This window comes from Secundilactobacillus pentosiphilus, from assembly GCF_002217985.1.
Lineage (GTDB): Bacteria > Bacillota > Bacilli > Lactobacillales > Lactobacillaceae > Secundilactobacillus > Secundilactobacillus pentosiphilus.
Genome location: NZ_BCMI01000005.1, coordinates 1 through 112,148 on the forward strand (window position 1 = coordinate 1; position 112,148 = coordinate 112,148).

A 112,148-nucleotide genomic window follows, 5' to 3' on the forward strand; every position below is an offset into this window, starting at 1 on the left:
AAAGCCCCGGCGTGCCGGGGCTTTTCTGTATTATTTAACTTTCAACCTTTAGTTAAGTTATTTAAAGCTCATAGATGGGCTTTAATTCAATCTAAGAACCACTTAATAGACCCTGATACTGATCAAGTATCCAAGGTCTTTTATTTTGACCGCAGCATAACTTTAAAGGAGGACAAATAAATGTCTAACGGAAGTACGAGTTTTCATGGTATTCAAAACGTCACTTTTGGCTTAACTGATGATACAGGGAAGCTGATTTCAGATACATTAGCTGGCTTAGGTGACGATGGTGTTGTTGTAATTGACGGTGACGGCGAAGGTGCTACTGAAGCTAACGTTACTGGTCTTGAAGAAGCAGGTACCGTTCAATATGCCAACGATAAGGTTAAGCGGGTCTCACATGGTCTGCCACAGCCACAAGTTGCTATCACCATGCTGGATATGCCTTATGAGATTTTGCAAAAATTAAAGGGATATGACAGCGATGGCAAAGGCGGCTGGACTCTACGTTCTGGCACTAAACCACACGTTGCTATGCTGATTCACACCACTGGGTTTGATGGCAATGACTACTTCGAAGGGTTTGCCAATGGTGAACTGATCGAACCAGGCCACAGCCATGGTACTGATAACAACGCCGAAGTTGATGCTAACACCACTTTGACGTATCAAGCTTTAACTCCGCTTGATAACAACATCTTTAAGGATTCCAAGGGTAAGCAACAGCCATATAAGATGTATGCAAACTACGACGGCTCAACATTTGATGAAGCCGCTATGTTAAAAGAAGTCTTTGGCGGCTTTAGTGGTACTTTGAACCTTACTAATGTTGGTGGCGATGCCAATACCTCATTGAGTGAAAATGCCAACCCAAGCAACGCTGGCTCTAATCCAACCGGCACTGGCAGTACACCTGCAACTGGGACCGGCTCAACGACTCAGTCAAAATAGCAGCCCCAACCGGCGTGAAAGCAACCGCTAATGCCGATGGTAGTATCACGGTTACTTGGAGTGCCGTTACTGGGGCTAAGTCATACGTACTGCATTATGGGAATCCTGGACAAAAAGATGGTGCCGCGACCTTTATGGAGTACACCACTAATACCAGTTATACTTTGCCAGCTAATAAGGTGCCTGATCACAGCACTGGTGATGAGATCAACTTCTATGTTCAATCATTTAAGGACACAGGCGTTGGCACAACGACTGAGGATCAAGCTCAATATCTCAATGCCGGTCAATTCACCGGTTCCGAATGGTCAAATATTGCAACAGCCACAATGAAATAACTAATTAAAGAGTCTTTGCAGGCTCTTTTTTTACATACCCAATAAAGGAGTGTGGATGATGGAAAAAATCAAGATTAGTGCTAAGCGGATTGGAATTAATAAAGTTACCAACGTTCCGGCGTCTGTCGGCATGATGAACCGATTGCAAGATCTACAAATTCAAATGCTAGAGATGGATGCAACCGATTTTGATAATATGTCAGATTTGGAAGTGCTTAAGAAGACCCGTAAGGCCACTAAGGCTATGGAAGAATTCGTTAAGAACACTTTGAAATTCACGGATAAGCAAGTGGAAACCATGGAAGACAGTATCGACATGCAAGAGTTTGGTGAATTTATCGGTTATATCAATGCGCGCTTAGAGGGTATTTCGGATGCCGATTATGACAAGTCCGTTCAATCGGAGAAAGAAGAGGCCGAAACTGACCCAAAAAGCGACGCTACAAAGCCAGAAAAAGTGTCTACGAATTAAAAAACAAACGTGAGGATCTGCTGTATTTAAAACAGCAGTTAATGATCCAAACTGGGGCATTGCCGGAAGACGTTGATAAACAAGGCTACTACGACATGATGAAAATTCTGCGAGCCAAGCCAGCTGACGAGCGCCCAGTTGATCCAGCAATTGCCTTTAAAAAGATGCTAAACATCCAATCACAGCAATACAGGAGGTGAAAATATATGGCAAGAGTTCAAGATGAAATGGCAACACGGGTCACCATTGATACAATTGGTGCTGTAAAAAGCTACAAAGCTTTAAGTAGTGCTGTCAGGTCATCTGTTAATGCGTGGAAGAGCCAGGAAGCCCAATTAAAAAGTGTTGGCAGGTATTCGGATGCTGCTCAAGCTAAGGTCGATGGTTTAAGTAAGTCAATGACCTTACAGCGTGATAAAATCAATGAATTAATTGCACGTCAAAAAGGCCTTGATACCAGTACTGCTTCTGGACAAAGACAGTACATGAAGCTAGAAAATCAAATTCAATCAGCTAACCGGCAGATTTCCAATTATTCAGCACAACTGGAACGGGCTAAATCGGCGTCAAAGTATTACACTAGCGGCTTAGCTGACCTGCAAAATGGTTATAAGCAGACAATGGCAGTCTCACAGAGCTATGTTAAACGATTAGAGTCTGAGGGACGTACTTTGGATGCGAACCGCGAGAAGTTCAGAGCAGCTCAATCTGGGTATGTAAATTTAAGCAAACAGGTTGAAAAACAGTCATCAGAACAGCAACGGTTACAGCATGAATTAGAATCGGCAACCTCGGCTTATGATAAACAAGTCGCTAAGTTGCGAACCTTACGCAATACGAGTGGTGAAAACTCCGATGCCTTTAAAAAGGAATCAGCAACTTTAAGTGACCTATCGGCTAAAGTTAATCGGTCTACGGATGCTTTAAATAAGCAGAAAATCCGTACTAACGAGTCTGCCGCCAGCATGAATAGCGCCCGGAGAGATGTCATTAAGTTTAAAGATAGTTTGGATCAACTTAATCATCCTTTTTTGAGTAAGATTAAAGCTAGTTTTACCGGTGTTGACCGTGAAGCTAAAAGAAGTAGCGAGTCGATTAAAAAATCATTTGGTTCTTCCACTATTGGAAAAGCTGCCAAAGGGATAGCAATTTCCAGCGGAGTTGGATTTGCAGCTATAGGTGCTGCGGCAACTTCTGGTATTAAAAAAGCTGCTAATTTGCAAAATGAATACAAGAAGACATACAACTTACTGATTACCAGTGGTGAAAAAGCTGCTGAATCACAAAGAAACGTTAACCGTATGCAGAAGGAAGGCTCCAAGTATTCAGTTCAATATGGAGTTTCGCAAGAAAAGATTGCGGGTGGATATCAAGAACTGATCAAGCGTGGTTATTCATCAACTCAGGCTTTGGGTGCAATGAAGTCGATGTTGCAAGCCTCAAAAGCATCTGGTGATGACTTTAATGACGTTGTGCATAATACCACGGCAACCATTGAAGCATTTGGTATGAAAAGTAATTCAACTTCTGGGATGATTAAAAATTCCAAAAAAGTTGTTAACGAATTAGCGTATTCAGCTGATTTAACTGCCACCGATTTTAATTCGATGGGTGTTGCAATGGAGTATGTTGGTTCTAGTGCTCACAATAGTGGATTAAGGCTTTCTGAAATTTCTAGTGCAATTGGTATTCTCTCTAACAACGGTTTAGAAGCTCAAAAGGCTGGTACTGGTTTACGGAAAGTTATTCAATCAATTCAAAAGCCAACTAGTGCAGCTCAAAAAGCGTTGAGCAGTATCGGTCTTTCTACTAGTGATTTTGTCACTAAATCAGGAAAAATGAAGTCCTTAACTGATATCATGGGCCTTCTAAATGAACATACTAAGAACATGTCTAAGTTTAAAAAAGGACAGTTATTTAGTACCATTTTTGGAGCAACTGGTCAGCAAGCGGCCACAATTCTTGCTAACAACGTTGATCAGATGGGCAAGCTAAATCAAAAGGTAAAGGATTCAGCTGACGGATCTGGTTATGTTGCTAAACTAGCAAAGAAAAACCAAACATCAGTTAAAGCTGAAATGGGTCAGTTTAAAGCCGCTAGTGATGCTGCCATGATCATGATTGGTAAGCAGCTATTACCAATATTGTCGAAAGCATCTGTTGGCATGGCTAAAGCTTTTAATTCAAAGGCGGGTCGAGCTGGTTTAAGAGCGATTGCCAGAGGTGTTGGTGATGTAGCCAAGCTCTTAGTTGATTCAATCGAATATCTTGGTAAACACACTCAGCAAGTTAAGACTTTTGGTGTTGTACTTGCTGGTATTTTTGCTACCAAAAAGATTCTAGATTTCATTATGTATATTCGGCGAGCTAGAGACGCATTAATGGCTTTCAAGGCAGTTGATGCAGTATCAAGCCTCGGCGATAAAGGAGCGGCTGCTAAAACAGCAACTACGGTTGGTGAAGATGTGGCTGGAACCGCTGCTACTTCTAAAGTAACCGGTTCCTTTGGTAAACGCCTAGCTACTAAAGCATTACCACTTGGAAAATCAATAGGTGGCCGGTTATTAGCCGGTTTAGGTATTGCTCTTTCGGCGTACGATATCGTTAAAGGACTCACTTCGAAGAAGAAAAAGACACAGTACAAAAAGGTTGGTGCTGGTGCTGGTGGTCTGATAGGTGCCGGGATTGGTGGTGCAATTGCTGGACCGCCTGGTGCAGCAATTGGCAGTGCTATTGGTTCCGTTGTCGGTGGTGCTGTTGGTGGTGCGACTAGAAAGTTTGAACACGGTTGGAATGCCTGGGCTAAAGGTTATAAGCCCCGTGGGTTTGTTGCCAAAGTAGGCTTTGATTACCACGAAGGCGCTCACCAATTAAACAATTATATTGCTGGTGTAGAAAAACATCATCATGTGATTGGCTTTGCTATCCGAATTGCAGAAGGTGGACGCAAGCTTTGGAAGGAAAGAGGCCAGCTTTACGGCCGAACAATGCAGCTCGCAGCATCTACTTCTTGGGACGGTATTAGAGATTTGTCTAAAAAGAATTGGCATGGCCTCTTAAAAGATATGAGGAAAAATGTCAGCACTTGGAGCAAAGGCATAAAATCCGATATAGGAAACATCTGGGATTCTTTAACTGGAAGCCGAAAAATAGAAAAGGAACCTAAACGTAAGAAGCAGCCTGCTAAGAAAGAGACAACTCGAGATGCGATTAAAAAGGTGGCTACGACTCACGTGTCGAAACGTGATATCGCCAATGTTAGGTCAATGACTGCGGCTATCAAGCTGTATACTAGTACACTTCGAGGTCTTAAAACTTCAATTCGTAAGAATGATCCCACAAAAGAATTAAACAAAATGAATAGCCGTCTCAATAGCTCAATTAAGAGCTGGGATAAACTAGCATCACCTATCAAAAAAATGGGTGATGCTTTTAAAGTCCTGGCTTCATTCAGTAAATCCATGAGCCATAATGATGCCTTTGCTGAACTAAACCACGACTTGCCTAAGCTTCAAAGAACGCTGAAAGATTCTAAAGTTGGTAATTACATCAAAGATATTTCCAACGATATCAAGAACAGCAAAATCACGCAGAACATGAGAGCTGTTACGAAGTCCTTAAGTAAAGATATCGGTACCTGGAAGAGTATTGCCAAGCCTATCAAGACTATGAGTGGCTCATTTGATTCGCTGAAGAAATCCATGAAGTCACTTAGTGGGAAAAAGGATCCGTTCCATTCTCTCGATAAGCATATCAAAACGCTTCACCAGGATTTAAAGAAATACAACATTGGTAAAGCCATTAAGTCAATGGTTACAAAGGTTAACGATGCTACCAAAGATTTAAAGTCAGTCAAGAAATTTAATTCTTCGATTAAAAGCATTGGTGCAGCTACTCATTCAGCCCAAAAGACGATTTCTAAATTCATCACTACAATTAAGCGAAGCTGGAAATCAGCCTGGAATGGGTTAGGTAAAACTGCCAGTTCAGGGCTTAAGTCAGCTGATCGTAAAATCACTGATCGGCTAGGTGATATTCGTGGTGATTTAAGTAGCTCTGAAGGCAAAATGACTAAAGGCTGGCGTTCATTCTGGAATGGCTTGAACGGCATTAGCAGTTCAAAGCTTAAGGATATTCGTTCTACAGTTAACAAGGGAATTGGCAAAATCATTGATACGATTAATCGCGGTATTAAGGGTATCAATGGTGTTATTTCTAAATTCGGTGGCAACACCACAACCATTTCGCCGATTAAGTTTGCAACTGGTACTGGGGCATTTAGCAGTGCACGTCGTCCAATCACTCACCCAACGTGGGCAATGCTTAATGATGGCAATGACAGCCCTGAAACTAACAATCGTGAGATTGCCATGTTACCAAACGGACAAATGTTTAGTCCAACTGAGCGCAACTGGACTGGTCTTGTACCAGCAGGAACAGAAGTCTTTAATGCCCGTGAATCTGCTGCTTTAATTAGTGAACATTTTGCTAGTGGTACAGGTTTCTTAAGCATGTTTGACAATGGCATGTCAAAAGAAATGAAAAAGCTGTACAGCAAACTAGGTGGCGGTCTAAAGAAATTAATTGGTGCTTTACAGGGCTTCAATTCTAAGCCCACTCAGTCATTTAACGTGTTAATGGATAACAAGCCAGATGTCAGTGGAGATGTGCTAGATGGCATTTCTAAGACATTTACTAAAGCCACCAAGAACCAAGGTCAGAAGTGGTGGTCTACGGTTTGGAGTATGGCTAGTGATGCTTTAGGCAGTGGCGATGGTAGTGCTGCTGGCGGTAAGTGGGCACACTCACCAGGCTCAGGTTGGACACTCACCTCAGGCTTTGGCTATCGTGGACCAGTTGCTGGTGGTGAGTCAGATCATGATGGGAATGACTTTTCTGGTGGACGTATTATTCATGCCGTCCATGGCGGGAAAGTTATTCGAGTTGGTGGCCCGCCTAGTGCGGGTTGGTCAGCCGTTGGAACATCAATCATCACTAAAGGATCAGATGGTCAATATGTCATCTATCAGGAATTTGGGCGTCCGTCTGATGCCAAGGTCAAAGTTGGCGATGATGTTAAAACTGGTGATGTCATTGGCCAGCGTACTGGAACTCATGTGCATATCGGTGTTAGTCGCAATTATCCTTTCCATAATAATGGTGCAACCACACGCGGTTGGGAAAATTTGCTTAAGATGCATGGTGGTTCAGATGGTTCCAGCAAGTCTAGCAAGAAGAAAAAGCCGAAAATCACTTCTGGTATGCAAAAGCTGGTCGGTAAAGAGACTGGCGGCATGATGAAGTGGATCAAGAAGCATTTGGCACCACTAGAGGATGATGGCGGGAGCATTGGCAGCTTTAATCTTTCTGGAAGTATTGTCAGCCGTGCTAAATCATTGGCATCTGCCCTTAAAAAGCTCTATCCAGCTGCTACCCGAAATGGGATTTCCGCCATTTTGGGAAACTGGGAGTTTGAATCTGGTTTGAATCCAGGTATTCGAAACGGTATTGGTGCTTCTGGCTTAGGCCAATGGCTGAATGGTCGTTTCACTAACTTGGAAAGCTATGCTCGCAAACATGGCAAGAGCTGGAAAGATCCATCAATGCAACTGGAATTTGCTTTGCGTGGTGAAGGCTCTGACTCTGCTATTTTTAGAAAAATTGTTTCAGGCCATGGTTCAATCGCATCATTGGCTAATGCTTTTAGTAGCGAGTGGGAGCGCGGTGGTTTTAATGCCCAACATGTTGCGGGAGCGAGCCGAATTGCCGCTGCTTTGAAAGGTTTCAAGAACGGTGGCTTGGTTTCCAATGAACAGTTAATTCGGATTGCTGAAGATAACAAGAAAGAAATGGTTGTTCCTTGGGATCAAAGCAAACGCAGTCTAGCATATCAAGAGCTAGACGCTACTATGAAAGAATTTGGAAAAACTGACTCACCAAAAAAATCAAAACGTAAATCAAGCGTTTTTGATGATTCTGATAATGGTTCATTAAGTGACTTGCTAACTGTCCAAACGGCAGTATTGAAAGAAACACAGGCACAAAATGGATTGCTAAGACAAATCTTAGGTGCGCTCACTACATCTTCTGATGATCCGAATGCTTTTGAGAAACTGGTTTCTAAGATCGGTCAAGCTCAAGGCAAGAAAGTTAGGAACCGAGTTCGTACTGCATTTTAATAGAGAAGGAAGGAATTTACTTGGAAGCTGATGACCTTTTAGTCAAACATGAGGGCATGCCTGAATTTGCCATGTCCAATATTCCTGGGCTAGTATATTTAGGTCTTAGCCGTCCATCGCCGACACCGGCGACCAACTATCAAACGTTTCCGACGCATGATGGTGAAGTTCAATACGGTGATGTCGCACTTGGACCACTCACCATGAACGCTAAATTTTATCTTGAATCGGAAACTGATAATGAGTTTAAAATTAAACAGCAAGAACTATTTGATCAGCTGTTTGACCGGCGACTTATTCAAGTGCGGGAGTCGCTAAGACCTGGTATTGTGGCTGATTGTGTTATGCAAACATTTGATTTTGATACGATTGGTGATTACAATGATGACCGAAATTTAACGATTCCTCTGGAAATTCCATCCGGTTTTCGGTATAGCTATTACCGTTCAGACGATCCTTTACTTTGGTCAAAGGAAAATTACCAATTCGGCATGAACTTGCCGTTCGATAAAGCTCTGCATCGTTATGAATTTACTAACCCGCAATTTAATGTTTACAACCCCTCAAGTATTCCTATTCAGCCATTTGAACAAATGCATGATTTAGTGATCACCATTAAAGCAATTGGATCCCCCATGATTAGGAACAATACAACGGGTACTGAATTCGCTTATACCAAAACAATGAAGGCTGATGATACATTAGTCCTTGATGGTGTTGATGCAAAACTGAATGGCGAATTTTGCGGGCAAAATACTGATTTAGGTGTTATTAGTTTAGCTAGAGGAGTCAATCAATTTCACGTGTCTGGTTGCACGCTGACATCGATTAAATTTAGTTTCCCATTTCTCTATGTCTGATACTCAATTTAAACCGTTTGCTATCAGTGACGTTCACAACCAGTACCGAGCTAATTTAAAGTCGGTAGAACGTTCAACAGTTTCGGTCAGCTGGGCAAAAAATGAAACTTATGAATTAACATTTACAGCCGATGACGATCAGTCCTTTGCATATTCGCTCTTAAAAGCCAATGCCAGGGTGATTGCTTTAGGTCAGGAGTGGACAATCACTACCGCTGAACCGCAGACCACTGATGGTAGCAATCAGTATCAAGTAACGGCTACCAACATTGGCTTGGAGTGTAGCGACGTGCATACATCTACTAAGTTAGTGGCCGGAACCTATAAGCCACAAGATATTCTGGCACATTATTTTGATGGAAATACTTTAGGTTATACCTATGCGGTTCATGGTGACTTTACTGCTGAAAAGTTTTCAACGTTAGGCTCTGGCTCAGGTAAGGACGGTTTATCAAAAATCACCGACACCTGGAAAACGGCGGTAATTGTTCCAGATGGGCGTCAGATTAATGTGTATTCTGCTGAAGCCTGGGGCAACGAAACCGGTTTAACTTTTCGAGTGGGCCATGATACGAGTGATCTTGATTTAGAGATTGATCCAACTGGTATCACTAACGTTGTTAAAGTAACTGGTAAAACTTTGTATGATAAAGATTATGCTAAGTACAAAAAGTCCGTGAATGACCAACTGGATAAAGACCTTAAATCAACAAAGAAGCCTTATTCTGACAAGCTCTCGGATATGGATAAGGATTATCGGAAAGCCCGTCAAAAGCTTAAGAGTAAAGATGACAAGGACGATTTGAGAAAATCGTATGATGCCAAGACTAAGCCCGTTAAGGATGAGCAAACCAAGAAAGTAACTGCATTGCGTCAAACAGCTAGTAATAAGATTGCGACTGAATTAGCTAAGCTGCAGTCTGACCCGAACAACTTTGTCGGTGTGACGTATCGTGATGAAGAATCAATAGCGGCTTGGGGTGAACATCCTGGCAGTGACGTGAGTGTTAAAAATGAAACTGACACAAACAAACTAATGGCAGCAGGTAAGGCCAAGGCTCATCCTGATCCAACCATCAGTATCAGTCTAAGTTATCGGGGTAAATTTGATATTCATCCAGGTGATATCTGGTCACTGGACGCTAAGATGATATCTGGTATTCAAACTAAGGTTCAAGTGGTTGAGCTAACAACCTACCCGATGGATTCAAGTCAGCCTAGTGCAGTCACTTTGAACAATACCAAGACCACCATCACAGATATTGAGTCTTCACTGATCCGTGATTCTGGCAATGCGTTGAACAAAGCTACCATTGCAACGGATGAATTAGACTTAGCACAAATTTTATACAACACAGACGATACCACTGGTGAAACTTCGCTTGGTGGTATTTCTTATATCCCTGGAGGAGGCACTGGCCTATGAGTATTTCATTTCAAATCACTAATAAAGACGGCGACGTGATGCATCCAGAAACAGATGCCAAAAACGTCACCGATTTTGATGATGCTGTGGAAGATTATATTGAGAACAATATTGATTACATTAAAAAATTGATCAATGCAAAAACTGATTCTTAGAGGAGGTGAGCAACATCAGCACGCAAAAAGTAAAGGCAGGTATCACACTGCCAGATTCAATCAGTTCAGATACAAGGACCATGCTAAACGACTCGCTGAATGACGCGCTACGTGGTGTTAATGTGAACGCTGAGATTCTCGACAAATTAATTCAAAATGTGAATTTAGCAACTAACATTCAGGTCAGTGAAAAGCATTTAGACGGAAAAACCTATACGGAATCGATTGCTGACGCTTTCAACTACTTAATTGGCGTCATTGACAATATACCTGGTGAGGTAGACAACGCTGATATGCGGATGAGCATGGTGGCCGTTGATGGGACACAGTTCAACACTTTGCGTGAACGATTAGAATACGATTTAAAATATTGCTTAGCATTGGCTAATCCTGATCAAGATGGTTTGATGCCAAAACAGAATGCACAGCGCTTTGAGTTAGATGCCTTTCTGGGGCGGCCGGCAAAAGTAATTGAATTTAATTTAACCCGTCATGTGGTTCACAGTAATGCTATCGTCCAAAGTTGCCAGTATTCACGGGGAACCGGCTACTGGTACACTTGCGCACGAGTAGACAATGACAATTTTGGCAATCTATTACATTTTCTACAGTTTAAAGATGACCAGCCAACTGGCGAATGGATGGATATTAACAATGCTAACCACGGTTCAGTGTTTGAAATTAAAACCGTAGCAGGTGTGGACCATATCTTAGTTGGTCTAGATAGAGTAGCTGGTAGCGATCCAGTAATGGCTGATATCACATGGGATCCCAAGAAGACCAAAGCTTGGGGTGATGCTGGCATTGAACTGGCCGGCGTGAATATCGGCAAAGAACAATATTTGGTTTTTGATGAAACTCAAAACCTCGTTGTGATTCGGACCACGGGAAATCATAACAACGATTTGATTCAAGTTTGGAAACATGATGAGTGGACGCAAAATACCGGTCATGCCATTTATCAATTTAATATTAATGGCAGTCAATATTATCCCTGTCAGGGTTTTGACGCTGACAATGGCAAACTGTATTGGCATTCTGGCGATGACGCTAACTCCAACGAACGGGTTAGCGTTTTTGATTACACCGGCAAAGTTTTGCTCAGCATTGATGAAACCAAGTATAACTTAATCGGTAATGATACGGCGGTGGGAAAAGCTGAACCAGAAGGCTTGTCACTAGTCAGTGATGATGGTGGGAACCCTATGATTGCTTTTGGCCATGCTTGCGGTCCGCAAGGTGCGCGGCGCTATATTTTACACGCTTATAATTACGAATCATGGTTAAAGAGACTGATTGAGAACGGTGGAGCATCTTCACATCAAGCAGTTCATGTACCTATATCTCAAGTTAATATCAGTGAACTTGGATCAGGCTGGTGGTATGCCACAGCTGACCAAATGCGGACAACGATTAATGACAAACCGCAAGACTATATCATTAGTAAAAGCGCTAAGACCTGGTACTATGCAGTGTTAATCGAGATTACCACAGCGCCCAACGGCTATCGATATGAACACATGATTCAGCTTCGGCCCGATCACAAACGTCTGGGTTGGAACCGGATTGAATATGCTGGTACATGGCCGGGTTCAAGCACACTAGGCTCATTGGGACATGGTTGGGTACCAGACAACGGTAAAGTCTTGCTTTGGTCAGGCGACGCCAGTGCACCAGGCACCAAGAGCAGCTTTTATAATCACGTTACTCATTACGATTCTTTCATTATTGGATACCAAAATACTTCGGCTTCTAGTCAAACCGTTAACTACAAAGAATTTAAAGTTACAAAACATGCCGATGGCAGTATGGCAACCAGTACGGTACCAATCCACGACATTAATTTGCCACAAAAACTAGGGACTCAAGGTAATAACTTCTACTGGCTATTTGAATGTAATTTACATGTTGTCAGTGATCACTTTGAAATCTTAAATCAAGCAAGAATTAGTGATGCGTCAGACTGGCACGCTGCGATTCCCAACACGACTGCTAACAAAATTGTGATCAAAGAATTTTGGGGAGTGATCAAGAATGGATGATGAAAATACTCAGCCAACACTAGATTATGTATTAGTTCCCAACCCTAGCGGCGGTTATACAAAAATGGAACGTGCCACTGCTAAGAATACTGGACAAACATTTGTGGAAGTTCCTAATTCTGGAACACCGCGAAGCATGATCAATCCGGTCTACGATGCGACTGCGGGAACCTGGTCGGATACGGTGGCCACGCAGAAAGAATTGAGTGATTTAACTGACCAGGTTGCCAGCACTGATGATGTAGCGAACCAAGCCGCTTTAGCTTTGCAGGCATTAACACTGGCAGTTGCCGGTAAGGTGACATCGACACCATTAACTAACTGGGCAGATCGGATCAAGAGCTATCGCAGCCTCGCAGATCAAGGTGGTTGGACTGATGACCAAGTTGCCAATGCGGTTACGGTCAGCTGGATAACGGCCGACGATTATGCCGCGATTACTGGCAAGAGTTATGTGGCCCCCACAGAAGGAGATGGAACTAAATAATGGTTCAAAGTTTAGTTAAAGATATCATGGGCGTTATCGATATAACGCCAACTAATACAAGCGTCAACTGGCGGGGAAATACCTGGTTTACGGGCGATTTAAATACGGATGTCATGAAGCTTCAGGTAATTCGCAACGGTGCCCCTGTGATGCTTTCGGATAACACCACAAAAGCTATCATGCACATCATTTCCGCTAATAAAAATTATGACAACACAGTAACACTGTCGGTTTTAGATGCTGCTAACGGCATTGTTGGATACACACTGACTAAGGAACAAAACTATCCTGGCAGTTTCACTTGTCAAGTAGCGCTCACCACTGATGAAACTAGCCAGCGCGCAATCACAACTAGTTTTAGCTTCACACTGAATACTGATACATTCAGCAATGTTAATGGTGATGACGTTGTCAAACTGTATTCATCTTTCTGGGATATGTATGACGAAGTTTTAGACTTATACAACCAGACCAAAGACCAGCTTGACAATGACAGTGGAACACTTGAACAAATGCTGGATCAATATATTCAAAAATACTCTGACAAAATCGATACTTACAGCGACCAGCTCCAAGATACGATTAAAGATTATCAGACTTGGAAAACGCTGCTGGGCAATGAGCAGGACATTTGGGCCGCTTTAAATAGCCGGCCTACGTATGCCGAACTGAAACATCAAATCGGCAAACTCTCGAGTGGAACGCCTAAATACTACCCTTCAATTCAAGCGATTCAGGCCGCTTTCCCAAATGGCGATGATGGTATGTATCTGTCCGGTGCAGACAATCACGTCTACGGTTGGGACCGAACCACTAGCAAGTGGGTCGACTGCGGCATCTATCAAGGCAAAGCGCTTGATGTATATCCCAATGTTGGGATCGTTTCTTCCGGGACATTTACGATTGACTTGCTAAACAAGCATGTCGACTTGCGGGCCGGCACCTTGATTGAACGGGTGGGATTACCGGAAATTCACGTACCCGTTGATTCTGGAGTAGATCTGGTTAACATTGGCAACGGTGTTGATTACATCGTGTACGACGAGCCGACCAACGTTTTGACCGAAGTCAGTTCGATTGCTGAGTTAACTTCAACCGAAGTCGTGCTTAATGCCATTGCGGACGGACAAACTGTTTTTCCTTACAATCGGCATACAACGGTGGTATTCAACAGTGCGGAGATGCTGGCACCAACCAACCGGGCGGCTAATATTGGTGATGCGATATACGTTGACTGGGATCAGCAAGCCATTTCAATTCCCAAATCGACCATCATTGAAAGTACCGATAACCGTTTCTATACGGTGACTTCCAAGGACGACTTAACGCTGGACTTCTCGGGATACAAAACTAAAGGTGTCGACTTCATGCTGATCTATGACACTTTAGGCAAGACCTTTAGTTTGCAAGAAATTGCCGACCAAGACTATACGACCACTAACCAGGGCTTTTACAGCTCACAGCTGGTACTGGCAATCGTTAATGCTGCCGGGTTAAAGTTCATCGAGCATGGATCGAATATCGTGATCAAACCATTTGGTGAATCCAAACAGGGAAATGCCACGATATTGCAAGGTACTTTGACCATTGATTCAGCTAACAAAACGATCAACTTTAGTGATGACTTTATTTTAGGCATTCCACAAGCCGGCCGTTTTCAGTCAATCGATAGCAAAAGCAATTTGACCTATGAAGATAAAGCAACCGGTTCCAGTATCAATGCGCTGTTCTACCATTTGACGCTGACCGAAAGAAGCTTTTATGTAGACGTTTATCCGCATGATCGCGATGACTTCCGTATCTTGACGTTTTGGAATGGCAAAGCCTTTGGTATCGATGATTTAGATCATGTGGTGGTTGACGGCGTTGGTAATGGTGGCCGTGGGACCACTGACTCTTCGACTAACTGGAGCTTGCAGGAATTGTCCACGCAGATGTATTCCAAAGACAAACCAGCCGTAAAAATTGCCAATTTAGGGGACTCAACGTATCAGATCACCGGAACTTCCAGCACCGATGGTCGGTGGTCTGACCTATTACAGCCAATTTTACAAGCTGAAACTGGCAATCCTAACATCACCGTGGTTAATGGCGGTTTCAGTGGGAAATCGATTCAATGGATCCACGACAACTTCAATGATTATTTTGGTGCTGGCAAGCAGTTTGATGGTGTACAGTTCGTCATTTTAGGCATGGGCCTTAACAATGCCACCCAATTCTATAACTTGGATGTCATCAAAGGGATCACTCAAGACGTGATCCAGAAAATTCGCGCACTGGGCATGTCAGTTTGCTTGGCAACGACTCAAGCCAACAACTTAACGACTTTAAGTGATCGGCAGGAGTGGTACATGTACGCAGCCGAAAATGCCATGCGTAAAGAATTAGCCCATGATCTGAACTTACAGCTGTTAGATTTAAACGCCGCTACTCAAGCTTTTCTGCAGCATTCGCACGTTAAAAATAGTGATATCACTTTCGATGGTCTCCACTTTGCACCGCGTGGACATCAATTTGAAGCAGATTGGTTTGAAGACCAGTTGTTAACCCGGGCTATGACGATCACTGACGATTGCCAGGTCGACCCAACGTTGCAAAACACCAAGTCTGATGCACCGCAGGAATGGGTGGTCGATAACCCCGACTTTAAAGACGGGTTTAAGACTAAATTTCAAACGACTAAGAACACGGCTGACACGCTGATCTTAGACACGTTGATTATGAACATGAATACCACGCCGAAAGAGTTAGTTGCTTATGCCGACGCCCCCAATGGTGCGTATGTGCTGGTTAACGGTGCCAAATACCCCTTGAACGATGGTAAAACGGTGCTTTTAAGCTATGCAGAAATGGCAATGTATCACATTCAGATCATGTCTGGGACTAATGCCAGCATTGACCTTGAAGGCGTAAAGTTTGAAGCTTAGCAGGTGATAAAATGCACAAATTTATAGAAAATCTAAAAAACAATCCGTTTCATACCGTGATTGGCCTGGCAGAATTAGGAATTGGCTTTCATTTGATCTCGCATGATCAGTATTTCTTATGGCCGCCAGTGATTGATGGGATTGCTAACGATGATATCGTTGGCGGTCTTTTTGTAATCGTCGGCATCGTTATGCTTTATTGGGTATTTGATGATCGACGTTCAGTTCGGTTAGATCACGTTCTATTAATCGCATCATCTTTTCTGATGTGCGTGCTGACGCTATATCAGCTCATGCATTGGATTGTGCTAGGTATTGATATGCCGTGGATCAGTAACGCCGCACTGACCGCGGTCATCATGGTCTTAGCCAGTCGGAGCGACAGCGAGTGATGGGACCCAATTTGGGGCACTTTATCTTAGAGTTAAATCCAGTGATTGCGATCATCCCAGGCATGTTCGCGGCTTACTATACTTATCTCCTTAGCAAACGCAAATCTCATCGAGAGGAGCTTTTCCAAGAGATGAACTATTGGAAGAACACAGCTGAGGAAGAGCGCAAACGGCGTATTAAGGCCGAAAACGAAGCTGACGAAGCACGTCAGGCTCTGCGAAACGAAAGGGCTAAAAATCAAAAGGAGAATGAAAATGGCTAAATTAAATAATGCAACAAACGTCCTGTTTTCAGCACTAATCTTGAATGGTAAAGCATCTATTGACGATGTGCCAGACAAACTCAAGGAAGGTGTACAGGCGGAACTCGATTTCTTCAACGATATTGACATTGCTAGTGTTGGCGAACCGGCACCAGTATCAAGTGACTTTTCAGCGCCTGTTGAACCAACTACAGTAAAGCCAGATGACAGTGAAGATACTGACAAGGCTGTTTCTGACATCAACAGCGCTGTTAAAGACGCTGAATAGGAGGTGCTGATATGCAAAATGCACTTCAAGTATTAAGTGATAGTGGTGTTCTGCAAACCATTTTAATGGCGGTGCTAACTGCCGTGGTGATTCCGCTGATTCAGCAAGGTCATAAATCGGCTAAAACTAAGAAAGTTTCCAACATGTATGACGTGCTGGACAAGTTAGCGGAAGGTGCCGTGGCAAAGCTGGCTACACAGTATGATTTACCAACTGGTGTTAAGCATGATCAAGCGTTGCAGACTATCCAGGTGCAACTTGCCAAAAAAGGGATCAAGTCTATTGATAACAAGGATATTGATTTTGCAATTGAAAAGGCCTATCAATATTTCACTTCGTTAAATACCAAGGCTCAGGCAAAGCGGGCTGTGATCGATGAGGGTGCTGCTAATGCTGATAGTGTTTCAGCAACCAAGGTAGACGCTGCAGCAATTCAGAATGCTGTTGCACCCGTTGCAGAAGCCGGTCAAGCTACTGAGCCAACTGGCTATGGTAGTAAGCAGGCTGAAATCGACAATCTCCAGGCTGCTATTGAAAAGGCACAGGCTAAGCTGGCCGAACTGCAAGGAAGTGATCCTAATGCCTAGATATGATATTGTGGATATTTCCAATAATAATGGTTATATCTCAACTGGCACCTTTCGTGCTATGCGTTCTAAGGGTGTTAAGGCTATTATCAGTAAGGTAAGCGAGGGTACTTACTACTATGACACCACTGCCAAGGGGAATTTGTCCCGTGCTAAATCAATTGGTTTAAAGATCCACAGTTATCACTTTGCGCGCTTTACAACGGTTAGCGGTGCTAGAGCTGAAGCTCACTATGCAGTTAAATGTGCTAGAGCAGCCGGCGTACCCAAGGGGGCTGTGCTCGTGTGCGACTTTGAAAGCTACAATCGTGGCTGGTCAGAAAACGGTGCAACAACTCGTGCCTTTGCTAAAATCATTAAGGCTGCCGGTTACCGCTATGACCTTTATACGATGGGAAGCTGGACTAATTCGGTCTCCATCAACAATAGTGAACGTGCTGGCTGGATTGCTAACTATCCGTACAACCCAAGTGGTATGAAGCTATACGCCTCATATAACGCCTGGCAGTGGACTAGTGGTGCTCACTTTGCTGGCAGTTCTTCACGCTTTGATGTGTCAGTCGCTTACTCGGACTTCTACACTAAAGGAGCTACGAGTACTAAGCCGAAAAACAAACATGAGTATTTTGACTGGGATCCAAAGTGGATTTATCCACGCTTCACGGTGGCAGCTTACCGAACTAAAGCAGAGGTTGGCCATGGCAAAGGTGTAGTTAAGTATTACAAACCATACACTAAGCTCCATGTTAAGCAACTGATTAAATCGAAATCAACAAAATATGCTGTCTTCCAACTGACCAATGGCCTATTTGTCACAGCTAATAAGGCTTGGATCAACAATCTGTATTACACGACAGCTAAGAATGCTGTAAAGCGGGTTAAGTCAACCCATGGCACCAACAAATACCGCAGTAAGAAGTTTGATAAGAAGTATCTTGTAGCTAGCTTCCGAGCCGGCACGCTGTTTGATGTTGCCAAGGTGGTCAAAGTTGGCAGTGTTACACGGCTACAATTAGCTGACGGTAAATACATCAGCGGCAACAAGTTGATAAACAATTTTGTAAAGTAGCACAATAAAAAAGTAATCTCGATAAATTAAGCCTCCTGACCTTAATTGGTTGGGAGGCTTTTTTACTGTCTAAATAAGTTCAATAAAATGAACAAAAGTGCTTTACAATATGTTCAATATATTGTACTATATAGTTGTACCAAGGAAGAGGAAAATAAAAAAGCCTACCACGAGGGTAGGCGGTCCGACTAAAGACCTCTTCCAATATACCATAATTGGAGGAATTCATCATGAAGAAATCACAAATGTTTAAAGCAGCTCACGAGATCGCACACGAAATTGTGGGTGCTACTGACAATTACCAAATTGCTTTCAGCTTTGCTCTTAAAGAAGTTTGGCGTCAAGTTAAGACATATAACAAGAAGCGCTTTGGCGATGCTGCAATTGTTAACGCTGGTATTCGTTTAGTCACCACTCCAGAAATGAAACGTCAAAACGAATATGTTGAAGGCGTACCAACTTGGATTATTCGGAAGAACTTAAATGAACAGGAAGCCTTTGCGGTATGCAACACCACTAACTCATTTGACATTGTTCGTGAAACTGAAAAAGCTGAATTAGTAAGTTTCAACACTGATTATGGCTATGTTGAGATGTGGACACCTAAATCAGTATTGGCTGTTGCTTAAGATTAAACAGGAGGGATTCATCATGACAAAGAAATCATATATCAGAACCAGCACGTTAGTTAACGGATTTGAAATCAGTTCAAACTATGAAAAACGCAGCACGAAAGTAGCCAACCAGATACTTGAAAAGTTAGCTGAAGCTGGTGCTAAAATCAAAACTGACGATTTAGTCGGAAAAGAAACGATCGCTGTCTTAAATCAAGGTGTTACCGAAATTAAGGTGTCTATTACTGATGCTGAAGAAACTGATCGTATGAATGAGGCACTTTCTAACAATCAAGAACCAATCACAAAAAGCTGGGAGACACGCTAATGGCAAATACAATTGACAAATATCTAAAACACTATGGGCACAATCGAAATCAGGTCGCTTTAGCCAGTGGCTTGTCTAAGGGTACTCTAGCAGCTGCCAATGACAAACCGGTTTCACAAATGACAGTTAAAGTTGTGCAGGCACTCGCACAAGTAACCCATCAGACACCAGGACAGGTACTTGACGCTTTGTTTGAAATTGAAGGCAATCCAATCATTGTCTTCATTCAAAAACATCCTGAATTAAATCGTGATTTAGTCAAAAAGATTGAGAACCAATTAATCACGATAAGCTGGCAAGGCGGCAGCATAAAGAATGTCACCTTTAATCGATACTATGATGACGGAAAAGATACACCAGAACGAGCAACACAAGCAATGAAGAATCTGAGCGAAATGCTGGACGAGACCATTGAAAAGCACAAGTGAGGTTTATCATGACTGAAAAAGCTGATTTAACTGGTAAAGTATTCGGCCATTTAACAGCAATCAGAAAATGGGGAAAGGCCGCTGATGGTCATACCAAATGGTTATGCCAGTGTGATTGTGGTAAGCAAACCAGTGTTACAACTCAACACTTAACTTCTGGTCATACGACTAGCTGTGGCCATGTTAAAAGAGATCGTAACCACACAATCGCTCCTGGTTATGAAGCCAAAAGGGTTGACGGTGTCGCTGTATTCTTACTTAGCGACAAGCGTAAGAAACGGATTGATAATACGACTGGATATACAGGCGTTAAAAAGACACACTACAAGAACGGCAGTACACATTATGTGGCAAGCATAAATGTTGCTGGCGTTCACCACCATTTGGGAACATTTAACACAATAAAAGAGGCGTTAGAAGCTCGAAAAGCTGGTGAAGAAAAATACATTCCAAAAAATAAACGAGGTGATAAGCATGACGCCAGCAAAAGAAGCTGAACTGATCTACAGTCGTATCGAGCCACTATTTAAGCATATGAGTCGAACACGTTATCAGATCAGCATATCCAATGATCCATATGACAAAACGTATAACTTCTTTTTTGAATCACAACACGCAGGAATGAGATTAAAATCAACACCATTGCATTCACTCACAGATTATCGACTGGAGTTTTTAGAGCAAGTCGTGGATGACTTGAAGAAGCATACCAAACTGACAATTCAGTATACTGGCTTTGCCGGTGAAGTTTGGCCGGTTAAGCAAACAGTTATCCAGAAGAGCAAAAATCCATTAGAGTAAAACAAAGCCACCGCAGCAACGGGGTGGCTTTTCGTTTGGCACAATTCGAGGATCATTCATGCAGTTGGCAAACTTCCATGCTTCCAGTTCGGTTTTAAAATTGTCGGTGTAGACTAACTGACCATATATAATAGTATGAACTTGTTTACCATCGGAAATATATTTTACAGCCTTCATGTTGTTGATCTCCTTTCGTGGTAATATAAATAAATACGTCATTATTTTAATTTATATTCCAAAAAATAAAAAAAGTTACCATTTAATAATGGCAACTCAAAAGCTTTAATACATCTACCCCGGAATTTATTAATTTTGATTGGTAAGCCAAAATGGAAGCCAATAAGACTTTCACATCATAGAAGACCAATAGTGTTGCGGATTGCAGGCGTTTATGCGATAATGGTTTTTATTATCACTCTGAAACTATATAAGGGGATTTCAAGTAATGACAAAAAGAGGTATGTTGATTGTGCTATCTGGGCCGTCCGGTGTTGGAAAAGGGACTGTTCGTAAAGCCTTGTTTGACGAACCAGACACAGATTTTCAGTACTCCATTTCCATGACTACCCGTAAGCCTCGTGAAGGTGAACGTGATGGCGTCGATTATTTCTTCGTTTCTAAAGAGCAGTTCGAAGAAAACATCAAGAATGGTGAAATGCTCGAATACGCCAAGTATGTTGACAACTACTACGGTACGCCATTAAAATATGTAAATGAAACCTTAGATTCAGGTAAGGATGTTTTCTTGGAGATTGAAGTCAATGGTGCCATGCAGGTTCGGGCTAACTGTCCAGATGCTGTCTTTGTCTTCCTGACCCCACCTGATTTAATGGAATTAAAGCACCGACTGATCCACCGCGGTACAGAAGAGATGAGCGTCATCAACGCGCGCATTAAAAAAGCGGTTGGCGAAATTAAAATGATGCGTAACTATGATTACGCGGTCGTTAATGATGAAGTCGAAAACGCGGTAGCTCGTATTCGCACAATTATTCGTTCTGAGCGATTACGGGTCAATCGGGTGATGCCAGATTATGAACAGATGTTATTAGAGGGAGACGAATAGAATGTTATTATACCCATCAGTAGATAAGTTACTTGAACGTGTTAATTCCCGTTACTCATTGATTATGCTTGCCAGCAAACGGGCACATGAGCTAGAAGCTGGCGCAAAGCCACTGCTAGACAGTTATGAATCACCCAAAACGATCGGTCGTGCACTTGAAGAAATCGCGGCTGGCAAAGTGATCATCGATCCAGATGAAACTGATTCGATCAGCTAATCTTAAAAACTTAGAACCGCTGTTTTGATCCCCAGCAAGTGGGGGTTAAGATAGCGGTTTTGTTTGTGCAAGGTCCCATTCACTCTGGTACAATTAGAGGTAAATAATGAGATGTTTGGGAGGACTTAAAATGGCTGAGCAACAACATGTAGCGTTATACGTGACTGGCAGTATTGCAGCCTATAAAGCACTAGCGCTGACCCGTCTTTTAGTTAAAGACGGCGCGGCAGTCCGCGTGGTGATGACAAGGGCTGCGGAAGCTTTTGTGACACCGCTAAGCTTTCAGGTATTATCAAAGAACGCGGTCGCAACGCAGATGTTTTCAGGGACCAACGTTAAAGCCGTCGATCACGTTGAACTGGCTGACTGGACTGACTTGGCCGTGGTGGCGCCAGCTACTGCTGACATCATCGGTAAGCTAGCCAATGGCATTGCGGATGACATGGCCAGTTTGACTTTGATGGCAACTACCGCACCTAAAGTAGTCGTACCAGCGATGAATCAGCACATGTTAGATAATCCGGCTACGCAGCGAAACATTGCGACGTTACAGCAGGATGGTATGACCGTGATGACACCTGCCAGTGGATTTTTGGCTGAAGGCTATAATGGGCGGGGCAGAATGCCTGAACCAGAAGCGATCATGCAGACAATTAAGCGTATGAATCGCCAAGCGACCCCGTTAACTGGCAAAAAAGTTATTGTGACCGCTGGCGGTACCCGGGAGCGTATCGATCCGGTCCGCTTTATTACTAACGACTCTTCTGGCAAAATGGGTTACGCCATTGCTGAGGAGATGAAGCGGCGAGGTGCTGATGTTACCCTGATTTCCGCTCCCACCAAGCTGGAGGTCCCAACGGGTGTTAACTTGGTTCCCGTGCTGACCACGGAAGATCTGGCTGACGCAGTGACCAAGGCGTTTAAGCAAGCCGATATTCTGGTGATGGCGGCAGCTGTCGCGGATTTTAAGCCCGTTAACAGTGCGGATCAGAAAATCAAGAAAACCGCTGATAACGATCAAATGACCATCAAGTTGACCAAAACCGCTGATATTTTAAAACAAGTTGCTAAGCTCAAGCAGCCGGGTCAAATTACGGTGGGGTTTGCTGCTGAAACGCAAAACTTACTTGATAATGCCCAGCAAAAATTAGTTAATAAGCAACTCGATTTATTGATTGCAAACGATGTTTCAAAGCCTGGCGTTGGGTTTAACGGTGATACGAATCAAGTCACCATTTTGCAGCCAGGCCAGGCACCAATAAAAACCCAACTGGCTGATAAACACGTTATTGCCAAACAAGTGGTTGATCAAATCAGCCAACGAGTACAAAAAGAGGGATAGTATGACGCAAATCGCTGAGGTTATCGTGGATGTACCGACGATGCAGACCAATACGCCTTATTCGTATGAAATACCTAACGCCTTAGTTGACCAGCTTCAGCCCGGTATGCGGGTAGTGGTCCCCTTTGGTAACGGCGGTCGGAAAGTACAGGGGTTCGTTTGGCAGATCAAGGGTGATGTGCAACCCGATCCTAGTGTAACCTTAAAGGCAATTGAAACTGTCATGGATCCGGCACCGGTCGTCAATTCAGAACTGATGCAACTTTCTGCTTGGCTGGCGAAAACAACTTACGCCTTCACCATTACGTGCCTGCAAACGATGCTGCCGAACGCCCTCAAGGCAAAGTACCAAAAGTGGGTAAGCCCCGCTGATCAACTGCCTGCCGACATCAAGACGAGCTTATTTGGGGACCAAAAAGAGTTACTTTGGGATGATTCACTCTCAACGGAAACGGTAAAACAGCTGCTGTCGCTTAACCGCCAGCACCTGGTCAACGTCCGTTACGAAGTGAACAGCAAATCTCAGGTTAAAAAGGTCACGATGATTAAACCGGCTATGGGGTCGGAAAAATTGGCTGGCGTTCGGACAAAGCTAAGAAAGACCGCAGTTAAGCAAGTCCAACTAATCGATTATTTAATGGCTCATCGAGAGGCCATTAGCCAAACGGAATTGGAACGAAAAATCAACGTTTCAAGCAGTCTTTTGAAAACGGGTGAAACTAACGGCTGGCTGAAACGCAAGGCCGTAGAAGTTTATCGCGATCCCTTTCAGACTGCGGTGGTTAAAACGCAACCGCTGCAGTTAAATCCGGACCAAACGAAAGCAGTCAACGCAATTTGTGCAGCAACTGATCACAAAAAGCCTGAGACCTTTCTGCTGGAAGGTGTAACTGGCAGCGGTAAAACAGAAGTTTACTTACAAGCAATTGCTAACGCGTTATCGCAGGGCAAACAAGCGCTCATGCTGGTGCCGGAAATTTCACTGACACCGCAGATCGTTGGTCGAGTGCGTGGTCGTTTTGGCCAGAAAGTGGCCGTTTTGCACAGTGGGTTGTCTGGCGGTGAACGGTTTGATGAATGGCGTCGAATTCAGCGTGGTGAAGCTCAGGTGGTGGTAGGCGCCCGTTCTGCGGTGTTTGCACCGCTCACGCATCTTGGGGTTATCGTGGTCGATGAAGAACACGAAAGCAGTTATAAACAAGAAGATAATCCCCGGTATCACGCTAGGGATGTTGCGTTGTGGCGAGCGCGTTATCATCACTGCCCCGTTGTTTTAGGCAGCGCAACACCTTCGCTAGAAAGTCGAGCACGAGCGGAAAAGAACGTGTATACTAGGTTATTATTGCCGTATCGGGTCAATCACCAGCAATTACCGAAAGTCACTATCGTGGATATGACTGAAGAGTTACGGCACCATAAGGAAAGTAACTTTTCCAGTGTCCTATTACAAGCACTGAAAGACCGGCTCCAGCGCGGCGAACAATCGTTGCTGATGCTGAACCGCCGGGGCTTTTCGTCGTTTGTGATGTGCCGGGATTGCGGCTTTGTGCTGCAGTGCCCGAACTGTGATATTTCCCTGACGTTACACATGGATACCAAATCAATGAAGTGCCACTATTGCGGTCACGAAGAACCCATTCCGCACGTTTGTCCCAGCTGTCACGGCCGCCATATTCGCTATTACGGTACCGGCACGCAGAAGGTTCAACAAGAACTGGCTGAATTACTTCCCGAAGCGCGGGTGATTCGCATGGATGTTGACACCACCCGTCGAAAGGGTGCGCATGAACGCCTGTTAAAACAGTTTGGCAACCATCAAGCTGACATTCTTTTAGGCACGCAAATGATTGCTAAGGGACTGGATTTCCCAGATGTGACGCTAGTTGGTGTGTTAAATGCCGATACAGCGTTAGGCTTACCCGATTTTCGGGCCAGTGAGCGGACTTTTCAGTTGCTCACCCAAGTCAGCGGCCGGGCAGGTCGAGCTGAAAAAGCCGGACAGGTCTTTATTCAAACCTATAATCCCGACCATTACGCGATTCAGCTAGCAAAAACGCAAAACTACGAACAGTTTTTTGGCCGAGAAATGCAGTTACGTCACCGTGGCAATTACCCGCCGTATTACTTTGCGGTCAAGGTCACCGCAAGCGATGCGGATGAACGTAAAGCAGCTGAAGCGATGGTTAAAATTGTCCGGCAATTAAAAACGGCGCTCAGTCCGCAAGCCATCATTCTGGGGCCCACCCCAGGCGCAATCGCTCGAGTAAACAAGCGTTATTATTATCAATTAGTGATTAAATACAAACGGGAACCTCAACTGGATCCTGCTTTGTTTGAAATTTTAGGTCAGGCACAAAAGCAAAGCCGTGGCGGCTTGCAGATTGCCATTGACCGTAACCCAATGAGCTTTATGTAGTCAGCAATAAAGGAGAAATAAAAATGACATCAATCGTCTTTATGGGCACCCCGGAATTCTCAGCGCCGATTTTAGAGGCACTGATTCAAAATCATTACGATGTTAAAGCCGTTGTCACCCAGCCGGATCGGCCAGTGGGACGGAAACACGTGTTAACGGCTTCACCAGTCAAAAAAGTGGCGGTTGCACACAATATTGAAGTGCTGCAGCCAGAAAAAATCGGCGGCAGTGACGAAATGGCGCGGGCAATCGAACTGGCACCTGATTTTATTGTAACGGCAGCCTTTGGCCAATTTTTACCAACTAAACTGTTGAAGTCGGCCAAAATTGCGGCAGTTAACGTTCACGCGTCACTATTGCCTAAATACCGAGGCGGCGCTCCCGTCCACTATGCAGTGATGAATAACGATGCCAAAACGGGTGTGTCAATTATTTACATGGTTAAAAAAATGGATGCCGGTGATATTATCAGCCAGCGCGAGATTCCAATCGAGCAGACGGATGATGTGGGCAGCATGTTCGATAAATTAAGCTTATTAGGCCGTGACCTCCTGCTGGAAACCTTACCCAAACTGATTGCGGGCGACGTACAGCCGGTGCCGCAAGACGAGTCGAAAGTGACCTTTTCACCAACCATCAAACCGGCTGAAGAAGAAGTTGACTTTAACATGTCCGCTGAAATGATCGACGCTAAGATTCGCGGGCTACGGCCATTTCCAACGTCGTACATCATTTTGTCGGGGACCCGTACTAAGCTTTGGGATGTGACCGTATTACCCGAGAAAACCGAATTAACACCAGGTAAAGTCGTCGTGCATGAGAAGCATCGGCTGGTATTATCCACCGGTGATCATGGCACGTTGCAGATCAATGAACTGCAGCCGGCTGGTAAGCCAAAGCAAAGTATCACGGATTTTTTGAACGGAACAGAAGATGCCCTGACAGAGGGCGAACAGGTGGTTAAACTATGAGTAAACTTGATAACAATCCACGGTCATTAGCAGTGACAGCACTGACCCGTGTCAAAAACGGCGCGTATTCAAATCTGCAACTGAACCAAATGATTGACCAGGCCAGCATGTCTCAACGCGATGCCGGCCTTATGACCACCATTGTTTATGGTGTCATCCAGCACCGAATGACCATCGATTATCAGCTTGAACCCTTTATCAAAAATCCGAAAAAAGTGGCCGACTGGGTCATGATATTGTTGGAGACTGCGGTCTATCAAATGCAGTATTTGGAACGGGTTCCCAAACGGGCAATTTTTGATGAATCAATTGAGATTGCTAAGACTCGAGGCCATGAAGGCATTCGACGCTTTGTGACCGGTGTGCTGCATCAAATGGATCGCGTGGGGATCAATGACCCTGCTGATATTGACGATCCCATCAAACGCCAGAGCTTAATCTATTCCGTACCGGAATGGCTGATCAAAGAATTAAACGATCAGCTGGGTGCAAAAAAAGCCATCAGTGTGCTGGAAAGCATCAACCATCCGGCTAACCAGTCGATCCGGGTAGCTACGGATCAAATGACCATGGCTGATGCCAAAGCGGCACTGGATGAAGAAGGCTACCAAGTTAACGACAGCCAAGTTGCAGCAGAAGGGCTGGTCCTTGGCGGCAAACCTGCTAACCAGGCGAAGCTGTTTCATGATGGTCAGATAACCATTCAGGACGAAAGCGCCATGCTGCCGGCTGAAGCGATGCACATTAAACCCGGCATGATGATTCTGGATGCCTGTTCAGCGCCCGGCGGTAAAACGGTTCAAATCGCTGGTCACTTGTCGGCTGAAGACCGCGGCCAGGTTGTGGCGTTGGACATTCATGAACACAAAGTCCGGCTGGTGAAGCAAAACGCCAAACGGATGCACGTGGACGACCGGGTGGTCACCCAGGCAATCGATGCCCGGAAGATTCAGGACGTTTTTGAGGATCAGACCTTTGATGAAATTCTCGTGGACGCACCCTGTTCTGGAATCGGTTTGGTTCGTCGTAAGCCAGAGATCCGCTATGAAAAGCAGTTGAAAGATGTTCAGTCGTTGGCCAAAATTCAGCTGGCTATTTTGGACGCAGTTGCTCAAAAAGTGAAAATTAACGGTATAATAACTTACAGTACTTGTACGATACTTAATCAGGAAAACCGGGACGTGGTAGCGGCCTTCTTAGCTGATCACCCAGATTTTGAATCACAGCGGGTTGAAACCGCCCGTGATTTAAAGTCGGACCGGGCAACTGATTATCTTGAAATTTACCCGGATGATTTTGATTCCGACGGCTTCTTCATCGGTCAGTTCAAGCGGGTACGTTAGTGGAGGATACAGATGCAGATTGCTTATCGAACAGCAATAGGAAAGCGCCGCAAGGATAACGAAGACAGTGTTGGTATTTTTACGAACCAACAGGGGGTTAAACTTGCCATTATCGCTGATGGAATCGGTGGTAATCAAGGTGGGGACGTCGCATCTGAAATGGCGGTAACCCACATGGGCCACTCGTTTACGGCAACTAACGCTAAAACTATTGATGACATTAAAAATTGGCTGCAAAAGCAGATCTCGTCTGAAAACCAGGACATTCGTAACCGTTCGGAGCAGTTTCTCGACCTCAAAGGAATGGGAACAACTGTGGTATTAGCCGTTATTTTTAATCAGACGGTTTTGATTGGTAACATCGGGGATAGTCGGGGTTATTTGCTGCGTGATCACATTTTTTCTCAAGTGACGGAAGATCATTCCCTGGTCAACGAACTGGTTAAGCGTGGTGAGCTTTCTAAACAGGCTGCTCGGGTGCACCCCAAGAAGAACGTGATTACCCGGTCGCTAGGCATTGAAAAAGCGGTTCAAATCGACATGCACTATTTGGAACTGACTGACAACGACATGCTATTGCTGTGTTCAGACGGTCTCAGTGACATGGTAAATGATGAGCAGATTCAAAAAGTGCTGGAGAACGATTCGACCGTGGGGCAGAAGTGCGATCAATTGATTCAATTAGCTAACGATGCTGGCGGTTTGGATAACATTAGTGTCATCTTGATCGATGATCGATCGGAGGTGGCTGGCTAATGCGACCTAATTACGTTTTAGGCGGTCGATACCGCATAACCCAATCGCTAGGCGAAGGCGGCATGGCAAACGTCTACTTAGCCCACGACCTGATATTAGACCGTGATGTGTCCGTCAAATTATTGAGACTCGATTTGCGTGACGATCCGCATACCATTAAACGGTTTCAACGTGAAGGCTTGGCAGCGACTGAACTGGTCCACCCCAACATCGTCAGCGTTTATGACGTGGGCGAAGAAAACGGCATGCAGTACATGGTGATGGAATATGTGAAAGGAATGGATTTAAAGGAATACATCAAACAGCATTTTCCAATTCCGTATCAGGAAGTCATTAATATTATGGAGCAGGTCCTGTCAGCAGTGGCGGTTGCCCATGCGCATAACATTATTCACCGTGATTTAAAGCCCCAAAACATCTTGATCGATGAAAAAGGGGTGGCCAAAATAACCGATTTTGGCATCGCCGTAGCCATGTCAGAAAACGCGCTGACGCAAACTAATACGGTACTCGGGTCAGTTCATTACCTGTCGCCTGAACAGGCCCGCGGCGGCATGGCAACCAAGAAATCCGACATATACTCGTTAGGGATCATCCTCTACGAGCTATTAACGGGAACGGTTCCATTTCAGGGCGAAACGGCCATTTCGATTGCCATCAAACACTTTCAGTCGGAGATCCCGTCGGTTCGTGAATTTGATCCGCGGATTCCGCAAGCTTTAGAAAACGTGGTCTTGAAAGCTACGTCTAAGAGGCCGTCAGACCGCTACGAATCAGTAACGGATATGGCCAATGATTTGGAAACTTCATTGTCACCCCGACGCGCATCAGAACCTAAATTTACCCCAGTTGAGGATGTTGACGACGGCGAAACTAAGGTATTGGATAAGTCTGCTTTAAATTCTGAGGCAGCTCACGTTAAGCCAGACACGGCTAAAAAAGTTGCACCAAAGCCTAAGAAACGACACCGGCGCCGGCATTGGCTATTGGTCTTGCTTGGCCTCACTGCAGTTCTGATAGCCATGGTTGGTTTAGCTTTTTGGCTGGGTAGACCGCAAACGGTGACGGTTCCAGACGTGAGCGGTTTAACTGTTAATGAAGCGCAGCAGAAATTATCCGACAGTAATTTGGATACGGGTGCCATTCAGCGGCAACCGAGTGCGAAGATTAAGAAGAACTTGGTGATTAAGACGTCGCCTCAAGCACAACAGTCTGCAAAAAAAGAGGCCAAGATCAAGCTATACGTCAGTACCGGTCCACGACTAGTCAGAATTGGTAACTACGTTGGTCAGTCTTACACCAGGGTGGCAGCAATACTAAAAGCCAAAGGCGTCACCGTTAGACGGCAAAACGAGTCGTCTAACGAGGTACCCGTTGGCAATGTCATGCAGCAAAGCATCGAGAACGGCCAGCGCATTAATCCCAAAGAAACCACGGTGACGTTAACCGTTTCCGCCGGCCAGCGTCAGTTGCAGCTTGCTGATCTGATTGGCAAAACGAAGTCACAGATTCAACAGTATTCGAAGCGTGAATCGTTGAATGTTTCGTTTAAGTATAAATATGATAACGCAACTAAGAACACTGCCATTGACCAGAATCCGGGTGCCGGCAGTACGGTTAGGGAAGGCTCAACGGTTGTTATTACACTGTCTAGAGGCAAGAAGCCCGTTTCGAATTCTGTCCCGAAAGTCGAAGATTTTAACGTCGATGTTAACATTCCGTTTGAAGCAGGTAGTTCCAGTTCCAGCAGCTCGGGTAAAACCAGCAGTTCCGCTTCTTCAGAAGTGAACACGGTCCAGATTTATATCCGTGATCATGATCATAATTACGGCACCGTCTATAAACAGTTGACGATTGCCCAGGATACGCAAGTCTCGATCCCGTTTGCGGTTGAATCGGGTAAAAGCGGCGGGTATAAGATTATTCGCGATGGCAAGGTCATCTTGTCCGATAATAATGTTACTAAAAATTCTCATTAATAATTACTGCATTTTAAAACCAGTTCTTTTATAATAAAAAGGACTGGTTTTTAATCATTCAGAACTATGAAAGGTGGCGTTGATGTGGCGGAGGGCCAAATTAGACAATCGTTAAGCGGTTTTTACGATGTTATGACGGACTCAGGAAGACTGGTAAGGACGCGCGCGCGAGGCAATTTTCGGAACCGGAAGATTACGCCGTTAGTGGGTGATCGTGTTGTGATCGATGCGCCAAACGATCATGAAGGTTATATTCTGGAAGTAAAGCCAAGGCATAACTCGTTGGTGCGGCCGCCAGTCGCTAATGTTGATCAGGCCATCGTAGCTACAGCAGTACGTGAGCCGGACTTTTCAACTAATTTACTGGATCGGCAATTAGTGGCACTGGAGATTGCAGACATTGAACCGGTCATTTATTTAACGAAGACCGATTTACTGACTGCACCTGAGCAGGGGGAGTTTGCTCAAATAGCGGCAGATTATCGTCAGATCGGTTACCACGTCGTTTATACGGCAGAGCCCTTTTCGGATACTGCCATTCAGGAAGTGGACGATCTGCTGGTGAATAAAGTTAGCGTCATCATGGGTCAGACTGGTGCGGGAAAGTCCACACTGCTGAACCACGTGGCGCCCGATTTAAAACTTGAAACTGGCGAAATATCGGCAAGTCTGCACCGTGGTAAGCATACGACGCGCAGGGTCCAGTTATTGGAAGTAGCAGGCGGCTTAATCGCTGACACACCAGGCTTTTCTTCGTATGACACGTTTTCGATGGATGCCCGTGAACTGGGCAAGTACTTCCGTGAATTTCGGCGGGCATCCGTTGATTGCCGCTTTCGGGGCTGTGTCCACGTTAATGAACCCGGCTGTGCCGTGAAAGCGATGGTTGAATCCGGCGACATTTTACAAAGCCGTTATGCCAATTATCTGCAGCTGTATCAAGCTCTGAAGAATCAAAAACCAAATTATCGCAAATCTGAGAAATGAGGGACTATGTATGAAAATCGCACCATCAATTTTAAGTGCTGATTATGTTAATCTTCAAAAGGATATTGAAAAAGTCGACAAGGCTGGGGCTGAGTATCTCCACATTGACGTGATGGACGGCCAATTTGTTCCTGCTATTTCTTACGGTCCAGGCTGGTTAAAGGCTATTCGCCCAATTACCAACATGACACTCGATGTTCACTTGATGGTACAAAACCCAGAACGGTTCGTTGAACAATTTGCTGAAAACGGTGCTGATATCATTGGTGTTCACGTTGAAGCCACACCGCACATTCACCGGGCACTGCAATTGATCAAACAGGCCGGTGCCAAAGCGGAAGTTGTGATCAACCCCGGTACACCGGTTGAAGCTATCAAACCTGTACTCTACATGGTTGACCAAGTGCTGGTCATGACGGTTAACCCCGGTTTTGGTGGTCAAAAGTTCCTGCCTGAAACGTTAAAGAAGATCAAGCAGTTAGACCAATTAAAACAAACTGAGGGCTACGACTTTGATATTGAAGTTGACGGCGGTGTTAAGAACAACACCATCGTTGATTGCCAAAAAGCCGGTGCTACGGTTGCTGTTGCCGGTTCATACGTCTTTGATGACGTTGATCCTGCTGCCAAAGTTAAAGCTTTAAAGGATGCGACGAAGTAAAATGACACATTTAAACTTACTGGTAGGAGGTCCTACCAGCGAATGGCCTGACCAGTTAACTGCCGGTAAGGTGTCTGGCGACTGGATCGGTGTTGACCGCGGTACCTTGCGGCTATTGAAGATGGGGATTACCCCGCTAGTTGCAATTGGTGATTTTGATTCTTTATCTGCCGATGAGCTGAAACGGGTTAAGGATGCTGTGTCTGACATCCGCCAGGCGGTTCCGGAAAAGGACGAAACGGATACGCAACTGGCCGTTACGGTAGCCCTGCACGAATATCAGTACGATCGATTAGACATTTATGGCGTAACTGGTGGCCGTTTAGACCATTTCTTGGCTAATTTCTGGATTGTTCTGGAACCCCGCTACCGTCAATACGCGCCTAAAATTCGCTTTATTGACAAACACAATACCATTACGTTTTTTGCACCAGGTTCGTATGAGATCAAAAAGGAACCGGATAAAAAGTATCTGGCCTTCGTCACGCTTGAAAAGGTGGCTAATCTCACGCTGCCGGACGAAAAATACAACTTGAAGAACGAAAACGTTGACCGGCCAATTTCTTACGCCAGTAACGAATTTGTCGGGGATACGGGTCATTTTTCATTTGACAGTGGCATGGTCGCGGTTATTCAGAGCAAGGATTAAGGCTTTAAGAAAACAGTCTCTTTTAAAAGTGCTGGTAAGAGTTTTTAAACTATTTTCTGTCGGTTTCCGTCATAGTGCGCTATGGCGGAAACTTTTTTAAACGCTAAAATGGTTCTGAAACGCTCATTTCACTTTACCAGTACGCTATAATTCAAACGATATTTAAAACGAAAGCGAGCGACAAACGTGGCATTTCAAACACACTATAACTTTGGCGGTGCTAAAACCCACAATGGCGGTAGTAAATCGGCTGCCAAGAAGGTACTCAAACAGTTTTGGCGATATCTTCAAGGCCAGGGGGCTCAACTAAGTGATCCGGTTACTGTTAGCGAAGTTGCAACGCTGCAGCATGACCTGCTGGCGTACGGCACCCGCGTGGTCAATAGCTACCGGGTTTCCGGCGGCGCTTACGCTGCGGCATTAAGCCAGTATGTCACCGACTGCGGTGCGTACTTAGATCAGTTTATAACTGAGAATACAACTCATTCAGCTGATACCCAGCTTACAGGTAGCCGGCAAGCCTTTATGGTTCAATTTGAGCATCAGGTCAACCAGCTGATTCGCCATTATGAAACGGTGATCACCAAGGGATGATGGGTTCTAGAAAATTTAGTCTCAGCTTAAAATGCACCGTTTTTTAAACGGAATTTCCAGCAAGCAACTTGTGAGTAACAAAAAAACCACTGTCAGCGAAATTAATCGTTAACAGTGGTCCTTTTGGTTGAAAGAAAAATTTTTAAAATTCACAAAAAAAGCTTGGCGACCGCGCCAAACTTTCTTAACTAAACTCGAGTCACTTTACCTGACTTCAAAGTCCGTGCAGAAATCCAAACCTTCTTAGGCTTGCCGTCCACTAAGATACGAACTTTTTGCAAGTTTGGCTTCCATGAACGCTTTGATGAGTTCAAGGCGTGGGAGCGCTTGTTACCGAAACGAGTGCGCTTGCCGTTAATGAAATCCTTTGCCATGGTAACTACCTCCTTTTAGACTTATCTAAAAAACGTTGCTTTTTAGCTCACTAAAATAATTTATCATACCCCCAATCGGAATGCAATAGTTTTCTTTCAAGTAATTTTACTTGACAGCCATAAAACTGATTAATTATGATAACGATATTGCGCAATTTGTGGTAAGATAAATTGTCGTGAAGACTAGTATGCAAGGAGGCTACTTCAGATGGCCGTTAAAATTAAAACGAAACATGGCTTAATTGATATAGATAACGATGTCATTGCTACAGTCGTTGGTGGTGCTACCACCGATTCATATGGTGTTGTGGGAATGGCAAGCAAGAACCAGATTCGTGATAACGTAAACGTTATTTTGAAACGGGATAACTACGCTAAGGGCGTTGTTGTCCGTCAAGAAGACAACGGTGTAGCGGTTGACGTGAACATTATTGTCAGCTACGGGACGAAGATTTCCGAAGTATCCCGAACCGTTCAATCAAAAGTAAAGTATAATTTGGAAACAATGCTTGGCATTACAGCGAACGCGGTCAACGTGATCGTTCAAGGCGTCCAAGTATTAAGTGAGTAAGAAGCGGAGGATAAAGTTGTTGCAAACGAAAGAAATAACGAATCGTGAATTCATCAAAATGATCGAGGCTGCGTCAGCATTTCTTGATCAGAATGCTGAATTTATTAATTCATTAAATGTGTTCCCGGTGCCTGATGGTGATACTGGGACTAACATGAGCTTGTCGTTGGATAGCGGCTTAAAGTACGTTAACGAGTCAAGCAGCACCAAAGTTGGTGAACTCGCTCAAGCCCTCGCAAAGGGCCTGTTAATGGGCGCCCGTGGTAACTCTGGTGTTATTTTATCGCAAATTTTCCGGGGCTTTTCAAAAAACGTTGCTGATAAGGAAACTTTGTCAGCAGCTGATTTAGCCGACGCAATCGCTGCCGGTGCTCAGACGGCTTATAAGGCCGTTATGAAACCGACTGAAGGTACTGTCTTAACCGTTGTTCGGGAAGCTGCTAAGGCTGCCCGTAAGACGGCAGCTCGTGAAGATGATATCGTCGCAGTTATGGATGCTACTTATAAGGCTGCTGATGCTGCTTTACAGACCACACCGGATCTCTTACCCGTTTTGAAGCAGGTCGGTGTCGTGGATTCCGGCGGTCAGGGCTTAACTTTTGTATTCCAAGCCTTTGACGATGTCTTAAACGGCCGTGAAGTGGCCAAAAAGGGCGCTCATCAGCCTAATCCGACTGAGATGGATGAAATGGTCGATGCCGAACACCATCGCAGCGTGCAGGGTAAATTGAACCCTGACGACATTGTGTACGGTTACTGCACAGAGATCATGGTTAGAATTGGCAAGGGTAAACAAGTCGACAGGAAGTTTGATTACGATACGTTCTATAACTACCTGGCTAAACTGGGGGATTCGCTGTTAGTGGTCAACGACGATGAAATCGTTAAGGTCCACGTTCATACTGAACATCCGGGTAAAGTAATGGCTTGGGGCCAGGAGTTTGGTGACCTCGCCAAGGTTAAAGTCGACAACATGCGCCTGCAACAGGAAACCATCATTGAAAAGGATGGCGAGGCTGCTGAAAAGAAGGCCCCTGTTGCCACTGCAGAAGCACCAGCCGAAGCACCAGCCGAAGCACCTGAAACGGCCATCATTACGATTGCTGCCGGTGAAGGTATGCAGACCTTGTTTAAGAGTTTGGGAGCAACCACCGTTATTTCTGGTGGTCAAACCATGAATCCCAGCACGCAAGACATTGCTGACGCCATTAATAACAGTCATGCTAAACAAGCGATTATCGTACCGAACAACGGGAACATCTTCTTAGCTGCTGAACAAGCAGTTAAGGTCGTTGATATTCCGGCAGTGATCGTCCACAGTAAGACAATTTCTCAAGGGATGACCGCCATGTTAGGCTTTGAACCCGATCATACGCTTGAAGAAAACCAGTCGGCGATGGAAGATAATTTGACCACTGTTAAGAGTGGTGAAGTCACCCACGCCGTTCGTGACACACAAATTGACGGCTTTGATATCAAGAAGGATAACTTCATGGGTATTATTGACGGCAAAATTGCCGTGGTTACCGATAATGCGGAAAAAGCCGCCGTTCAAATGGTTACTAAGATGATTGATGAGGACAGTGAGATCATCACGATCATCTACGGTGCCGACACTAACAAGGCAACCGCGGATCACGTTGAAGCAGCCGTTGAAAAACTGGATGACGAACTGGAAGTTGAAGTTCACGAAGGTGATCAGCCGGTTTATCCGTTTGTGATCAGTGTCGAATGATTCGGAAATGATTTAAAGTAATTAAATCAAATTAAATTAAAGTGGTGAAGCTCTTTTATGAGTTTCACCACTTTGTTTGTTGCGATATTTTCGGTGTAATTCTAGCTCTTTGGTGACACCTAACGTGACACCTTTGGTGACACCCAGATAAAAGTGGTGACACCCAGTAAAAACGGCTTCTAAGCATAGCTATTTATCCGGTGGTGTAATTGGACGTAAATCATCTTCAACGCCCCTGAAGACCTGAATTGCACCCTCTGGTGTCTCTCTGGTGTAAGAGTCGGTCATCTCAATATGCTTGTGTCCTAACCAGTGCATGGCATCAGTATCAGAAATCGTGGCATTCGAACGGACCTTAGTAGCAAAATAATGCCGAAATTTATGCGGGTTGATCTTCACGCCAGCAGTCAGGCTGATTCGTGCAAACAAGTCTCGTGGACGATCCGGTTGGTAGGGGTTACCAGTTTCAGGGTTGACCCAGATAAAGTAATCATCAGGAACCGAGCCCTTAACATTGCAGATGAGCTGTTCAGTATGATTCAGAACAAACTTGATGGTCTTAATATAGCTTCCGGTGACCCAAATTGTCCGATAAGAGGCAGCACTCTTCAACGTGGTCCCTTTGACGGCATCTGGGGTTCGAGCTAAATCAAATTTAATCGCACAGATTGGTTCATTAGTCTGCTCGTCGACAGTGAAGGTAAATGAAGACTTTCGTAATCCCATGAGTTCTCCGCGCCGTTCACCTAGCGTTAACATCTTGACCATTGCAAAGTCGTATTGATTGCAAATCTTTTTCGCGGTTCGCATGAACTGATCGTATTCATCTTTGGTAACGGTCTGACTCTTTTGGGGACGGCCGCCAACTAACTGAATCTTACGAATCAGGCTCTTAGGAATAATGTTGTATACTTCGGCATCGGCCATGATAGACTGCATTACTGAATTGATATGTCTCAAAGTGGTCACAGTATATTTTTGCGAATTGCCTAGATTGGTAATGAACTGCTGATATGCCATACGGGTGATCTCATTCAGTGCCCGTTTGCCAAAGACTGGGCTAATGATATGTTCATAGAGGTTGACCCGTTGCATCTCCGTAGAGTGTTTCCAGAGCCCAGATTCTACTTTGCGTTTACGTACGGTGTCAAAATAGTCATCAACAGTAATCTTTCTTTGTTCTGCTTCAGAAAGGGAACCATCAAACAACTTCATCTCGAATTTACGCAAATCCTGTTCAGCATCCTGCCAGCTGGTATATCCACTGCTGGTATACATTTTATATTTACCAGAGAGGTCTTTGTAGCGGCGGCGTACGCTGTATCGTTTACCACGTTTGGTTTCATATTCGTAGATATTAGGGTGATGCTTCATTGCTGTTCGCTTAATTGCCATTAGTTATCACTCCTTAATTCAATTTACTAAGATTAAATTTCTAAACTGCTATATTTATTGCTAAAAATTCTTTTTATGCTACTAATTATTTTCAATAACAAGTCCATTTCTTGAAAAAATGCAAACGTATGTTCTTTTTATACGCTAAATAAAAGCCCTGAAAGGGCTATATTTTAGTTAGTTTATTTGTGTAACATTAAATTCATGATAAAACTAAGAAGGCCTACGCCAACGCCGACAGTAGAAACGATAGTAGTAATTATCCAGACTTTTTGGTTTGCAAACTTAGTATTTATGATCTCAAAATGAGTGTTAACTTTTTCAAATTTAGTATCAATATTTGCTGATACCTTATCAATTTTCCCTGACAGGTCAGTAATGCTATTTTTTGTTTCCAACTGAGATTCTTTAATTTCATGCCTAAGGTTATCTTCAAAGTGGTTTAACTCTTCGTGAGTTACGTAGTCAGACTTCATCCCATCGTCACCTCCGCTTTCTTTCGTACTTTTAGGTTTATTATAACCATTTGAATTGGAAGTTGATACCTTCCATCCCTTTGGTCGAGGAAGGTTGGCTGCGTTGGGAAAGGAAGTTTGTACAATGATAGTTTTTCCGTCAACTGGTGAAGATTCTTTGCTAAAACTATCCTGTTGAAAGTTAGATATGTTAAGTATCTTTGTGTTTTTCCCCATATCAATCACCGTTTCTTTCTAAGTTAACTATCGCTGGAAAAGTAGTGGTGAATATGGATGTACTTTTGTCTGAACCGTGAGATTGCACTAGCACGTTTACTTCAAGATAATAGTTGTTTTTGGGTAACATTTCTTTTGTAATATTATCATTTTTGAAAGCACTCAGGGACACATCAAATTGTGCCGGATCCGAGAAACTAGGCATGTCTCCAATGACCGCCCGTTTTTGATCCATAGTAATTCGCAGCATATCAACTTTGGTTGGGTCGTGTGAAATATTGACAGGATCTTCTGGGGTAATCAAATTGAGTTGTACGATTAAATCTATAGCTTCGTCAAAATTCACGGGATCATCACCACGATAGATATTCTTTATATACGAGGTTAAAATCCCATGGAAAGCAATTGTATCAGGATTATTAACGATTACAGGCTGATATTCATCTAGTGAGGTACTGTTTATAGTAAAACTACTTACAAAGAAAGATTGTTGCACAAGCTAATTCCTCCTAACAATAAAATTGCTTATTCATCGCTTCAAATTTTGCTGACATCTGTCGTATCTTTTTTCACCCATTTTCCACCAACATATCGGTAGTCAGTTAACAGGTTCTGACCTTTACCATGGAACCAAGTCCATTCATGACTCTTAGGGTAAACGTGAGAACCATAACTAAAAATCACTTTACTGGTTTGAGTGGGGCGGTAGTCAGAAAGGGTGGCATGGTTACTTTTAGAGTAGAAAGTGTTGTAGGAAATATCACTTTTTGAAGTTGCTATCCGGTAACCGTGGAAGGCTTTATATTTTGCAGAGCTTCTTTTTGTAGTTACTTTGTGGGTTCCCATTTTGAACCAGCCACCCTTGTAGCTGGCATCGACTACGTACAAATACTTTCCGCCACTGTTAAACCTTCCAGATTGTAGTACCCAAGAATAGTCGGTTCCCCAATGTTCCATTTTAAAATGTTGGCCCCGCTTAGCAGTATAGGAATTGACGGATCTACTTTTATACATGGGTTCAACAACGTGTATCTTTTCAACGGTCACATTTTTAGTTAACGTTACCCAGTGGGCGTTTCGCCATTCATCTTGTACCGCTTGTGCAGTTTCTCCTTTAACAGATAAACCGGTACCAAGAGATATGATAGCTAAGCCCAGCATTACATAATGTTTTATTTTCATTTGAATTATCTCCTAAAATTTAGGTTAAATCCCATAACTTCTAGAATTTAAAGTGCTTTTACTTCTAAAGACTTGCCAATATACTTTTTAATTGCGTCATCATTCAGAGAATGTGGGCTACCTAAAATTAGTTTAAGAGCACCATGCAAAGCATCTAAAGTTTGATCCTCCAGTATTGACCTTAAGTTAGTAACAGCTACTCCCACACTTGCTACAACACTAGTTGAGTCTTCTTGGGCTTCAACATCAGTGTAGCTAACCACACTTGTGTAGATAGCGGAATCATTCCGAGGGGTATACGTCAATGTAACCAAAAGCGTATTAGGTGTTTTCTTTTCTATGTTTTTAATCGTTAATTTTAACGTTGAATTCATGATGAGCAATCTCCTAATTATTAATTTGAAACTTTATCAACAATAATGGACGAACTCAGAGTATGACCCTTTAGTTTAACCGCGTCTGTTAATCCACTACCATAAACAGTAATAGTAGATCCTTTACCGATTCCTTTGCTTTTAATCGTGTCAGTTTCAATTTGAGCTACAGTACCATATTGACTTGCTATTCCGTGCCCTGTGTAAGATTCTGCAGGTACGATTACAACAAAATCCATACCGTCTTCATCAGGTATCTGTTGAATATAGGTAACGGTTCCTGTTGTTTGAATATTTGTGCTCTCGTATTTATCAGGATTCATAACAAATTTTTCCAAGCCAACTTTTTTGTAACCACCAGTAGTTGTTGATTGAGTAGCATTGTTCTTTGAGGATTCGCTACTTTCTGAATAAGCTTTTTTATTGGAGCTGATTTCATCAAGTGCCTTCTTTGTAGCTAAACTTTCCGCTACACTTTCGGAGGAGGCTCTACTAGATTGACCGTTTTCGAAAGCTTTAGCTGCATCTGAATTATTGCTTAAATCGAAGCTAGTGCTTGTTTTCTTATGATTCTTAGACTTTGCGTTAACATCAATTGAAATCTGATTTTGTTCAGGAGATAAATGGATTGTGGATTGATATTCATTTGTACTTACTTTCTTTACAGGGTAAGGCTTCCCAGAATCAGAAAGTGTATCTTGATTTTCTCGATAAACAGAGATCTTGGCAGTGCTGGTTGATTTCATTTTTAAAGTGAAATTTCCGTTTTTATCAGTAAGAACGGGATCATCTGTATTCAAGAGACGCAAGTTTGTTAAGGGCTTTTTTACTTTCTTAGATTGTTGTTTGGAGTGGACACCAAGTGCAAAAATAATAACCAGCAGTATAAAAAATAATGCGACCCCAATAAAGACTATCTTTCTATTTCCCTTACGTTGTTTACTACTTTTCATAATCCATCTCCTCGCTCGTACTAAGGGAAAGCTTAATCCAATGTTTCGTTGCCAGGCATGCCATATGTTCGTGTTAGCTCCACAAAGTTGCTAGGCAAACGGTCGTTTTCTTCTATATAAAGTTGTGCCAGTAACGACACTGCGAACTCATTAGCTTCGTTTTCCATTTCTGAATGAGTCCAGTTGTTAAGACAGTAGTAGCCAACTAAGCCCTCTTGCAAGATGACGTGGCCCAACTCATGTGCCATTGTGAAGTAACGCATCGGGCTATCACGTAGCGACTTATTCAGAATTACAATAGGATCTTTTTTATCGTAAACTGTTTTTCCCAGTGGAGATTCACCTAAAAACTTCCAATCAACCTCTACGTTGAGTTTCTCGGCAATGGCAAACGGGTCAGCAGTGTGATACCGATGGGTAACGATCTGCGTTGCTTGGTTGATGAATCGTCTGCTCATAGTACACACCTCTAATCATGTTTATGTCGTTTCCAAAAAATCTGAGTCATAGCAATCTCTAGTTTTTCTTTTTCGTCTTCAGTTAAGTTTTCACCCTTGTAGGTCATTGATCCTGCATTATCTTTCAAAAAAGCAGCTAAATCATTAGCATCTTTTTCATTTGCCCACTTTGGAGTTTGATTCAACCCCAAAAGATAATCAGTGGTTACATCAAAATAGTTTGCCAATGCCGTGAGTGCTTCCTGACTAGGCTCTCTAGTATCGTTTTCATATCCAGAGATAGATACTTTGCTAACATGAATAACCTTACCAAGCTCTTCTTGCGAAATATGTTTGGCTTTTCTCAAATCTCGTAGTCTAGTTCCAAATGTCATAGCTTTAGCTCCTTTCATATGTAGAATACAGTTAACAATTAGTTAACACAATAATAATTAACAAAAACGGAACTTTATATTGACAATTAACTTTAGGTTAACTTATAATATAGTCGTTGATAAGGAAAGGAGGTACTTAAATGATCCGTTCTAAGCTCAAGAATCTTCGTGAACAAAAGGGTTGGACTTATGAATATGTCGGCAATCTAGCAGGCATCTCTAAAGAAGCTTACTGGATGATTGAAAATGGTAAAAGAGGGCTTAGCTATGAACGAGCCGTTAAAATTGCTTCAGTTTTTAATCTAACTCCTGATGATATTTTTTTGCATTCAGAGTTAACTTCTTCGGAACAAAAAGTTCCTGATAAGTAAATTAGTTAATATTATGTTAATTAGACTAGAAAGGAGGTGAGCCAAATGACAAGAGAGGAAAAGATTCAATACGTTGCTTTGAACAGCAATCACAGTGTTGATTTTATTCGTCAGGTGGCTGCACGAAATGAAGATAACCTTGACCTCATGGTCACGGTGACAGATGGACAAGTTAAACAGAACTTGGAAGAACAGGCCATATCAATGTCCTGATGATTTCAGTTTAGAATAAGCGCCTTGAAAATTTAATGAGACGTTTTGAAAGTAAGGGATATGTATGCAAAACGTGAAGGGAAAAACAGGGCTAATGATTGGACCTGAATTAGACAGGTTCATGATTAGCAATCCAGACTTAAGAGCTGGATCACTGGCTAAGGAACTGAACATCACCCAGTCAATGCTATCGAAATGGCGGAGTAATACGTCACCGATTCAATTGCAATATATTGAACCGTTATTAACAATCACTGAAGGCTATGACGATTCGGATGAATTAAAAATTGCAATTTTAAATAAGATGAGTTTTGGCCTGGTTCCACCAATGCCTAACAAGAAGTTTGTTGATTTTAATCTCAATGCCCTATCCGATAGGACATTAGCAGAAATTGACGGTGTGATTGAGGCTTTAAAAAACGTGCGTGATGAATTCCAGAATCCAGATGCACCAAATCATCAGGAATCATTGAAGGATGTTAGGTCTTTAGGGTTTCAATGTTATGACTTAATTCGCTATTTAATCACGCTAGTTGTCGCAACGGACGATAAATTTCACCTAAGCACAGTTGAGAGTTTCCAGGAAAGGCAGCAAGCATCAATTCAGGCGCACGAAAGAATTATGTAGGAGGTGAGCGACATGGACGTAGCAATCAATGATGATAAATTTATCGATTTGCTCGTTGACCGGTTAGTAGACAAAGCTTTGCCAATACTCGAAGCCAAGCTTGATGAGCGTGATCAGCTAGAAAAATACGACTATGACGTGACCCAAAAATGCTTGTATACAAACATTTTCAAATGTGATTCGACCAAATTCAACAAGATTCAGGCATTGCCAGGCTTTCCAACTAACCCTAATCCAGGTGGTAACCCAACCTACAACCTGAAAGAAGTATTGATCTGGCGTCACGAAAGCCAAGTCAGACATTAAGGAGGTGAAACCAATGAACGCAAATGACTACATCTTTTATGGGAAATGCCTAGTAGATGGTGCCCTTGCACTGGTCACATTGGGTATCGCTAGTGGAATTGGTTGGATGATCCATGAAGCAATCAAAAACCCGGAAGATTTCTTTGGGATCAAGTAAGGAGGTGAAACATATAATGCAAACTCCTATAGGAAAAATCTCTCGTGCGGAAGTGGGAGCAAGAATTTTTGAAAAGCGTATAGAACGACATATCACGATGGATGAGCTTGCTAAATTAATTAGCGTTAGCAGTAAAAGCAAAGTTGATGAGTGGGAAAGAGGAAGATTATTGCCTGACAAAAACACACTTATGCGAATAGCTTATGTTCTTCACACTAGTTTTGATTATTTAGCTTTTGGAAACAAAGATAGCTTTAAACTTTCAAAAGTTAAATCTGTTGAAGATGCAAATCCAGCAAAATACAAGACTGATTTATCTCAAGTATTTGCCCGAAATTTACGAGTGATGATGGCCGAACGGAAAATCAGAAATTCTCAAATGTATGAGCGCACCGGCATTGCTAGGTCAACCTTATTTTCAATAGAGGAAGGGAAAACCAAAATGATCAGATTCGACACAGTGGAGAAAATATCAAAGTTTTTGGGAATTGAACCTTATTTACTTTTTCAAGAACACCGCATATAGGAAAAGGAGACAAAACGATGAATTTAACACTTGGTTCAGAAATGATTTATACAGCACCAAAAAGTCATAAAAAAAGAACTCCAACCCGGCAGTTAGAGTTCAAACCAGAATTACTGGCATTGCAAAATATTTTTCAAATTAATTCTACTCCGAACAGCGACTTATCGCAATCCCTAGGGGGCTTCAAAAATGGTAAATAGTACAGCAGAACTTCAGAAATTAATAGAATCTAGCGAGGAGAATTAATCATGAAGGAAATTAAATTAAAAACGATCAGTTACCACAATTTCAAAGGTATCAAGGATTACACCATTGATGCTGATGGTCAGAACGTCACGATTGCTGGTGAAAATGCCACAGGGAAGACATCATCCTTTGATGGGTTCTGGTGGTTGTTGTTCGGAAAGAACAGCTCAGAAGCTAGTAAATTTAACCCTAAGCCACTGGACGAAAATGGAAATGAAATCATTGGCTTAGAGCCGGAAGTAAGTGCGGTTCTTACGGTTGATGGCAAAGAGGTCAAGCTTTCACGCAAGTTGGCAGAAGTCTGGAGCAAACCGCGTAATCAGGTCGAAAAGGTGCGCAAGTCCGACAAGACGGAATTAACTGTTGATAATGTGCCTTATAAGTTGACCGATTACAACAAGATGGTCAGTGACATCATCGATGAAGACAATTTCAAATTGCTCACCAATCCAATGGCTTTTAACAATCTTAAATGGACCGACCGCCGAGAAATTTTGTTAAAGATGGTGCCGGATGTTGACGATGAAGAAATCGTTAGCCAAACAGATCACCCTGATGAACTGCGTAAGATTTTGAGTGATCACACTGTTGATGAACAGCGCAAGATTGTCAAAGCGCAGCGCAGTGATCTTAAAAAGAAAATCGACAGTTTACCTGCGCGAATTGATGAAGCTAACCGGGCTATTCCAGAAGTCAGCACGACTTCTAAAGAAACTCTGGAAGCAATGCTCAAGGAATATCAAAGCTCATTGTCAGCGAAACAATCCGATTTACAAGCCCTCAACGTGTCTAACGATTCATTGGACGCCCGCAAGCGTAAATCAGAACTGCAGAATGAATTGCAGTCCAAACAATCGGCTCACATGCAAGGTGAACAGCTGGCTCTAGGAACTCTCGCTAATGACGTATCAGACATGCAAATCAAATACAACACATTGAATGGTCAGGTATCTGAACAGCAACGGGAAGTTGAATCACTGTCAACCAAACTGCAGACTACCTCAGATTATAAACAAGTTCTATTAAGCCAGTACCACGAAGCTAAGGATCAGACATTTGATGATAGCCAGCTGGTTTGCCCGACTTGCGGGCAAGAGTTCCCCAGTGATAAGCAGGCTGAAATCAAGGAACATTACAACACTGAACGTGCTAAGAAGCTTGAAGATGTCACGACTAAGGGCAAACAGGCTGCAGCTGATATTGAACAAACCACTGAAACACTAAAGGCTAAACAGGCTGAGCTTGAACAATCTCAAACGGAATTATACGAAGCCCAGAACCGTTTAACTGAATTAAAGCAGGAGTTGGCGGAGAAGAAATCAAAAGTTGCACCGTTTGAAGAAACCGATATTTACCACGACTTAAAGGCAAAGATTGATGCATGTGACATTGAGATTCAGCAAGGCAATGGCGGCAACCAAGAAGCTAAGCAAGAGCTGCAGGCAAAAATCAGCAAAATTCAGGCTGATATTGAGCAGGTTCAAGGTGAGATCAGCAATTATGATGCCGCTGACCGTCAGCATGAACGTATCAAGCAATTGACTAGCGAAGAAGCTGAATTAAAGGATCAGTACAACAATTTGGATCTGCAGTCATTTGTGCTTGATGAATACGTCCGTACCAAGGTTAAGGTACTGGAGAAACGAATCAACGACATGTTTGGCTTGGTCACCTTTAAACTATTTGAAACCCAGAAGAATGGCGAAATTAACGATATCTGCGAAGCAATGGTCGATGGCGTACCATACAGCACCGATTTGAACAATGCCGCTCGTATCAATGCCGGTTTAGATATCATCAACACTTTATCCAAACAGTACCAAGTATCCGCACCAATCTTCGTCGACAATGCCGAATCCGTTAACAACATAATCGAAACAGAGTCACAGCAGATTCGTTTAGCAGTCAGCAAAGACAAGCAATTAACAAAGGTAGGAGATTAATATGGCTAACAATAAACAACAAAACAGTCTCAGCTTGGTCAAAGCAAGTAACTACTTTGTCCCACAAGTCGAAGACCAACTAAAACGCAGTCAATTAAACATGACAGATTACCAAAAAATGTGTGTCACTGGTGCCATGCAACAGATTTACCAGGTGATTGTTGAAAACAATATTGATCCTAATACCGTCACCAGCAACGTCAATAATATTTTGCTGACGGTGGCAGCATTGCAACTGAATGCCAATGCCCAGCCACGCGAAGTCTATTTCCAAACGCGAAATACTAAAGATAAATCCGGCACTTGGCACAAAGTGATTGAAATGGGTATCGAGGGTGATGGTAATGACGCCTTGCTTAACCGCTTCGGTCGTAACGTTGCCTATGTTCACCCGTTCTGGCAAGTCCGTGAAGGTGACAAGTTTGAATACCCGAAGCACATGGGAATCGAATTAACACCGCCTGTGTGGGAGCCAGTTGGTGATGCTGAGAAGAAAGTGGTCCGGATTGTTTATCCAATCGATATGTATATGGGCCCTGATCTAGGCAACGATGAACCTCGTAAGACAACGACCGAGTACTACATCACTGAGCGCGAGCAAGTCAAACGTAATCTTTTAGCCCACATGTCAAACAACCTCATGCGTGAAAAAGATAAAGCGGCACGGTTGGAAAAGATTAAAGCATTCGCTAAGGATCACACGTTAGATGAAATCTTAGACTCGCCAGAGATGATTAAGCTAGGACATATTTCCCCCGCTTGGCGTGAACCGCAATCGCGAGAAACCATGATAGTTCGTAAGATGCGAAACAACATCGTTAAGAAAATCCCGAAGAATTTTGATAATGCCTTAGCTCAAACCAAGTACGAAGAAACTGCTAATGATTCTTACCGCGAAATGCGGCGTGATGTAACTGAAGAAGCAAATGTAGAGGACTTTGACCAAGCGATTGAAACTCATCAGGAAAATAAGCCTGCAGGAGACGAAGCACAGAGCGCTGAAATTGTTGATAGCCCTACAGTTGACCAAGCTAAGCCTCAAACAACGCCTGATAAAGAGCCAGCTGAGGACAAAGAACCAGCCGAAAATAATGAAGCTCCGCAAAAGGAGGCTGAGCCATTTTGATTGATGTAAAGATTATTGGCTCAGGTAGCAGTGGTAACTGCTACGTCATTGATGATGGTAAAACGCAACTCATCATTGAAGCTGGTGTCGCATTCAAACACGTTCAAGTTGCCATGGATTTTGACTTTAGCCGCTTAGCAGGTGTGCTCATTAGCCACGAGCATGGTGATCATTCCAAGTACCTACCAGCTTTAAGAGAACATGTTTCAGCACCGATCTTCATGACCACTGGGACTGCCAAGGCGTTAAAACAAACCTTATTCTATTCACCAATCAAGTCGCTGGATCCTTTTGCAGCTGGAACGTGGAAAATCATTCCATTTGAGGTTAAACATGATGCCAGAGAACCGGTTGGCTTCATGATTGAAAATCAGTTAGGCGAACGGTTGCTGTATGTGACTGATACGTATTTTGTAAAATACAAGTTCCGAGATATCAAGTACATGGTAGTGGAAATGAATTACCTCAACACCATTGCCATGGAAAATGAACGCAAAGGGAACTTGAACCACGGCTTACGCAATCGGATCCTAACGAGTCACTTTGAGATGAGCAACAGTTTGGCTTTTATCCAAGCTAATGAATCTGACAAATTGGAATCCGTTACGCTGATCCATTTATCTGAAAAGAACAGCGATGAACAACTATTTAAGCGGCGCACTCAAGCCGTGACCGGTGTACCTGTATATGTAGCCCCTCAAAAGTCATGGTAAGGAGGGGAGCATCGTGAACAATTATTTTTCTCACGATAGCAATGCTAGGAACTCTGAAAAGCTGATTAACGTCCGTATGAAATATGGTGCGGAGGGCTATGGAATCTACTTCATGATATTGGAGAGATTGCGAGAGGAACATGACTATATGAGTATCAAAGATTATAACGTTATAGCCTTTGATCTTCATGTTGACGCGTCCAAAATCAAGTCCATTGTCGAAGACTTTGGGTTATTTGTCTTCACCGAAGATGGTGAGTACTTCTACTCCTCAGGATTCAACAAACGAATGGCACTCAAAGATGAGAAAGCTAATCGGCGTAAGGAAGCTAGTAAAAAGGCAGCAAATAAGCGTTGGGGCAAGAAAGATAAGCCTACCAAAAATCAAGATAATGCGAACGCAATGCCAACGCATAACGATAGCAATGCGAACGCAATGCCAAATGATGCCAAAGAAAAGGAAAGTAAAGAAAAGGAAAGTAAAGGAAATAAAAGTAAAGTATCTAATACCTCTCCTACCTCTCCAAAATTTGAGCCAGAAGATTTGACGCTAGAGTTTCTTGATTTTTGGAATGTTTATCCGAGACAGGAGAAAAAACAGAAAGCATTTAACGAGTACGTGTTTGTTCGAAATTCTGGTATCAGTAAAGACCTGCTTGTCAAAAAAGCGTCTGAATACGCTAAATCGCTTAAGCTTCATGGTTCAACTGGCGGTTATGTGTCTATGCCAGAAAACTGGCTTAAAGAACAGCGCTGGACGGACGAATATGACCTTACTCCGGTTAGCAACGGTACTGATACCGATGAACCACAAACTAGAGAGGACTGGGTGCGCTAATGACAGAACAAATGATGAATGTCGGAGCGGGCTTCTCTCAGGCTCAAATACGAGCATTGGCAAAAGCTAAAGGTATTGACCTGAACCACCTGCCCAGCAAAGAAGAACTCGACCAGCGAACCATTGAAATGGCCAAACAAAAACTGATCAAGCAGAAGCAATCCTGGTTCAAACACGAGTCACTGTACTCCGGCAATGTTGAACTGGAATTCACGTTTGCTGACTGGAAACCGGAACTGCAGGAAAACGTCGCGCAAGCTAAAGCAATTGGCAATAAGGCTTTTAAAATCGCACAGCAGTTGAGTACCGGTCAGGAGTTTAATGTCGTCATGCTTGGAACTCCTGGAGTTGGCAAAACTTCTCTGGCTTTAGCAATTTTAAATCAGCTGGCTAAGTCAGGTAAAACGACCATGTTTGTTTCGACGGCTGAATTACTGAAGCTGATCAATGACAAATTTGAGGATCGTAGCCTAACCGGCAAGATTGCCGAAATCAAGCGAGCTATGACGGATGTTGATGTTCTTGTCCTTGATGATTTCGGCACGGAAGGCGGCTTAAAGTTCAATCCGGTTCATAAGGATATGCAGGAGCTGATGTATCAAGTCTCCAATGCCCGTGTGGACTTTAAAAATAACCACGCTAAGGGTTCAACGATTATCACGACTAATAATACCAAAGCCCAGTTAAAGCTCATGTACGAGCCAAAATTCATTGATAGGGTGTTCCCTAACAATCCAGAACATCAGCTGGTTTTTAGCGAATTGAAAGGAGTGCGGCAAGTATGACATGCGAATTATGTAATGGCAGCGGGCGCATTTATAACGATTTAGGCTACGGGGTAGAGATTGTCCCTTGTCCTAATTGCAATAAGGCTCTGCGTGCTGAAAAACAAGCCGAATATGAACAAGCAATTAAAGCTGTAAAAACACCCGCATGGGTACGCGAAGCGGTAGCCGAGATATTGCATTAGTAATCAAGGAGGTGTGCACATGGATCGTCCAATCTTAGTAACTGAACATAACGAACACGGAGCCAGCTTTGTGTACACCGATGAAAAGCACGCTAATGCCACTTTGCTGGTTGATGACCAACGGCATATTAGTCGTGACCAGCAGAAGAAAGCTTATGCCCTGTTAGGCGAGATAGACGAATGGTCGGGCAACTATATACCCGAACTCACCAAAGCGCAAATGAAGCACCAATTCTTACTTGAGAGCGATACTTACGAGCCGTTCTCATTGAAGAACTGCTCTATGAGTCTGGCATGGGAGTTCATTGACTTCCTCATCAAGTTTTGCCTGGTCTGGGACGTGCCGTTTGCTAGCAAAACACTTGATTTGATACAGGGGTCATATGGCTGGGAGTTGCATTGTTTGGAAACTAAACATTGCTGTATCTGTGGTAAGCATGCCGACGTCGCTCATTTGCACGCGGTTGGCATAGGCCGTGACCGAAAACACATCAGCCACATCGGCAACAGCGTCATGGCATTATGTCGTGAACATCACCAGCTGCAGCATGTGCAAGGCATTAACAACTTTATGAGATTGAATCACTTAAAAGGTGTGCGCGTCACACCAGAGATTGCCAAGATGCTCAAGCTTGGTAATTGGCATATCGAAGAAGGAGAAGAAATCATTTCAACAAGGAAGTGAGCCAGATGGAACAATGGCAGTTACTTGGTTTCAACGACCGGGAAGTATATCACACCGGTACCAAAGCGGAATGTATTCGTTGGATGAATGACAGTTACAAAGGCGCTATCCATATTGCGCCTGGTAAACCAAACAACTTATTGCCGCAACCAATGCTGATCGTTAAATATTATCCTGATAGTCCTGGCATGGTAGTGACGGAAAAACCTGCTGAAAAAAAGCAGCATGTTAACTGGCTAGACAGTGAGACCAAGATTTTAGAGCAAAACCTGCATGCCAGTCCGCATGAATTAAAGCAACAGATCCCACGCCACAGTGAGAATGCTATCAACGCAAGACTGACGATTGTTCGGGCTGAAATGAGGGATAAGTATGCGCGTCACAATCAGTAGAGGAGACGAATGGTACAAGGATATTGAGCTACTTAAAGCCTGCCATTTAATTGGCTGTAAAGGCTGGCAGCTAAAAACCGCTTTGGATGATGATAATGAATATCTGAGAGGTTGGAAAATTCGTAAAGCTGCAGAAATCTATAAGGGAGTTTTTGACAAATGAAAACTAAAACTCGCAACGACTACTACGCCTTAATTAGGCAAACCTGTCTTCAATGGGGCATGGGAAAACCGGTTCGAATTGGCAAAGTTTCTGATGCAATGTATGAATTTGATATCTATCGCAACAATCTGAATCACAAGATTTTAAAACAGCATTTTATGTATGACATTAAACATGGGTCTATGAAGCTAGTCGCAGAGAAAATCCTTAGGTCATGAGGTTTTATAAGTAAAGGGCGGTAGGCACCCAATGGTGAGAAAAAACAATCGATGGACGCAAGCAAAAATCAATGAGCTTTTAGATATTCTCATATTCGATCCAGATACGAATCAGTGTTTGAACTATGAGGAAGCAGGAGAGCATTTCGGAGTAAAGAAAACTAGCATTAAGCGCGTTGTTATTAAGCTTAGGAAACAAGGAATTTTACCCAAATACGATGTTTCAAAGCAACGAGATAGTTTTTTGCGACCATATACCGAAGATGATTATAAATATATTTCGGCAGCCTTTAATGCCGGAGCGTCGTTACGTGAAGTTGCAGAAGCATTCGGTAGAACTGTAAATGCCATGCGCTGTGTTAGAGCAGATCTAGCTAAGCAAGGAAAGATTAAATATCATTTCCAACCTTGGTCAAAATTGCAAACCGAAAAGTTGATTATTAATTGGCAGTCGGACAGTTACTTTGTTACCGAAAACGCCAACTATTTGGCCGACATCACCGGTCATCCCAAATTAGCTGTATATAGCAAAATTGAGCAACTTCGCGAAAGCGGATGCTTACCAGCAGCTAAAAGAGTAGCCCCGCCCGAAGGCGTAATTGAACTTAGAACTGAATATCATAACAAATTAATGAATAGGATATTTTGGAGACATACTAATGGCAAAATTCACACTTGAAAAAGTAAACAAGCTTTTAGAAATAAACGAATCCTTCAAAGCACCTGATCGTCTGATGGAGTTGCTGTTTGATAAGTCAAAGCGCGAAAACCTGTTTAAATCGTTTTTAGAAGTTTCAACTGATCTCAGTTTCGATTGGTTCCATCAATATTTTGAAGATGAGCAAGCTGAACGAAAAACGAATAAACAGGACTTCACACCCAATTCGGTAGCGAAAATACTGTCGAAGCTTGTTGGACCGCAAAATACTTATATGGAGTCAGCAGCTGGAACCGGTGGCATTGTAATCACAAATTGGTGGCAGGACTGTATCAATGAATCACCCTTAACGTACATGCCTCATGAACATCTTTACTGGGTAGAAGAACTATCAGATCGAGCAATTCCATTTTTGCTGTTTAATTTGGCTATCCGTGGTATGAATGCTGTCGTTTGGCACGGAGATTCGTTAGAGCGTACTTGTCGAGGTGTTTTCCTGGTAGAGAATCAGGCTGACGACTTTCTAAGTTTTAGCGATATTAATATCATGCCATATAACGATGAGGTAAAAGACTATTTTCAAATTAAAAACTGGGTTGGCAATCCATACCCTGATCATATTGAAACTGATAGTGATGAGTGGTCTAAAAATGTGATCGCAAACATGGAGATGAAGCAACTGTGGAAGGAGAACGTGAAGTGAAATTAATTAGTCAAAAAGATGACACGGTAAATGTACAACATTACTCAAGGGGAGAAAACCGTGATGATATGCGGAAAATGAAGCTATGGAAATACTTTAGCTGGTGGATTCATAGTTTCAAAGCTGGCCATATTACCAGTGTAACCATGACTAAATGGGTTGGAACGAATAAGCATGTCTATGAAATTGCACCAAATATCACCCTGGCGGACATTGATGGTAATTACCGGTTATTGCAAGGTATTCTGGATCAATTTGGTGCTTCACATCGGCGTCAAACTTGTATCGATTTTCGGGGACAATTTATGGCACCACTTAAATATGCTCAGGAGGAAGGTTTTATTGATCGTTTTCCTCAATCACGACTAACGCTCCACTCAGTTGAAGATAATTGGACGTTTGAAAAGAAAAGCAAGGTTAAGAACCAAGCCAAGTCGTTGTCAGAGGCTGAGTTCAGAATGTTTAAAACCAGATTACAAATTGAATTAACCGATTTACTCAAACAGAAACCGATTATTAGCGCAACGCATTCGGGATTAAAGATCGTGCATCCTGAAAATCATGCAATTAGTAAGCAAACCCGTTTAATGGTGCTCTACACGTTATTTAACACCGGTTGTCGATTCGCAGAAGTATTGGGAATTACTCTGACCGACTTGAGTACCAATGAAATAGCAATCAATAAGACATGGGATTATAAGAGCCCTGAAAATCGGTTTGCACCAACTAAAAATTTAAGTTCAATTCGTAAGGTTTCGGTTCGACCCGAATTTATAGCGTTCCTGAAGAAGTATCTAAGCTGGAAAGTTAAATATTTTGATTCAGATGGGGATCTACCTATTTTGGTTGAGCCTAAAACCATGATTTACAACGATACGTTTAATCATTTCTTCCGATCCTATCAAAGAAAATATGGAATTGATAAAAGTTTGTCTATTCATAAGATCCGTCATAGTTATATTTCATTCATGTTAGCGCAAAAAGATATCAGTACTGAATGGATTGCCCGTCAAGTTGGTCATTCGAATACATTAATGATTCGAAAAGTATATGGGCATCTACTAGATGAAAGAGCTGCACGAGATGAGATTTCTGCGATGGCAGCCATGATGTAGAAAGTAGGAGACCGTCAAATGAAGCTTGTAAGAAATGCTAACGGTGACATTAAGATAAACAGCATCAGAAATATTCAGCAAATTTTTGAGCATGATAACAACTTGAAAAACGTGCGATGCTTCAAGATCCCCGATACAAAATTTGACACTAAATACGCTTATTTTACGACTGCTTTTCCGTGGAGTACGAAAATAACCAATAAGTTAAAGGGGACTATGACAGGTCGCAATTCAATAGTTATATATAGTTTCAATTTTGATTTGGATATTTTAGAGATGCGTGTATATATCGAAGATCATTACGATTATTTGCCAACAAGATCGGCAATTAGAGACTTCATGACAGTTAAGTTTGCTTCTGCTACAGAGTTAAACCAATGGCCGAAGTTAGGAGGCACACCATGGCTAACAACAGATGGCGACTGAAAAAGAGACTGTTGAAAAAGCAGTACCGGTACGAATCTCAGAAGATTTCAGAAATGACATTGGATTCTCTGAAAGAATATTTAGATTCGGACTCGAACAAAAAGATTGATAAGCGGCACAAGCTATCGAATAAGCGCTACTTTCGAGCTTCGTTTAATTTTCCCATGTGGGGTGATGACGATTAAAGATTTTATCGATAATCTTGGCTGTTTGGCAAGCTTCCTAGTGCAGATGATCATGATGTTCGGCGCTATTTTTCTGGGTGTTAAAGCCATCATGATAATGGCTAGTTGGATATTTTAGGAGGCAAGCAATGAAAACGAGTGAATTTATCAAAAAAGTTGAACAATTAGGGTTTTACGTTATTGTGCAGGATGATGCAGTTTATGTAATGATATCCAGATTTAATAAGCATTGGATCATGAGAATTGGCAACGATTTTTGTGGATACATTCAGGCAGATTTCAATGAGGTTGAGTGGAAATATGACTTTAAGGCTCTCTATGAGTTGGCTGTTGATTATGCTTTTACTCCGATTAAAGAGCGTGGGGACGAAGCAAAATTCTATGTGAGATTATCACCCCAAAATATCTATGATAATTGCTCTTGGCTCTCACCATTAGGAAATTGGGTTACAAATCAAAACCAGCTTCAGCCCGGTATCTTTACCCCAACAAGTTATTCAGCATTTTTAAATGCTTTCCCAGAATGGCAACCATTTTTACCTGATTACGATTCAGAGAATCGAGACGTTTTCGTACCTGTGGAGGATGACTGATAATGTACGCAATTCGGAATAAAGAAACCGGAAAGTTTGTGAGCGGAACTGATTACCGCCAGCCGTATGGAAACACTTTTGGAATAGGTGAATTTTCGAAAATCCAAATGATCATTTACAGACAGATTAGTAATGGTAGTGCATTGACCTATGCAGATTATTGGCATGCCGAGCGTGATTTCTTTGATCGTGGCTGCAGTTCGAAACTTTACAAAATTGTAAAAGTTGATCTAGTGGAGGTAGACGAATGATTAAAGCGTATGCGGTTACTGGTGAAGATTGGGACTACGGTGAAACTGGCGAAATTGTTTGGGCTGAGAATGCTAACAAAGCTAAAGCACAACTAGCTTTAGCTGAAGTTGTCAACGAAGCAGAATATGTTGATTTGAGAGCAATCCGGGCACCATGGGCAGACGGAATGGAACATATGAATAAAGATAAGTTCTGTATTGAAATGCTTAAGCACGGATGGCGATGGTACCTAGGGGATGTTGGGCCAGATATTAGCATTGACGAAACCGCAATTCCTGTGCTTAAGAAAGTGGGCAGTATTGAAGCTTTTGCAAGTGCATTTGATAAAGGCCAGCTAACTTACGACCGGGACAATGAGGAGTGGAAATTCAATGAGACCAATTAAGTTCAGAGCATGGGATCGATACATGAAACAGATGGTTAAGGTTAAGACACTTGATTTTAGCCCACAAGGTGCTGAGTGTGCTGTTGATTATAGCGACATCAATGGTGATATAGACGGTGAGTGGGACTTGATGGAATACACTGGATTAAAGGATTCAGAGGATGTTGAAATCTATGAAGGAGACATCGTGGAAATCGATGTTCAAGAATACGTTGCTGGTTATGAACGTGAAACACTGCATACAGGTGTGCTTGAATACGATGGTGAGGGAATGCGTTATTGTTTGAAACCCATTGGTAAACCAAAGTTGTTAGTTGGAACACCACCAGATGATGATTCCGGCATTTCCGGTTGGGGTGAACTATCTTGGGAGCCAGAATACTTGGATTACGTCCAACAAGAAGATATTACCGTGATCGGCAATATATACGAAAATCCTGAATTACTGGAGGCACATGAATGAGTAATCAGAACAGGTGTTTAGTTAGATGCAACCACTGTGGCCACTGGCAATGGCATGCCTTCCACTTTTTAAACAATAGAATTCCAATGTACTGGCATCGTGAGGAATACGAATTTGGTGTTCGATGCTCGGAGTGTCGAAAGACATTCACGGCAATTTATCGCCCGGATGTGATTCAAGAGGAGTTGACACTAAATTGACCGATTTACCCGATAGTGAAAAGGAAATGAATACTTGGTGGGTGTCGAGATTTGATAAGAACAATTACAAAACTATTCGTTTATTCAACCATAGACAGTTAATGCAGACATATTCCACAGCCAATGCACTTTATAGTGATGTCGAAGATGCTGAAAGTGCATTCTGGACAGCAAGCCAGGCTAATATGGCTGTTACTTGTGTTGCTGTTGGCAATAAGAGATACAAGAAGATCAATGGCAAGATTCGGCAGATTGCCAGCATGGAGGTAGACGAATGAACAATATGCTGTGGTTAGTAACCATTCAATATCATGAAAACATTGCACCCTTAGCCGTTTTTGCTAGTCAGCAAGCAGCAACAAAATACGTTGATGAATCACCAAGACTAAATAGAGGCAGTTATCAGATAGAACCAGTGGAGGACAGATTGACTGATGAAAAGTAATGAACAAGTATTCGATGAACTTAGCAGTGAAGGCGCACAGGTACGACTGAGGCTCGTAAAACTGGAGCAATTTGTTAATTCTCCTGAATATTCTGAACTTTCTGAATATCATCAGCAATTGATTCAGAAACAGTGGCGTGCAATGGACAGCTATATTCGTGTATTAAATTCACGTATGGATGATTTGGAGTGGTGATTATGACATTAGTATTCGACAAGTCACTAGCAACACCGCATTACCGGCATTTGCTTGGTAAGAAACATCTCAATGCCATTAATGGGCTACCGGTGATATTTAAAGACGGTGATAACGAGGGGACGATTGAAAAATATTTTGTGGACGGGCAAGAGTATCATCTTTATCCAGTTCACCGTGAATCGTGCAGAGAGGTGGAATTGCTTTTATGACTGAAACGAAAGCACAACATGAATGCCCGTACTGCCACGGTAAAAAGATAATTGTTGGTGATGATGATATAGAGGCTTACGTACTGATCAAAATTAATTGCCTATTTGTAGAGCCAAGAATTGTTAAGCCAGGGGGCAACAATGGAACAGGTAGACCCATCAACTATTGCCCCGTATGTGGCAGAAAATTGGAGGCATGAAAATGATTGAAACAGGTAAGCATTCAGATGGATATTTCACTTTTAAAGGACATCAGCTGATTCAAGAAGCTCTAAATGATTGGTTCGATTTCGGCAAACCTGATCAATCATTTACAGATTATTTTCCATCTGTTTCTTGGATCAAAAGAGATCATCTATATAAAACAAGGATCTGGTTGGAACAAATTGAAGAAGTGGTTGATAAATGATGGAAAAGTTCGTTCAATTAATACCTTTGTCTGTAATCGTCAGTATGCTCGTAATTATAGGGCTTGTAATATACATGTGGCATCAAGAAACCGAACATGATTTTTACGATTATATCGATAAGCGACTTGATTTCGAAAATAAAGGAATCAATAAACAAATTGAATGGCAGGAAAAAGCAATCAATGAACTGCTTGTCAAATCTGGTGATGCTGAGTTAGTTACCAAGCTAAAAATCCCTGAAGTGATTTTAAATAATGGAGTAAATGATCTAGTCAGGGTTTGGGAAAAGAGAGGTTACCTGGTGAGTATAAAGAACAACGAATTTATACTCTATAAGCTTCCAGATGAACTAAAAAAGTAAAGGAGCTGAGAGAAATGATAGCTTCAATTATTGTCAGCGTAATAGTAAGCTCTGCAGTTTCCATCAGTATTGAGGTTTTACGAGCTAAACATCAATATAAAAAACAGTCCAAAAAGCAAATAGATGAGTTACGTAAAAAATATGCCGACAAATAAAAAAAGCCACCCTTGGCTGGGCAGCATACGAATTAAACCTATCAGTTAATATTGTATGCTACAAAGTCAGCAATAACAAGGGGTGTAGAGGGTGCATTATTCAGATTGGGATATCAACGCAACGTGCAAAAATGCTAAACAGGTCTTACGGCAATTTAACGAGTGGAGGGAGGAAGTTGCCCACTTGAAACTCGAAGTATCCCTGTCAGCAATTCAGTATGATGGGATGCCGAAAAGTGAGACTAACGAAAATGGTACCGAGAACTCCTTGATCCGGCAAATTGCGGATCTAGATGACGACCGTTACCGTCTGGAACATCAGATTGTCATGGTCGAAAAAACTTTGGATGTAATGGGTGAGCCTACACGAGAATCACAGCAACTGTCAACGCTGCTTCATTTGAGATACATAGAGCGCTATTCAGTTAAAAGCTGCTGTGAACGGTTAGCAACATTGTTTCATCTCGACTATATTTCAGAATCAAAGTTCCACCGTGACGAAAACGAAGCACTCTTGTTGTTCGTCAGAATTTATCCAGAACGGGATGATCTCATAGTAAAGATAGGCTCCTAAAAAAGATGGGAGGTTTTTGGGTCATTTTTGGGAGACTTTCGAAGAAAAATGGGAGATAAGTGACAGTTTTTGTCCGTTTAAAGGGGGTATTCTGATATCGTTGATAAATTAATCAACGTGTCCTCTAACCCCCTAAAGAGAACATTATCCCCTAAATGATAAATTCGAAGTGGCTGCATGAACATTTAACGGGTTTAAGCCCCGTGTCACTTTTTGCCGGTTTAGTAGTCCGGCATACGATTTCAGTGAACTTCCTCAGTTGATTGGCTGTTGCATGCGGCCAATCTTATGCAGCCGATATGATGGTGCAAGCAGGTTCGAATCCTGCCGGTTGCTTAGCCCCTTAGTAGCAATAATCTTGCTGAACATACTAGTTAAAGTAGGCTTGATAGTACAGCCAGTTGATTCTGGAAGATGTGGACGATCCACAAGGGTGTGTTGGTGTGGCATAGTGGCTGTGCCCCAGTACTGATAATGCTGGGTACGCTGGTTCGATTCCAGCCGCCAACTTTGCCAGCCTTGCCATTGGCTGGCTTCCTGTACTTATATTCTCTTTCCTTTATGTCCGCTGGGAAGCGGGCATATATCTCGCTGGTGTAATTGGCAGCACAACGGTCTCCAACACCGTTGATCATAGTTCGAGTCTATGGCGAGATGTTGAGTTGAATACCTGCGAAGCTCTGGGAGACGTCCCTATGTTGCGACGAAAGCACCGGTGCACCGGGATAGCAAGGGTACGATACGATGGTAGGGCAGTCTTTAAGACAAGCCTAACTTGTGAGTATATTTGCAGAGACCAGTCTCTGTAAGTGATTGGATTAGCAGCATAGTTGTCAAAGGTGAGCTGAAAGCCAGTAATTGTGCGGCTGAGCAGGGTTCAAATCCCTGTTACTCCTTAGCCCACCTAATTCACGGAGGTGAACGCTCCTCTCAGGGGTGGGTGAAAAATTAGTTTTCCTTTCCACGGGGACCATTCACGTTTTAAGGCCGATCTAGTCAATCGGCCTTTTTTAATACATAAGATTCAAATTCAGGAGGTGTCAATGTGGATAAATACGATATCGGAGTACTAACAACGTTTATGTTGGCGCTTCTAGCTGCGTGGTGGCTGTCATGAGAATGATCAACTGCAAATATGGTTACGTTAGCCAGGTTGAACTAAAGGTGTTCAGTGATCTGGATCATGACTTAAAGCTGAAAAAGAAGAAACGCCGTTATTCAATTAAACAGCAGCCAATTAAACTATCAACGGCAAAAAAGGAGGATTAATAAGTATGAGTAAAACAAACGAAGTAAAGATATCTGGAGACATTGGTGATGACTTAATGCGAGCATGTAATGATGCCCAGCAAATTAATCTTAACGGGCATGCTTATATCATCACATTCGTAGATAAAACTGATGACCCAGCTCTAATCAAGTTAAAAAGGATTCCTAGTGGTGACCATGCTTTAAACAATGACGAAGCAACTTATCGCTATAAGAAAGAATTTAAAAATCCATATCTAGTCATGGATCAGGGTAAGGATGACAAACTAATTGATCTCGTTAAAGAAATCAGAGATTCAATTGGCGAGGGCAAAATTACGTTATTTAAACGGATGGAATATATCCAAGCAGTTATTAATCTAGCTGAGGGTTTCCCAGCAAGCATGGTAGCTGAAGCATTGGATAAATCAGCTGAATACGTACGTAACCAGAAGGTACAAGCATATTGGGAGGAAAAGTAATGGATAAAGAAACGTTTATTTCACTGTATAACGATGAGATCGACAAAATTGTGAATCAAGATGCTGTTCGAGTTGAAACCATTAAGCGGGAACGTGAAGATGGCACGCTAGACAATATGATTGAAGGTTCAACCTACATTGCCAGAACTGCCTATCTAAAAGCCTTAAACCAAGGCTTTAATGATGACCAAGCGTTTGTGATTGGTTTACGACAAGCAGGATATATTAGCGACAACTAGCCCGCTGCCTTCTTCTGTGAATGGAGGTGTGGTGATATGCGATGACTAAGAAAGCAGATGAGGCTAAAGCAGATTACCTGGCAGGAAAGTCGTATAAGGAAATTGCAACACAATATGGCGTATCCGAAGGAACTGTTAGAGCTTGGAAATCACGCTATAAGTGGGATGGCTCTGCGCCGCATAAAAAAAGTGCAACAAAAAGTGCAACGCAACACAAAAACGTTGCAACAAAAACGCAACACGTTGCAGTGCAACAGTTAGCTGATAATCATGAGCTGACTGAAAAGCAAAAGCTCTTCTGCTTGTACTATTTGCAACGTTTTAACGCTACCTGGGCATATCAAAAAGCCTATGAGTGCAACTACAACACAGCACACACTAACGGTCCTGCATTACTTGCAAATACTGGCATAAAAGAGGCACTCTCCAAACTACGAAAAGAGCAGCAGCAAGACCTCTACATCAACGCCAACGACATCTTGAAAGAGTATATCAAGCAGGCAACGGCTTCTCTTGGTGACGTGCTGAATTACGACAGCTACGAAGAAGTTGTGACTGATAAAGACGGCAAGCCAATGTTCGACCAGGATAATAAGCTGGAACGTTATCACCGGGTGGATATCCATTTAAGGCCAGCGGATGAAGTTGACTGGTCATTGATTGAAGACGTGCATGTTGGACGTGATGGTTTAGTGGTTAAGCTATACGACAAGCAAAAGGCCATGAAGGAATTGCTGGATCGTTTGCCTGAACCACAGACAACAGATGATACTGACGATGCATTCCTGAATGCCATTGTAAAAGCTAATAAGACAAAGGATGAGGACGAAGATGAAGACACAACAGTTTAATTTTGTCCCGTTCTCAAATAAACAGCTAAAAGTCTTATCTTGGTGGATAGATCCGCGATTGTTTAAAGCCAAGGTCTTTAAGAACGCTGCGCAAACTCATCCACAGTGGTTCAACCGAGAAGACTATGAAGCCATCATCTGTGACGGTTCTATTCGTGCCGGCAAGACCATGACCATGAGTATGAGTTACGTTGAATGGGCTATGACTAACTATGATGTACAGCAATTTGGCATAGCTGGCAAAACCATTGGTTCACTACGCCGTAACGTTATAAGGCCGTTAAAAGTAATGCTTGAAGGACGGAGCTTTAAAGTGATTGACCGTCGTGCCGAGAACATGCTAGAGATTCGCCGTGGTAGTAAAGTGAATTATTTCTTCCTGTTTGGTGGTAAAGATGAAAGCTCGCAAGACTTGGTTCAAGGGATTACTTTAGCTGGCTTTTTCTTTGATGAAGTAGCCTTGATGCCAGAGTCATTTGTCAATCAAGCGACTGGACGTGTTTCCGTAGCCGGTGGGAAGCTTTGGTTCAACTGCAACCCAGATGGACCATATCACTGGTTCAAGCTTGAATGGCTGGATAATTTAGCTAAACACAAGGCGTTACATATTCACTTCATGATGGATGACAACCCAGCCTTAGCTGAATCAGTTAAAGACCGTTATAAGCGCAGCTATTCAGGCGTGTTCTATATGCGCTATATCGAAGGTAAATGGGTGCTGTCGGAAGGCATTATCTATGACAACTTCGATAAAGACAACATGGTGGTCCAACCCCCGCCTGAATCGCAAATAACTAAATACTATGTATCGTGTGACTACGGTACTTTAAACCCTACGGTATTTCTGCTGTGGGGTTTTTCTAATGGCACTTGGTATTGCCTGAAAGAGTATTACTACTCAGGGCGGACGCATAACCGCCAGAAAACGGATGAACAGTATGCGGATGATTTAGACAAGTTTCTAGGAACCTTGCATCCAACCATCATCATTGACCCGTCTGCAGCTTCGTTCATTGCTCTGCTCAGACGGCGTAGTTATCACGTTATCAAAGCTAACAATGATGTGCTGGATGGGATTCGCGAGACACAGGTTGCCATGAACACCGGCAAGATTAAATTCACCCCAGAACTGAAGAATCTATTTAAAGAGCTAGCCAGTTATATCTGGGATGAAAAAGCTGAAGAACGTGGTGAAGACAAACCAGTTAAAGAACATGACCACGCGTGTGATGCCATGCGGTACTTCGTTTACAAGATTGTCCGCAAGGTTCAGCACGCTGGTGCTCAGATTTACAAAGACTTTTAGGAGGTGTGAAGTTGATTAAGCAAATTAAGCGGCGTAATAACCAGGACTTACTAATCAGTGGTCAGCGGTTAGCTAACCTTGGCCGTTTCGGTGATGCAATTGATTTAGGCGATGATATCCAAATCAACGACAGTGATGTCTTTACTTATCCGGCAGAGATGAACCTGCTGGAGCATTTGGAAGACGTCAATACGATGATCAACTACCACCGTGATTTCTTAGTTGGTGCCTACAAGATGAAACGGGACTACTACAAAGGCCGGCATGAACGGATCATTCGGCAGAAAGGTAAGTCACTAGGCAAACCTGATAATCGAATCATCGTCAATTACCCCAAAAAGCTCATTAACACGTTCAACGGCTTCTTTAGCGGTGATCCAGTTCAGGTTAGCTACGAGGAAAACGGCAACCCCAATGAAACCATCAATAAGCAGATTCAGGACTTCCTGAAACGCAATGATTATGATGACGTGTTCAGTGAAGCTTCTAAGATGGCGGATATCTATGGCCGGTCGTATCTGTATTGCTATATGGATGATCAGCCCACGCCTCAGCTTCATATGACAGTCACCAGTCCCATTGATACGTTTGCAATCTATGACGACACTGTTGAACACAATCAGATTGCTGCAGTGCGCTATACGTACCGCAATGCCCAGATGAAAGCAACGGTGATCACCGACAAAGGTGATTATCAAATCAGTAATACGAGTGAAGACGGGACTGCTGCTAAGACTCACATTACTAACCTGGGTGATGATGACTTACCACTTGATACCCACCCGTTGCCAATCTGCCCAGTGATTGAGTTCGAAGAGAATGAAGAACGTTTAGGCTTGCTTGATGATGTGGTCAACATCATTGATTCGATTGACCGGTCTATGTCGGAAAAGATGAATGACGTGGATTACTTCGGTGATGCTTATCTAGCAATCACGGGCGTTAAGCTGACAGACAAGCAGAAAGAGGAGATTAAGGACAGCAAGCTCTTTAATCTCTACCCCAGCGAAGATGAGATGGATAGCAATATCCAGCCTACAGTTGAGTTTCTGAACAAACTTTCAAATGACGAAACTCAGGAACATTACTTAGACCGGGCTGTCGATATGCTGTATCAAATCACTCAGGTAGTTAATCTTAGTGATTCCACCTTTGGGATGAGTGCCGATGCTGCTTCTGGTGTTGCATTAATTAACAAGTACCAGGCGATGCAGGCCATGGCGAAAACTAAATCACGGAAGATGTCGAAGATGCTGAGGAAACTCTTTAGCATCTTTTTTGATGTTGCCAACATTGATGGCGATATTACCAACCTGACATTCACGTATCAGCAGGCCGTACCGCATAACGACAGTGAGGAAGCTACTACGTTCTCGACCGTCTACGGTAAGATTCCGGACGAAAAAGCCCTCCAGTATCTATCTAAGATTGATGATCCTAAAGCTGTTGCTAAAGAGATGGCTAAGGACCGTGAGAAGGATGGCGCTGAGTTAGCTCAGGCAACTGCAAAAGTAGGTGAAGACGATGATCAACCTGACAACGGAGAAATTGCGCATACAGGAACTCCTCAACCAGGACAAGCAGGACAGCCTGACCAACAATCAGGAGTATCAGCAAAGCCTTAGCTTCATTCGTGATCACTTGCAGCTGTTCTGCAATCGGTATGCTAAAGATAATCAACTGACGCCTAGTGAAGTTGCACAACGTATCACTCACTGGGATAAACAGCAATGGCTTAATGCAATTCGTCAACTGGATACACACGACTGGCCTGAAGAGGCCCAAAAACGTCTTACAGGGCTGGCAAAAGATGCTGGTATCAATGTGCATCATATGATGAATGCCATCGTTGGTGCTGGTGTTTTAGCTTATTTCGTACATGAACACAACCTAGTTCAGCGACGAGTGAAGGTAGATGGGGCAACTGAGATTGCACGGGCACAAGTTAAGCCACGGCAAGCCAACCGGTTAGTCTCGATTGTTACCGATCCAGAGAATGCAACTAAGTGGAGTACCAATCTCTGGGAAGACAGCGACCAGTTCACCCGTGATTTGCAGTCCGTGGTCAGTAAACACATTCGGCATGGTACTTCGATTGATGATTTAGTTAATACTTTGATACCTCATAGTAAGGCATTGGAGAAGCCTGGTACTAATGCAGCTGATCGTTTAGCTGTTGCCAAGCGCAACGCTGACCGGCTTATTACGACAGAGTCTGCAAGGGTTAAAGACCGTGTCAACATGGCTACGTATCGGATGCAGGGTGTTAAATATGTTCGTTGGGTTACTGAGCCGGGAGCGTGTGAAAAATGCCAAGGCATTGCAGATGGCGGCCCATACCTAACTGATGACTGTCCAAGTATTCCAGATGATTCTCATCCAAATTGCCGTTGTTCAAAGATCCCAGCTGGCTATGAGTATCTCTCAGCAGATCAGCTAAGAGCGTTAAACGAATATAAATCGAGTTCCTCATATTTGATTAACGAGGCATTAGCAACAGGTCAAAACCTCACTTCAGAGATGAAAGCCAAGGTCGATGCTATTGATGACGCTTTAAAAATGCTCCCACATTATTCGGGTGAAATATACCGCAGTATTGATACGACGATGCTGCGGACAAGCCCGATCAATTTTAGACAGCAGTATCTACCGGGTAATGTCAGAAAAGAAAAAGCATATTCTTCATTTTCAACGGATATCTATAATCCATCTGCTAAAATACAGATGCATGTTCAAGCAGCACATAGTCCGCGGGACTTTAGGTCAGTTAATTCTGCTGAACATGAGATTCTGTATGAACGAAATTCTAAGTTTTGGGTAACCGGGAGTACAATGGATTCTAAAGGTAGATTGCTATTGCAGATGGAGGAATATCATGGCAAATAAAGCAGACGATTCAAAGATACCTCAAGGGTACGATCGTATGACCTATTGGTGGCCAGGAGAAGTCATTAAAAAAGGTGATCCACTGACCGAAGAGGAGCAGAAGAAATATGACCTTGATACCATTAAGTTTTTAGAATCTATAGCTCGTGATCAGCCCCTTAAAACTAATGATCTAAAAGAATTACAACGATTAAAAAAGAAATATCACCAAGATTAGCGCTTATTGAGCGCTTTTTTTATTGTCCAAACCATGCTTATGACATAAAACTGTGCAAGTGATATTAGTCATGCCAAGACTTTAAAACGTGAAAGGACGATTAACTATGTTATTGAATCTATTTAGCAACTCATTACCGATGAACCTGCAGTATTTTGCTGAAGATACTGGTGGCAGTGGTGGTGCCGGCAACAGTGAAAGTACCGAAACCACCAATCTGGATGACCAGCAGCCAACTGATCCATCAGACACAAAGCCTGACGGTAAACCAGGCGACAATCAATCAACTAACCCTGATGACGACAAGCCTAAAACATTCACTCAGGCGGAGGTTGAAAAGATGATTGCAGAACGAACAGAACGCGAGCGCTCTAAGTCATATAAAAAGGGAATTGAAGCTGGGAAAACGGAAGCTGAAAAGTTAGCCAAAATGGGCGATGACGAAAAGCAGCAATACAAGTTTGAACAGATGCAAAATGAACTCGAAAATATGAAGCAGGAGAAAGCCCGTTCTGAAATGGTTACTACGGCTAATTACCGCCTGCAGGAGGCACATATCTCATTGCCTAGTAAATCAGTTGAACGGTTCGTGGTTGGCCAAGATGCGGAGGACACTAATACTCGTTTAAACGACTTCATTAGCCTTTACAACGATATGAAAGCTTCAGTAAAGAATGACCTGTTGCGTAACGGTCGTGTACCAAAGGATAAAGTCAATTCAGCCAATGGTACGAGTGAAGACGTTGGTGCACGAATTGCCAAACAGAATCATGCAAAAGTTAAGAATCCATACTTCAAACAACCTAATGCATAGGAGGCGTTAGCATGGCAGACCAAGAATATGGTACCCAGTCAGACATTCGAGTAGCTCCTGAACTGTCGTTTTCGTTAGCTGGCACGATTGATGCAACCGGCGTTACAGCAAACAGCCGTGGTCGTAAGATCATTAAAGCCGGTACGCCAGTTGTTGCCGATGGCTGGCTAGAAGACGGCACGCAGGCACTGCACGCTGTTAGGTCTACGCCTGATGATACGTCTACCGGTCCGAAGGTGGATAGCGTCACAACAACTGACACTACCGCCACGGTCACACTCGAATAGGGGGTGACGACATGGCAGAAAGTATTCAAGGCGTTTTACTGCACGACATTGACGTCACGGATGGGCCAGAAACGGTTGCTATCATGACGCAGGGTTATATCAATGCCAATCGAACTGACAGTGATGTACAAGCATTACTCGAAGCGCAAAAGGCGAATATGCCTAAGATTCATATCATTAAACGATAGGAGGAAACCTCATGGCAACTTATGGCGTTCAATCAGACTTCCGGGTCGCACCAGAATTATCATTCGAACTGCCGGCTTATATCACTGGCACAGCAAAACTTAAGGCTGGTACCCCGGTTGGCGGTGCAACGAACTTCTTAGCTGACGAAACAGCCGAGTTATCCGCCACTACCGATGCCACCACGCAGGGATTACTGCTGCACGAAGCAAATCCAACTGCCGATGGTGCTGATACGGTATCAGTCATGACTGCCGGTATCGTCAATATCAATCGCCTGGACGCAGATGTTCAAGCACTGATCACTGATGATATCAAAGCGGCCTTACCGGATATCACATTTATTAAACGATAAAAACTAAAAGACCTTTGCGGGCCTTTTTTATTAGGAGGAAATTATGGATAACGACGAAATTTTAGATATCTATGACGCTACCACTGCTCCTCATGTGGTGAGCTTCTGGAATACTAACCAAGAATTAACTGAGCCATATCTAGGTGATGGTGTGTTATTTGCCAGCACTCGCCTGACTGATGACCAAGTCAACATTGTGACTGGTTCAGATACAGTGCCTCAATTGCTGGACCAGACATCCCGTGACGCTAAGGCCATTCCATTGACCCGTGGCACGTTGGAAACCTCATCCAAAGAAGTCCCTGGCTTCAAGAACTCAATGATCATCAACGAAAAAGATATTCGTGATTATCGTCGAGCACAGGCCAGTGCCGATAAAGGTTTAGCTGATGTTGTTCTTAACCGGATCTATGCTGACCAAACCCGCTTACTGCAGAACGCCGCTTACCGGCGTGAAGCTATGGCCATGGAAGAACTGACCACTGGGAAACTTACGCTCGATAGCAAGAAGGTCGTTGACTTCGGCTTGAAGACTTGGCAAAAAGCTAAAGCCACTGCTGACTGGGGTGCCGATGGTTCAAATCCTTACGATGACATTTATGCCCTGCAAACTGCTGCAGCTCAAAAGACTGGTACTACCTTAGGCCGGGCAGTTATGAACCAAAAGACCTTCAACAAGTTGGTACGTAACAACACATTGAAGTCTACTTTATTGGCTAACAACGCTAATACCGCCGTGGCTTTTGTGCCTAATTCAGTAGTTACTGGTTTTCTGTTCAGTGAACTTGGGTTAACCATTCAGGTCTACAACAAGGGCTACAGTGACAGCACTGGTTTCCACACCTTCATTCCTGATGATGTGGTCAGCTTCCTTCCTACTGAAGGTCAAGTTGGCCGGATGGCATACGCAGCTACTCCTGAAGAGGAAGAATCTTCACGGCTAGAAGGCACGGTTGCCATTGCTGGCAGCGGTGTGGCTGTTCATGTCTATGACCAATCAGATCCAGTTGCACGGACAACCAAAGTTGACCAATGGGTCATGCCGGTATTAGACGTGGCCAATCAGATTGCCATCTTGAACGTTTCAGGAAAGTAGAGGTACTTTAAATGGCTGATACAAAAACATTTGATATCTATGACGATAAAGGCACCAAGATTGTCGACGCCAAACCCTCACCAATTGAAATTGACGGCTTAACGGCTTCAAAGACCTATACGGGATATACCGCCAGTTATGCGGGTGCCACTGCTAAGACCCCGCTTGGAGACATTGTGACTAAGGCACCGGCTAAAGTTGCCGTTACCAGCATCAAGTTAGACCAAACCACAGTCAATGCTAAAGTTGGCGACACCTTTAAGCTAGTTGCCACGGTTGCGCCAGCCAATGCTACTGACGTTACTTATGCTTACACATCAAGTGACGACAAGGTAGCCACGGTTGACGCTGACGGCAATGGTAAAGCAATTGCGGCTGGTACAGCGACGATCACCGTAACTACGACAGATGGTGCTAAGACGGCTACAGCAACGATTACAGTTGTTGAACCAACCCCAAAGATTGACAAGGTTGAAACGACTGATACGACTGCAACGGTCACACTTGAATAGGAGGATACAACATGGCTGATACAACAGTAAAATTTGATATTTTCGACGACAAAGGTAAGAAGGTTGTGGATGCACAACCTTCACCAGTTACTATCTCTGGCTTAACTGCCGGCACGACTTATAAAGGCTACAAAGCTGCTTATGCTGGTGCAACTGCTCAAACTACCTTAGATGATTTCACAACTGCTGCGGCTCCGACTACAGCGCCTGATTCTTCGACTACCGGAACCGGCAAATAGATAAGGAGTGATTAGATGGCACAAGCAACTCATCAAACAACGCTGGCGGCCATCAAAAACTATCCCGATGCGGTTGGCTACAATGACGAAGCAATCCAGCAATCGATTAATGATACCTGGCAAAAGGTCTTAACTGATCAGCTACCTGATAGCGTTAGTGAGCGTGGTCATCGATTATTAGTGCTACATGATTTACTGATGCACAGTATTGCTAGTTCAGGCGGTGTTTCCAGTGCCAGTACGAAGGATTATACCCAGACTAATTTTGATTGGTCTAAAGAAGATCCTTATTTGATTGATTACAACCGGTTGGTTAGTCAGTTTGGAAAAGGGAAGTGGTCTATCGATGTCTTTTGATAGAAAGCCCGAAGTTAGAGCTGAAATAGAAAAACTGACCCATACCAAAATTGTTGCTGGGGTTCCCTTGCATGACAGTTATTTACAGATGATTGCCGGCGTTAATGAGAATGGAGCAGTGATCACTGCTAAACGGCAATGGCTGACGATTCCAACATCTGCAGCTGGTACGCGTAAAGCTAGTGAGATACCAGGATTGTTTAAACCGAAAGGCAAGAACATTCTGGCAGTCGATAACGGCGGTGAACTAACCGTCATGTTCATCCTTAAGAAGTCCGTTAAGATTCCACCACGGCCGTTTATATGGACGACTCGTGAGAAAAATCGGGCGAAGTATGCGCGGATGGTACGTGAAGGCGTCATAGAAATAGTCCGTGGCAAGTCAACTGCTGACATTCTGCAACACAAACTAGCCCGGACAATGGCAAATGACATTCGAATTACCCTGCGAGACTTCTTTGAACCAACTAACGCACCACTGACGGTTGAACGTAAAGGGAAAAATGATCCGTTGATGGATACTGGTAGGCTGATTGGATCAATCACGTGGACTTTCTTAGGGAGTGGTGAATGATGACATTCCAATTCAAGAACTTCAATAACTTTCGGTGGATGTTTGACCGATTGAAACAAGATATCGAGGTTACGGTGCCGGTCAGTGACCATAAGCCAACTGCTAAGGACTTCGATAGCACTGGTACACCTAAGAAGCAGTTCAGTGACGTACAGAAGCTTTGCGAGCCAATTGTAAAGTCGACGACTAACACTTGGACGTCACCAGGTACGGAGTTTCTGGCAGAAGGCGGTGGCACGGTGGAGGTTGCACAAATGCAATGGGTATCGTTGTATCCTGACTTTCCACGGGGCACACGAGTGCATGTCGTAGCTAGCAACCACGACTATGAGGTGGAAAACTTCACCCCAGACGAGGTGGCTGGACTAACAACATATTATTTAAAGACGGTGACTAAATAATGGCAATTTACCGAGATACAATCAGTAAGCTGATTGATGAAATTCATCAGTTCCAGCCGAACTGGATCATAACAAAGAGTGCAACGCCTGATGTTAGACCACCGTTGCCATTCTTTTACTACAACATAAGGCGCGACTATGAACGACTTACTTTCAATGATGTTGAAAGCGAGCCGTTTTCTTTTCCACTGCAATTAACTGCCGTGGCTGAGGATCCAATCGAAGCTTCGGACTTAGCTCATGACATGCGGATGCTACTGCAAAGTTGGGGCCTGCTAGAGGGCTTAGCCAAAGTCGGTATCTCAATTCCACGAGTCGAATCGCTGGCCAACGTTGAAACGAACTTTGGTGTGAGCTACGAAACTGAATCGAAGCTGTTAGTCACCATTGTGGCTAACGACACATACGACGACACCACACAATCGGGCTACATCGAAGGCGTTGATATAAGCACTCAAGCCAATATTAAGGAGGAAAACAATGAGTAAAGTCAAATTATTTTATGACGTAAATTTTCAAACATTAATTAAACAAGCTTCAGCATCTTCGAAGGCTGCTAATTTCTTAATTGCTTTGCCAGGTGATGCTGAAAGCCTAACTAGCTATGGTTCATTAGACGAAGTCGCAGAGAAGTATGACGAAAGCACCGCTACTTATAAACTGGCAGCTGAATTTTTCAACACGCTGGCAAAAGACTCAGTTTATGACGAACCGTTAGCAGTTGGTATCTACGTAGATCAAGACCAACCAGATCCAATGGGTGTTGTGAATGATGCACCCGTCGTGAACAGCATTACTACGACTGACACCACTGCCACAGTTGATTTATCAGCTGCAACGGTGCCAAACGTTAATGGATTAGTACACATGCTGACCAACTACTTCAAAGCTGGCTGGCGCTTTGTGACCGCTCCAGAAGCAACCACGGAACAGCTTGAAGCCACCATGGACTTCTTATACGAAAACCAAGATGGTATTTTACTCACCCAGGTCTCAACCACGGATGATGCCGACGCACTGAAACAATATGCAACCAAATTCGTTGACGAGAACAAGATGCTGCCAGTGATTGTATTAGCTGACAAAGAGGACCAGCCCAATATTGGTGGTGCTGCTGCTGAAGCAACCGGAACTGTACCACTGAACTGGCGTCATATCGGTAATTTACCTGATATCACACCTAATGACTGGACTATGCCGGAAGTACAACAGTTCGATAACGATAATGCTATTCCAGTAGTTAATAAAGCCGGCGATTTCATGTTCTTACATGGTCGAGCCCTGGATGGTCATTACATCGACAATGTTTTTGGTATCCAGTATGTTTATGACTTTATGCAATCTGGTTTGCAAAAGTGGCTGGATTTACCTGCTCAACGCTTCTTCAAGTTTAATGATGCTGGTTTGAGCCTGTTAAAAGCTCAAGCACAGTCACTGCTTGACCAATTAGGCACCATGGGCTTCTTCGCTGAAGGTGATGACGGCAAACCACTTGCTTCTGTTACTGTACCCACTCGTGCACAAGTATCAACTGCTAGTATCGAAGCCCGTCGTACTCGGATGCAAGTCAATGTTACCTTAGCTAACCTGATCGATACAATCGACGGTCAGATCAACTTCACAATTTAAGGAGGAAACTATCTATGCCTAATAAAATTCAATATGCCGCAGATAAATGGGTGTACTTAAAAGATACCCGATTCATTCACAGTTACTTAATTGTGGACGGCAATACTCATGAATTATTCGGTTTCTCTGCTACGGATGCCGTTAAGTGGAGCAAAGTTGATAACGACTTTGACCTTGACTCTGACTTCTCTGGGGATCCATTAGCTTTACAAAACCACTCTAGCAAAGGTCAATTAACTTTCTCCTGCAACGAAAACGGGATGTCAGCTGATTACTTTGATGCAGTTATTCATCGTCAAAAGACTTATCAAGCTGGCCAAATTCCAACGGTTGGTCTGAAGATTGTTGACGAAAACAGTGGGAAGACCATTTCATTACCATTTGCTTTCTGCCAAAAAGCACCTGATGGTCAAAAGTCTAATGGCTTTGACAACGCTGATTACCTATTCCTTGGCTGGGGTTACGACGACTCACGCGACGAATACGTTGATTTATAAAACACTAAGTATTTAGAAGATTCAGATTAAAGGGAGGACGCCAAAATGGCTGAACAAAAAGATGTATTGGATTTAAAGCAAGTTAAACGAACTGTTGATTACAAGGATACAGACGGGAAAAAGGTGACTAAAGAAATCACTTTGAACACGCCAAGTTACCCGGATGCACTAGATATCACTGATTTAACCCAGGGGCCTAACGGGTTCCAAGATTTCGGTGAAGCATACGCGAAAACAATGGAGAAAGTGCTGGTTAATCCGCACCTAGATTACAAATCCGTCAATGAACAGGTTGAAAAGAATCACGATGACAAGAGTTCAATTGAGTTCACTGACAAAAATGATGAAACGGTTAAACTCGACACAGTTTTCCCGAATGCGCGTGAAGCAGTCAACATCATCTTTAACTTCACTAAGTCGGATGGTTCAGCCAATGTGCGTCAAGTTGTGCAAACGTTGAATGATGATGTTTTTCGTGATGAAAAGGGTCAGAAACTGACCTGGGACTTCTGGCAAGAACATGGTGGCATTTTTGCTGCCATTCCTAAGGTCGTTGATAACTTATCGAACGCTTTAGGGCACACCGGATTCCTAGCAATCATCGGTGAAGCATACTCCTTTCTGCAGGAACAAATCTAGATCAACTAAATATCAAAACGAAGACGGCGATCTCGACCTGCGATTAATCAAGGCAGATCCGATGTATGGCCGTCTTTTTTTTGCATCCAAAGCTAAACGCCTAGGCATTGTTGACTCCGTTAAAGACGCTCTCAACATGACATTAGACGAATGGATTCTAGCGATGGAAGTGATGAAAGATATCGATGAAGAAACTGAGGCAATGATCCAAATCGGGGTCGCACAGGCCTTCGGTGCTGGGTCAGAAAAAGAAGGTGAAGGTAATGGCGGGCTCCCTCCAATCTGAGGATATTGGTATTCAAATCAAAGCGAACCTCGAAGTATTCTCCAAGATTGACGAGAAGTTTGACGCTTTAAAGGCGAAAACCCGTGAGATCAGTGAACTAACTGGCAATATGTTTTCTTCCAGCAAATTTAGTAGTATGAGTCGTAGCCTTAACACGATCAATAATCGCTTTGACAGCAGTACGAACAATGTAAAACAACTACGAGGTGAGTTGACCAGCCTACAATCAGCCTTTGAACGTAATAAGTCACAGCTAGACGGGTTATCTAATGTTCAAAAGCAGTATACGACCAACACACGTTCGGCAACTAAGGCGATTGAATCTCATCAAAGTGCTGTTAAACGATTCAATTCAACACGGACTGATGATGCTACCCGAAGCATCAATAAGACGACGAGTGCTACCCAGAAGATGGGGAATGCTTCAAAACGTTTAAGTGAGACAGGTTCTAAGTTCATTCGTACCGGGCAGAGCATGGCAGTAACGTCAACAGTGATTGGCGCTGCCATGATCAAAGGTGCCAATGATGCCGTTAAACTGCAGAACCAATATCGGGTCATCACTAACTTAGCCACTTATGGTGGCGAAAAGCAGGCTGAAGCCCAACGGAACGTTAATAAGATGCAAGCACAAGGTACGAACTACTCGGTTAAATACGGGGTTGCTCAAACTAAACTGTCTGCCGGGTATGAAGAGTTGATTCGGCGTGGTTATTCAACCAACCAAGCCTTAGCTACTCAGAAGACGTTCTTACAAGGTGCTTTAGCTTCTGGTGATGATTACACGGATGTCGTTCATAATGCGACCTCTGCAATTGAAGGCTTCGGTCTTAAATCTAACAATGCAACTACCATGGCTCAGCATACTAAGCTCGCGGTTAATCAAATGGCGTATGCCGCCGATTTAACCGCGACAGACTTTCAAGGCATGGGTGATGCACTTAGATACGTAGCGGCAACTGGTCGTTCGGCTAATCAGTCATTATCAATGACCACATCTGCAATTGGTATCCTATCCAATAACGGACTAGAAGACACTGTTGCTGGTACCGGTTTAAAGAAAATCATAAACGCATTCGGTTCACCAAACATGGCTCGAGGACAGCAAGCAACAGTCATGGACCAACTGGGCTTAAAATCATCGGACTTTAAACAGGCCAATGGTAAGCTTAAGAGTTTGGCTGATTTGATGGATATCATCAATAACAAGACCAAGAACATGGGTGCTGCGGACCGAATGAGCGTATTCCATAAGTTCTTTGGTACAACTGGTCAAGAAGCTGCACTGATTTTAGCAAAGAACACTAATCAGTTACGAAGCTTAAATAATCAGGTTTCACGTTCACAGAACATGAAAGGTGGGGGCTACATCGCCCAACTTTCATCTAAGAACTTGATGTCTGCCCAAGCGCAAATCAACATTTTTAAGCAGGCAGTCAACGGATTAGGTGTGTCATTTGCAACTACTGTGTTGCCTAACATTACTGACTTCATTAAAGGCCTCGACAAGATGTTACTTGCTCTGAATGGCGCTTCACCGGCCACTAAGAAGTTTGTCTCATACGCAATAATTGGGACGGCTGCTATTGCGCCGTTGTCACTAGCAATTGGTGGACTGGCTAAAGCCATTAGTTTTGCTAGAACTGCCTGGCTATTACTTTCTGGATCAATGAGTAAAGGACTGCCAGCAGTAGCCACTAAATCTGTGGCGTCGCAAACAGGTGATCTGACTGCTGCAACATCTGGTGGCAGTGTAGGTTCAAGAGTGGCTCGGTACGGCAGTGCTGTTGGTGGAATTAAAGGCCAATGGGCAAACTCTAGTCTGTTAGGCAAGGCCAGCACCGTTGCGCTTGGTGCTGGGATTGGTTTGCAAGCTGCTAATGCATTCAAAGACGGTGTTGACACTAAGCGTGGTGGCAGTGAGCTTTGGAATGCAGGCGGTCAAGCTGTTGGCGGCGCTATTGGTTTTGCTTTAGGTGGTCCTGCTGGTGCTATGGCTGGCACAGCTATTGGCGACGCAGTTACTAAAGCAATTGATGTTCACAAGATTGGTAAGGGCCTTTCTGATATTCCCCAAGAGTTCACTGATGGTAGCCTTGTTAAAGCGTTCAAAAATGGTGAAACTGGTTCAAGCCATAAGTATGGTGTTGGAACTGATGGCTGGTTTGCTAAAGGAGCTGGTACAGCCTGGAACGCGATGTTCCCATGGGCTAATGCAGGCGATAAATACTCTAAGCCAAAGGCACCAGCTCCTAAACCCAAACTCGTTAGAGAAGGTATTCAACGAAATGATAAGGCTGATTCAACTGCAGGCCTTAATAAATCAGATACCAGATACATCAATCAAGCTTCTAAGTTAGAAACTCAAGCTAATATTGCGTGGGCAAGCTCTGCTGGTAAAACTTATTCAACTGTAAAGGGGACTTATGACAAACTCTATGCGTTAGCTAGAGACCATGCTGAGAAACAGTTAAAGACTGACAAGCAAGGCTATAACTATCTGGTTAAGCAAGGATTGTTAAGTTCCAATTCTGCTAAGTCGGCCTACAATACTGATAAGTCACTGTATGGCAAGCGTTTAGCTGATTTAAAGGCAAACATGAAGAACCTGGTCAGTGCTGAAACAAGCGGCGGTAAGAACCGTGAGAAAGCAATCAGTAAGGTCAACCGTCAGATTCTGAGCTTGACAGATGCTGGTGGCAAACGTCAGCAGGCATTGAGCCGTAGCTTAACAAACCGGACGACTAAATTGACTACTGCTAGTCTAGGCAAGATGATTTCTGCTAGCAATTCAGCGTATAAGAAGACCACTTCGAATGCCAACAAGACCTATCGTACTGAAGTATCGAGTGCTAATGCCCGCTACAAAAAAGAAGTTTCGATTGCTAAAAGTACAAAAGGGCTTAGTGAGAGCCAGCGAAAGACGATTATTGCCAAAGCTAAAAATCAGCGAGACAAAACGGTCGCTAATGCAGAGCAACAAAGGAATGACACGGTTAAGTGGGCACAGAAACAGCGTTCTGCAGTTGTTCATGAAGCTGAAAAAGAAGCTGGTGAAGCAGCAAACGCATTTAAGGTAGCTGCTGGTGATATTGCAACCAGTATTCCAACTTTGATTGATTCAAATGTTAAAGCTGGTTTGTTTTCTGTTCAGCATAGTGTTTCAAATACACAGGCAGTTAAGAATTATACCCAACCTGGTAAAACCCTGGCCGGTGCTAGAGCCAAACAAACTGGTACGGGTCATAAGTCAAAATCAGCATCACCATTCGGTAGCTTTGCCGCGGGTGGCACTATTGCTAAGGCACAAATGGCAATGGTCGGTGAAAAAGGTACTGAACTTGCTTATAACCCACGAACTGGGCTGTTCCGTATGCTTGGCACTAATGGGCCAACCATTGAACGCTTGCAACCCGGTGAACAGATTCTGAATGCCAAAGATACCCGTAAAGCCTTTAGTGGTGGTATAGGTGCTGGTAAGGTTCTACCTGGATATGCCGATGGAACTACAAAGAAATTACCTAAGCAGACTGTCGCAACGGGTGCAATTGGTGGGAACGATAATCTATCAAAAACTGCTCGCCAGACTAAGAGTTCCATGAAGCAGATTTCAAAGTCTGTAACTGATGGTTACTCAACTTCGACCAAAAAATCGAAAAAATCAATTTCAAAATTTGAATCTAATTCCAAGCAGAGTTGGAAACAAATTTCTCGAGATACCAAGAAGACGACCCAGCAGATTCAGAGAAACACCACTGGTGATTTTGATGATATGCAAAAGGGCGCCCAGAAAAATATGAACCAGCTTCACTCGGGCATGAATTCAGCTGCCAAGGCGACGACTAAAGATTTTAATTCAATCTTTTCCCGGTTAGGACCATATGCACATAGCGGCATGAGTGGCGCCATTGGTTCTTTGAATGGTGGTATCAAGGGGATTAACTCCGCACTGTCACAATTTGGTGGCAGTCATTCAGTTATTTCTCCGATTCATTATGCTGAAGGTTCCAAAGGCCCGATTCGTGAAGATCAGTTTGCTGTTTTAAATGATGCACAATCTGGTCCACGGCAAGAAGCGGTGGTTCGTAATAACAAGCTGATGTTCCCACAAGGCGAGAACGTGTACACCCCATTGCAGAAAAACGATGAGGTTCTTAATGGTGCCCAAGTTAAGGAAATCATGGACGCTATGCCGCACTATGCCAAAGGTACCAAAGTCAATAAGACTGCGTTACGAAAGTTGATCAGTAACAACAGTGCTCATCCACAGAAAGTATTCGCAACTGAATTTACCGATAGGGTGAATAACAAGTCCGCCAAATCACCACTATCTGGGGGATTAAGGTCCCTTGGTAAACATGGTGCAGCGGGTGTTGGTAATGCTTGGTCAGCTGCTGCTTGGAATGCACTGAGTGATGCAATGAGTTCTGGTGGTTCAAGTGCTGGTGGTCCTGTAACGCACAGTCCCGGCGGCGGTTGGTCCGTTTCCTCTGGATTTGGTAGTCGTGGGGCTGTCAGTGGTGGCTTTAGCCAACATGATGGTGTTGATTATTCTGGTGCTAGAACAGTTCACAGTATGAACACTGGGACTGTTCAACGAATCGGTGGGCCTCCTGCTGGTTGGGGTGGTGGCAACGGTATTGGTGAATCGGTCGTCATTGGCGGTGGCGGTTTGAACTATATTTATCAAGAACTAAACGGTAAATATGGTTCAGGCGCTAAAATCTTGGTTGGCAAAGGTGATCAGGTTAAAGCTGGTCAAGCAATTGCCATCTTAGGATCTAGCGCAACACACGTCCACGTTGGTGCTACTAAACACCCAATGTTCTCAATTGGTGGTTCGTCCACAGCTGGTTGGCTTGACCCTCGAACCATTAAAAGTTCAGCAATCAAGGTTAAAAAGGCTAAGGCTAAACAGAATTCGGCACTTGATAAGTACGTTAAGAAGCAGTTGGCTCCACAGATCAAGTGGGTCAGCAAGAACTTAACCGAAAGTGATGTTGGTGCATTTGGCTTGTCCGGTAGTATTGCAGCACGGGCTCGTACCTTAGCGGACGCCATTAAGAAAGCATATCCTTCTGCAACTAACAAAGGGATTGCAGCCGTCCTTGGTAACTGGGAGTTCGAGTCAGGACTCAACCCTGGTGCAATCAACCCAGGCGGCGGTGCTTCTGGTTTAGGTCAATGGCTGGGGCCTCGTAAATCTAGCCTGATTTCCTATGCTCAAAAGCACAATATGTCCTGGAAGAATGCCGGGGCTCAGGTTGATTTTGCGTTACACGGTGATGGTGCTAACAGTGCCATTTTGAAACGGATATTAAGGGGTACTGGTTCAGTCGCTTCTCTTGCAAATGCCTTCAGTTCACAGTGGGAACGTGGTGGGTACAATGCCCAACACGTTGCCGGTGCACGTAAGATTGAGGGCGCATTGAAAGGCTTCAAGAATGGTGGCGAACCACCAGTTAACAAATGGAGCAAAGTCAATGAAGGTGGTAATTTTGAGCTCTTTAAGCCCAAGACTGCTGGTACAGTTGTTGACCACAAGAAGTCACAGAAAATTGTGGCCGGCGGTGGTCATACGGCCAAGATTGAACCGCATTATGACGTTCACGTCGAAGTCAAGGGCGGCGATAGCGACGCCCACATTCTCAAGTTAATCAAGAAAGCATTACAAAGCCACGATCAAGAATTAGTAACCTTAGTTCGTGCTGAAGTTGGCGATGATGCTGCATACGAATTTCTCGGCTAATTCAAAGTTCGGGGTGGGAGGGATGGAATATGGCAACACCAAGTAAGAGTCTGAAATCCGCAGTAAAGCACTTTTCGAGCACAACTATTTCAAGCAAAATCAAGAAGTGGGACTCTGCTGTTAGTGCTTCTAACAAGCAGATCAGAACCACACAGAGCAAAATTGATAAGTATCAAGATCAGCTTGATAAAGCGAACGATGAATTAGGTAAGAAAAATGGCTACAACGATGCGAAAGCGGCCTATAACGAAGTAGATAAAAAATTAGCAGCCGCCAAAAAGTCATTAAGCACTGCCAAGGATAAGTCGAAGATCAAGTCTTTAAAGCGTGAAATCAAAACTTTAACGGGGCAGAAAAAAGATGCCTACAAGAATCTGCTGAAAAAATCATCTTCTGAAAGCAAAACTCAGAAATCAATGACTGAGGCCCTGAATAAACTGGAAGTACTGAAAAAGAACCTAAAGAAAGAAAAGGGCTCTAAAACTAGTAATGCCAGTTATGCCAGTTTATATAAAAAAGAACAGGAAAAGCGCAAAGCAGCTGCCTATGCAGCACTGCAAAAGAAAAATGCCGCCTCAATTATGAAAAAAATTGCTGCTCAGGAAGCTAAGGTAAACGCGGGGAATGCTGGTAAAACAAGTATTTATTTGACGAATAAATCAAAGAGCACCGTCTTTTTCTTTGGTGAAAAAGAGCCTAGTGAGACTGACTCAAATGATGTAGACTCTCACGCGGTTGATAACGGTGATCCACGAAGCCGTTATAGCCGGCGGAATTCCAAAGAACTAACGGGGACCTATTTCTTATTTGGCAAGGACTTTGCCGATATTGATAAGAAATTTGATGCCTTTCAGAAATGGCAACGATACGGTTACGAGGTTACGGTTCGTGGCTTTTCACGATGGGGACATGCTCAAATATCGCAAGTTGTTAAAGGCACCGTTCATCAGAACGCAGTTGAAGTATCAATAACGTTTAATTACGCCAAAAAAGGCGAAATTATGTTTAAACGTAAGAAGGCTAAGTCTGGCTCAAGTAAGAGCAAGAATAATAATAAAGGCTCAAAAACTAAGTCGACTGGTTCTTCAAAAGGAAAACATAAATACGTAACAGTTAGAAGCTCACGTGATACCATGTGGGCTATTTCAGTAGCCAAAAAAGTGTCACTAAGGACCATTGAAAAGCTGAATTCAAAGTTAAAGCCAACTCAACTGCACATTGGTGACAAAATTTATTACTCATAGGAGGTATTTGAAATGGCACAATATGACACGATTCCCTGTGATCCTAATCAGTTACCCTATGAGTACACAATTATATTTGACGGTAAAGCATATACGTTAGGTTTCCAGTACAATGAATTTTCTGACCAGATTACCGTTTCCATTTCTGATGATGACGGCCTAATTGCCCGCGAACCATTAGTGCTTAAACAACCAATATTTCAGGCGGTACATTATAAAGACCGCTTGCCACTGATTGAATTAATGCCTATTGATGAATCTGGCAATGAAATTGAAGTGAATATCGACAATCTAAACTTAACCGTTGAAATTGCTGATACTAGCACCGATTTGACGGATGTAGGTGACGATGATGGCTAACATAACGACCAATAAGGGCACTTTCTGGGGTTATGAAACCGATCTGCAAGTCATTAACAGCGATGGCACATATACCTTCACAACTAAGAAGCCACGTGGTTATGGGTTGACCATTGAGTTTGAGATTCCGTTTAATACCGATGGCAGTATCCAGCATTTCACTGTGACCCTGTACAACATTTCTGAGAAACATGCTGCAGTATTAAAAAAGGGCAACCATGTTAAGGTCACAGCAGGGCCAACTGATCTGTTCAGTAAAATCACCGAAGGTACCATTATCAGTTCTGAAGAAGATCCCGACGATAACTTGGATTATCCTATCAAGCTTAATTGTTTAGGTGGTGTTGATTATTCGAAAACCAAGAATATTTACTCAACCGCGTTTGGATCAAAATCTTCAAAGCATGCCGTGACTATTAAAAAAGGGGAAGTTATTAAATGGAATACGTCCAAGCGTTTGAAAGTTAAGCTTACCTTTAAGAAGGGCACAAAGCCTAGTACGATTATGAAGCGGATTATTCGGCAGGCTAAGATGACTGTTAAAATCAAGCACCTTAAGACAGATAAGCCGATTAAAAAGGCGTATACCCTGAGTGCTAAACCTTTTAACGCGTTACAGTCGCTCGCCAAAAAATGTGGCAGCAAACTATACTTTACCCGTGATGGATGGGTAATTGATGATTTTGACAAGCCAGATATTTATAAGGACCATATCTACTTGACTTCTAATGAGTTATCCAGCGAACCAACTCAGGATGAAAGCGATGACGGGAAAGTCACTTATTCATTTACCACAGCGTTAGACCCTCGAATAGACGCTGGCACAATTATCGATCTTAATTCCCGGACACTTGATGGCTTTGTCCGAGTACTCAGTGGAGAGCATGATAGCGCAGATTGGACGACGCAATGTGAGGTGGAAAAAATTGGCTAAGAGAAATGCACTAACTGATTTGGCGAAAGTTATTGCTGAAGATGTGCCTAAATCATCTGATAATGACACCCACACGAGTTCAGATGCACGGGTACTAAGTATCACTGGGAATCTAGCTGACTGTCAGCTAACAGGTCGACCAGCTGATGAAGAATCACTGATTTTACGTGATGTCATCATTTCGGATTCGTGCAAGTGGATTGCAGTCAGTGATACCAAGAATGAGCGCTTGAAGGTTGGCGATTTAGTCCTAATCAACTTTGTAGACCATGACATTACCAACTTAAATTCAAAGGGCTATACATTCGATTCGGACCGCCGTCATGACCTATCAGATGGCGTAATTGGGGCGGTGATTAAGCATGGGTGATTTTGCGTACGATGATCAGCATGATGTGTTGCTTGATCCAAATAGTAAAGATATTGAAGTAACGAATGATGATCTCCAACAGGGGATTGTCATTTTTTTGAACACAAATCAGGGTGAGTTGTCTTGGAATCCAACCTTCGGTGTTGATATGCTGCAGATCATTATGGATATTCACAATGAGGCAACACTTTCAAGTGAGCTAGAAGAATGGCTGACAGGTTACTTTGATGAGATTGATTCAGTGGTTGTGGACTCCGTCACTTTTAATAAGCGAACAGCCACAATCAATTTAAAAATCGTCGTTAACAACGGTGACGACATTCAACTAGGTTTGGAGGTGGATGATGATGGCATTAATGACTGAGGATGGGCAGTTTGACCGTCCTGAAATTGGCGATATCCGAGAAGATATCAATGATCTTGCCAAACAAGATATATCACCTGACGCTCCAACGGACGATGCCCACCTACTGGGACAATTTCTTGGGATCATATCAGACCGGGATGACCTAACTTTTAAAGCACTAGAAGCTGTCTATTACTCTTTATTTGTTTTAAGTTCTCATGGTGACACACTTGACCGAATCGGGATTGAAGAAGGCGTTTTGAGGAAGCCAGCAGCACCAGCATCTGTCGAACTACAGGTTGATGGCTACACTGGCGGTTTTATTGCTGCTAATTCCTTATTTTCTACAGATGATGGCGTGCTATTTGAAACCACGGACGATGTTACTTTCGGTGAAATAACAATGGTTGATGATCCTGATAATCCAGGCACCCAGGTGCAATTACAGAATGAGAATGGTGTTGGCCTGTGCCGTGTGACCGTCAATGCAATGGCGGTTGAATCGGGTATTGACGGTAATGTTAAAGCTGGGGCGATTACATATAACGCCGACGCTAACGAAGATATTTATGCAGTTACAAATCCAGGGGCAGCCACTGGCGGTCAGGAAGCGGAAGTTGATAAAAGCTATGCTGACCGAATCATCAGCGATCGTCACGCCGGCGGTTCAAGTTCTGAAAACGGGATAACGACGGCTATTGGCAATTTACCGGATGTGAAGCAGGCTAAATTGGTATCGAATCGTACCATGCAACCTGATAAATACGGCAATCCGGCCAAGTCGGATCATTTATATGTGATTGGCGGTGATGACCAGGAAATAGCAGATGAATACTTCCACGTTCTAGGGGTCACTGAATACACCGTAGGTTCAATCGCTAAGACCGTGTACAACCTTTCGGGTGACGCACGGACAATTAAATTTGACCATGCAAAAACGGTACCGGTTTTTATCCAAATTGGGCTTACGACCACGGATGATTTTGATAGTGACAATGGATTGGCTGATATCCGAAAAAACATTGAACAGTTCTTTTCGGAACTGCAGATGGGTGAAACCGTACTCTTTAGCCAAATCTTTGGGCAAATCTGGAATGTCCACGGTATCACTGACATTAAGTTGGCCATGGGTACCGACAAGGCTAAGTTGACTCTTGATGATGTCAAAGTTAACGAATTTGAGCTGGCGGTGACGGATGATAGCTCAATCGAGGTGACCGTGAATGCTGGATGATTTTAATATTGATGAAATTTCTGACCGGATTCGTAGTGGCCTGCCAGCGTATTTCAATCAGGAAGATGCTTCAATTAATCAGGCTTTATTAGATATTATCGCTAAACGATTTGAAACATTAGCCGGTGTCATCATGAAAATTATGGACGCCTATGAATTGGATAAAGCTGATTCAGGGACGCTTGATATGTATGCGGCTGACTGGGGAGTCCACCGAATTGATAGCGATGACGATTATTTACGAATGCAGATTCGTTTAGCACGGATGCGACATCGTATTGGTACTACGGAAGACGATTTGATTCGACTAATTTCGTATGCACTGCAGGCGAGCCCAAGTGAATTTCATCTGGTAGTTGATCGCAACGAGTTGGATGGGGAACCTAAAGCATTAAAGATCGTCAATATCCCGGATAAATACAATGAAGAGCGTAAACGCGATTTACTTGTAGCGTCACTCCAAGTGGCAGTTACCCCGGAAGTGCGAATCATCGAAGTACAATTTTCAACTTCTACAACAGCACAACTATATGTCGGTGCGGCTACTCAGATTTGGCGAAAAACATATCCAACATTAATCACCTCGGAAGGAGTTGAAGCTGATGGCTGATGATAAGCCAATTAAATTTACAGTTATAACAGATGCTGGTGCTCAACTAGTGGACCAGTTGGCGACTAAATCCAATCAGATCACTGCCTTTAGAGCAGTTGGCTCCAGTGCAAATCATTGGGACGATGATTTAGCTAGTATTAGAGCCATGACGGAAATTGATTCTATTGAGCAAAATGGAAAATATATGGGCAATTATAACGATGGAGAGGTTACTGAAACTGTACAAATAGACTTTGACCAACAGGAATTAACTAATGCCTATCAGTTAGCAACTGTAGGCTTATTTGCCACTGATGCCAACCAAAAAGAGATTTTGTATGCTGTAGAGTGTTTACAAACTTCACAGCCAATGACACCCTCACCAGAACACGATGTCAGCACGCATTTGATTAAAGTGGCAGTTGGTAATACATCACAAGTAACCGCCCAGTTTTCTGATGCAGGTGTCGTTTCGCAGACTGAATTAGAACAACAGTTTAAAGATTATACAAAGACCGATGATCTGCCAAAATTAATCGCGGACAACATCCCTGCAGATATTTTGACTACAGAAAATATGGATCAACAAGTTCCTACGCTTGCTCGCATCGATAAAGCTAATACTTTCACTGAAACGCAGACGTTTAAAAATGGTGCGGTCAACAGTGCCGGAAAGAAAGCTCTTTTTGACGGAGATGTGGATCTGTCTGGCACACAGCCAAAGGGCGACTATGCCAACTCAGCTGACCTGACAGCACTCAAGAATGCTGTCAACAGCACGACAACCGGATTGCCGAGCAAGATGGCAACCGCTGACGCTGACAAAAAGTATGAAACAAGTGCCCACGCCAGTTCAACCTATCAAACAAAAGCTGACGCTAACTATCATGGATTAGCTGATGGTACGGATTTGTTCACGATTTTGGATAAAAGTGATGTAAGTTCAATTACTTATGTTGTTATGACCAACGCTTCGGCGGCTACCATGAAAAATTGTCCCACCAACCAAGCCTTTATCCTGAGATGTGATTCAACTGATTACAACGGGGGAATATGGTCGAACACAGTTTTAACCCTAACTAACTTAATGGGTCAAACTTGGGTGGCTACTAATGCTACTGGCCCTGATGGAAATTTAAATGCTAATCCCGGTTGGCATCAGATAGCTACCGTGGATAACATAAATGCTACAGTTGCAACGCGAATGCCGATTAATTCTGGTAATGTTGATTCTAAAAGCTTGGATAACATGAAAACTGATGGCATTTTTGCCCTCAATAACTTTGACCCTACCAATGTAGCGGGATTTCCGAATAATTTACTAGGAAATGGGGCGACTTGGGGAAAACTGATTGTCTTGTCCGCTGGTTCCAGCATGATTCGCCAAATTTTATACGGTTTAAGTGGGCGATTTGTTTACCGGTCATTTACTGGTAACCCAGGATTGTGGGGCCCTTGGATTCAAATGGCAACTGGTGATGATGTTCTACAAGCGAAGCAAGATGGTATCAATCAATCCCATACAGATATGCTCACCGAACTAACTAACCGGGGAAACCGGCGCTATTGGACTGGCACCCAAGCCCAATATGACGCGATGGGGTCTAAAGATGGCAACACAGAATACGACATTACAGGTTAGGGGGCCGTTGTTATGACAATGCTAATCAATGGCAAAGAGCCGGATAAAATTTTTATCGGCGACAAGCAAGTTCTCCGCAAATACTTGGGTGACAAAATGTTTTATGAATATAATCCGCCATCGACTGGGCCAACTGGCTACAATTTGACAAGAGAGTACCAGTTTATAAGTGGTGATGGCAAAGGATTCAATTATCAGGTTCGAGAAATTAGTCCTAATCTCGGTAGCTGGGAAGGGCCATTTTATTCCAATAATGATGAATTTCCATACCTTTCACCCAGCAACCCTGACATAACGAATACTGAGTGGATGTCAAATTAGCCTCTTGAGGCTTTTTATTTTGCACATTTTTAAAGGAGGAACAACTCAAATGAGCCAATTTTACGTACAGCGAGACGCCAATAAATTCGGCGCTAAGTTAGCAACTAAGTTGACGGATACTGACGATCCAAACCAATGGATTCAAGTCACGATTGCAACTGCTAACGACAATGATTTCAAACAGAATTTCATGCATTATCAAATCAATGACGATAGCACAGTGATTCGCGGTGGTGCATACGCTATTACCATCGAAGATGTCAACCAACAGCTTTCTGACTCATTGGACACAATCGATAAATTAAACAAGTCACTAAGTGCAGCTAATGCAACCATTACAAAGTTTCAAAACCAGTACAAGCAGGATAGCGATATGACCAATGAAGCCATTCTGGAGTTGTCTGATCAAGTTTTATCAACAGTTCCTGCTGACGGTTCAACCAGTGAAGCCAATAATCCTACGGCGCCTGCAACAGGAGGTGGTAAATAATGAATGCATTAGCAACTTTATACGCTAACTCAGTCAAAGATGGTAACCGCAAGATTGATGATATTCCAGCTGTTATTCGTCCTGAAGTTCAAACAATCCTAGATCAAAAATAAGAAAGAGGTAAATTATTATGACATTAAATAAAAAGTTTTCTGCTTTAACCATGCTGTATGCTGCTAACGTACTTGACGGTGGTCGGACACTTGACGAAGTCCCTGAAGTTTTACGTGATGATGTTGCCGGTATCCTAAAAAACGACGACAGCGCCGAATTTGCAGAGCCATCTTCTACGCCGGCTGCTTAATCGGTGCCTTTCTGCTTGGACTATTAATTTAGAAAGGACGGTGAGCAGAGTGCGTAGATTTGTAGCTTGTATGAGAACTAATCCATTTCACACAGTAATCGGACTGGCTGAGCTAGGACTTGGTATCCATCTCATTTCGCATGATCAATACTTCCTGTGGCCGCCAGTCATTGATGGAGTCGCCAATGACGACATCGTTGGCGGCTTTTTTGTACTCATTGGTATCCTCATGCTGTTCTGGGTGTTTGACTTACATCAATCAGTACGACTAGATCATGCTGTATTGATTGCGTCATCTTTCATCATGTGTGTGCTGACCTTATACCAATTCATGCACTGGGTCGTACTCGGTATCGAAATGCCGTGGATCAGCAACGCTGCGCTGACTGCGGTCATTATGATCTTGGCCAGCCGGAGTGACAGTGAGTGATGGGTCCCGCATGGGGGCATATCATCTTACAGCTCAATCCATTGATTGCTATCATCCCAGCGACGCTCGCAGCCTACCTCACTTATCGGCTTGGGAAACACAAGTCAGACCGTGAGGAGCGCTTCGCCGAGATGAATTATTGGAAGAACGTTGCTGAAGAAGAACGCAAGCGGCGTATGGAAACGGAAGATGAACTGGACACAGTACGCCAAGCTTTGCGTGATGAGAGAGCAAAAAAACATAAGGAGAATAACTAATATGGCTAAATTAAACAACGCAACACAAGTATTGTTCGCTTCACTGATTTTAAATGGCAAGGCATCAATTGATGATGTGCCAGACAAGCTTAAAGAAGGTGTGCAGGCTGAACTCGATTTCTTCAACGACATTGACGTTGCTGGTGAAGCTTCAACACCAGCTGCAGCTAAGCTTGCAACTACAAGCAACACTACACCAGCTGTCGCTGCACCGTCTGCTGATAAGCCGAAGGTAACTCCGACACCAACCACTGACCAAGTTGTGTCTGACATTAACAATGCTGTTAAAAACGCTAAATAGGGGGTGTCAGTATGCAACACGCATTTGAAGTTTTAAGCGATAGTGGATTACTTGATACTATTTTGATAGGCATTCTGACAGTCGTAGTCATCCCACTGATCCAGCAGCTGTTTAAATCAGCTAAGACAACTAATACTGCCAATGCCTACAGCACACTCGACAAGTTAGCTGAGGGGGCGGTTGCTAAGCTGGCTACGCAGTACGATCTGCCAACTGGGGTTAAACATGATCAAGCATTGCAGACTATCCAAACACAGCTGGCAAAAAAGGGTATCAAGTCTATTGATACCAAGGATATTGACTTCGCAATTGAGAAAGCCTATCAGTATTTCACTTCATTAAATACTAAGGCTCAAGCTAAGCAGGCTGTGATCGATGAGGGTGCTGCTAATGCTGATAGTGTTTCAGCAACCAAGGTAGACGCTGCAACAATTCAGAATGCTGTTGTTCCCGTTGCAGAAGCCGGTCAAGCAACTGAGCCAACTGGTTATGGCACTAAGCAGGCTGAAATTGAAAATCTGCAGGCAGCCATTGAAAAGGCACAGGCTAAGTTGACTGAGCTGCAAGGAAGTGAACCTAATGCCTAGATATGATATTGTCGATATATCAAACAATAACGGGTATATTAGCACGACTACCTTTCGTGCTATGCGTTGTAAGGGTGTTAAAGCCATCATCAGCAAGGTCAGTGAAGACACTTACTACTATGACCCTACAGCTAAAGGCAACTTATCCCGTGCTAAGTCAATGGGGCTAAAGATCCACGGCTATCATTTTGCCCGTTTTACAACTGTTTCTGGTGCTAAATCAGAAGCCTATTATGCAGTTAAATGTGCTAGAGCTGCCCGTGTACCTAAGGGTGCTGTGCTGGTTTGTGACTTTGAAAGCTACAACCGTGGCTGGACAGAGAACGGTGCGACAACTCGTGCCTTTGCTAAAATCATTAAGGCCGCCGGTTACCGCTATGACCTTTATACGATGGGGGGCTGGACTAACTCAGTGTCCATCAACAACAGTGGGCGTGCTGGCTGGATTGCCAACTACCCATATCATCCAAGTGGTATGAAACTATACAGCTCATACAACGCTTGGCAATGGACTTCTGGCGCTCACTTTACTGGCAGTTCATCACGTTTTGATGTGTCGGTCGCGTACTCAGACTTCTACACTAAAGGAGCTACGAGCGCCAAGCCGAAAAACAAGCATGAATACTTTGACTGGAATCCAGCCTGGATCTATCCACGATTTACGGTGGCAGCTTACCGAACTAAAGCTGAGGTTGGACATGGCAAAGGTATCGTCAAGTATTACAAGCCGTACACGAAGCTGCATGTTAAGCAACTGATCAAATCGAAATCAACAAAGTATGCTGTCTTCCAGCTGACCAATGGTCTATTTGTCACAGCCAACCGCGCCTGGATCAACAATCTTTATTACACGACCTCGAAAGGTGCTGTTAAACGAGTTAAATCAGTCCACGGAACCAACAAGTACAAGAGTAAAAAATTCGATAAGAAGCATCTTGTAGCCAGCTTCCGTGCAGGTACACTTTTTGACGTTGCCAAAGTTGTCAAGGTCGGTAGTGTCACACGGCTACAGTTATCTGACGGAACGTATATCAGTGGCAACAAGTTGATCAACAATTTTGTAAAGTAGCACAATAAAAATAAGAAATCTCGATAAAAGCCTCCTGACCTTTGCGGTTGGGAGGCTTTTTTGCATTTATTAAAAACTTAACTCAGTAATTTATAGTAGTTATTGTTTGGAGATAAGAAGAGCACCTGATATACTCACAGGGTTCCAGTCACTGACACCAGGAAAGGATATTTAAATGATCTATTTTATGACCATCACTACCTATTATTGGGATTTAGCCGAGCAGAGTAAAAAGCAGTCACAAATACCTTTGTTTGAGATTAAGATTACAGCAGGAAATCGGGAAAATATCAATGACATACAAACTATTCTAGAATTACAGGTAACATCAATACCAAGTTGGGTCTATGAAAGTCTACCCATTGATAAAGTTCGGGAAGATCGGATTCCAATCATTGCTGACGAAGTACTGATTATGCGAACAACTATCCTTGATATATGGAATGGGGATCAGGCAAATGAGATTGCGGATGCGCTAAAAAACGAATACAAAATGAATGTATGATATTAGCCCCCAAATAACCAATGGGGGCTTCTTTTATTGTGTTATAATTTAAATATGAGAAAGCACCAAAAGGGGTTCTAATTTTCATTAACAAGAGCCCAAAAATGCCGATGGTGACACCTAGGTGACACCCAATATTGAAACACCGCATTATTAAAGGGTTTTAAGTCCAATCCCTTTATTAGTGTCGAATGATTCGGAAATGATTTAAAGTAATTAAATCAAATTAAATTAAAGTGGTGAAGCTCTTTTATGGGTTTCACCACTTTGTTTGTTGAAATCTTTAATTAACGCTTTTATTCGGTCAACAGTTGAAACCCGGCTTCAGCAGAATCGCTCAAAAGGACTATCAGCTTTGCAAATCAGCTGCGATTTTATTGTCCGCTTCAGTTTGAGGGAATTCGTCTTTTTAAAAATGATGGTCAAGGCTCTTTCACAAAAGTGTACGACGTTGCGCTTGAGTAAAATTTGAGAACGATTTATGTTAAAATATTCAAGATAGCTTTTTATTCACTAAGTAATTTATTCACTAAGTAATTAGAAGTAATTAGCATTTAGTTAAAGTGGCGTCTCATTTGAACCGGCACTTTGTTTATCGATTGTATCGGTTAGGAGGGAGTTAAGTGGCGTTATCAGATTCCGTGACAGTATTACCCGGTGTTGGCCCCAAGAGAAGGGCAGCACTGGCTGATCTTGGAATTACGACGATTGAATCGTTACTGACCTACTATCCCTTTCGTTATGAAGATCTACGGGTAAAGGCACTTAATGAAATTGGTGATCAAGAGCAGGTTACTTTGAAGGGAATCGTTGCGGCCCCGCCAACCTTAAGCCGCTTCGGCCGTAAAAAAAGCCGACTTAATTTTCGGCTGCTGATCGGTCAAGATATTGTTCCAGTCACGTTTTTCAACCAGCCCTGGTTAAAAAACAGTATTGAGGTCGAATCACCGATCATGGTGTATGGCCGCTTCGATGCAAACCGTAAGCAGTTAAACGGGTTAAAGATCCTGAGCAGCGGTAAAAATGATCCGATGGCTTCGGTCTACCCGTCAAATAAAGGGATTCGTCAAAAGACGATTCAGGAGTTAGTGGTGGCCGCTTGGGATAAGTACCATCCCGAAATTGTGGATTTGATCCCCAATAACATTAAAACGCATTACCGCTTACTCGACCGCGCCCAAATGATACATGACATGCATTTTCCAAAAGATTTGAAAGCCGCCAAGGCCGCTCGTCGATCAGCCAAGTTTGAAGAATTCTTCCGGTTTCAAATGCAGCTGCAAATGCTTAAACGGCAGGACCAGACGCAAGCCGGGATTGCCATGGCGTACGATAAGAAACGGCTGCAGCACTTTGTTCAGACGCTGCCTTATGAATTAACTGATGCCCAAAAGCGGGTGGTTAATGAAATCTGCGCCGATATGAAGCGGCCAATCCACATGAACCGGCTGCTGCAAGGCGATGTTGGCAGTGGTAAAACGGTGGTGGCTGCGATTTGTATGTACGCTGCCATTACGGGAGGCTATCAAGCGGCTCTGATGGCACCGACAGAAATCCTGGCAGAACAGCATGCCAACAACTTACAGGCGCTTTTTGAAGGGCTACCGGTGAATATCGTGTTGCTGACCGGTTCCACAAAACCAGCTGTTCGAAAAGAAATTCTGCCACGCCTGGCTTCTGGCGAGATCAACCTGATCATTGGTACGCACGCTCTGATTCAAGACGGGGTGGATTACCACCACCTGGGTCTGGTTGTTATAGATGAGCAGCACCGTTTTGGTGTGGCTCAACGGCAAGCTCTGCGGCAGAAGGGGGACAATCCCGATGTGTTAGCAATGACTGCTACGCCGATTCCGAGGACGTTAGCCATTACCAGCTATGGCGAAATGGATATTTCCGTGATTGATGAACTGCCAGCTGGCCGCAAGCCGGTCACTACCCGGTGGATCAAAAATGCGCAGATTGATTCGGCGATCCAGTTTGTTTTACGGGAGCTGGCAGCGGGCCATCAAGCATACGTGGTCACGCCATTGATCGAAGAGTCTGAAGCGGTGGATATGAAAAACGCGCAAGCAATTTACGAACGGTTTTCAGCCTACTTCTCACCGCATCATTACCAAGTCGGCCTACTGCACGGACGAATGAAGAACGATGAGAAAGACGAAGTGATGCAGGCATTTAAGAAAAACGCCTACCAGGTTTTGGTAGCCACTACCGTCATTGAGGTCGGAGTGGACGTCAAGAACGCCACCGTGATGCTGATTTATGATGCCGACCATTTTGGCCTGGCTCAGCTCCATCAGCTAAGGGGCCGAGTTGGCCGGTCTGATCAGCAGTCGTACTGTATCTTGGTCGCCGATCCCAAAAATAAAAATGGGGTTGACCGGATGCGCGTAATGACGGAAACTAATGATGGTTTTGTGGTTTCACAAAAAGATTTAGAGCTGCGCGGCTCCGGTGATGTGCTGGGGAAGAAGCAGTCGGGACTGCCTGACTTCAAAGTCGGTGATCCCGTGGCTGACCTGACCATGCTGAGTGTTGCGCAGGATGAAGCTAAAAAGCTGACCAGTACGCCTGAATGGCAAAAGCAGCCTGAAAACGCGGCCCTGGTCAAGTATTTGAAACAAGCCGAAGAACACGCTTATATGTTTGATTAAGAGAGGATGACACAATTGAGAATCGCTGTTGATGCAATGGGTGGCGACTACGCCCCTAAAGAAGTTGTTGCGGGAGTTGAACTGGCTCGTGACCGCTATCCGGAAATTGAATTTGACTTGTACGGCCAAACGGATAAGGTTAAGCCGCTGCTAACCAACGCGGACCGTATTACCCTAGTCCAAGCCGATGAAGTCATTACGATGGAGGACGAACCAGTTCGCGCTATTCGGCGAAAGAAGCAGTCCAGTATTGTACTGGCTGCCCAAGCAGTCCGTGACGGCCAAGATGATGCCTTCTTCTCCGCCGGTAATTCCGGTGCTTTACTAGCAGCCGGCTTATTGATCATTGGTCGGATCAAGGGAATTGATCGCCCTGGGTTAACCACCACACTGCCAGTTTTAAATAATCCGGATCAGCATCAGTTCCTGATGCTGGACGTCGGTGCCAATGCAGACTCCAAACCGTTTAACTTGTACCAGTATGGTATTTTGGGCAAGTACTACGCACAAACCGTCATGGGTGTTAAGAATCCCCGTATCGGCTTGTTAAACAACGGTACCGAAGCTGACAAGGGTGATATGGTTCACAAGGCGGTTCACGAATATCTGGCCAACGCCAAAGATCTGAACTTCATTGGTAACGTGGAATCCCGTGAATTGTTAAACGGGGTCGCCGATGTCGTCGTTACTGACGGTTTCACTGGTAACGCGGTGCTTAAGAACACAGAGGGTACCGCCCTTTCCATGCTGAAGTTAATCAAGAACGGTATCATGAATGGCGGCGTTTCGAGCAAACTCGGTGCGCTGATGCTCAAGTCGACTTTTAAAGAAATTCAGACGCAAATGGACTATTCGAAGTACGGCGGCGCGGTTTTGCTGGGTGTAAAAGCACCAGTCATTAAGACCCATGGTTCCGCTAAGGCTGAGACCATCGCTAATACCATTGGTCAGATCAAGACCATGCTTGCAAACCATTCCGTTGATAACGTTGTGAGTTACTTCGATGAACATAGCGAAGAAATGGCGGCAGCTAAAGCCGAAATGCAGAAGTAACAGGTTAGTTCTACCGTTTCTAAACGGATTGTGCTAAACTGATTGTTGAACTAAATAGGGTGAGGTAGATTATGTCAAAAGACGAAATTTTTAATAAAATTGCTGACATCATTGCGGATCGGTTCGAAGTCAAGCGTGATACGATTACCATGGACTTGAACTTTAAATTCGACCTGGATGCAGATTCCATTGATTTTGTGGAATTTATTTTGGAACTTGAAGATACCTTTGGTGCCGAAATTTCGGACGATGTTGCCGAAAAGCTGAACACCGTGGGTGAAGCTGTTGATTACATTGCTGCTAACGGTGACAAATAATAACAGTGTCAATTAATAAACGGAAAGGTTGCGGTAAAACGATTTGTTTTGTCACAGCCTTTTTCCTTGCAACTTGATAGCTTTATAATTGAACAAAAAGGAGCGTTATTGATCTTGATAAAGGGATTAGACGATTTACTGAAAAAGAATTTTAACATCGTAATAAAGGATAAAAGTTTACTTGACGAAGCGTTCACGCAGGCTTCTTACGTTAATGAACACCCAAATGAAAACTTGAAGTTTTACGAACGGATCGAGTTTTTAGGTGACGCGGTCATGCAGCTGGTGGTTTCGGATTATATCTACAAACGCTATACCAAAATGCCACAAGGACGCTTGACCCGACTGCGTGCGGCCATGGTAAACGAGGAAAGTTTTGCCAGCTTTGCCCGGGAATGCCACTTTGACCAGTACATTCGTCTCGGCAAGGGTGAAGAGAAGGCGCACGCTCGGGAACGGGATTCATTACTTTGCGATATTTTTGAATCCTTTATTGGCGCTTTATACCTTGATCAAGGAGTGGAACCAGTAAGAAAATTTGCTACTCAGGTTATTTTTCCAAAACTTGATGAGGGTCGTTTTGACGAGTTTTTCGATCATAAAACGGAATTACAGGAAGTCGCACAGAAGAACGGTCCAGTGGCCATTGATTACGAATTACTGGACGAAAATGGGCCGGACAATGACCGGGCTTTCAAAGTCGCCGTTAAGATCGACGGCAAAGAACTTGGCGTGGGCGTTGGCCATTCCAAGAAAAACGCGGAACAAGGGGCTGCAAGGCAGGCTTTACTTAAGCTGGAACCGGACCAGGCCTAATTTGGAAGTAAGTGGGGAGCAATCATGAAACTAAAATCGCTAGAAATTAGTGGTTTCAAGTCGTTTGCGGACGATACCAAAATCGAATTTGAAGACGGCGTCACCGGCATCGTTGGCCCCAACGGAAGTGGCAAAAGCAATATTAGTGAAGCTATTCGGTGGGTCCTTGGAGAACAGTCTGCCAAGAATCTGCGGGGCAGCCGGATGCCAGACGTTATTTTTAACGGTTCTTCAAAGCGTAAGCCGTTGAACCGCGCTCGAGTAACGATGATTTTGGACAATACTGATCACTATTTGAAGTCCGACTACACGGAAATTAACGTGACCCGAAAACTATTTCGAAATGGTGAAAGCAGCTATCAGCTTAATGGCCAAGATTGCCGTTTGAAGGATATTTTGAATTTATTTATGGATTCGGGGATCGGTGACAACGCGTTTTCGATGATTTCTCAAGGGCGGGTTGAATCAATTTTTAACAGCAAGCCGGAAGAACGTCGGTTTATCGTTGAAGAACTCATTGGTGTTTCAAAGTATCGTCTCGGCAAAGAAAAAGCCAAACGCGAGTTGGATCAAACCGCTGGGTACCTTGACCGAGTTAATGACTTGATGACAGAGCTCAGTAGTCAGATTGAACCTCTGGCTCAGCAAAGCAGTTTAGCCAAGGAATACGTCACGCAAAAAAAGCAGTTCGATACATTAGACCAAACCAGACTGGTGTTAGAAATTGAAACGTTACAAAGTCAGTTAAAAGATCAGCAGGGGCAACTGAAAGAAAAGCAAGCGCGTGTTGCTGATACGAAAAAGCAGTTGGCGAATCATTCAACCGAATTGGCGGCCGCCCGAAAAAAGACGGCGGCACTCTCCAACCAAAAGGATGATACTAACCAACACCTGCTAGACGTGACGTCTCGTAAGCAGCAGGTAGCCGGTGCACAAGCGGTCGATTCTGAACGTCAAAAGCACCAAAAACAAACGTTAAGTGAGCTAACCACTCGTGTTAACGAAGCCCAAACTAACCTCAATCAGGCTCAAAAAACGCTGACAGGCACGCAAGATCAGTTAAAAAAACTCAAAACCGCTTTGAAACGGGATCGCAGTACTGCAAGCCAGCTCAAAAAACAGCTTGATGACCTGGATGAAGCTAAATTAGCTGGTGAACAAGACCGTTTGCAGGGCGATTACATTGATCAGCTGCAGGCCATGACGACTTTGCATAATCAAAAACAGTATTTAGAAAAAAATCAGCAACGGGCAACTTCCGAAAATCAGCAAGCGGATCAGCGGTTGCATGATTTACAATCGGAGCTTGCCGAACAGACTGCTAGGTTAAAAACGGCTACGCAAAAGCTACAGACGCAGCAGCAGCAGTACGATAAGTTACGGCAAGCTTGCCAACAATTAACTACCGAACACCAGCAGCGGCAAAAGCAAATTGATCAGTTGAATAACCAGTGGCTTTCGGCGCTTGAAGTCAGTCAGCAGGCGAAGGCCCGTCTGAAGAGCCTGCAAGAATTAGCCCAAAATTACACCGGGTTTTACCAAGGAACCAAAGCCGTCCTGAAAGCTAAAAATCAGCTGACCGGGATTATTGGTCCCGTTGCAGAACTGTTAGACGTGCCAGAAGAGTATACCAAAGCTGTTGAAGCAGCTATTGGTGCCCAGCAGCAGCACGTAGTTGTTACCGATGAAGCGGCTGGGAAGGCCGCCATCCGTTATCTCACCCAGAATCAGTTGGGACGCAGTACCTTTTTACCGTTGAATAAAATTAGACTGAATCAGGTTGATCACGATACGCTATCAAAATGCCAGCAGGCACCCGGCTTCTTGGGGGTTGCCGCTGACTTAGTGCGGGTTACTGATCGACGGTTAAGACCGGTGGCTGCTCACCTGTTAGGTCATTTAATTTTTGCGGATGATCTTAACCATGCCGTCGCATTAGCCAACTTGATCCATCACCGATACCGGATTATTACGCTAGCCGGCGAAGTCATTTCTACCAGCGGTGCAATGTCTGGCGGTAAAGATAAGCACGAGCGTCACGGTATTTTGAGTCAAAAACAAGAATTAACCAAGTTGCAAGCCAGTGTGAAGCAGATGACCAGTCAGCTTAATGCTAAGCAGGCCGAGTTAAAGAAACTGAAAGAAACACAGAAAAATGATCATCAAACCGATTATCAAGGCCGGCTTAATACGCTGAATGCGACCCGTCAGCAGACTGAAAATCAGGTTAAGCTGCTGACTGATCACGTGAATTCCGTCAAAAAACAGATTGCGGTGCACCAAGCGCAATGGGGCCTCAACCAGCAGGATGAGGATTTTGCGACACAGTTGAGCCGTAATCAGCAGGAGACCGAAGACGCGGAGAAAAAGTTGACGGCGTTGAAGGCCCAAATGGCTGCACTGAAACAGCAACAGGCCCAACGCAGCGAATCGGTGGCGAAAATTAGTGCCCAGTACCAAGATCAGCGGGCAGTGGTGACCACTGAGTCGGTTCAGGTCAAACAGTTGGAGAAAGAAGCGGGACAACAGGCTAAGCGTGCTGCCACCCTCGAAAATAACATTAAGGACCTGCAGGCGCGTATCGATGCGTTAAACGCGGAGCAGTCCGAAACGGGAGAATCTACCCAGGATCACGAATTAACGCTGAAACAGCTTAGGGAAAAAGAACAGCAGCTGCAGGATGCTTTGAAACAGCTAAATTTGGATCTGGCCTCTGCTAATGATCAGCAAGCCGACTTAGAACGATCGAATCAACTGGCGACAGAAACGTTAAATAACGAACAGCTGACCGTTCAAAAATTGGACGTTGCCTGCTCAAAACTGAGTTCACAGCTGGATCAGCGTCAAAACACCTTGTCGGAGACGTACCACGTCAGCTTAGGGTTTGCCAAACAAAACCAAGTTGATTTACCGATTGATCAAGTCAGAGAAAAGCTGAAACTGCTCAAACGCGGACTAGACGATTTAGGCGAGGTCAACGTTTCAAGTATTGACGAATACGACCGAGTCAAATCACGTTATGACTTTTTGACTCAGCAAAAAGAAGATCTCAGTGCGTCAAAGGATAATTTGCTGGAAACCATGAACGAGATGGATCAGCAAGTGATCGAACGTTTTGACACGACGTTTAAAACGCTGAACCAGAAGTTTCAAGAGACCTTCGTTAAAATGTTTGGCGGCGGTCAGGCTAAGTTAGTTCTAACGGATCCCGACCATTTACTGACCACTGGAATTGAGATTATGGCAGAACCGCCTGGAAAACGACTTCAGAGTATGCGATTATTATCTGGTGGTGAACGGGCGTTGACTGCTATTACCCTCCTATTTGCAGTGCTGCAGGTCCACCCAGCACCGTTCTGTGTGCTGGATGAAGCCGAAGCTGCTCTGGATCCGGCTAATACGGGACGTTTTGCCAGTTTTCTAAATCATTTTGAGGGCGACACGCAGTTTATTGTTATCACCCACCGCAAGGAAACAATGGTGCAAGCTGATCGGCTGTATGGCATCACCATGCAGGAGTCAGGTGTCTCAAAGATGGTTTCAGTAGATTTAGATAAGACACCAGCTAACAGATAAAGATAATGAAATAAGGGATGTGATTTTGTGGGACTATTTGATTTTTTCAAACGACGCGCTAAAAATGACGAGTCAGAAAAGACTGCGGAGAAGCAGCCTGACACTGAGACGACGCAAACGGATGAATCTGCCCCTAAAGCGGATGAGGCTTCTGATTCAAAGGTAGCGCAAACCCAAGCAGAAACGGTATCAACCGCAAATAACGACTCTTCAAAGGCTACGGCAGACACAACACCAGAGCAACTGGATAAGAAAGCTGCTGCACCTTCGGAAAAGACTGAAGATCAAAATACTGACTCTTCTGAAACGGGTCAGACCGCTGATGAAACTGCCCCTCAGGCTGCTGAACCGCAGAGTTTAGCAACCGCAAGCTCAACTGATGAACAGCCCCAAGCAGTAACTGAGCAAGAACCGCAACCTGATGCAGTAACCGCTGAGAATTCTGAGCAATCGGAACCAACGGAAGCAGAACGGTACGATAAGGGCCTCGAAAAATCACGGTTGACGTTTGGCCAGCGTTTAAATCATTTGCTGGCTAACTTCCGTTCCGTTGATGAAGGCTTCTTTGACGACTTGGAAGAAACCTTGATCGGCGCTGACGTTGGTTTTGATATGGCCATGAAGATCAGTGATGAGCTGCGTGAGGAAGTTAAGCTCAAAAACGTAAAGAAGTCCAAGGACGTTCAAAACGTAGTGGTTGAAAAACTCATTGAACTCTATGATCAAGCTGGCAGCAACGAGCAAAATGGGTTGACCTTTGCTAAAGAGGGACCAACCGTTATTTTATTTGTTGGGGTCAACGGGGTGGGCAAAACCACCACCATTGGCAAAATGGCCAATCTGTTCAAACAGCAGGGCAAAAAAGTTCTGCTGGCTGCTGCTGACACGTTCCGTGCCGGCGCAATCGAACAGCTTAACGTCTGGGCCGAACGTGATGGTGTAGACATTGTTAAAAAGCCAGAAAAAAGTGATCCATCTGCCGTAGTTTACGATGCGCTAAAGAAGGCCAAGTCAGAAAACTACGATATTTTATTTGTTGACACTGCTGGCCGGCTGCAGAACAAGACCAACTTGATGAATGAATTAGCAAAGATGAAACGGGTCATTACCCGTGAGATTCCTGATGCACCGCACGAAGTCCTCCTGGTATTGGATGCAACTACCGGTCAAAACGCCTTGAATCAAGCTAAAATGTTCAAGGAGGCCACTGATGTATCCGGTATCGTACTGACTAAGCTTGACGGGACGGCTCGTGGTGGGATCGTTCTGGCGATTCGAAACGAACTGCATCTGCCAGTCAAGTACGTCGGCCTGGGTGAACACGTGGATGATTTACGGCCGTTCGAACCAAGCGAATTTGTTTACGGTTTATTCAAAGGTTTGATCGACGTTGAATAATGGCATTGAGAGCCTGTGACTTAAGTCTATATTGATAAGGATGCCAGTTAATTCCTTAACTAAAACACAACGTAGGATTTACTTTTGTTTCCTCCTTTCATATAGCCTTAACCCGCTCCATAACTCAGATTCCGGCCATTTAACACCCAAAAGTGCCCTCCCGATCAAAACCATCGGCAGAACGCTTTTGGGTGTTAAATTCTGGAATCTACCGAGTCAAGTCACGGCCTCTTTGACTTTTTATAGAGCAAACCCTATCGCTATTGTTAGGATTTGGTATAATGGATAGGCTAGGTCAAGTCGTTTGCGAGTTAAGCAGGAGGGTGACAACGTGGAGATTGAAAAAAACAACCGGATCAATTCGCTGTTTGCCTTTTATCAGCCGCTATTGACCAAAAAACAAAATGACTACATGCAACTCTATTACGGCGATGATTTTTCATTAGGTGAAATTTCTGAAGACTACCACGTTAGTCGACAAGCGGTCTACGATAATATTCGTCGGACTGAGAAAATTCTTGAAACCTATGAAAAAAAGCTGCATCTCCTAGAAGAATTCACCAAGCGGAATCAATTGGCGGATGAAATCCAGGGTTACGTTGCCAAACAATATCCAAATGATCAACAACTTAACCAGCTGGTCAATCGATTAGAATCAGCTGAAGAAGAATGAAAGTTAGGTGCATAATAAATGGCATTTGAAGGACTAACCGAGCGTTTACAAAACGCCATGAAGAAACTTCGTGGCAAAGGGAAAATTTCCGAATCTGATTTACGCGATACCATGCGTGAGATTCGACTCGCGTTACTAGAGGCCGATGTTAACTTTGACGTCGTTAAAGACTTCGTTAAAACCGTTCGTGAGCGGGCAGTCGGCTCCAAAGTGCTGGAAGGGTTAAACCCCGCTCAGCAAATTGTTAAAATCGTTGATGAAGAATTAACCAAGACCATGGGTGAAACGGCAGTTCAGCTCAACAAAGCACCGAAGATTCCGACCATTATTATGATGGTTGGTCTTCAAGGTGCTGGTAAGACGACCACCGTTGGTAAATTAGCTAACCGGCTTAAAACCGAAGAAAAGGCGCGTCCACTGATGATTGCGGCCGATGTTTATCGACCGGCTGCGATCGATCAATTAGTGACCGTTGGTAAGCAGATCGACGTCCCCGTTTTTGAAATGGGAACGGATACTGATCCCGTTGAAATCGTGCGTCAGGGACTTGCCAAAGCGGAAGCTGACCACAACGATTACGTCTTTATTGATACTGCTGGTCGCTTGCAAATCGATGAACAGTTAATGGACGAGCTGGCCCGCATCAAAGCGTTGGCCAATCCGAATGAAATTATGCTGGTCGTTGATGCCATGACTGGTCAAAACGCCGTGGCAACGGCTGAGGGCTTTAACGATAAACTGGACGTCACCGGTGTGATCCTCACTAAGTTAGATGGTGATACCCGTGGTGGTGCCGCTCTGTCGATTCGCGCGGTCACAGGAAAACCCATCAAGTTCGTTGGTGAAGGTGAAAAGATGTCCGATTTGGACGTCTTCCATCCTGACCGAATGGCTTCTCGGATTCTGGGCATGGGGGATATGTTATCCCTGATCGAAAAGACTCAAAAAGAGTATGACGAAAAGCAAGCGCAAGAGTTAACGGAAAAAATGCGTGAGAATTCGTTTGATTTCAACGACTTCTTGGGTCAAATGCAGCAAATCCAAAAGATGGGCCCTATGGATCAGATCATGAAAATGATTCCTGGCATGGCCAACAACCCAGCATTGGCTAACGCTCAAATGGATCCTAAGGATATGGAACATATTAAAGCAATCATCTATTCGATGACCGAGCAGGAACGGACGGATCCGGACGTTTTGAATCCTTCTCGCCGCCGCCGGATTGCTGGTGGTTCTGGCCGACCAGTTCAAGAAGTTAACCGGATGATCAAGCAGTTTAACCAAATGAAGAAAATGATGAATCAAGTCTCCAAGGGAAACTTCTCCGGTATGCAGGGCATGATGAACAACGCCGGCATGGGGAATGCGCTTGGCGGCAAGATGGGGCAGATGGCAATGAAATCCATGTCCCGTCGAATTAAGAAAAACAAGAAACGCCGGAATAATCTAAGACGGCGCCGGAAATAACGTGTCAATTACTGAGTCGGGGGTGAAAACCCTGGACTCTTTTTTGAAAAAACGGAAGAGGGCGAATCAATGTTATCATTTCAAGAACTAGTGACGGCAATTCCGGTGGTACTCAAGGCTGGTAATGTGCCGGCAATCGTCGGCGAAGCTGGCATCGGTAAGTCAGCGTTAGTTCAAACTGTGGCGGAAAAGATGAACGCCAAGCTATTTACAACGGTGGTAAGCCTCTCTGAAAAGGGTGATTTGGCTATTCCAATACCGCCAATGACGGAGAAGGCCTTTGTTAAAACTTCGGCATACGGTGAATTAGCAGACGTTAAGTTCGGCTATACCCACACACTCATTGAAATTATTCAGTGGGCACAAGCACACCCGCAGCAGCCGATTATTTGGTTCCTTGATGAATTCAACCGCGGTACCCAGGCGGTTCAAAGTGAGCTGATGAATCTGGTGTTACAGCGCCAAATCAACAGTTTGCGGCTGCCGGACCAGGTTCACATGGTGTTAGCTGAAAACCCCGATGCCACGATGGCGGGCTTTGAAACCAGTGACTACGGGGTAACCGTCGGCGATGCTGCCATCAATGACCGAACGGTACGTCTGGTGATGCAAGCAGACGTTTCGGATTGGCTGCAGTGGGCTAAATCCAAGGGCAACATCATTGGCAGCGTTCAACGGTTTATTGAAGAAAATCCGCAGCAGCTGGCACCTAAAGAACATGACGATGATTTATACCCGACGCCACGAGCCTGGGAACGGGTCTCTTCGAACTTGCAAGCCCTAGGTGAGCTGCCAGCTGATGAACAGCAGCGATTGCGCCTGGACCTTTTACAGGGTGATTTAGGTGTTACCGTGGGTCAAAGTTTTGAACAATTTGTCCGCCAGCAAACGGCAGGACTCACCGCCCAGGAAATTTATGCTGGGGACACGTTAAAGCCAGCAGTGGCTCAAATTTTTAACGAAGCCGGTATCGACCAGCAGCAATCCATCATGAACAGCTTGATTCAGCAAACCGATACCTATCCACTAACGGATGGAACCTACGCGAGCCGTTTTACGACTTTGCTGAACTTAATGCCGGTTGACGCCCAGTTTGCCGTTGCCCTGAAGCTCACAGAAGTACCTGACCTATTAGAACGGCTTTATCAGGCCGCTCAGGAAACCCCGTTAGTCAAACAGCTGTACGATCAGCTAACGGCCATTGGATTAAAAAACAACGTCAACTGAGAGGGGGACTTAGTATATGTTTCGTGAGCAGTTGGATAACTTGGCTGATTTGCAGGATCAACGGCAACTGCAGCAGCAAACGCAATTACTGTTTCAGCGACTCACCAGTCACTTGCTTAATAGTCAGCGTTTCTATGGCGAACTGCTGTTACGGCTGGATAAGCATGCCAACTTGCAGCTGCCCGTTGCCATTGCACTCACAACAGCTAAGAAACCCGCTTTGCTGATCAACCCCCAGCGGTTAAGCGACACGGTTAAGTCTGATGATGACCTTTTAAGCTTAGTTCAGCATGTTGTGAGTCACTTAGCCTGGCAGCATCCAGAGCGGTATGCGGATCAGGGTAACGACCCACTGGTTCAGCTAGCAACGGATATGACTGTTAACGAACACCTCCGGCCATTGTATCCGGAAGCGATTACCCGGCAGCACGTTAATTTCAAACTCGGCCTGCATCTGTCAGCTGACCTGGGTTCAGCTGAATACCTGACAGCATTAAAAACAGCCCTTCGAAAAGACCAGGATGGTACCCAAGCAAAACAGATCAAGCGGTTACTGGGACATTCCCCAGAAAGCCATCTTGGCTGGCAGCAGTTGACGCAGGAAACGAAATTGCAATTAAACCAACTCGTTGCCAGTTCGTGGGAGGAAACGCCAACGAAGCAGCGGGGAATTTTGCCCAGCAGACTGCAGCATCAATTAAACCGGCGACCCGCAAGACTGGCACTCGACTGGCGCAAGTTAGTCATGGTGGGCTTAAATGGACCGCAAAAACGACAGGAGCCGGCTTTTAACCGGTTTAACCGCCGGCAGCCTTACCGCTTAGACCTACCTGGTAAAACGCGGGCTGCTACACGCCAGCTTTATTTATTTGTCGATCAGTCCGGCTCCATGACGGATGCTGAAGTTCAAAATATTCTCGCCCAAATTGTGCAGCTTTTGAGGCGATATCGTGATAAAATTACGGTAATTCCGTTTGATGCCGTTGTACATGAGGATCAAAAACAGGCAGTCTCTCACAGCAATCAAGTTGCGTTTCAGCGAGTTGCCGGCGGCGGGACGGCCTACCAGCCGATTTTTGATTGGCTGGCCGAACAGGGTGCTAATGATTTAAATGCATTAGTACTGATTTTAACTGATGGACATGGTGAAGATACGGTGACCACTCATGGCTTGACTAATTTGGTCTGGGGATTAACCACTACCCGAGATGATCTATCCGTGAAAAAGCCCGTGGGCACGGTTACCGCGATTCGTGAAAGGAAGTAGCTTTTATGCTGACAGCCCAGCAATTACGTGCCGTGATTCAACAAAATAGGCCTTTTAAGCGAGCCTTGAGTATTTTGAAGGATGACTGGCAGACAATCAATGATCAAAATCCGCTGGCACGGCAATTGATGACCGTGGACGATCTGCAATTTGCGTTGGCACTGCAGTCGATTCAGTCAGAAAATCAATTTGCGGATACCCAAAATTACACTAGTGTCATGGCATTTGTTCACACGCATCAAGACGATTTTGCACCCGGCAGCCGGGAATTTTTACTTCAGGCTTTTAAGTGACATTTTTTTACAGCCATTGGTTTAAAAAAAGTTAATCACGCTTACAGCCACTTTGTTTTCAGGTGTAAAGAAAAAAACCTTTACAACCTCTCTCATAACTGGTATATTATTTATCGTTGAAAGAATTAACAGGAGGTGTCATGCATGTCAGTAAAGATTCGTTTAAAGCGAATGGGTTCTAAGAAGCGCCCATTCTACCGTATCGTTGTTGCGAACTCACGGAGTCCTCGTGACGGTCGTTTCATCGAAAAAGTTGGGACTTATAACCCACTTGTTGAACCAGCTCAAGTTGAACTTGATGAAGAAAGTATCATGAACTGGTTAAACAACGGTGCCCAACCTTCAGATACTGTTCGGACATTACTTTCCCAAGCAGGTATCATGAAGAAGTATCACGAAGCTAAGTTTTCAAAAAAGTAGTGATCAGTCATGACTGACTTTAAAAAATTAATTACCACGATTGTAACGCCCCTAGTTGAACACCCTGAAGCCATTGAGATCGAACGCGTTGAAACTGATCGGTTTTACGAGTATCACTTAACGGTTGCCGGTGACGATGTGGGTCGTGTAATTGGCAAGCGGGGGCATGTTGCTTCTGCAATTCGCACAATCGTATATAGCGTACGGATCAATGATCCCAAGCGTGTGCGACTTGTCATTAACGATGAGTCTAAAGCTCCCAAATGAGACTCGTTCTCGGGGGCTTTTTTGTTACCGTAGATAAATCACTCAGTGAAAGGCAGGTGCCTAAATGTACTATAAAGTTGGAACCATTGTGAACACCCACGGAATTCGTGGCGAACTGCGCGTCGTTGCCACCACGGATTTTCCCGAACAACGCTTTAAGAAGGGCAGTCGGTTGGCGCTCTTTAAAAACGACCAGGATACGAAGCCGGTGGATACGATCACCATTAAAAGTTCCCGTCCGCACAAGGGGTTTATCCTGATCACCCTGGATGGATACGACAACATTAACGATGTTTTAAAGTACAAGGGGATGGTCCTCAAGGTTGCCGAGGAAAACCTCAGCGACGACGATCTGGATGACGGCCAGTATTATTATCACCAGATCATCGGTCTCAACGTAGTAACGGTTGACGGCGAAACGCTTGGTACCATCAAAGAAATCATGGCGCCTGGCGCAAACGATGTCTGGGTCGTGGATCGGCCTGGCAAAGATGACCTGCTGCTGCCCGTCATCGACCAGGTTGTCAAAAAAATTGATTTGTCAGCAGGACAGGTCACAGTGGAATTAATGGAGGGATTAGAGTAATGCGAATCGATGTCCTCAGTTTATTTCCCGAAATGTTTGGCCCGCTGCACGATTCAATCGTCGGTAAAGCACTTGACCGTGATGAGCTTGAAGTAGAAGTCACTGATTTTCGCCAATACTCCACTGATAAGCATGGTAACGTGGATGACTATCCATTCGGTGGTGGCGCCGGAATGCTGCTTCAGGCACAGCCAATTTTTGACGCTATGGCGGCTACCCAAAAAAAGGCGCAAGAATCAGGTCATGACAAGGGCCGGGTCATTTTAACGGATCCGGCTGGCGTGCCCTTTACCCAAAAAGTCGCCGAGGATTTCGCTCATGAGGATCACCTAACGTTTATTTGCGGTCATTATGAAGGTTATGACGAGCGAATCAGAAGTCTGGTTACCGACGAAGTTTCCATGGGTGATTACGTGCTGACTGGCGGAGAATTACCCGCTATGGTCATGATCGATGCCGTTTCACGGTTACTGCCTGGCGTTCTTGGTAACGAAGAATCTGCGCCCGGCGACTCGTTTTCTACCGGTTTATTAGAGTATCCGCAATACACACGGCCCGCCGATTTTCGTGGAATGAAGGTGCCTGACGTTTTAATCAGCGGCAACCACCAAAAAATCGATGAGTGGCGGGAGATTCAATCGCTGAAGCGGACGCTGCTCAGACGGCCGGACCTGCTGGATCAGCTGCAGCTGACCGGTGATCAGAAACGTAAACTAAGCGATATTAAAATTGATTTGGAAGATAATCAGCAGTAGTGCCAAATAGCCCTTTACTCCAGTAAGTAGATATGATATTCTAGTAAATGGCTGTTTAGCCACATTAACAACATTCCGCTGTCGAGGTCGAGAATGAATGTTGATTGAAGGAGAGAAACAACATGCGACAAAACCAATTAATCGAAAAGATCAACAAGGATCAATTACGGACTGACATTCCTGACTTCCGTGCCGGTGACACGATTCGTGTTCACGCCAAGGTTGTTGAAGGAACTCATGAACGTATCCAATTGTTTGAAGGTGTCGTGATCAAGCGTCGCGGTACTGGTATCCAATCAATGTATACTGTTCGTAAGATTTCCAACGGTGTTGGTGTTGAACGGACTTTCCCCGTTCACTCACCACGTGTTGCTAAAGTAGATGTTGTACGTTACGGCCGTGTTCGTCGTGCTAAACTTTACTACATTCGTGCATTGCACGGTAAAGCAGCTCGTATCCCAGAAGCTCGTCGTCCTCGTAAGTAGTCGACAGTTTTCGTTAAAAAAGCGTTCAGGTCAGCTAACTGCTGACCTGAACGCTTTTTTGTGCCTGTATGGTGCTAATCGATTAGCCGTAAGCAAAACTTAGCGACTTACCGCTTAAAGCGAGTAGTGGGCCTGACTTTACAAATTCATATCTTGATGGTACCGCAACGGTGAAAAAGCCGTTGCTTGAGTAATCAGTTTAGCGGATAATTCCCGGTACTTTTTTAACGCGAGTTCTGCGTTTTTGGTGCTTTCCTGAGTCAGCAGCGTACTTAGTTCAATACCAGTTAAGCGTTTGGCTTGTTGATCAGTTTGTAAAACCGAGCAGGCAAATTGTTGGTTGAGTTCTTTTTGGGTCTGCTTTAACTGGTCACCAAACTGATTGTAATGCGGATCAACCAGTACACCAGCCTGTTTAAAGACCCAGTAAGCACTGTCAGGGCTGTATGTTTCCAGTCCGCGCTGGTAGTCAGCTGGTGTTTCGGTAATTCCCGCGTAGAAGGGAACGTAGACGCTCTGAGCAGCTACGCCCATTGCCAGCCAATGAATTCCCGACAACTCCGGCTGAGAGTACTGCCGCAGCTGTAAAACGTGGGATTCCTGGTTCGTGGCGAGACTAACGGGACGGAACCGCTTTCGGTCGACGGGGTTACCGCTGCCAATCGGATCGTAAGTTGTTTCCTGAAAGTGGGAACTCAGGAAGGCTTTAGCATCTTCAACTGACAATAATTTTTCAGCTTGTCGAATAAACGGCATCACATGGCTATTCGTCGCTTGCTGAGTGCTGGGATTAAACATTTTTTGACCGTACCAGACCCGCGGCAAATTATAGTAAGCGTCCATTTGATTATTCGTCCCGAAGATCTCACGAAAGTTAAACCCGGTTCGTTGCGGATTAAGCGAATGCTGCTGCACAAATTCTTGAATGTGGGGATGCCACATAAAGTTAGCCGGATCATCAAAGTCAATCGTTTGGATGGCCATCTGGTTTGCAACAACGGCATAACTGTCATCGGGGATCCGCTGGGCAACCCAGTAATGGCCCGAACCGGTTTCAAAATACCAGGCTTCCGTACGATCAGCAAATAAAATGCCGTTGGATTCCGAAGTACCGTAATGCGAGATGATTGTCCCGAGGCGCGAAACACCTTCACGGGCCGTCTTCACGTATGGCAGGGTCACCGTCACCATGGCTTCTTCACCAATGCCATCTTTGACCAAAGGATCTGCAGCTAATACCCGATCGTTTGCGTAGGTACTTTCAGTGGCACTCATTGCCACGCCGTACTGATTGATGCCGTCCTCTTCAAACAGGCCGTACTTGGCGGTCCATTCGGGGGTTGCCGTATATTTATAGGCGGTTTTCGGCAGCGGCATTTTAAAGCCGTTATCAGTTGATTCAAAGCCGGTTTGACCGTTCGTAGTTGCCGGGTGAACAACAAAGTGTTTAGGCCAGGCTGGCCGTGAATCCTCGTTACGGCCGATCATTACTGAGCCGTCAACGGATGCCGACTTTCCGATTAGAATACTGGTACAAGCTGAATAAGGTGTAACTGACATGCAGATCCCTCCAAAAATAATTTCTAAGAGCATTCTATCATAGAAAACGTGCGTACATGTTATGATGTTGCCACCTTAAATCATTAAATAGTCTTGATAGGATAGTCAAATACGCTGAAATATGATTAAATAAAAAACGTGACTCAAATTATTGGAAAGGAAGTTATTTTCTATGCAGGCTATGCAGGCAATTATCGACCGTAAAGACTTTGCGATTAAATGTACAGTCATCATTGGTGCAGCGCTGATCAACGCAATTGCGCTAAACTTTTTCTTGATCCCCGGCAACATTTTCAGCGCTGGGATCAACGGAATTTCCCAAATCTTATCAATTTTGGCATTAAAGTGGTTTCAGTTTCACATCAACACCGGTTGGCTGATCCTGCTATTCAACATTCCGATTGGTATTCTAGGCTGGTTGAAGATCGGACGCGGCTTCACGGTCTATAGTTTTCTAACTTCCTTTTTTACCTCCGTATTAGCAGTGGTTTTACCCGTCCAGACACTATCCCATAATGCACTGCTGAGTGCGTTATTCGGTGGTATCCTCACGGGTGCTGGTGTGGGTTACACACTAAAATACGGTTTTTCAACGGGTGGCTTAGATATTATTGCGGTCATTCTTGAGAAGACCACGGGTAAGACGATCGGTTCTTTGATGATCGCCATCAACCTAGTAATCGTTATACTGGCTGGTACACTGGTTGGTTGGGAAAACGCAATGTATACGGTCATTTCGCTATACGGCATGTCCCGGGTAGTGGATGCTATCCACACCCGGCATCAAAAATTAACGGCTTTTATTGTGACGACTAAACCGGACGAAGTGATTGATGACCTGAACGGTACGCTGATCCGCGGGGTCACGATCCTGCCAGCTCAGGGCGCTTATAAGCGCCGTCCCGGAGCAATGTTAATGGTCGTTATTTCCCGTTACGAACTGTACGAACTGGAACACGTTGTCCAAACGGTCGACAGGAATTCATTTGTCAACCTGGTCAGTACCGTTGATATTGAGGGCAACTTTTATGATGAGACTGAACAGTTAAAATTGAAGCGGGAAGAAGCACAGTAACTTGCGTGAAAGACGGAAACGGGTTATAATTTGCCTATTCTATAGAAGGAGGCACTAAAAATGCCAATTGTACACATTGAATTAATCGAAGGCCGTTCACAAGAACAGTTAAAAAACTTAGCTAAAGACGTTACTGAAGCCGTAACCAAAGATGTTGGTGCTCCTGCACAAGACGTTCACGTTATTTTAAGCGAAATGGCAAAGGACCGTTACAGTGTTGGCGGCGTCCTTAAAAGTGACGACAAGTAATCGTCGAGGGTGAACGCATTTACGTTTGCCCTTTTTTTGTGGCACTTGTGAAACCGATTACATTACTGACGTGAATGTTTCCTTAATGATTGATTTTTAGTTGGCTAATTTTTGCTTCTTCGGTATACTATAGAGAGATTCACTATCTTGAGAACGTAAATGAATGGAGACTTAACGATGAATGACGAACAGTACATAATGGCAATTGACGAGGGTACGACCAGTACACGTGCAATTCTATTTAACCGGGACGGTCAAATTGTGGGTCAGGCGCAACGTGAATTCACACAGCACTTTCCAAAGCCTGGCTGGGTGGAACATGATGCCAACGAAATTTGGAGTGCCGTCCAGTCAGTAATTTCTGACGCGGTGATCGATGCTCATATTCAGCCTTACAAGGTACGGGGCATTGGTATCACTAACCAGCGTGAAACAACGATTGTCTGGGACAAGAACACTGGTGAACCCGTCTACCATGCGGTTGTTTGGCAGTCAAAGCAAACCAGTGAAATTGCTGATGAACTAAAGGCAAAGGGTTATGCCGATCTGATCCACAAAAAGACGGGCCTAGTGATCGACTCTTACTTCTCAGCAACGAAGATCATGTGGATCCTGGATAACGTCCCTGGTGTGCGCGAGCGTGCTGAAAAGGGCGAGCTCTTATTCGGGACGATTGATACCTGGGTCTTATGGAAGCTGACTGGTGGCCGCGTTCACGCCACAGACTACACCAACGCCTCACGGACCATGCTATTCAACATTCACGATTTAAAGTGGGATGAAGAGATTTTGGATCTCCTGAATATTCCGGCTAGTTTGCTGCCGGAAGTTCACCCTTCTTCATACACTTACGGGTACACGGCCGGATTTACTTTCTTTGGTCTCCAAGTACCGATTGCCGGTATCGCCGGTGATCAGCAGGCCGCGCTTTTCGGACAGACGGCGTTTGAAAAGGGCTCGGTTAAAAACACTTACGGTACCGGTGCTTTCATCGTGATGAATACCGGGACTGAGCCAACCCTGTCACATAAAGGACTATTGACAACCATTGCTTACGGTATTAACGGTGAAGTCACGTACGCCCTAGAAGGCAGTATCTTCGTTGCCGGTTCCGCCGTTCAATGGTTACGGGATGGTATGCGGTTATTTAAACACGCACCGGAATCCGAAAAAATGGCGGTTGAAGCTAAAACGACTAACGACGTGTACGTTGTTCCAGCCTTCACTGGTCTGGGTGCACCGTACTGGGATCAAGAAGTGCGCGGTGCCGTCTTCGGTCTGACTCGCGGCACTACCCGGGAGCAGTTTGTCCGGGCAACGCTGGAAGCCATTGCTTACCAGACTCGCGACGTTGTCGACACGATGGCTGCTGATACGGGCATCGACATCAAGACACTTAGCGTTGATGGCGGGGCTGCCAATAATAACTTTTTGATGCAGTTTCAAGCTGATATTTTAAACACGCACATTCAGCGGGCTGCAATTGCTGAAACAACGGCTTTGGGAGCTTCATATTTAGCAGGATTAGCAACTGGTTTCTGGCAGGATCTAGATGAGATCAAACGCATGCACAAACCAGCTGAAGAATTTGATCCGCAAATGTCTGACGCAAACCGCGAAAACTGTTATTCTGGTTGGCAGGCAGCGGTAAAAGCTACCCAGTTATT

Annotated in this window: 144 protein-coding genes and 1 tRNA gene (1 of these 145 running past the window's edge); 133 read left to right on the plus strand and 12 right to left on the minus strand. The window is 44.0% G+C overall.

Translation table 11 applies throughout. The features are described from left to right. The 22 genes from CES81_RS03320 to CES81_RS03415 all read left to right on the plus strand — a co-directional run. Positions 1-180 (plus strand): DUF806 family protein (locus tag CES81_RS03320; protein WP_145993321.1); only part of this gene is annotated, 180 nt, incomplete at its 5' end. After that, positions 181-951 (plus strand): phage tail protein, encoded by a 771-nt coding sequence (locus CES81_RS03325; RefSeq protein WP_089120677.1) that lies wholly within the window; start codon positions 181-183, stop codon positions 949-951. A 14-nt stretch (positions 952-965) separates the two neighbouring features. Next, on the plus strand, positions 966-1,289 hold the full coding sequence (locus tag CES81_RS03330) for a hypothetical protein (RefSeq protein ID WP_089120678.1): 324 nt from the start codon (positions 966-968) through the stop codon (positions 1,287-1,289). Positions 1,290-1,347: 58 nt separating this feature from the next. Further along, the gene (locus tag CES81_RS03335) at positions 1,348-1,761 is read left to right on the plus strand and encodes a phage tail tube assembly chaperone (RefSeq protein ID WP_180949708.1); all 414 of its coding nucleotides are present in this window, start codon (positions 1,348-1,350) and stop codon (positions 1,759-1,761) included. Between the two features lie 41 nt (positions 1,762-1,802). Next, positions 1,803-1,961, plus strand: coding sequence for a hypothetical protein (locus CES81_RS13345; RefSeq protein WP_225356341.1), 159 nt, complete (start codon positions 1,803-1,805; stop codon positions 1,959-1,961). A gap of 6 nt (positions 1,962-1,967) precedes the next feature. Next, positions 1,968-7,940: a phage tail tape measure protein gene (locus tag CES81_RS03340; RefSeq protein ID WP_089120680.1), complete on the plus strand. Its 5,973-nt coding sequence runs from the start codon at positions 1,968-1,970 to the stop codon at positions 7,938-7,940. 20 nt (positions 7,941-7,960) lie between these two features. After that, on the plus strand, positions 7,961-8,800 hold the full coding sequence (locus tag CES81_RS03345; RefSeq protein ID WP_089120681.1) for a phage tail family protein: 840 nt from the start codon (positions 7,961-7,963) through the stop codon (positions 8,798-8,800). Continuing rightward, positions 8,793-10,226 (plus strand): phage tail protein, encoded by a 1,434-nt coding sequence (locus tag CES81_RS03350; protein ID WP_089120682.1) that lies wholly within the window; start codon positions 8,793-8,795, stop codon positions 10,224-10,226. The genes CES81_RS03345 and CES81_RS03350 overlap by 8 nt, the downstream gene beginning before the upstream one ends. Beyond that, positions 10,223-10,381, plus strand: coding sequence for a hypothetical protein (locus CES81_RS13455; protein WP_180949709.1), 159 nt, complete (start codon positions 10,223-10,225; stop codon positions 10,379-10,381). Before CES81_RS03350 ends, CES81_RS13455 begins: the two co-directional genes overlap by 4 nt. A gap of 5 nt (positions 10,382-10,386) precedes the next feature. Next, the gene (locus tag CES81_RS03355) at positions 10,387-12,423 is read left to right on the plus strand and encodes a phage baseplate protein (protein WP_089120683.1); all 2,037 of its coding nucleotides are present in this window, start codon (positions 10,387-10,389) and stop codon (positions 12,421-12,423) included. Next, complete coding sequence (locus CES81_RS03360) at positions 12,416-12,910, plus strand: XkdX family protein (RefSeq protein ID WP_089120684.1); 495 nt, start codon at positions 12,416-12,418, stop codon at positions 12,908-12,910. Before CES81_RS03355 ends, CES81_RS03360 begins: the two co-directional genes overlap by 8 nt. Next, the gene (locus CES81_RS03365; protein WP_089120685.1) at positions 12,910-15,837 is read left to right on the plus strand and encodes an SGNH/GDSL hydrolase family protein; all 2,928 of its coding nucleotides are present in this window, start codon (positions 12,910-12,912) and stop codon (positions 15,835-15,837) included. Before CES81_RS03360 ends, CES81_RS03365 begins: the two co-directional genes overlap by 1 nt. Positions 15,838-15,848: 11 nt before the next feature. After that, on the plus strand, positions 15,849-16,229 hold the full coding sequence (locus CES81_RS03370) for a hypothetical protein (RefSeq protein WP_089120686.1): 381 nt from the start codon (positions 15,849-15,851) through the stop codon (positions 16,227-16,229). Further along, the gene (locus CES81_RS03375; protein ID WP_145993322.1) at positions 16,226-16,492 is read left to right on the plus strand and encodes a hypothetical protein; all 267 of its coding nucleotides are present in this window, start codon (positions 16,226-16,228) and stop codon (positions 16,490-16,492) included. The genes CES81_RS03370 and CES81_RS03375 overlap by 4 nt, the downstream gene beginning before the upstream one ends. Next, the gene (locus CES81_RS03380) at positions 16,485-16,760 is read left to right on the plus strand and encodes a hypothetical protein (protein ID WP_089120688.1); all 276 of its coding nucleotides are present in this window, start codon (positions 16,485-16,487) and stop codon (positions 16,758-16,760) included. The genes CES81_RS03375 and CES81_RS03380 overlap by 8 nt, the downstream gene beginning before the upstream one ends. 11 nt (positions 16,761-16,771) lie before the next feature. Next, on the plus strand, positions 16,772-17,347 hold the full coding sequence (locus CES81_RS03385; RefSeq protein WP_089120689.1) for a phage holin, LLH family: 576 nt from the start codon (positions 16,772-16,774) through the stop codon (positions 17,345-17,347). Then, on the plus strand, positions 17,340-18,416 hold the full coding sequence (locus tag CES81_RS03390; protein ID WP_089120690.1) for a GH25 family lysozyme: 1,077 nt from the start codon (positions 17,340-17,342) through the stop codon (positions 18,414-18,416). Before CES81_RS03385 ends, CES81_RS03390 begins: the two co-directional genes overlap by 8 nt. Before the next feature lie 230 nt (positions 18,417-18,646). Then, a complete protein-coding gene (locus tag CES81_RS03395; RefSeq protein WP_089120691.1) occupies positions 18,647-19,045 on the plus strand; it encodes a hypothetical protein in 399 nt (132 codons plus the stop codon). 22 nt (positions 19,046-19,067) lie between these two features. After that, complete coding sequence (locus tag CES81_RS03400; RefSeq protein ID WP_089120692.1) at positions 19,068-19,358, plus strand: hypothetical protein; 291 nt, start codon at positions 19,068-19,070, stop codon at positions 19,356-19,358. Then, positions 19,358-19,786, plus strand: a complete 429-nt coding sequence (locus CES81_RS03405) for a hypothetical protein (protein WP_089120693.1) — start codon at positions 19,358-19,360, stop codon at positions 19,784-19,786. The genes CES81_RS03400 and CES81_RS03405 overlap by 1 nt, the downstream gene beginning before the upstream one ends. Before the next feature lie 8 nt (positions 19,787-19,794). Then, positions 19,795-20,283 carry a hypothetical protein gene (locus tag CES81_RS03410; protein WP_089120694.1) on the plus strand — a complete coding sequence of 163 codons (489 nt, stop codon included), beginning with the start codon at positions 19,795-19,797 and terminating at the stop codon, positions 20,281-20,283. Beyond that, positions 20,261-20,587, plus strand: a complete 327-nt coding sequence (locus CES81_RS03415; RefSeq protein ID WP_089120695.1) for an acetyl-CoA carboxylase — start codon at positions 20,261-20,263, stop codon at positions 20,585-20,587. The genes CES81_RS03410 and CES81_RS03415 overlap by 23 nt, the downstream gene beginning before the upstream one ends. Here CES81_RS03415 and CES81_RS03420 read toward each other — a convergent pair. Continuing rightward, positions 20,579-20,764: a hypothetical protein gene (locus CES81_RS03420; RefSeq protein ID WP_089120696.1), complete on the minus strand. Its 186-nt coding sequence runs from the start codon at positions 20,762-20,764 to the stop codon at positions 20,579-20,581. The genes CES81_RS03415 and CES81_RS03420 overlap by 9 nt on opposite strands. Positions 20,765-21,032: 268 nt before the next feature. Between CES81_RS03420 and gmk the strand changes: the two genes are divergently transcribed. The 12 genes from gmk (at position 21,033) to CES81_RS03480 (ending at position 33,568) form a co-directional block, all read left to right on the plus strand. After that, positions 21,033-21,653: a guanylate kinase gene (gene gmk / locus CES81_RS03425; protein WP_089087714.1), complete on the plus strand. Its 621-nt coding sequence runs from the start codon at positions 21,033-21,035 to the stop codon at positions 21,651-21,653. Between the two features lies 1 nt (position 21,654). Then, positions 21,655-21,870: a DNA-directed RNA polymerase subunit omega gene (gene rpoZ / locus CES81_RS03430; RefSeq protein ID WP_089087715.1), complete on the plus strand. Its 216-nt coding sequence runs from the start codon at positions 21,655-21,657 to the stop codon at positions 21,868-21,870. A 130-nt stretch (positions 21,871-22,000) separates the two neighbouring features. After that, positions 22,001-23,212, plus strand: a complete 1,212-nt coding sequence (gene coaBC / locus CES81_RS03435) for a bifunctional phosphopantothenoylcysteine decarboxylase/phosphopantothenate--cysteine ligase CoaBC (RefSeq protein ID WP_089120697.1) — start codon at positions 22,001-22,003, stop codon at positions 23,210-23,212. A gap of 1 nt (position 23,213) precedes the next feature. Then, positions 23,214-25,628 carry a primosomal protein N' gene (gene priA / locus CES81_RS03440; RefSeq protein ID WP_089120698.1) on the plus strand — a complete coding sequence of 805 codons (2,415 nt, stop codon included), beginning with the start codon at positions 23,214-23,216 and terminating at the stop codon, positions 25,626-25,628. A gap of 23 nt (positions 25,629-25,651) precedes the next feature. Further along, the gene (gene fmt, locus CES81_RS03445; protein ID WP_089120699.1) at positions 25,652-26,599 is read left to right on the plus strand and encodes a methionyl-tRNA formyltransferase; all 948 of its coding nucleotides are present in this window, start codon (positions 25,652-25,654) and stop codon (positions 26,597-26,599) included. After that, the gene (rsmB, locus tag CES81_RS03450) at positions 26,596-27,942 is read left to right on the plus strand and encodes a 16S rRNA (cytosine(967)-C(5))-methyltransferase RsmB (RefSeq protein ID WP_089120700.1); all 1,347 of its coding nucleotides are present in this window, start codon (positions 26,596-26,598) and stop codon (positions 27,940-27,942) included. The genes fmt and rsmB overlap by 4 nt, the downstream gene beginning before the upstream one ends. Before the next feature lie 12 nt (positions 27,943-27,954). After that, positions 27,955-28,698, plus strand: a complete 744-nt coding sequence (locus CES81_RS03455) for a Stp1/IreP family PP2C-type Ser/Thr phosphatase (protein WP_089120701.1) — start codon at positions 27,955-27,957, stop codon at positions 28,696-28,698. Further along, positions 28,698-30,677: a Stk1 family PASTA domain-containing Ser/Thr kinase gene (gene pknB, locus CES81_RS03460; protein ID WP_089120702.1), complete on the plus strand. Its 1,980-nt coding sequence runs from the start codon at positions 28,698-28,700 to the stop codon at positions 30,675-30,677. The genes CES81_RS03455 and pknB overlap by 1 nt, the downstream gene beginning before the upstream one ends. 84 nt (positions 30,678-30,761) lie before the next feature. Next, positions 30,762-31,664, plus strand: coding sequence for a ribosome small subunit-dependent GTPase A (gene rsgA, locus CES81_RS03465; protein WP_089120824.1), 903 nt, complete (start codon positions 30,762-30,764; stop codon positions 31,662-31,664). A 10-nt stretch (positions 31,665-31,674) separates the two neighbouring features. Next, positions 31,675-32,325: a ribulose-phosphate 3-epimerase gene (rpe, locus tag CES81_RS03470; protein ID WP_089087722.1), complete on the plus strand. Its 651-nt coding sequence runs from the start codon at positions 31,675-31,677 to the stop codon at positions 32,323-32,325. Between the two features lies 1 nt (position 32,326). Next, a complete protein-coding gene (locus CES81_RS03475; protein WP_089120703.1) occupies positions 32,327-32,974 on the plus strand; it encodes a thiamine diphosphokinase in 648 nt (215 codons plus the stop codon). A gap of 186 nt (positions 32,975-33,160) precedes the next feature. Further along, the gene (locus tag CES81_RS03480) at positions 33,161-33,568 is read left to right on the plus strand and encodes a hypothetical protein (RefSeq protein ID WP_089120704.1); all 408 of its coding nucleotides are present in this window, start codon (positions 33,161-33,163) and stop codon (positions 33,566-33,568) included. 188 nt (positions 33,569-33,756) lie between these two features. On the opposite strand, the gene rpmB is transcribed toward CES81_RS03480, so the two are convergent. Beyond that, the gene (gene rpmB, locus CES81_RS03485) at positions 33,757-33,942 is read right to left on the minus strand and encodes a 50S ribosomal protein L28 (RefSeq protein ID WP_089087725.1); all 186 of its coding nucleotides are present in this window, start codon (positions 33,940-33,942) and stop codon (positions 33,757-33,759) included. 208 nt (positions 33,943-34,150) lie between these two features. Here rpmB and CES81_RS03490 point away from each other — a divergent pair, with 208 nt between their 5' ends. Beyond that, positions 34,151-34,513: an Asp23/Gls24 family envelope stress response protein gene (locus tag CES81_RS03490; RefSeq protein ID WP_089120705.1), complete on the plus strand. Its 363-nt coding sequence runs from the start codon at positions 34,151-34,153 to the stop codon at positions 34,511-34,513. A 19-nt stretch (positions 34,514-34,532) separates the two neighbouring features. Next, positions 34,533-36,248 (plus strand): DAK2 domain-containing protein, encoded by a 1,716-nt coding sequence (locus CES81_RS03495; RefSeq protein ID WP_089120706.1) that lies wholly within the window; start codon positions 34,533-34,535, stop codon positions 36,246-36,248. A gap of 189 nt (positions 36,249-36,437) precedes the next feature. Here the strand turns inward: CES81_RS03495 and CES81_RS03500 are convergent, their stop codons facing one another. The 8 genes from CES81_RS03500 to CES81_RS03535 all read right to left on the minus strand — a co-directional run bounded on the left by CES81_RS03500 (position 36,438) and on the right by CES81_RS03535 (position 41,676). Beyond that, on the minus strand, positions 36,438-37,643 hold the full coding sequence (locus CES81_RS03500) for a tyrosine-type recombinase/integrase (protein ID WP_089120707.1): 1,206 nt from the start codon (positions 37,641-37,643) through the stop codon (positions 36,438-36,440). A gap of 182 nt (positions 37,644-37,825) precedes the next feature. Continuing rightward, positions 37,826-38,344, minus strand: a complete 519-nt coding sequence (locus CES81_RS03505; protein ID WP_145993323.1) for a hypothetical protein — start codon at positions 38,342-38,344, stop codon at positions 37,826-37,828. After that, the gene (locus CES81_RS03510) at positions 38,337-38,831 is read right to left on the minus strand and encodes a hypothetical protein (protein ID WP_089120709.1); all 495 of its coding nucleotides are present in this window, start codon (positions 38,829-38,831) and stop codon (positions 38,337-38,339) included. The genes CES81_RS03505 and CES81_RS03510 overlap by 8 nt, the downstream gene beginning before the upstream one ends. Positions 38,832-38,872: 41 nt before the next feature. Continuing rightward, entirely contained in the window at positions 38,873-39,517 is a 645-nt protein-coding gene (locus tag CES81_RS03515; RefSeq protein WP_089120710.1) for a hypothetical protein, read from the minus strand. Positions 39,518-39,564: 47 nt separating this feature from the next. Continuing rightward, positions 39,565-39,891 carry a hypothetical protein gene (locus tag CES81_RS03520; protein ID WP_089120711.1) on the minus strand — a complete coding sequence of 109 codons (327 nt, stop codon included), beginning with the start codon at positions 39,889-39,891 and terminating at the stop codon, positions 39,565-39,567. A gap of 20 nt (positions 39,892-39,911) precedes the next feature. Continuing rightward, positions 39,912-40,844, minus strand: coding sequence for a hypothetical protein (locus CES81_RS03525; RefSeq protein WP_089120712.1), 933 nt, complete (start codon positions 40,842-40,844; stop codon positions 39,912-39,914). A gap of 32 nt (positions 40,845-40,876) precedes the next feature. Further along, positions 40,877-41,302, minus strand: a complete 426-nt coding sequence (locus CES81_RS03530; protein WP_089120713.1) for an ImmA/IrrE family metallo-endopeptidase — start codon at positions 41,300-41,302, stop codon at positions 40,877-40,879. 11 nt (positions 41,303-41,313) lie between these two features. Further along, positions 41,314-41,676 carry a helix-turn-helix domain-containing protein gene (locus tag CES81_RS03535; RefSeq protein WP_089120714.1) on the minus strand — a complete coding sequence of 121 codons (363 nt, stop codon included), beginning with the start codon at positions 41,674-41,676 and terminating at the stop codon, positions 41,314-41,316. A 140-nt stretch (positions 41,677-41,816) separates the two neighbouring features. Between CES81_RS03535 and CES81_RS03540 the strand changes: the two genes are divergently transcribed. The 35 genes from CES81_RS03540 (at position 41,817) to CES81_RS03695 (ending at position 58,504) form a co-directional block, all read left to right on the plus strand. After that, on the plus strand, positions 41,817-42,047 hold the full coding sequence (locus CES81_RS03540; RefSeq protein WP_089120715.1) for a helix-turn-helix transcriptional regulator: 231 nt from the start codon (positions 41,817-41,819) through the stop codon (positions 42,045-42,047). A gap of 45 nt (positions 42,048-42,092) precedes the next feature. Further along, a complete protein-coding gene (locus CES81_RS13460; RefSeq protein WP_180949710.1) occupies positions 42,093-42,260 on the plus strand; it encodes a hypothetical protein in 168 nt (55 codons plus the stop codon). A gap of 64 nt (positions 42,261-42,324) precedes the next feature. Beyond that, a complete protein-coding gene (locus tag CES81_RS03545) occupies positions 42,325-42,888 on the plus strand; it encodes a hypothetical protein (protein WP_089120716.1) in 564 nt (187 codons plus the stop codon). A 12-nt stretch (positions 42,889-42,900) separates the two neighbouring features. Further along, positions 42,901-43,194 carry a hypothetical protein gene (locus CES81_RS03550; RefSeq protein WP_089120717.1) on the plus strand — a complete coding sequence of 98 codons (294 nt, stop codon included), beginning with the start codon at positions 42,901-42,903 and terminating at the stop codon, positions 43,192-43,194. A 13-nt stretch (positions 43,195-43,207) separates the two neighbouring features. Next, on the plus strand, positions 43,208-43,351 hold the full coding sequence (locus CES81_RS13465; protein ID WP_180949711.1) for a hypothetical protein: 144 nt from the start codon (positions 43,208-43,210) through the stop codon (positions 43,349-43,351). Between the two features lie 16 nt (positions 43,352-43,367). Beyond that, positions 43,368-43,877 carry a helix-turn-helix transcriptional regulator gene (locus CES81_RS03555; protein WP_180949712.1) on the plus strand — a complete coding sequence of 170 codons (510 nt, stop codon included), beginning with the start codon at positions 43,368-43,370 and terminating at the stop codon, positions 43,875-43,877. Between the two features lie 17 nt (positions 43,878-43,894). Further along, the gene (locus tag CES81_RS03560; protein WP_089120719.1) at positions 43,895-44,077 is read left to right on the plus strand and encodes a hypothetical protein; all 183 of its coding nucleotides are present in this window, start codon (positions 43,895-43,897) and stop codon (positions 44,075-44,077) included. 48 nt (positions 44,078-44,125) lie between these two features. Next, on the plus strand, positions 44,126-46,066 hold the full coding sequence (locus tag CES81_RS03565) for an AAA family ATPase (RefSeq protein ID WP_089120720.1): 1,941 nt from the start codon (positions 44,126-44,128) through the stop codon (positions 46,064-46,066). A gap of 1 nt (position 46,067) precedes the next feature. Beyond that, complete coding sequence (locus tag CES81_RS03570; protein WP_089120721.1) at positions 46,068-47,192, plus strand: hypothetical protein; 1,125 nt, start codon at positions 46,068-46,070, stop codon at positions 47,190-47,192. After that, complete coding sequence (locus tag CES81_RS03575) at positions 47,189-47,905, plus strand: MBL fold metallo-hydrolase (RefSeq protein ID WP_180949713.1); 717 nt, start codon at positions 47,189-47,191, stop codon at positions 47,903-47,905. Before CES81_RS03570 ends, CES81_RS03575 begins: the two co-directional genes overlap by 4 nt. A gap of 13 nt (positions 47,906-47,918) precedes the next feature. Next, the gene (locus CES81_RS03580) at positions 47,919-48,743 is read left to right on the plus strand and encodes a DUF4373 domain-containing protein (RefSeq protein ID WP_089120723.1); all 825 of its coding nucleotides are present in this window, start codon (positions 47,919-47,921) and stop codon (positions 48,741-48,743) included. Next, positions 48,743-49,528 (plus strand): ATP-binding protein, encoded by a 786-nt coding sequence (locus CES81_RS03585; protein WP_225356342.1) that lies wholly within the window; start codon positions 48,743-48,745, stop codon positions 49,526-49,528. Before CES81_RS03580 ends, CES81_RS03585 begins: the two co-directional genes overlap by 1 nt. Further along, a complete protein-coding gene (locus CES81_RS03590) occupies positions 49,525-49,713 on the plus strand; it encodes a hypothetical protein (protein WP_089120724.1) in 189 nt (62 codons plus the stop codon). Before CES81_RS03585 ends, CES81_RS03590 begins: the two co-directional genes overlap by 4 nt. A 19-nt stretch (positions 49,714-49,732) precedes the next feature. Then, positions 49,733-50,398, plus strand: coding sequence for a putative HNHc nuclease (locus CES81_RS03595; RefSeq protein ID WP_089120725.1), 666 nt, complete (start codon positions 49,733-49,735; stop codon positions 50,396-50,398). 5 nt (positions 50,399-50,403) lie between these two features. After that, positions 50,404-50,790 carry a hypothetical protein gene (locus CES81_RS03600; protein WP_089120726.1) on the plus strand — a complete coding sequence of 129 codons (387 nt, stop codon included), beginning with the start codon at positions 50,404-50,406 and terminating at the stop codon, positions 50,788-50,790. Continuing rightward, complete coding sequence (locus CES81_RS03605) at positions 50,771-50,953, plus strand: hypothetical protein (protein ID WP_089120727.1); 183 nt, start codon at positions 50,771-50,773, stop codon at positions 50,951-50,953. Before CES81_RS03600 ends, CES81_RS03605 begins: the two co-directional genes overlap by 20 nt. After that, on the plus strand, positions 50,950-51,171 hold the full coding sequence (locus tag CES81_RS03610; protein ID WP_089120728.1) for a hypothetical protein: 222 nt from the start codon (positions 50,950-50,952) through the stop codon (positions 51,169-51,171). The genes CES81_RS03605 and CES81_RS03610 overlap by 4 nt, the downstream gene beginning before the upstream one ends. Before the next feature lie 31 nt (positions 51,172-51,202). Beyond that, positions 51,203-51,850, plus strand: coding sequence for a hypothetical protein (locus CES81_RS03615; RefSeq protein ID WP_089120729.1), 648 nt, complete (start codon positions 51,203-51,205; stop codon positions 51,848-51,850). Continuing rightward, complete coding sequence (locus tag CES81_RS03620) at positions 51,831-52,532, plus strand: N-6 DNA methylase (RefSeq protein WP_089120730.1); 702 nt, start codon at positions 51,831-51,833, stop codon at positions 52,530-52,532. Before CES81_RS03615 ends, CES81_RS03620 begins: the two co-directional genes overlap by 20 nt. Next, a complete protein-coding gene (locus tag CES81_RS03625) occupies positions 52,529-53,647 on the plus strand; it encodes a site-specific integrase (protein ID WP_089120731.1) in 1,119 nt (372 codons plus the stop codon). Before CES81_RS03620 ends, CES81_RS03625 begins: the two co-directional genes overlap by 4 nt. 18 nt (positions 53,648-53,665) lie before the next feature. Beyond that, positions 53,666-54,073, plus strand: a complete 408-nt coding sequence (locus tag CES81_RS03630; protein ID WP_089120732.1) for a hypothetical protein — start codon at positions 53,666-53,668, stop codon at positions 54,071-54,073. Further along, complete coding sequence (locus CES81_RS03635; protein WP_089120733.1) at positions 54,049-54,258, plus strand: hypothetical protein; 210 nt, start codon at positions 54,049-54,051, stop codon at positions 54,256-54,258. Before CES81_RS03630 ends, CES81_RS03635 begins: the two co-directional genes overlap by 25 nt. A gap of 128 nt (positions 54,259-54,386) precedes the next feature. Then, positions 54,387-54,851: a hypothetical protein gene (locus CES81_RS03640; protein ID WP_089120734.1), complete on the plus strand. Its 465-nt coding sequence runs from the start codon at positions 54,387-54,389 to the stop codon at positions 54,849-54,851. 2 nt (positions 54,852-54,853) lie between these two features. Further along, complete coding sequence (locus tag CES81_RS03645) at positions 54,854-55,102, plus strand: hypothetical protein (protein WP_089120735.1); 249 nt, start codon at positions 54,854-54,856, stop codon at positions 55,100-55,102. Continuing rightward, positions 55,099-55,488 (plus strand): hypothetical protein, encoded by a 390-nt coding sequence (locus tag CES81_RS03650; protein WP_089120736.1) that lies wholly within the window; start codon positions 55,099-55,101, stop codon positions 55,486-55,488. The genes CES81_RS03645 and CES81_RS03650 overlap by 4 nt, the downstream gene beginning before the upstream one ends. Continuing rightward, positions 55,475-55,951, plus strand: coding sequence for a YopX family protein (locus tag CES81_RS03655; RefSeq protein ID WP_180949714.1), 477 nt, complete (start codon positions 55,475-55,477; stop codon positions 55,949-55,951). The genes CES81_RS03650 and CES81_RS03655 overlap by 14 nt, the downstream gene beginning before the upstream one ends. Positions 55,952-56,147: 196 nt before the next feature. Next, on the plus strand, positions 56,148-56,429 hold the full coding sequence (locus CES81_RS03665; protein ID WP_089120739.1) for a hypothetical protein: 282 nt from the start codon (positions 56,148-56,150) through the stop codon (positions 56,427-56,429). Further along, on the plus strand, positions 56,426-56,596 hold the full coding sequence (locus tag CES81_RS13470) for a hypothetical protein (RefSeq protein ID WP_180949715.1): 171 nt from the start codon (positions 56,426-56,428) through the stop codon (positions 56,594-56,596). The genes CES81_RS03665 and CES81_RS13470 overlap by 4 nt, the downstream gene beginning before the upstream one ends. After that, positions 56,586-56,792 carry a crAss001_48 related protein gene (locus tag CES81_RS03670; RefSeq protein ID WP_089120740.1) on the plus strand — a complete coding sequence of 69 codons (207 nt, stop codon included), beginning with the start codon at positions 56,586-56,588 and terminating at the stop codon, positions 56,790-56,792. The genes CES81_RS13470 and CES81_RS03670 overlap by 11 nt, the downstream gene beginning before the upstream one ends. A 2-nt stretch (positions 56,793-56,794) precedes the next feature. Further along, positions 56,795-57,004, plus strand: a complete 210-nt coding sequence (locus CES81_RS03675; RefSeq protein WP_089120741.1) for a hypothetical protein — start codon at positions 56,795-56,797, stop codon at positions 57,002-57,004. Next, the gene (locus CES81_RS03680; RefSeq protein WP_089120742.1) at positions 57,001-57,204 is read left to right on the plus strand and encodes a hypothetical protein; all 204 of its coding nucleotides are present in this window, start codon (positions 57,001-57,003) and stop codon (positions 57,202-57,204) included. The genes CES81_RS03675 and CES81_RS03680 overlap by 4 nt, the downstream gene beginning before the upstream one ends. A 2-nt stretch (positions 57,205-57,206) precedes the next feature. After that, positions 57,207-57,413 carry a hypothetical protein gene (locus CES81_RS03685; RefSeq protein WP_089120743.1) on the plus strand — a complete coding sequence of 69 codons (207 nt, stop codon included), beginning with the start codon at positions 57,207-57,209 and terminating at the stop codon, positions 57,411-57,413. After that, positions 57,410-57,775 (plus strand): hypothetical protein, encoded by a 366-nt coding sequence (locus CES81_RS03690; protein WP_089120744.1) that lies wholly within the window; start codon positions 57,410-57,412, stop codon positions 57,773-57,775. The genes CES81_RS03685 and CES81_RS03690 overlap by 4 nt, the downstream gene beginning before the upstream one ends. Before the next feature lie 14 nt (positions 57,776-57,789). Next, complete coding sequence (locus CES81_RS13475) at positions 57,790-57,930, plus strand: hypothetical protein (protein ID WP_180949716.1); 141 nt, start codon at positions 57,790-57,792, stop codon at positions 57,928-57,930. Between the two features lie 184 nt (positions 57,931-58,114). Further along, the gene (locus tag CES81_RS03695) at positions 58,115-58,504 is read left to right on the plus strand and encodes a hypothetical protein (RefSeq protein WP_145993324.1); all 390 of its coding nucleotides are present in this window, start codon (positions 58,115-58,117) and stop codon (positions 58,502-58,504) included. 255 nt (positions 58,505-58,759) lie between these two features. Here CES81_RS03695 and CES81_RS03700 read toward each other — a convergent pair whose 3' ends face one another. After that, positions 58,760-58,954 carry a hypothetical protein gene (locus CES81_RS03700; protein ID WP_089120746.1) on the minus strand — a complete coding sequence of 65 codons (195 nt, stop codon included), beginning with the start codon at positions 58,952-58,954 and terminating at the stop codon, positions 58,760-58,762. Here CES81_RS03700 and CES81_RS03705 point away from each other — a divergent pair. The 59 genes from CES81_RS03705 (at position 58,942) to rplS (ending at position 107,597) form a co-directional block, all read left to right on the plus strand. Beyond that, a tRNA-Ile gene (locus tag CES81_RS03705) sits at positions 58,942-59,014 on the plus strand. The two genes, CES81_RS03700 and CES81_RS03705, sit on opposite strands and share 13 nt — an antisense overlap. A 609-nt stretch (positions 59,015-59,623) precedes the next feature. Continuing rightward, a complete protein-coding gene (locus CES81_RS13480; protein ID WP_180949717.1) occupies positions 59,624-59,773 on the plus strand; it encodes a hypothetical protein in 150 nt (49 codons plus the stop codon). A 5-nt stretch (positions 59,774-59,778) separates the two neighbouring features. Then, entirely contained in the window at positions 59,779-60,234 is a 456-nt protein-coding gene (locus CES81_RS03710; RefSeq protein ID WP_089120747.1) for a hypothetical protein, read from the plus strand. After that, on the plus strand, positions 60,234-60,473 hold the full coding sequence (locus tag CES81_RS03715; protein WP_089120748.1) for a hypothetical protein: 240 nt from the start codon (positions 60,234-60,236) through the stop codon (positions 60,471-60,473). Before CES81_RS03710 ends, CES81_RS03715 begins: the two co-directional genes overlap by 1 nt. Positions 60,474-60,514: 41 nt before the next feature. After that, positions 60,515-61,324 carry a terminase small subunit gene (locus tag CES81_RS03720; protein WP_089120749.1) on the plus strand — a complete coding sequence of 270 codons (810 nt, stop codon included), beginning with the start codon at positions 60,515-60,517 and terminating at the stop codon, positions 61,322-61,324. Next, a complete protein-coding gene (locus CES81_RS03725) occupies positions 61,305-62,630 on the plus strand; it encodes a PBSX family phage terminase large subunit (protein WP_089120750.1) in 1,326 nt (441 codons plus the stop codon). The genes CES81_RS03720 and CES81_RS03725 overlap by 20 nt, the downstream gene beginning before the upstream one ends. Before the next feature lie 11 nt (positions 62,631-62,641). Then, positions 62,642-64,255 (plus strand): phage portal protein, encoded by a 1,614-nt coding sequence (locus CES81_RS03730; protein WP_089120751.1) that lies wholly within the window; start codon positions 62,642-62,644, stop codon positions 64,253-64,255. Then, complete coding sequence (locus CES81_RS03735; RefSeq protein WP_089120752.1) at positions 64,155-65,516, plus strand: ADP-ribosyltransferase; 1,362 nt, start codon at positions 64,155-64,157, stop codon at positions 65,514-65,516. The genes CES81_RS03730 and CES81_RS03735 overlap by 101 nt, the downstream gene beginning before the upstream one ends. After that, positions 65,506-65,733: a hypothetical protein gene (locus tag CES81_RS03740; RefSeq protein WP_089120753.1), complete on the plus strand. Its 228-nt coding sequence runs from the start codon at positions 65,506-65,508 to the stop codon at positions 65,731-65,733. Before CES81_RS03735 ends, CES81_RS03740 begins: the two co-directional genes overlap by 11 nt. A 106-nt stretch (positions 65,734-65,839) precedes the next feature. After that, positions 65,840-66,547, plus strand: coding sequence for a DUF4355 domain-containing protein (locus CES81_RS03745; RefSeq protein WP_089120754.1), 708 nt, complete (start codon positions 65,840-65,842; stop codon positions 66,545-66,547). An 11-nt stretch (positions 66,548-66,558) separates the two neighbouring features. Beyond that, positions 66,559-66,834, plus strand: coding sequence for a hypothetical protein (locus CES81_RS03750; RefSeq protein ID WP_089120755.1), 276 nt, complete (start codon positions 66,559-66,561; stop codon positions 66,832-66,834). Between the two features lie 11 nt (positions 66,835-66,845). Further along, positions 66,846-67,022 (plus strand): hypothetical protein, encoded by a 177-nt coding sequence (locus tag CES81_RS13485; RefSeq protein WP_180949718.1) that lies wholly within the window; start codon positions 66,846-66,848, stop codon positions 67,020-67,022. An 11-nt stretch (positions 67,023-67,033) separates the two neighbouring features. Next, on the plus strand, positions 67,034-67,375 hold the full coding sequence (locus CES81_RS03755; protein WP_089120756.1) for a hypothetical protein: 342 nt from the start codon (positions 67,034-67,036) through the stop codon (positions 67,373-67,375). 43 nt (positions 67,376-67,418) lie between these two features. Next, a complete protein-coding gene (locus CES81_RS03760; RefSeq protein WP_089120757.1) occupies positions 67,419-68,471 on the plus strand; it encodes a major capsid protein in 1,053 nt (350 codons plus the stop codon). Between the two features lie 11 nt (positions 68,472-68,482). Next, entirely contained in the window at positions 68,483-68,983 is a 501-nt protein-coding gene (locus CES81_RS03765; RefSeq protein ID WP_089120758.1) for an Ig-like domain-containing protein, read from the plus strand. Between the two features lie 11 nt (positions 68,984-68,994). Then, positions 68,995-69,222, plus strand: coding sequence for a hypothetical protein (locus CES81_RS03770; RefSeq protein WP_089120759.1), 228 nt, complete (start codon positions 68,995-68,997; stop codon positions 69,220-69,222). A gap of 15 nt (positions 69,223-69,237) precedes the next feature. Continuing rightward, positions 69,238-69,579, plus strand: coding sequence for a hypothetical protein (locus CES81_RS03775; protein WP_089120760.1), 342 nt, complete (start codon positions 69,238-69,240; stop codon positions 69,577-69,579). Next, entirely contained in the window at positions 69,569-70,153 is a 585-nt protein-coding gene (locus tag CES81_RS03780; RefSeq protein ID WP_089120761.1) for a hypothetical protein, read from the plus strand. Before CES81_RS03775 ends, CES81_RS03780 begins: the two co-directional genes overlap by 11 nt. After that, positions 70,150-70,554 (plus strand): hypothetical protein, encoded by a 405-nt coding sequence (locus CES81_RS03785; RefSeq protein WP_145993325.1) that lies wholly within the window; start codon positions 70,150-70,152, stop codon positions 70,552-70,554. The genes CES81_RS03780 and CES81_RS03785 overlap by 4 nt, the downstream gene beginning before the upstream one ends. After that, positions 70,554-71,042: a phage neck terminator protein gene (locus CES81_RS03790; RefSeq protein ID WP_089120763.1), complete on the plus strand. Its 489-nt coding sequence runs from the start codon at positions 70,554-70,556 to the stop codon at positions 71,040-71,042. Before CES81_RS03785 ends, CES81_RS03790 begins: the two co-directional genes overlap by 1 nt. Then, a complete protein-coding gene (locus tag CES81_RS03795) occupies positions 71,035-72,183 on the plus strand; it encodes a hypothetical protein (RefSeq protein WP_089120764.1) in 1,149 nt (382 codons plus the stop codon). The genes CES81_RS03790 and CES81_RS03795 overlap by 8 nt, the downstream gene beginning before the upstream one ends. A gap of 14 nt (positions 72,184-72,197) precedes the next feature. Next, positions 72,198-72,680: a hypothetical protein gene (locus CES81_RS03800; RefSeq protein ID WP_089120765.1), complete on the plus strand. Its 483-nt coding sequence runs from the start codon at positions 72,198-72,200 to the stop codon at positions 72,678-72,680. A gap of 45 nt (positions 72,681-72,725) precedes the next feature. Then, a complete protein-coding gene (locus CES81_RS03805) occupies positions 72,726-73,319 on the plus strand; it encodes a hypothetical protein (RefSeq protein ID WP_089120766.1) in 594 nt (197 codons plus the stop codon). Positions 73,320-73,455: 136 nt separating this feature from the next. Then, positions 73,456-73,605 carry a hypothetical protein gene (locus tag CES81_RS13490; RefSeq protein WP_180949719.1) on the plus strand — a complete coding sequence of 50 codons (150 nt, stop codon included), beginning with the start codon at positions 73,456-73,458 and terminating at the stop codon, positions 73,603-73,605. Next, entirely contained in the window at positions 73,583-79,354 is a 5,772-nt protein-coding gene (locus CES81_RS03815; protein WP_089120768.1) for a phage tail tape measure protein, read from the plus strand. Before CES81_RS13490 ends, CES81_RS03815 begins: the two co-directional genes overlap by 23 nt. Before the next feature lie 29 nt (positions 79,355-79,383). Continuing rightward, the gene (locus CES81_RS03820) at positions 79,384-80,598 is read left to right on the plus strand and encodes a LysM peptidoglycan-binding domain-containing protein (RefSeq protein WP_089120769.1); all 1,215 of its coding nucleotides are present in this window, start codon (positions 79,384-79,386) and stop codon (positions 80,596-80,598) included. Between the two features lie 12 nt (positions 80,599-80,610). Continuing rightward, positions 80,611-80,958, plus strand: coding sequence for a phage baseplate plug family protein (locus CES81_RS03825; protein ID WP_089120770.1), 348 nt, complete (start codon positions 80,611-80,613; stop codon positions 80,956-80,958). Further along, positions 80,948-81,892, plus strand: coding sequence for a hypothetical protein (locus CES81_RS03830; protein ID WP_089120771.1), 945 nt, complete (start codon positions 80,948-80,950; stop codon positions 81,890-81,892). The genes CES81_RS03825 and CES81_RS03830 overlap by 11 nt, the downstream gene beginning before the upstream one ends. Next, positions 81,885-82,262 carry a hypothetical protein gene (locus CES81_RS03835; protein ID WP_089120772.1) on the plus strand — a complete coding sequence of 126 codons (378 nt, stop codon included), beginning with the start codon at positions 81,885-81,887 and terminating at the stop codon, positions 82,260-82,262. The genes CES81_RS03830 and CES81_RS03835 overlap by 8 nt, the downstream gene beginning before the upstream one ends. Then, positions 82,255-82,626, plus strand: coding sequence for a contractile injection system sheath initiator (locus CES81_RS03840; protein WP_089120773.1), 372 nt, complete (start codon positions 82,255-82,257; stop codon positions 82,624-82,626). The genes CES81_RS03835 and CES81_RS03840 overlap by 8 nt, the downstream gene beginning before the upstream one ends. Beyond that, on the plus strand, positions 82,610-83,842 hold the full coding sequence (locus tag CES81_RS03845; protein ID WP_180949720.1) for a baseplate J/gp47 family protein: 1,233 nt from the start codon (positions 82,610-82,612) through the stop codon (positions 83,840-83,842). The genes CES81_RS03840 and CES81_RS03845 overlap by 17 nt, the downstream gene beginning before the upstream one ends. Further along, a complete protein-coding gene (locus CES81_RS03850; protein WP_089120775.1) occupies positions 83,832-84,452 on the plus strand; it encodes a hypothetical protein in 621 nt (206 codons plus the stop codon). Before CES81_RS03845 ends, CES81_RS03850 begins: the two co-directional genes overlap by 11 nt. Continuing rightward, a complete protein-coding gene (locus tag CES81_RS03855) occupies positions 84,445-86,076 on the plus strand; it encodes a pyocin knob domain-containing protein (RefSeq protein WP_089120776.1) in 1,632 nt (543 codons plus the stop codon). The genes CES81_RS03850 and CES81_RS03855 overlap by 8 nt, the downstream gene beginning before the upstream one ends. A 12-nt stretch (positions 86,077-86,088) precedes the next feature. Continuing rightward, positions 86,089-86,397: a hypothetical protein gene (locus CES81_RS03860; RefSeq protein WP_089120777.1), complete on the plus strand. Its 309-nt coding sequence runs from the start codon at positions 86,089-86,091 to the stop codon at positions 86,395-86,397. A gap of 49 nt (positions 86,398-86,446) precedes the next feature. Continuing rightward, positions 86,447-86,887, plus strand: coding sequence for a hypothetical protein (locus CES81_RS03865; RefSeq protein ID WP_089120778.1), 441 nt, complete (start codon positions 86,447-86,449; stop codon positions 86,885-86,887). Further along, entirely contained in the window at positions 86,887-87,000 is a 114-nt protein-coding gene (locus tag CES81_RS13740) for a CD1375 family protein (RefSeq protein WP_263849966.1), read from the plus strand. Before CES81_RS03865 ends, CES81_RS13740 begins: the two co-directional genes overlap by 1 nt. A gap of 17 nt (positions 87,001-87,017) precedes the next feature. Further along, complete coding sequence (locus CES81_RS13495; RefSeq protein ID WP_089120779.1) at positions 87,018-87,191, plus strand: CD1375 family protein; 174 nt, start codon at positions 87,018-87,020, stop codon at positions 87,189-87,191. A gap of 49 nt (positions 87,192-87,240) precedes the next feature. Continuing rightward, on the plus strand, positions 87,241-87,621 hold the full coding sequence (locus CES81_RS03875; RefSeq protein ID WP_145993326.1) for a hypothetical protein: 381 nt from the start codon (positions 87,241-87,243) through the stop codon (positions 87,619-87,621). Continuing rightward, positions 87,618-87,878, plus strand: coding sequence for a hypothetical protein (locus tag CES81_RS03880; RefSeq protein ID WP_145993327.1), 261 nt, complete (start codon positions 87,618-87,620; stop codon positions 87,876-87,878). Before CES81_RS03875 ends, CES81_RS03880 begins: the two co-directional genes overlap by 4 nt. 1 nt (position 87,879) lies before the next feature. After that, complete coding sequence (locus tag CES81_RS03885) at positions 87,880-88,179, plus strand: hypothetical protein (RefSeq protein ID WP_089120782.1); 300 nt, start codon at positions 87,880-87,882, stop codon at positions 88,177-88,179. An 11-nt stretch (positions 88,180-88,190) separates the two neighbouring features. Beyond that, the gene (locus CES81_RS03890; protein ID WP_089120783.1) at positions 88,191-88,766 is read left to right on the plus strand and encodes a phage holin, LLH family; all 576 of its coding nucleotides are present in this window, start codon (positions 88,191-88,193) and stop codon (positions 88,764-88,766) included. Beyond that, a complete protein-coding gene (locus CES81_RS03895) occupies positions 88,759-89,835 on the plus strand; it encodes a GH25 family lysozyme (protein ID WP_089120784.1) in 1,077 nt (358 codons plus the stop codon). The genes CES81_RS03890 and CES81_RS03895 overlap by 8 nt, the downstream gene beginning before the upstream one ends. 175 nt (positions 89,836-90,010) lie before the next feature. Beyond that, positions 90,011-90,340, plus strand: coding sequence for a hypothetical protein (locus CES81_RS03900; protein WP_089120785.1), 330 nt, complete (start codon positions 90,011-90,013; stop codon positions 90,338-90,340). 623 nt (positions 90,341-90,963) lie between these two features. After that, a complete protein-coding gene (recG, locus tag CES81_RS03905; RefSeq protein WP_089120786.1) occupies positions 90,964-92,997 on the plus strand; it encodes an ATP-dependent DNA helicase RecG in 2,034 nt (677 codons plus the stop codon). Positions 92,998-93,012: 15 nt separating this feature from the next. Next, entirely contained in the window at positions 93,013-94,050 is a 1,038-nt protein-coding gene (gene plsX, locus CES81_RS03910; protein WP_089120787.1) for a phosphate acyltransferase PlsX, read from the plus strand. Positions 94,051-94,121: 71 nt separating this feature from the next. Beyond that, positions 94,122-94,367, plus strand: a complete 246-nt coding sequence (acpP, locus tag CES81_RS03915; protein WP_089120788.1) for an acyl carrier protein — start codon at positions 94,122-94,124, stop codon at positions 94,365-94,367. 114 nt (positions 94,368-94,481) lie between these two features. Then, complete coding sequence (gene rnc, locus CES81_RS03920) at positions 94,482-95,183, plus strand: ribonuclease III (protein ID WP_089087767.1); 702 nt, start codon at positions 94,482-94,484, stop codon at positions 95,181-95,183. A 24-nt stretch (positions 95,184-95,207) separates the two neighbouring features. Further along, positions 95,208-98,759 (plus strand): chromosome segregation protein SMC, encoded by a 3,552-nt coding sequence (gene smc, locus CES81_RS03925; RefSeq protein ID WP_089120789.1) that lies wholly within the window; start codon positions 95,208-95,210, stop codon positions 98,757-98,759. A 27-nt stretch (positions 98,760-98,786) separates the two neighbouring features. After that, the gene (gene ftsY, locus CES81_RS03930; RefSeq protein WP_089120790.1) at positions 98,787-100,157 is read left to right on the plus strand and encodes a signal recognition particle-docking protein FtsY; all 1,371 of its coding nucleotides are present in this window, start codon (positions 98,787-98,789) and stop codon (positions 100,155-100,157) included. A gap of 331 nt (positions 100,158-100,488) precedes the next feature. Then, entirely contained in the window at positions 100,489-100,830 is a 342-nt protein-coding gene (locus CES81_RS03935) for a putative DNA-binding protein (RefSeq protein ID WP_089087733.1), read from the plus strand. Between the two features lie 18 nt (positions 100,831-100,848). Further along, positions 100,849-102,297, plus strand: coding sequence for a signal recognition particle protein (ffh, locus tag CES81_RS03940; protein WP_089120791.1), 1,449 nt, complete (start codon positions 100,849-100,851; stop codon positions 102,295-102,297). Between the two features lie 69 nt (positions 102,298-102,366). Next, positions 102,367-103,524 (plus strand): ATP-binding protein, encoded by a 1,158-nt coding sequence (locus CES81_RS03945; RefSeq protein WP_089120792.1) that lies wholly within the window; start codon positions 102,367-102,369, stop codon positions 103,522-103,524. A 16-nt stretch (positions 103,525-103,540) separates the two neighbouring features. Beyond that, entirely contained in the window at positions 103,541-104,791 is a 1,251-nt protein-coding gene (locus CES81_RS03950) for a vWA domain-containing protein (protein WP_089120793.1), read from the plus strand. Positions 104,792-104,796: 5 nt separating this feature from the next. Then, the gene (locus CES81_RS03955; RefSeq protein ID WP_089120794.1) at positions 104,797-105,084 is read left to right on the plus strand and encodes a hypothetical protein; all 288 of its coding nucleotides are present in this window, start codon (positions 104,797-104,799) and stop codon (positions 105,082-105,084) included. Between the two features lie 144 nt (positions 105,085-105,228). Then, entirely contained in the window at positions 105,229-105,504 is a 276-nt protein-coding gene (gene rpsP / locus CES81_RS03960) for a 30S ribosomal protein S16 (protein ID WP_089087738.1), read from the plus strand. Between the two features lie 9 nt (positions 105,505-105,513). After that, entirely contained in the window at positions 105,514-105,771 is a 258-nt protein-coding gene (locus tag CES81_RS03965; protein WP_089109470.1) for a KH domain-containing protein, read from the plus strand. A 64-nt stretch (positions 105,772-105,835) separates the two neighbouring features. After that, positions 105,836-106,357, plus strand: coding sequence for a ribosome maturation factor RimM (gene rimM / locus CES81_RS03970; protein ID WP_089120795.1), 522 nt, complete (start codon positions 105,836-105,838; stop codon positions 106,355-106,357). Next, on the plus strand, positions 106,357-107,112 hold the full coding sequence (gene trmD / locus CES81_RS03975) for a tRNA (guanosine(37)-N1)-methyltransferase TrmD (protein ID WP_089120796.1): 756 nt from the start codon (positions 106,357-106,359) through the stop codon (positions 107,110-107,112). Before rimM ends, trmD begins: the two co-directional genes overlap by 1 nt. A gap of 122 nt (positions 107,113-107,234) precedes the next feature. Continuing rightward, positions 107,235-107,597, plus strand: a complete 363-nt coding sequence (rplS, locus tag CES81_RS03980; RefSeq protein ID WP_089087742.1) for a 50S ribosomal protein L19 — start codon at positions 107,235-107,237, stop codon at positions 107,595-107,597. A 138-nt stretch (positions 107,598-107,735) separates the two neighbouring features. Here rplS and CES81_RS03985 read toward each other — a convergent pair whose 3' ends face one another. Further along, the gene (locus CES81_RS03985; RefSeq protein ID WP_089120797.1) at positions 107,736-109,157 is read right to left on the minus strand and encodes a C69 family dipeptidase; all 1,422 of its coding nucleotides are present in this window, start codon (positions 109,155-109,157) and stop codon (positions 107,736-107,738) included. Positions 109,158-109,329: 172 nt separating this feature from the next. Between CES81_RS03985 and CES81_RS03990 the strand changes: the two genes are divergently transcribed. The 3 genes from CES81_RS03990 to glpK all read left to right on the plus strand — a co-directional run. Then, the gene (locus tag CES81_RS03990) at positions 109,330-110,232 is read left to right on the plus strand and encodes a YitT family protein (RefSeq protein ID WP_225356343.1); all 903 of its coding nucleotides are present in this window, start codon (positions 109,330-109,332) and stop codon (positions 110,230-110,232) included. A 60-nt stretch (positions 110,233-110,292) separates the two neighbouring features. Then, positions 110,293-110,481 carry a 2-hydroxymuconate tautomerase gene (gene thmT, locus CES81_RS03995; protein WP_089087769.1) on the plus strand — a complete coding sequence of 63 codons (189 nt, stop codon included), beginning with the start codon at positions 110,293-110,295 and terminating at the stop codon, positions 110,479-110,481. 177 nt (positions 110,482-110,658) lie between these two features. Then, positions 110,659-112,148, plus strand: partial view of a glycerol kinase GlpK gene (gene glpK / locus CES81_RS04000; RefSeq protein ID WP_089120798.1) — the 5' portion only. Its footprint extends 22 nt past the window's final position; the window shows 1,490 of its 1,512 coding nt (coding positions 1-1,490); its start codon is at positions 110,659-110,661; the stop codon falls past the right edge of the window.

Bases quoted from the DNA above. Each gene is read 5' to 3' on its own strand.
- CES81_RS03720 (WP_089120749.1), top strand. From the start codon at position 60,515: ATGACTAAGAAAGCAGATGAGGCTAAAGCAGATTACCTGGCAGGAAAG.
- CES81_RS03340 (WP_089120680.1), top strand. From the start codon at position 1,968: ATGGCAAGAGTTCAAGATGAAATGGCAACACGGGTCACCATTGATACA.
- CES81_RS03815 (WP_089120768.1), top strand. From the start codon at position 73,583: ATGGCGGGCTCCCTCCAATCTGAGGATATTGGTATTCAAATCAAAGCG.
- CES81_RS03950 (WP_089120793.1), top strand. From the start codon at position 103,541: ATGTTTCGTGAGCAGTTGGATAACTTGGCTGATTTGCAGGATCAACGG.
- CES81_RS03840 (WP_089120773.1), top strand. From the start codon at position 82,255: ATGGGTGATTTTGCGTACGATGATCAGCATGATGTGTTGCTTGATCCA.
- CES81_RS13490 (WP_180949719.1), top strand. From the start codon at position 73,456: ATGACATTAGACGAATGGATTCTAGCGATGGAAGTGATGAAAGATATC.
- CES81_RS03585 (WP_225356342.1), top strand. From the start codon at position 48,743: ATGACAGAACAAATGATGAATGTCGGAGCGGGCTTCTCTCAGGCTCAA.
- CES81_RS03755 (WP_089120756.1), top strand. From the start codon at position 67,034: ATGGCAACTTATGGCGTTCAATCAGACTTCCGGGTCGCACCAGAATTA.
- CES81_RS03600 (WP_089120726.1), top strand. From the start codon at position 50,404: ATGGAACAATGGCAGTTACTTGGTTTCAACGACCGGGAAGTATATCAC.
- rsmB (WP_089120700.1), top strand. From the start codon at position 26,596: ATGAGTAAACTTGATAACAATCCACGGTCATTAGCAGTGACAGCACTG.
- CES81_RS13455 (WP_180949709.1), top strand. From the start codon at position 10,223: ATGAGTATTTCATTTCAAATCACTAATAAAGACGGCGACGTGATGCAT.
- CES81_RS03685 (WP_089120743.1), top strand. From the start codon at position 57,207: ATGATTGAAACAGGTAAGCATTCAGATGGATATTTCACTTTTAAAGGA.
- CES81_RS03545 (WP_089120716.1), top strand. From the start codon at position 42,325: ATGCAAAACGTGAAGGGAAAAACAGGGCTAATGATTGGACCTGAATTA.
- CES81_RS03405 (WP_089120693.1), top strand. From the start codon at position 19,358: ATGGCAAATACAATTGACAAATATCTAAAACACTATGGGCACAATCGA.
- CES81_RS03615 (WP_089120729.1), top strand. From the start codon at position 51,203: ATGGTGAGAAAAAACAATCGATGGACGCAAGCAAAAATCAATGAGCTT.
- CES81_RS03415 (WP_089120695.1), top strand. From the start codon at position 20,261: ATGACGCCAGCAAAAGAAGCTGAACTGATCTACAGTCGTATCGAGCCA.
- CES81_RS03855 (WP_089120776.1), top strand. From the start codon at position 84,445: ATGGCTGATGATAAGCCAATTAAATTTACAGTTATAACAGATGCTGGT.
- CES81_RS03780 (WP_089120761.1), top strand. From the start codon at position 69,569: ATGTCTTTTGATAGAAAGCCCGAAGTTAGAGCTGAAATAGAAAAACTG.
- CES81_RS03735 (WP_089120752.1), top strand. From the start codon at position 64,155: ATGATCAACCTGACAACGGAGAAATTGCGCATACAGGAACTCCTCAAC.
- ffh (WP_089120791.1), top strand. From the start codon at position 100,849: ATGGCATTTGAAGGACTAACCGAGCGTTTACAAAACGCCATGAAGAAA.
- CES81_RS03360 (WP_089120684.1), top strand. From the start codon at position 12,416: ATGGATGATGAAAATACTCAGCCAACACTAGATTATGTATTAGTTCCC.
- CES81_RS03385 (WP_089120689.1), top strand. From the start codon at position 16,772: ATGCAAAATGCACTTCAAGTATTAAGTGATAGTGGTGTTCTGCAAACC.
- rpoZ (WP_089087715.1), top strand. From the start codon at position 21,655: ATGTTATTATACCCATCAGTAGATAAGTTACTTGAACGTGTTAATTCC.
- CES81_RS03550 (WP_089120717.1), top strand. From the start codon at position 42,901: ATGGACGTAGCAATCAATGATGATAAATTTATCGATTTGCTCGTTGAC.
- pknB (WP_089120702.1), top strand. From the start codon at position 28,698: ATGCGACCTAATTACGTTTTAGGCGGTCGATACCGCATAACCCAATCG.
- CES81_RS03885 (WP_089120782.1), top strand. From the start codon at position 87,880: ATGGCTAAATTAAACAACGCAACACAAGTATTGTTCGCTTCACTGATT.
- CES81_RS03420 (WP_089120696.1), bottom strand. From the start codon at position 20,764: ATGAAGGCTGTAAAATATATTTCCGATGGTAAACAAGTTCATACTATT.
- CES81_RS03630 (WP_089120732.1), top strand. From the start codon at position 53,666: ATGAAGCTTGTAAGAAATGCTAACGGTGACATTAAGATAAACAGCATC.
- CES81_RS03990 (WP_225356343.1), top strand. From the start codon at position 109,330: ATGCAGGCTATGCAGGCAATTATCGACCGTAAAGACTTTGCGATTAAA.
- CES81_RS03965 (WP_089109470.1), top strand. From the start codon at position 105,514: ATGACTGACTTTAAAAAATTAATTACCACGATTGTAACGCCCCTAGTT.
- trmD (WP_089120796.1), top strand. From the start codon at position 106,357: ATGCGAATCGATGTCCTCAGTTTATTTCCCGAAATGTTTGGCCCGCTG.
- CES81_RS03560 (WP_089120719.1), top strand. From the start codon at position 43,895: ATGAATTTAACACTTGGTTCAGAAATGATTTATACAGCACCAAAAAGT.
- rpmB (WP_089087725.1), bottom strand. From the start codon at position 33,942: ATGGCAAAGGATTTCATTAACGGCAAGCGCACTCGTTTCGGTAACAAG.
- CES81_RS13465 (WP_180949711.1), top strand. From the start codon at position 43,208: ATGAACGCAAATGACTACATCTTTTATGGGAAATGCCTAGTAGATGGT.
- gmk (WP_089087714.1), top strand. From the start codon at position 21,033: ATGACAAAAAGAGGTATGTTGATTGTGCTATCTGGGCCGTCCGGTGTT.
- CES81_RS03565 (WP_089120720.1), top strand. From the start codon at position 44,126: ATGAAGGAAATTAAATTAAAAACGATCAGTTACCACAATTTCAAAGGT.
- smc (WP_089120789.1), top strand. From the start codon at position 95,208: ATGAAACTAAAATCGCTAGAAATTAGTGGTTTCAAGTCGTTTGCGGAC.
- CES81_RS03850 (WP_089120775.1), top strand. From the start codon at position 83,832: ATGCTGGATGATTTTAATATTGATGAAATTTCTGACCGGATTCGTAGT.
- CES81_RS03745 (WP_089120754.1), top strand. From the start codon at position 65,840: ATGTTATTGAATCTATTTAGCAACTCATTACCGATGAACCTGCAGTAT.
- CES81_RS13485 (WP_180949718.1), top strand. From the start codon at position 66,846: ATGGCAGAAAGTATTCAAGGCGTTTTACTGCACGACATTGACGTCACG.
- CES81_RS03765 (WP_089120758.1), top strand. From the start codon at position 68,483: ATGGCTGATACAAAAACATTTGATATCTATGACGATAAAGGCACCAAG.
- CES81_RS03540 (WP_089120715.1), top strand. From the start codon at position 41,817: ATGATCCGTTCTAAGCTCAAGAATCTTCGTGAACAAAAGGGTTGGACT.
- CES81_RS03490 (WP_089120705.1), top strand. From the start codon at position 34,151: ATGGCCGTTAAAATTAAAACGAAACATGGCTTAATTGATATAGATAAC.
- CES81_RS03770 (WP_089120759.1), top strand. From the start codon at position 68,995: ATGGCTGATACAACAGTAAAATTTGATATTTTCGACGACAAAGGTAAG.
- CES81_RS03455 (WP_089120701.1), top strand. From the start codon at position 27,955: ATGCAGATTGCTTATCGAACAGCAATAGGAAAGCGCCGCAAGGATAAC.
- CES81_RS03605 (WP_089120727.1), top strand. From the start codon at position 50,771: ATGCGCGTCACAATCAGTAGAGGAGACGAATGGTACAAGGATATTGAG.
- thmT (WP_089087769.1), top strand. From the start codon at position 110,293: ATGCCAATTGTACACATTGAATTAATCGAAGGCCGTTCACAAGAACAG.
- CES81_RS03795 (WP_089120764.1), top strand. From the start codon at position 71,035: ATGAGTAAAGTCAAATTATTTTATGACGTAAATTTTCAAACATTAATT.
- rpsP (WP_089087738.1), top strand. From the start codon at position 105,229: ATGTCAGTAAAGATTCGTTTAAAGCGAATGGGTTCTAAGAAGCGCCCA.
- CES81_RS13740 (WP_263849966.1), top strand. From the start codon at position 86,887: ATGAATGCATTAGCAACTTTATACGCTAACTCAGTCAAAGATGGTAAC.
- CES81_RS03675 (WP_089120741.1), top strand. From the start codon at position 56,795: ATGACATTAGTATTCGACAAGTCACTAGCAACACCGCATTACCGGCAT.
- CES81_RS03350 (WP_089120682.1), top strand. From the start codon at position 8,793: ATGTCTGATACTCAATTTAAACCGTTTGCTATCAGTGACGTTCACAAC.
- CES81_RS03655 (WP_180949714.1), top strand. From the start codon at position 55,475: ATGAGACCAATTAAGTTCAGAGCATGGGATCGATACATGAAACAGATG.
- CES81_RS03620 (WP_089120730.1), top strand. From the start codon at position 51,831: ATGGCAAAATTCACACTTGAAAAAGTAAACAAGCTTTTAGAAATAAAC.
- CES81_RS03900 (WP_089120785.1), top strand. From the start codon at position 90,011: ATGATCTATTTTATGACCATCACTACCTATTATTGGGATTTAGCCGAG.
- CES81_RS03400 (WP_089120692.1), top strand. From the start codon at position 19,068: ATGACAAAGAAATCATATATCAGAACCAGCACGTTAGTTAACGGATTT.
- CES81_RS03750 (WP_089120755.1), top strand. From the start codon at position 66,559: ATGGCAGACCAAGAATATGGTACCCAGTCAGACATTCGAGTAGCTCCT.
- CES81_RS13495 (WP_089120779.1), top strand. From the start codon at position 87,018: ATGACATTAAATAAAAAGTTTTCTGCTTTAACCATGCTGTATGCTGCT.
- CES81_RS03785 (WP_145993325.1), top strand. From the start codon at position 70,150: ATGATGACATTCCAATTCAAGAACTTCAATAACTTTCGGTGGATGTTT.
- CES81_RS03395 (WP_089120691.1), top strand. From the start codon at position 18,647: ATGAAGAAATCACAAATGTTTAAAGCAGCTCACGAGATCGCACACGAA.
- CES81_RS03325 (WP_089120677.1), top strand. From the start codon at position 181: ATGTCTAACGGAAGTACGAGTTTTCATGGTATTCAAAACGTCACTTTT.
- CES81_RS03715 (WP_089120748.1), top strand. From the start codon at position 60,234: ATGGATAAAGAAACGTTTATTTCACTGTATAACGATGAGATCGACAAA.
- CES81_RS03590 (WP_089120724.1), top strand. From the start codon at position 49,525: ATGACATGCGAATTATGTAATGGCAGCGGGCGCATTTATAACGATTTA.
- CES81_RS03945 (WP_089120792.1), top strand. From the start codon at position 102,367: ATGTTATCATTTCAAGAACTAGTGACGGCAATTCCGGTGGTACTCAAG.
- CES81_RS03595 (WP_089120725.1), top strand. From the start codon at position 49,733: ATGGATCGTCCAATCTTAGTAACTGAACATAACGAACACGGAGCCAGC.
- CES81_RS03640 (WP_089120734.1), top strand. From the start codon at position 54,387: ATGAAAACGAGTGAATTTATCAAAAAAGTTGAACAATTAGGGTTTTAC.
- acpP (WP_089120788.1), top strand. From the start codon at position 94,122: ATGTCAAAAGACGAAATTTTTAATAAAATTGCTGACATCATTGCGGAT.
- CES81_RS03525 (WP_089120712.1), bottom strand. From the start codon at position 40,844: ATGAAAAGTAGTAAACAACGTAAGGGAAATAGAAAGATAGTCTTTATT.
- CES81_RS03895 (WP_089120784.1), top strand. From the start codon at position 88,759: ATGCCTAGATATGATATTGTCGATATATCAAACAATAACGGGTATATT.
- CES81_RS03335 (WP_180949708.1), top strand. From the start codon at position 1,348: ATGGAAAAAATCAAGATTAGTGCTAAGCGGATTGGAATTAATAAAGTT.
- CES81_RS03380 (WP_089120688.1), top strand. From the start codon at position 16,485: ATGGCTAAATTAAATAATGCAACAAACGTCCTGTTTTCAGCACTAATC.
- CES81_RS03410 (WP_089120694.1), top strand. From the start codon at position 19,795: ATGACTGAAAAAGCTGATTTAACTGGTAAAGTATTCGGCCATTTAACA.
- CES81_RS03530 (WP_089120713.1), bottom strand. From the start codon at position 41,302: ATGAGCAGACGATTCATCAACCAAGCAACGCAGATCGTTACCCATCGG.
- CES81_RS03650 (WP_089120736.1), top strand. From the start codon at position 55,099: ATGATTAAAGCGTATGCGGTTACTGGTGAAGATTGGGACTACGGTGAA.
- CES81_RS03390 (WP_089120690.1), top strand. From the start codon at position 17,340: ATGCCTAGATATGATATTGTGGATATTTCCAATAATAATGGTTATATC.
- fmt (WP_089120699.1), top strand. From the start codon at position 25,652: ATGACATCAATCGTCTTTATGGGCACCCCGGAATTCTCAGCGCCGATT.
- CES81_RS03520 (WP_089120711.1), bottom strand. From the start codon at position 39,891: ATGAATTCAACGTTAAAATTAACGATTAAAAACATAGAAAAGAAAACA.
- CES81_RS03680 (WP_089120742.1), top strand. From the start codon at position 57,001: ATGACTGAAACGAAAGCACAACATGAATGCCCGTACTGCCACGGTAAA.
- CES81_RS03370 (WP_089120686.1), top strand. From the start codon at position 15,849: ATGCACAAATTTATAGAAAATCTAAAAAACAATCCGTTTCATACCGTG.
- CES81_RS03690 (WP_089120744.1), top strand. From the start codon at position 57,410: ATGATGGAAAAGTTCGTTCAATTAATACCTTTGTCTGTAATCGTCAGT.
- CES81_RS03760 (WP_089120757.1), top strand. From the start codon at position 67,419: ATGGATAACGACGAAATTTTAGATATCTATGACGCTACCACTGCTCCT.
- CES81_RS03365 (WP_089120685.1), top strand. From the start codon at position 12,910: ATGGTTCAAAGTTTAGTTAAAGATATCATGGGCGTTATCGATATAACG.
- CES81_RS13345 (WP_225356341.1), top strand. From the start codon at position 1,803: ATGATCCAAACTGGGGCATTGCCGGAAGACGTTGATAAACAAGGCTAC.
- CES81_RS13470 (WP_180949715.1), top strand. From the start codon at position 56,426: ATGAACAATATGCTGTGGTTAGTAACCATTCAATATCATGAAAACATT.
- CES81_RS03775 (WP_089120760.1), top strand. From the start codon at position 69,238: ATGGCACAAGCAACTCATCAAACAACGCTGGCGGCCATCAAAAACTAT.
- CES81_RS03740 (WP_089120753.1), top strand. From the start codon at position 65,506: ATGGCAAATAAAGCAGACGATTCAAAGATACCTCAAGGGTACGATCGT.
- rimM (WP_089120795.1), top strand. From the start codon at position 105,836: ATGTACTATAAAGTTGGAACCATTGTGAACACCCACGGAATTCGTGGC.
- CES81_RS03500 (WP_089120707.1), bottom strand. From the start codon at position 37,643: ATGGCAATTAAGCGAACAGCAATGAAGCATCACCCTAATATCTACGAA.
- CES81_RS13475 (WP_180949716.1), top strand. From the start codon at position 57,790: ATGATAGCTTCAATTATTGTCAGCGTAATAGTAAGCTCTGCAGTTTCC.
- rplS (WP_089087742.1), top strand. From the start codon at position 107,235: ATGCGACAAAACCAATTAATCGAAAAGATCAACAAGGATCAATTACGG.
- CES81_RS03820 (WP_089120769.1), top strand. From the start codon at position 79,384: ATGGCAACACCAAGTAAGAGTCTGAAATCCGCAGTAAAGCACTTTTCG.
- CES81_RS03535 (WP_089120714.1), bottom strand. From the start codon at position 41,676: ATGACATTTGGAACTAGACTACGAGATTTGAGAAAAGCCAAACATATT.
- CES81_RS03865 (WP_089120778.1), top strand. From the start codon at position 86,447: ATGAGCCAATTTTACGTACAGCGAGACGCCAATAAATTCGGCGCTAAG.
- CES81_RS03635 (WP_089120733.1), top strand. From the start codon at position 54,049: ATGGCTAACAACAGATGGCGACTGAAAAAGAGACTGTTGAAAAAGCAG.
- CES81_RS03555 (WP_180949712.1), top strand. From the start codon at position 43,368: ATGCAAACTCCTATAGGAAAAATCTCTCGTGCGGAAGTGGGAGCAAGA.
- CES81_RS03985 (WP_089120797.1), bottom strand. From the start codon at position 109,157: ATGTCAGTTACACCTTATTCAGCTTGTACCAGTATTCTAATCGGAAAG.
- priA (WP_089120698.1), top strand. From the start codon at position 23,214: ATGACGCAAATCGCTGAGGTTATCGTGGATGTACCGACGATGCAGACC.
- CES81_RS03860 (WP_089120777.1), top strand. From the start codon at position 86,089: ATGACAATGCTAATCAATGGCAAAGAGCCGGATAAAATTTTTATCGGC.
- CES81_RS03570 (WP_089120721.1), top strand. From the start codon at position 46,068: ATGGCTAACAATAAACAACAAAACAGTCTCAGCTTGGTCAAAGCAAGT.
- CES81_RS03805 (WP_089120766.1), top strand. From the start codon at position 72,726: ATGGCTGAACAAAAAGATGTATTGGATTTAAAGCAAGTTAAACGAACT.
- CES81_RS03700 (WP_089120746.1), bottom strand. From the start codon at position 58,954: ATGCCACACCAACACACCCTTGTGGATCGTCCACATCTTCCAGAATCA.
- CES81_RS03955 (WP_089120794.1), top strand. From the start codon at position 104,797: ATGCTGACAGCCCAGCAATTACGTGCCGTGATTCAACAAAATAGGCCT.
- CES81_RS03475 (WP_089120703.1), top strand. From the start codon at position 32,327: ATGACACATTTAAACTTACTGGTAGGAGGTCCTACCAGCGAATGGCCT.
- CES81_RS03645 (WP_089120735.1), top strand. From the start codon at position 54,854: ATGTACGCAATTCGGAATAAAGAAACCGGAAAGTTTGTGAGCGGAACT.
- CES81_RS03830 (WP_089120771.1), top strand. From the start codon at position 80,948: ATGATGGCTAACATAACGACCAATAAGGGCACTTTCTGGGGTTATGAA.
- CES81_RS03800 (WP_089120765.1), top strand. From the start codon at position 72,198: ATGCCTAATAAAATTCAATATGCCGCAGATAAATGGGTGTACTTAAAA.
- rpe (WP_089087722.1), top strand. From the start codon at position 31,675: ATGAAAATCGCACCATCAATTTTAAGTGCTGATTATGTTAATCTTCAA.
- CES81_RS03825 (WP_089120770.1), top strand. From the start codon at position 80,611: ATGGCACAATATGACACGATTCCCTGTGATCCTAATCAGTTACCCTAT.
- CES81_RS03610 (WP_089120728.1), top strand. From the start codon at position 50,950: ATGAAAACTAAAACTCGCAACGACTACTACGCCTTAATTAGGCAAACC.
- CES81_RS03710 (WP_089120747.1), top strand. From the start codon at position 59,779: ATGAGTAAAACAAACGAAGTAAAGATATCTGGAGACATTGGTGATGAC.
- CES81_RS13460 (WP_180949710.1), top strand. From the start codon at position 42,093: ATGACAAGAGAGGAAAAGATTCAATACGTTGCTTTGAACAGCAATCAC.
- CES81_RS03725 (WP_089120750.1), top strand. From the start codon at position 61,305: ATGAAGACACAACAGTTTAATTTTGTCCCGTTCTCAAATAAACAGCTA.
- CES81_RS03845 (WP_180949720.1), top strand. From the start codon at position 82,610: ATGGCATTAATGACTGAGGATGGGCAGTTTGACCGTCCTGAAATTGGC.
- CES81_RS13480 (WP_180949717.1), top strand. From the start codon at position 59,624: ATGATCAACTGCAAATATGGTTACGTTAGCCAGGTTGAACTAAAGGTG.
- CES81_RS03790 (WP_089120763.1), top strand. From the start codon at position 70,554: ATGGCAATTTACCGAGATACAATCAGTAAGCTGATTGATGAAATTCAT.
- CES81_RS03515 (WP_089120710.1), bottom strand. From the start codon at position 39,517: ATGAAAATAAAACATTATGTAATGCTGGGCTTAGCTATCATATCTCTT.
- coaBC (WP_089120697.1), top strand. From the start codon at position 22,001: ATGGCTGAGCAACAACATGTAGCGTTATACGTGACTGGCAGTATTGCA.
- CES81_RS03670 (WP_089120740.1), top strand. From the start codon at position 56,586: ATGAAAAGTAATGAACAAGTATTCGATGAACTTAGCAGTGAAGGCGCA.
- CES81_RS03890 (WP_089120783.1), top strand. From the start codon at position 88,191: ATGCAACACGCATTTGAAGTTTTAAGCGATAGTGGATTACTTGATACT.